At 73.6% G+C, this 110805-nt stretch carries 111 protein-coding genes and 3 pseudogenes (2 of these 114 only partly in view); 63 read left to right on the top strand and 51 right to left on the bottom strand.

Features of this window, described 5'->3' with window-relative positions; genetic code table 11:
* From ACQP04_RS35485 to ACQP04_RS35460, 6 genes are all read right to left on the bottom strand, one after another.
* On the bottom strand, nucleotides 1–635 hold the 5' portion of the coding sequence (locus ACQP04_RS35485; protein ID WP_433504797.1) for an anti-sigma factor domain-containing protein. Its footprint begins 97 nt before the window's first position; only the first 635 of its 732 coding nucleotides appear in the window; it begins with the start codon at nucleotides 633–635; its stop codon lies off the left edge, out of view.
* A complete protein-coding gene (locus tag ACQP04_RS35480; protein WP_433504796.1) occupies nucleotides 616–1275 on the bottom strand; it encodes an RNA polymerase sigma factor in 660 nt (219 codons plus the stop codon). The genes ACQP04_RS35485 and ACQP04_RS35480 overlap by 20 nt, the downstream gene beginning before the upstream one ends.
* An 83-nt stretch (nucleotides 1276–1358) precedes the next feature.
* Complete coding sequence (locus tag ACQP04_RS35475; protein ID WP_433504795.1) at nucleotides 1359–2030, bottom strand: class F sortase; 672 nt, start codon at nucleotides 2028–2030, stop codon at nucleotides 1359–1361.
* A gap of 43 nt (nucleotides 2031–2073) precedes the next feature.
* Complete coding sequence (locus tag ACQP04_RS35470) at nucleotides 2074–2892, bottom strand: DUF4397 domain-containing protein (RefSeq protein WP_433504794.1); 819 nt, start codon at nucleotides 2890–2892, stop codon at nucleotides 2074–2076.
* 436 nt (nucleotides 2893–3328) lie between these two features.
* Nucleotides 3329–3742 (bottom strand): hypothetical protein, encoded by a 414-nt coding sequence (locus tag ACQP04_RS35465; protein ID WP_433504793.1) that lies wholly within the window; start codon nucleotides 3740–3742, stop codon nucleotides 3329–3331.
* A gap of 509 nt (nucleotides 3743–4251) precedes the next feature.
* Nucleotides 4252–5217 carry an RNA ligase family protein gene (locus ACQP04_RS35460; protein ID WP_433504792.1) on the bottom strand — a complete coding sequence of 322 codons (966 nt, stop codon included), beginning with the start codon at nucleotides 5215–5217 and terminating at the stop codon, nucleotides 4252–4254.
* Nucleotides 5218–5681: 464 nt separating this feature from the next.
* Between ACQP04_RS35460 and ACQP04_RS35455 the strand changes: the two genes are divergently transcribed.
* From ACQP04_RS35455 to ACQP04_RS35445, 3 genes are all read left to right on the top strand, one after another.
* A complete protein-coding gene (locus ACQP04_RS35455; RefSeq protein WP_433504791.1) occupies nucleotides 5682–5852 on the top strand; it encodes a hypothetical protein in 171 nt (56 codons plus the stop codon).
* A 255-nt stretch (nucleotides 5853–6107) separates the two neighbouring features.
* Complete coding sequence (locus ACQP04_RS35450) at nucleotides 6108–7367, top strand: FAD-dependent monooxygenase (RefSeq protein WP_433504790.1); 1260 nt, start codon at nucleotides 6108–6110, stop codon at nucleotides 7365–7367.
* A gap of 187 nt (nucleotides 7368–7554) precedes the next feature.
* Nucleotides 7555–7911 carry a hypothetical protein gene (locus tag ACQP04_RS35445; RefSeq protein ID WP_433504789.1) on the top strand — a complete coding sequence of 119 codons (357 nt, stop codon included), beginning with the start codon at nucleotides 7555–7557 and terminating at the stop codon, nucleotides 7909–7911.
* Here the strand turns inward: ACQP04_RS35445 and ACQP04_RS35440 are convergent.
* Together ACQP04_RS35440 and ACQP04_RS35435 are read right to left on the bottom strand one after the other, a co-directional pair.
* Nucleotides 7848–8756 (bottom strand): alpha/beta fold hydrolase, encoded by a 909-nt coding sequence (locus ACQP04_RS35440; RefSeq protein ID WP_433504788.1) that lies wholly within the window; start codon nucleotides 8754–8756, stop codon nucleotides 7848–7850. The genes ACQP04_RS35445 and ACQP04_RS35440 overlap by 64 nt on opposite strands.
* Nucleotides 8757–8992: 236 nt before the next feature.
* Nucleotides 8993–9913 (bottom strand): amidohydrolase family protein, encoded by a 921-nt coding sequence (locus tag ACQP04_RS35435; protein ID WP_433504787.1) that lies wholly within the window; start codon nucleotides 9911–9913, stop codon nucleotides 8993–8995.
* A gap of 266 nt (nucleotides 9914–10179) precedes the next feature.
* Here ACQP04_RS35435 and ACQP04_RS35430 point away from each other — a divergent pair, with 266 nt between their 5' ends.
* The 7 genes from ACQP04_RS35430 (at nucleotide 10180) to ACQP04_RS35400 (ending at nucleotide 16141) form a co-directional block, all read left to right on the top strand.
* A complete protein-coding gene (locus tag ACQP04_RS35430) occupies nucleotides 10180–11286 on the top strand; it encodes a plasmid pRiA4b ORF-3 family protein (protein ID WP_433504786.1) in 1107 nt (368 codons plus the stop codon).
* Nucleotides 11287–11417: 131 nt separating this feature from the next.
* Complete coding sequence (locus tag ACQP04_RS35425; RefSeq protein WP_433504785.1) at nucleotides 11418–11651, top strand: hypothetical protein; 234 nt, start codon at nucleotides 11418–11420, stop codon at nucleotides 11649–11651.
* Complete coding sequence (locus tag ACQP04_RS35420; RefSeq protein WP_433504784.1) at nucleotides 11651–12310, top strand: SWIM zinc finger family protein; 660 nt, start codon at nucleotides 11651–11653, stop codon at nucleotides 12308–12310. The genes ACQP04_RS35425 and ACQP04_RS35420 overlap by 1 nt, the downstream gene beginning before the upstream one ends.
* A complete protein-coding gene (locus ACQP04_RS35415; protein ID WP_433504783.1) occupies nucleotides 12307–12519 on the top strand; it encodes a hypothetical protein in 213 nt (70 codons plus the stop codon). The genes ACQP04_RS35420 and ACQP04_RS35415 overlap by 4 nt, the downstream gene beginning before the upstream one ends.
* A 219-nt stretch (nucleotides 12520–12738) precedes the next feature.
* On the top strand, nucleotides 12739–15483 hold the full coding sequence (locus ACQP04_RS35410; RefSeq protein ID WP_433504782.1) for a LuxR C-terminal-related transcriptional regulator: 2745 nt from the start codon (nucleotides 12739–12741) through the stop codon (nucleotides 15481–15483).
* Nucleotides 15484–15587: 104 nt separating this feature from the next.
* Nucleotides 15588–15911 (top strand): WhiB family transcriptional regulator, encoded by a 324-nt coding sequence (locus ACQP04_RS35405; RefSeq protein ID WP_433504781.1) that lies wholly within the window; start codon nucleotides 15588–15590, stop codon nucleotides 15909–15911.
* Nucleotides 15908–16141: a hypothetical protein gene (locus tag ACQP04_RS35400; RefSeq protein ID WP_433504780.1), complete on the top strand. Its 234-nt coding sequence runs from the start codon at nucleotides 15908–15910 to the stop codon at nucleotides 16139–16141. Before ACQP04_RS35405 ends, ACQP04_RS35400 begins: the two co-directional genes overlap by 4 nt.
* Nucleotides 16142–16182: 41 nt before the next feature.
* Here ACQP04_RS35400 and ACQP04_RS35395 read toward each other — a convergent pair whose 3' ends face one another.
* Nucleotides 16183–16800 carry a TetR/AcrR family transcriptional regulator gene (locus ACQP04_RS35395; RefSeq protein WP_433504779.1) on the bottom strand — a complete coding sequence of 206 codons (618 nt, stop codon included), beginning with the start codon at nucleotides 16798–16800 and terminating at the stop codon, nucleotides 16183–16185.
* A gap of 124 nt (nucleotides 16801–16924) precedes the next feature.
* Between ACQP04_RS35395 and ACQP04_RS35390 the strand changes: the two genes are divergently transcribed.
* The 9 genes and pseudogenes from ACQP04_RS35390 (at nucleotide 16925) to ACQP04_RS35350 (ending at nucleotide 26526) form a co-directional block, all read left to right on the top strand.
* On the top strand, nucleotides 16925–18478 hold the full coding sequence (locus tag ACQP04_RS35390) for an acyl-CoA synthetase (RefSeq protein WP_433504778.1): 1554 nt from the start codon (nucleotides 16925–16927) through the stop codon (nucleotides 18476–18478).
* Nucleotides 18475–19464, top strand: coding sequence for an LLM class flavin-dependent oxidoreductase (locus tag ACQP04_RS35385; protein ID WP_433504777.1), 990 nt, complete (start codon nucleotides 18475–18477; stop codon nucleotides 19462–19464). The genes ACQP04_RS35390 and ACQP04_RS35385 overlap by 4 nt, the downstream gene beginning before the upstream one ends.
* A gap of 41 nt (nucleotides 19465–19505) precedes the next feature.
* Nucleotides 19506–20261, top strand: coding sequence for an SDR family NAD(P)-dependent oxidoreductase (locus tag ACQP04_RS35380; protein ID WP_433504776.1), 756 nt, complete (start codon nucleotides 19506–19508; stop codon nucleotides 20259–20261).
* A gap of 54 nt (nucleotides 20262–20315) precedes the next feature.
* Nucleotides 20316–22286 carry an acetoacetate--CoA ligase gene (locus ACQP04_RS35375; RefSeq protein ID WP_433504775.1) on the top strand — a complete coding sequence of 657 codons (1971 nt, stop codon included), beginning with the start codon at nucleotides 20316–20318 and terminating at the stop codon, nucleotides 22284–22286.
* Nucleotides 22283–22990 (top strand): LLM class flavin-dependent oxidoreductase, encoded by a 708-nt coding sequence (locus ACQP04_RS35370; protein ID WP_433504774.1) that lies wholly within the window; start codon nucleotides 22283–22285, stop codon nucleotides 22988–22990. The genes ACQP04_RS35375 and ACQP04_RS35370 overlap by 4 nt, the downstream gene beginning before the upstream one ends.
* Nucleotides 22991–23141: 151 nt before the next feature.
* A pseudogene (locus ACQP04_RS35365) lies at nucleotides 23142–24106 on the top strand (IS481 family transposase).
* Nucleotides 24107–24215: 109 nt separating this feature from the next.
* Nucleotides 24216–24626 carry a response regulator transcription factor gene (locus tag ACQP04_RS35360; RefSeq protein ID WP_433504773.1) on the top strand — a complete coding sequence of 137 codons (411 nt, stop codon included), beginning with the start codon at nucleotides 24216–24218 and terminating at the stop codon, nucleotides 24624–24626.
* A gap of 909 nt (nucleotides 24627–25535) precedes the next feature.
* A pseudogene (locus tag ACQP04_RS35355) lies at nucleotides 25536–26027 on the top strand (DUF222 domain-containing protein); the annotation flags it as partial.
* Nucleotides 26028–26109: 82 nt separating this feature from the next.
* Nucleotides 26110–26526: an HNH endonuclease signature motif containing protein gene (locus tag ACQP04_RS35350; protein WP_433504772.1), complete on the top strand. Its 417-nt coding sequence runs from the start codon at nucleotides 26110–26112 to the stop codon at nucleotides 26524–26526.
* A 33-nt stretch (nucleotides 26527–26559) separates the two neighbouring features.
* Here ACQP04_RS35350 and ACQP04_RS35345 read toward each other — a convergent pair whose 3' ends face one another.
* A complete protein-coding gene (locus tag ACQP04_RS35345) occupies nucleotides 26560–27057 on the bottom strand; it encodes a quercetin 2,3-dioxygenase (RefSeq protein WP_433504771.1) in 498 nt (165 codons plus the stop codon).
* 102 nt (nucleotides 27058–27159) lie between these two features.
* On the opposite strand from ACQP04_RS35345, the gene ACQP04_RS35340 reads away from it, so the two are divergent.
* The 3 genes from ACQP04_RS35340 to katG all read left to right on the top strand — a co-directional run bounded on the left by ACQP04_RS35340 (nucleotide 27160) and on the right by katG (nucleotide 33259).
* Nucleotides 27160–29898 (top strand): ATP-binding protein, encoded by a 2739-nt coding sequence (locus ACQP04_RS35340; protein ID WP_433504770.1) that lies wholly within the window; start codon nucleotides 27160–27162, stop codon nucleotides 29896–29898.
* Nucleotides 29899–30040: 142 nt separating this feature from the next.
* On the top strand, nucleotides 30041–30865 hold the full coding sequence (locus tag ACQP04_RS35335) for a hypothetical protein (protein WP_433504769.1): 825 nt from the start codon (nucleotides 30041–30043) through the stop codon (nucleotides 30863–30865).
* A 156-nt stretch (nucleotides 30866–31021) separates the two neighbouring features.
* Nucleotides 31022–33259 carry a catalase/peroxidase HPI gene (gene katG / locus ACQP04_RS35330; RefSeq protein ID WP_433504768.1) on the top strand — a complete coding sequence of 746 codons (2238 nt, stop codon included), beginning with the start codon at nucleotides 31022–31024 and terminating at the stop codon, nucleotides 33257–33259.
* Between the two features lie 217 nt (nucleotides 33260–33476).
* Here the strand turns inward: katG and ACQP04_RS35325 are convergent, their stop codons facing one another.
* The 3 genes from ACQP04_RS35325 to ACQP04_RS35315 form a co-directional block, all read right to left on the bottom strand.
* Nucleotides 33477–35312: a potassium channel family protein gene (locus ACQP04_RS35325; protein ID WP_433504767.1), complete on the bottom strand. Its 1836-nt coding sequence runs from the start codon at nucleotides 35310–35312 to the stop codon at nucleotides 33477–33479.
* 7 nt (nucleotides 35313–35319) lie between these two features.
* Nucleotides 35320–35706: a DUF6394 family protein gene (locus ACQP04_RS35320; protein WP_037049677.1), complete on the bottom strand. Its 387-nt coding sequence runs from the start codon at nucleotides 35704–35706 to the stop codon at nucleotides 35320–35322.
* An 80-nt stretch (nucleotides 35707–35786) separates the two neighbouring features.
* Nucleotides 35787–36149 (bottom strand): DUF2784 domain-containing protein, encoded by a 363-nt coding sequence (locus ACQP04_RS35315; protein WP_433504766.1) that lies wholly within the window; start codon nucleotides 36147–36149, stop codon nucleotides 35787–35789.
* Nucleotides 36150–36243: 94 nt separating this feature from the next.
* Here ACQP04_RS35315 and ACQP04_RS35310 point away from each other — a divergent pair, with 94 nt between their 5' ends.
* From ACQP04_RS35310 to ACQP04_RS35280, 7 genes are all read left to right on the top strand, one after another.
* The gene (locus ACQP04_RS35310) at nucleotides 36244–37209 is read left to right on the top strand and encodes a TIGR03885 family FMN-dependent LLM class oxidoreductase (protein ID WP_433504765.1); all 966 of its coding nucleotides are present in this window, start codon (nucleotides 36244–36246) and stop codon (nucleotides 37207–37209) included.
* Nucleotides 37206–38789 carry an alpha-amylase family protein gene (locus tag ACQP04_RS35305; protein ID WP_433504764.1) on the top strand — a complete coding sequence of 528 codons (1584 nt, stop codon included), beginning with the start codon at nucleotides 37206–37208 and terminating at the stop codon, nucleotides 38787–38789. The genes ACQP04_RS35310 and ACQP04_RS35305 overlap by 4 nt, the downstream gene beginning before the upstream one ends.
* A gap of 88 nt (nucleotides 38790–38877) precedes the next feature.
* Nucleotides 38878–39654, top strand: a complete 777-nt coding sequence (locus ACQP04_RS35300; RefSeq protein WP_433504763.1) for an enoyl-CoA hydratase-related protein — start codon at nucleotides 38878–38880, stop codon at nucleotides 39652–39654.
* Nucleotides 39655–39702: 48 nt separating this feature from the next.
* Entirely contained in the window at nucleotides 39703–39909 is a 207-nt protein-coding gene (locus ACQP04_RS35295; protein WP_433504762.1) for a PaaI family thioesterase, read from the top strand.
* A gap of 70 nt (nucleotides 39910–39979) precedes the next feature.
* Nucleotides 39980–40435: a hypothetical protein gene (locus ACQP04_RS35290; RefSeq protein ID WP_433504761.1), complete on the top strand. Its 456-nt coding sequence runs from the start codon at nucleotides 39980–39982 to the stop codon at nucleotides 40433–40435.
* Between the two features lie 57 nt (nucleotides 40436–40492).
* Nucleotides 40493–40840, top strand: a complete 348-nt coding sequence (locus tag ACQP04_RS35285; RefSeq protein ID WP_433504760.1) for a hypothetical protein — start codon at nucleotides 40493–40495, stop codon at nucleotides 40838–40840.
* Nucleotides 40840–43095, top strand: coding sequence for a N,N-dimethylformamidase beta subunit family domain-containing protein (locus tag ACQP04_RS35280; protein ID WP_433504759.1), 2256 nt, complete (start codon nucleotides 40840–40842; stop codon nucleotides 43093–43095). The genes ACQP04_RS35285 and ACQP04_RS35280 overlap by 1 nt, the downstream gene beginning before the upstream one ends.
* Nucleotides 43096–43098: 3 nt before the next feature.
* Here ACQP04_RS35280 and ACQP04_RS35275 read toward each other — a convergent pair whose 3' ends face one another.
* From ACQP04_RS35275 to ACQP04_RS35260, 4 genes are read right to left on the bottom strand one after another with little or no spacing between them, the layout of a single operon-like run.
* Entirely contained in the window at nucleotides 43099–44097 is a 999-nt protein-coding gene (locus tag ACQP04_RS35275; RefSeq protein ID WP_433504758.1) for a LuxR C-terminal-related transcriptional regulator, read from the bottom strand.
* A gap of 29 nt (nucleotides 44098–44126) precedes the next feature.
* Nucleotides 44127–44597 carry a hypothetical protein gene (locus tag ACQP04_RS35270; protein WP_433504757.1) on the bottom strand — a complete coding sequence of 157 codons (471 nt, stop codon included), beginning with the start codon at nucleotides 44595–44597 and terminating at the stop codon, nucleotides 44127–44129.
* A complete protein-coding gene (locus tag ACQP04_RS35265; RefSeq protein WP_433504756.1) occupies nucleotides 44597–46534 on the bottom strand; it encodes a primary-amine oxidase in 1938 nt (645 codons plus the stop codon). The genes ACQP04_RS35270 and ACQP04_RS35265 overlap by 1 nt, the downstream gene beginning before the upstream one ends.
* 14 nt (nucleotides 46535–46548) lie before the next feature.
* Nucleotides 46549–47979: an APC family permease gene (locus ACQP04_RS35260; protein WP_433504755.1), complete on the bottom strand. Its 1431-nt coding sequence runs from the start codon at nucleotides 47977–47979 to the stop codon at nucleotides 46549–46551.
* Nucleotides 47980–48181: 202 nt separating this feature from the next.
* Here ACQP04_RS35260 and ACQP04_RS35255 point away from each other — a divergent pair, with 202 nt between their 5' ends.
* The 3 genes from ACQP04_RS35255 (at nucleotide 48182) to ACQP04_RS35245 (ending at nucleotide 51585) form a co-directional block, all read left to right on the top strand.
* Nucleotides 48182–49645: an APC family permease gene (locus ACQP04_RS35255; protein ID WP_433504754.1), complete on the top strand. Its 1464-nt coding sequence runs from the start codon at nucleotides 48182–48184 to the stop codon at nucleotides 49643–49645.
* Complete coding sequence (locus ACQP04_RS35250; RefSeq protein WP_433504753.1) at nucleotides 49642–50388, top strand: IclR family transcriptional regulator; 747 nt, start codon at nucleotides 49642–49644, stop codon at nucleotides 50386–50388. Before ACQP04_RS35255 ends, ACQP04_RS35250 begins: the two co-directional genes overlap by 4 nt.
* Nucleotides 50389–50511: 123 nt before the next feature.
* Nucleotides 50512–51585 carry a TIGR03086 family metal-binding protein gene (locus tag ACQP04_RS35245; protein ID WP_433504752.1) on the top strand — a complete coding sequence of 358 codons (1074 nt, stop codon included), beginning with the start codon at nucleotides 50512–50514 and terminating at the stop codon, nucleotides 51583–51585.
* A gap of 250 nt (nucleotides 51586–51835) precedes the next feature.
* On the opposite strand, the gene ACQP04_RS35240 is transcribed toward ACQP04_RS35245, so the two are convergent.
* Genes ACQP04_RS35240 through ACQP04_RS35230 form a run of 3 tightly spaced genes read right to left on the bottom strand, consistent with a single transcriptional unit; the run spans nucleotide 51836 to nucleotide 54970 of the window.
* Nucleotides 51836–52132 (bottom strand): hypothetical protein, encoded by a 297-nt coding sequence (locus ACQP04_RS35240; RefSeq protein ID WP_433504751.1) that lies wholly within the window; start codon nucleotides 52130–52132, stop codon nucleotides 51836–51838.
* A gap of 8 nt (nucleotides 52133–52140) precedes the next feature.
* Nucleotides 52141–52611: a (2Fe-2S)-binding protein gene (locus ACQP04_RS35235; protein ID WP_433504440.1), complete on the bottom strand. Its 471-nt coding sequence runs from the start codon at nucleotides 52609–52611 to the stop codon at nucleotides 52141–52143.
* Nucleotides 52612–52621: 10 nt separating this feature from the next.
* The gene (locus ACQP04_RS35230) at nucleotides 52622–54970 is read right to left on the bottom strand and encodes a molybdopterin cofactor-binding domain-containing protein (protein ID WP_433508500.1); all 2349 of its coding nucleotides are present in this window, start codon (nucleotides 54968–54970) and stop codon (nucleotides 52622–52624) included.
* A gap of 469 nt (nucleotides 54971–55439) precedes the next feature.
* Here ACQP04_RS35230 and ACQP04_RS35225 point away from each other — a divergent pair, with 469 nt between their 5' ends.
* Both ACQP04_RS35225 and ACQP04_RS35220 read left to right on the top strand, forming a co-directional pair.
* Complete coding sequence (locus ACQP04_RS35225; RefSeq protein WP_433504750.1) at nucleotides 55440–56285, top strand: LuxR C-terminal-related transcriptional regulator; 846 nt, start codon at nucleotides 55440–55442, stop codon at nucleotides 56283–56285.
* 103 nt (nucleotides 56286–56388) lie between these two features.
* Complete coding sequence (locus ACQP04_RS35220) at nucleotides 56389–57741, top strand: MFS transporter (RefSeq protein WP_433504749.1); 1353 nt, start codon at nucleotides 56389–56391, stop codon at nucleotides 57739–57741.
* Between the two features lie 36 nt (nucleotides 57742–57777).
* Here the strand turns inward: ACQP04_RS35220 and ACQP04_RS35215 are convergent, their stop codons facing one another.
* Nucleotides 57778–58506 carry a TetR/AcrR family transcriptional regulator gene (locus tag ACQP04_RS35215; protein WP_433504748.1) on the bottom strand — a complete coding sequence of 243 codons (729 nt, stop codon included), beginning with the start codon at nucleotides 58504–58506 and terminating at the stop codon, nucleotides 57778–57780.
* A 105-nt stretch (nucleotides 58507–58611) separates the two neighbouring features.
* On the opposite strand from ACQP04_RS35215, the gene ACQP04_RS35210 reads away from it, so the two are divergent.
* The 4 genes from ACQP04_RS35210 to ACQP04_RS35195 are packed head-to-tail and all read left to right on the top strand — an operon-like array spanning nucleotide 58612 to nucleotide 62866.
* Nucleotides 58612–60270: an AMP-binding protein gene (locus tag ACQP04_RS35210; RefSeq protein WP_433504747.1), complete on the top strand. Its 1659-nt coding sequence runs from the start codon at nucleotides 58612–58614 to the stop codon at nucleotides 60268–60270.
* The gene (locus ACQP04_RS35205; protein ID WP_433504746.1) at nucleotides 60267–61196 is read left to right on the top strand and encodes a hydroxymethylglutaryl-CoA lyase; all 930 of its coding nucleotides are present in this window, start codon (nucleotides 60267–60269) and stop codon (nucleotides 61194–61196) included. Before ACQP04_RS35210 ends, ACQP04_RS35205 begins: the two co-directional genes overlap by 4 nt.
* 9 nt (nucleotides 61197–61205) lie before the next feature.
* Complete coding sequence (locus ACQP04_RS35200; protein WP_433504745.1) at nucleotides 61206–61973, top strand: enoyl-CoA hydratase-related protein; 768 nt, start codon at nucleotides 61206–61208, stop codon at nucleotides 61971–61973.
* A gap of 50 nt (nucleotides 61974–62023) precedes the next feature.
* Entirely contained in the window at nucleotides 62024–62866 is an 843-nt protein-coding gene (locus tag ACQP04_RS35195; RefSeq protein ID WP_433504744.1) for an SMP-30/gluconolactonase/LRE family protein, read from the top strand.
* A gap of 16 nt (nucleotides 62867–62882) precedes the next feature.
* On the opposite strand, the gene ACQP04_RS35190 is transcribed toward ACQP04_RS35195, so the two are convergent.
* Nucleotides 62883–63722: a methyltransferase domain-containing protein gene (locus ACQP04_RS35190; RefSeq protein ID WP_433504743.1), complete on the bottom strand. Its 840-nt coding sequence runs from the start codon at nucleotides 63720–63722 to the stop codon at nucleotides 62883–62885.
* 196 nt (nucleotides 63723–63918) lie between these two features.
* On the opposite strand from ACQP04_RS35190, the gene ACQP04_RS35185 reads away from it, so the two are divergent.
* The gene (locus ACQP04_RS35185) at nucleotides 63919–64095 is read left to right on the top strand and encodes a hypothetical protein (RefSeq protein WP_433504742.1); all 177 of its coding nucleotides are present in this window, start codon (nucleotides 63919–63921) and stop codon (nucleotides 64093–64095) included.
* A gap of 34 nt (nucleotides 64096–64129) precedes the next feature.
* Here the strand turns inward: ACQP04_RS35185 and ACQP04_RS35180 are convergent, their stop codons facing one another.
* Nucleotides 64130–64840 (bottom strand): mycothiol-dependent nitroreductase Rv2466c family protein, encoded by a 711-nt coding sequence (locus tag ACQP04_RS35180; RefSeq protein ID WP_433504741.1) that lies wholly within the window; start codon nucleotides 64838–64840, stop codon nucleotides 64130–64132.
* A 70-nt stretch (nucleotides 64841–64910) separates the two neighbouring features.
* On the opposite strand from ACQP04_RS35180, the gene ACQP04_RS35175 reads away from it, so the two are divergent.
* Nucleotides 64911–65351: a DUF2795 domain-containing protein gene (locus ACQP04_RS35175; RefSeq protein ID WP_433504740.1), complete on the top strand. Its 441-nt coding sequence runs from the start codon at nucleotides 64911–64913 to the stop codon at nucleotides 65349–65351.
* An 18-nt stretch (nucleotides 65352–65369) separates the two neighbouring features.
* On the opposite strand, the gene ACQP04_RS35170 is transcribed toward ACQP04_RS35175, so the two are convergent.
* Together ACQP04_RS35170 and ACQP04_RS35165 are read right to left on the bottom strand one after the other, a co-directional pair.
* Nucleotides 65370–66017 carry an alpha/beta fold hydrolase gene (locus ACQP04_RS35170; protein ID WP_433504739.1) on the bottom strand — a complete coding sequence of 216 codons (648 nt, stop codon included), beginning with the start codon at nucleotides 66015–66017 and terminating at the stop codon, nucleotides 65370–65372.
* An 8-nt stretch (nucleotides 66018–66025) separates the two neighbouring features.
* Nucleotides 66026–66832, bottom strand: coding sequence for an SDR family oxidoreductase (locus tag ACQP04_RS35165; RefSeq protein WP_433504738.1), 807 nt, complete (start codon nucleotides 66830–66832; stop codon nucleotides 66026–66028).
* 150 nt (nucleotides 66833–66982) lie between these two features.
* Here ACQP04_RS35165 and gvpJ point away from each other — a divergent pair.
* Nucleotides 66983–67267 (top strand): annotated as a pseudogene (gene gvpJ, locus ACQP04_RS35160) (gas vesicle protein GvpJ); the annotation flags it as partial.
* Between the two features lie 24 nt (nucleotides 67268–67291).
* Here gvpJ and ACQP04_RS35155 read toward each other — a convergent pair.
* From ACQP04_RS35155 to ACQP04_RS35145, 3 genes are read right to left on the bottom strand one after another with little or no spacing between them, the layout of a single operon-like run.
* The gene (locus tag ACQP04_RS35155; RefSeq protein ID WP_433504737.1) at nucleotides 67292–68929 is read right to left on the bottom strand and encodes an HlyD family efflux transporter periplasmic adaptor subunit; all 1638 of its coding nucleotides are present in this window, start codon (nucleotides 68927–68929) and stop codon (nucleotides 67292–67294) included.
* 28 nt (nucleotides 68930–68957) lie between these two features.
* Nucleotides 68958–70178 (bottom strand): ABC transporter permease, encoded by a 1221-nt coding sequence (locus ACQP04_RS35150; protein ID WP_433504736.1) that lies wholly within the window; start codon nucleotides 70176–70178, stop codon nucleotides 68958–68960.
* Entirely contained in the window at nucleotides 70175–70843 is a 669-nt protein-coding gene (locus tag ACQP04_RS35145; protein WP_037052320.1) for an ABC transporter ATP-binding protein, read from the bottom strand. Before ACQP04_RS35145 ends, ACQP04_RS35150 begins: the two co-directional genes overlap by 4 nt.
* 169 nt (nucleotides 70844–71012) lie before the next feature.
* Here ACQP04_RS35145 and ACQP04_RS35140 point away from each other — a divergent pair, with 169 nt between their 5' ends.
* The gene (locus ACQP04_RS35140) at nucleotides 71013–72608 is read left to right on the top strand and encodes an FAD-dependent monooxygenase (protein ID WP_433504735.1); all 1596 of its coding nucleotides are present in this window, start codon (nucleotides 71013–71015) and stop codon (nucleotides 72606–72608) included.
* A 137-nt stretch (nucleotides 72609–72745) separates the two neighbouring features.
* On the top strand, nucleotides 72746–73063 hold the full coding sequence (locus tag ACQP04_RS35135) for a hypothetical protein (protein ID WP_433504734.1): 318 nt from the start codon (nucleotides 72746–72748) through the stop codon (nucleotides 73061–73063).
* Nucleotides 73064–73081: 18 nt separating this feature from the next.
* Here ACQP04_RS35135 and ACQP04_RS35130 read toward each other — a convergent pair whose 3' ends face one another.
* A complete protein-coding gene (locus ACQP04_RS35130) occupies nucleotides 73082–73666 on the bottom strand; it encodes a dihydrofolate reductase family protein (RefSeq protein ID WP_433504733.1) in 585 nt (194 codons plus the stop codon).
* Nucleotides 73667–73812: 146 nt separating this feature from the next.
* Here ACQP04_RS35130 and ACQP04_RS35125 point away from each other — a divergent pair, with 146 nt between their 5' ends.
* Nucleotides 73813–74877, top strand: coding sequence for an NYN domain-containing protein (locus ACQP04_RS35125; RefSeq protein WP_433504732.1), 1065 nt, complete (start codon nucleotides 73813–73815; stop codon nucleotides 74875–74877).
* Nucleotides 74878–74886: 9 nt separating this feature from the next.
* On the opposite strand, the gene ACQP04_RS35120 is transcribed toward ACQP04_RS35125, so the two are convergent.
* Nucleotides 74887–75453, bottom strand: a complete 567-nt coding sequence (locus tag ACQP04_RS35120; RefSeq protein ID WP_433504731.1) for a hypothetical protein — start codon at nucleotides 75451–75453, stop codon at nucleotides 74887–74889.
* Nucleotides 75454–75692: 239 nt separating this feature from the next.
* Nucleotides 75693–76472 (bottom strand): SDR family NAD(P)-dependent oxidoreductase, encoded by a 780-nt coding sequence (locus tag ACQP04_RS35115; protein ID WP_037052297.1) that lies wholly within the window; start codon nucleotides 76470–76472, stop codon nucleotides 75693–75695.
* Nucleotides 76473–76552: 80 nt separating this feature from the next.
* Between ACQP04_RS35115 and ACQP04_RS35110 the strand changes: the two genes are divergently transcribed.
* A complete protein-coding gene (locus ACQP04_RS35110; RefSeq protein ID WP_433504730.1) occupies nucleotides 76553–77065 on the top strand; it encodes a MarR family winged helix-turn-helix transcriptional regulator in 513 nt (170 codons plus the stop codon).
* Entirely contained in the window at nucleotides 77062–77928 is an 867-nt protein-coding gene (locus ACQP04_RS35105) for an EamA family transporter (RefSeq protein ID WP_433504729.1), read from the top strand. The genes ACQP04_RS35110 and ACQP04_RS35105 overlap by 4 nt, the downstream gene beginning before the upstream one ends.
* A 3-nt stretch (nucleotides 77929–77931) precedes the next feature.
* Here the strand turns inward: ACQP04_RS35105 and ACQP04_RS35100 are convergent, their stop codons facing one another.
* The 5 genes from ACQP04_RS35100 to ACQP04_RS35080 form a co-directional block, all read right to left on the bottom strand.
* On the bottom strand, nucleotides 77932–78351 hold the full coding sequence (locus ACQP04_RS35100) for a hypothetical protein (protein ID WP_433504728.1): 420 nt from the start codon (nucleotides 78349–78351) through the stop codon (nucleotides 77932–77934).
* Between the two features lie 53 nt (nucleotides 78352–78404).
* Complete coding sequence (locus tag ACQP04_RS35095; protein ID WP_433504727.1) at nucleotides 78405–78767, bottom strand: VOC family protein; 363 nt, start codon at nucleotides 78765–78767, stop codon at nucleotides 78405–78407.
* Nucleotides 78768–78804: 37 nt separating this feature from the next.
* Nucleotides 78805–79578, bottom strand: a complete 774-nt coding sequence (locus ACQP04_RS35090) for a sulfite exporter TauE/SafE family protein (protein ID WP_433504726.1) — start codon at nucleotides 79576–79578, stop codon at nucleotides 78805–78807.
* Nucleotides 79575–80045: an NAD(P)-dependent oxidoreductase gene (locus tag ACQP04_RS35085; protein WP_433504725.1), complete on the bottom strand. Its 471-nt coding sequence runs from the start codon at nucleotides 80043–80045 to the stop codon at nucleotides 79575–79577. Before ACQP04_RS35085 ends, ACQP04_RS35090 begins: the two co-directional genes overlap by 4 nt.
* Nucleotides 80046–80111: 66 nt before the next feature.
* On the bottom strand, nucleotides 80112–80816 hold the full coding sequence (locus ACQP04_RS35080; RefSeq protein WP_433504724.1) for a GntR family transcriptional regulator: 705 nt from the start codon (nucleotides 80814–80816) through the stop codon (nucleotides 80112–80114).
* A 291-nt stretch (nucleotides 80817–81107) separates the two neighbouring features.
* Here ACQP04_RS35080 and ACQP04_RS35075 point away from each other — a divergent pair, with 291 nt between their 5' ends.
* From ACQP04_RS35075 to ACQP04_RS35055, 5 genes are read left to right on the top strand one after another with little or no spacing between them, the layout of a single operon-like run.
* Entirely contained in the window at nucleotides 81108–82271 is a 1164-nt protein-coding gene (locus tag ACQP04_RS35075) for an NRAMP family divalent metal transporter (protein WP_433508499.1), read from the top strand.
* Nucleotides 82268–83023: a LamB/YcsF family protein gene (locus ACQP04_RS35070; protein ID WP_433504723.1), complete on the top strand. Its 756-nt coding sequence runs from the start codon at nucleotides 82268–82270 to the stop codon at nucleotides 83021–83023. Before ACQP04_RS35075 ends, ACQP04_RS35070 begins: the two co-directional genes overlap by 4 nt.
* Nucleotides 83020–83634 carry a 5-oxoprolinase subunit B family protein gene (locus tag ACQP04_RS35065; RefSeq protein ID WP_433504722.1) on the top strand — a complete coding sequence of 205 codons (615 nt, stop codon included), beginning with the start codon at nucleotides 83020–83022 and terminating at the stop codon, nucleotides 83632–83634. The genes ACQP04_RS35070 and ACQP04_RS35065 overlap by 4 nt, the downstream gene beginning before the upstream one ends.
* Nucleotides 83631–84476, top strand: a complete 846-nt coding sequence (locus tag ACQP04_RS35060) for a biotin-dependent carboxyltransferase family protein (RefSeq protein ID WP_433504721.1) — start codon at nucleotides 83631–83633, stop codon at nucleotides 84474–84476. The genes ACQP04_RS35065 and ACQP04_RS35060 overlap by 4 nt, the downstream gene beginning before the upstream one ends.
* A 58-nt stretch (nucleotides 84477–84534) precedes the next feature.
* Nucleotides 84535–85332, top strand: coding sequence for a putative hydro-lyase (locus ACQP04_RS35055; RefSeq protein ID WP_433504720.1), 798 nt, complete (start codon nucleotides 84535–84537; stop codon nucleotides 85330–85332).
* Here ACQP04_RS35055 and ACQP04_RS35050 read toward each other — a convergent pair.
* Nucleotides 85329–85919 (bottom strand): TetR/AcrR family transcriptional regulator, encoded by a 591-nt coding sequence (locus ACQP04_RS35050; protein ID WP_433504719.1) that lies wholly within the window; start codon nucleotides 85917–85919, stop codon nucleotides 85329–85331. The genes ACQP04_RS35055 and ACQP04_RS35050 overlap by 4 nt on opposite strands.
* Nucleotides 85920–86211: 292 nt before the next feature.
* On the opposite strand from ACQP04_RS35050, the gene ACQP04_RS35045 reads away from it, so the two are divergent.
* From ACQP04_RS35045 to ACQP04_RS35035, 3 genes are all read left to right on the top strand, one after another.
* Nucleotides 86212–87414, top strand: coding sequence for a cytochrome P450 (locus ACQP04_RS35045; RefSeq protein WP_433508498.1), 1203 nt, complete (start codon nucleotides 86212–86214; stop codon nucleotides 87412–87414).
* Nucleotides 87415–87607: 193 nt separating this feature from the next.
* Entirely contained in the window at nucleotides 87608–88852 is a 1245-nt protein-coding gene (locus ACQP04_RS35040; RefSeq protein WP_433504718.1) for a cytochrome P450, read from the top strand.
* 101 nt (nucleotides 88853–88953) lie between these two features.
* Nucleotides 88954–90177 (top strand): cytochrome P450, encoded by a 1224-nt coding sequence (locus ACQP04_RS35035; RefSeq protein WP_433504717.1) that lies wholly within the window; start codon nucleotides 88954–88956, stop codon nucleotides 90175–90177.
* Between the two features lie 7 nt (nucleotides 90178–90184).
* Here ACQP04_RS35035 and ACQP04_RS35030 read toward each other — a convergent pair whose 3' ends face one another.
* Nucleotides 90185–90889, bottom strand: coding sequence for a type 1 glutamine amidotransferase (locus ACQP04_RS35030; RefSeq protein ID WP_433504716.1), 705 nt, complete (start codon nucleotides 90887–90889; stop codon nucleotides 90185–90187).
* A 402-nt stretch (nucleotides 90890–91291) separates the two neighbouring features.
* Nucleotides 91292–91867 carry a TetR/AcrR family transcriptional regulator gene (locus ACQP04_RS35025; protein WP_037052269.1) on the bottom strand — a complete coding sequence of 192 codons (576 nt, stop codon included), beginning with the start codon at nucleotides 91865–91867 and terminating at the stop codon, nucleotides 91292–91294.
* 106 nt (nucleotides 91868–91973) lie between these two features.
* Here ACQP04_RS35025 and ACQP04_RS35020 point away from each other — a divergent pair, with 106 nt between their 5' ends.
* Nucleotides 91974–92987 (top strand): phosphotransferase family protein, encoded by a 1014-nt coding sequence (locus tag ACQP04_RS35020; protein ID WP_433504715.1) that lies wholly within the window; start codon nucleotides 91974–91976, stop codon nucleotides 92985–92987.
* A 2-nt stretch (nucleotides 92988–92989) separates the two neighbouring features.
* On the opposite strand, the gene ACQP04_RS35015 is transcribed toward ACQP04_RS35020, so the two are convergent.
* Nucleotides 92990–93727, bottom strand: a complete 738-nt coding sequence (locus tag ACQP04_RS35015) for a CDP-alcohol phosphatidyltransferase family protein (protein ID WP_433504714.1) — start codon at nucleotides 93725–93727, stop codon at nucleotides 92990–92992.
* A 46-nt stretch (nucleotides 93728–93773) separates the two neighbouring features.
* Here ACQP04_RS35015 and ACQP04_RS35010 point away from each other — a divergent pair, with 46 nt between their 5' ends.
* A complete protein-coding gene (locus ACQP04_RS35010) occupies nucleotides 93774–94577 on the top strand; it encodes an SAM-dependent methyltransferase (protein WP_433504713.1) in 804 nt (267 codons plus the stop codon).
* On the opposite strand, the gene ACQP04_RS35005 is transcribed toward ACQP04_RS35010, so the two are convergent.
* Both ACQP04_RS35005 and ACQP04_RS35000 read right to left on the bottom strand, forming a co-directional pair.
* Nucleotides 94570–96237, bottom strand: a complete 1668-nt coding sequence (locus ACQP04_RS35005) for a sulfatase (RefSeq protein WP_433504712.1) — start codon at nucleotides 96235–96237, stop codon at nucleotides 94570–94572. The genes ACQP04_RS35010 and ACQP04_RS35005 overlap by 8 nt on opposite strands.
* Nucleotides 96238–96317: 80 nt before the next feature.
* Nucleotides 96318–97133 carry an MOSC domain-containing protein gene (locus ACQP04_RS35000; RefSeq protein ID WP_433504711.1) on the bottom strand — a complete coding sequence of 272 codons (816 nt, stop codon included), beginning with the start codon at nucleotides 97131–97133 and terminating at the stop codon, nucleotides 96318–96320.
* Between the two features lie 134 nt (nucleotides 97134–97267).
* Here ACQP04_RS35000 and thpR point away from each other — a divergent pair, with 134 nt between their 5' ends.
* Entirely contained in the window at nucleotides 97268–97804 is a 537-nt protein-coding gene (thpR, locus tag ACQP04_RS34995) for an RNA 2',3'-cyclic phosphodiesterase (RefSeq protein ID WP_433504710.1), read from the top strand.
* Here thpR and ACQP04_RS34990 read toward each other — a convergent pair.
* Both ACQP04_RS34990 and ACQP04_RS34985 read right to left on the bottom strand, forming a co-directional pair.
* Nucleotides 97791–98609, bottom strand: a complete 819-nt coding sequence (locus ACQP04_RS34990) for an LLM class flavin-dependent oxidoreductase (RefSeq protein ID WP_433504709.1) — start codon at nucleotides 98607–98609, stop codon at nucleotides 97791–97793. The genes thpR and ACQP04_RS34990 overlap by 14 nt on opposite strands.
* Complete coding sequence (locus tag ACQP04_RS34985) at nucleotides 98606–99295, bottom strand: DUF4386 domain-containing protein (protein WP_433504708.1); 690 nt, start codon at nucleotides 99293–99295, stop codon at nucleotides 98606–98608. Before ACQP04_RS34985 ends, ACQP04_RS34990 begins: the two co-directional genes overlap by 4 nt.
* Nucleotides 99296–99370: 75 nt before the next feature.
* Here ACQP04_RS34985 and ACQP04_RS34980 point away from each other — a divergent pair, with 75 nt between their 5' ends.
* From ACQP04_RS34980 to ACQP04_RS34970, 3 genes are read left to right on the top strand one after another with little or no spacing between them, the layout of a single operon-like run.
* Nucleotides 99371–99832 carry a MarR family winged helix-turn-helix transcriptional regulator gene (locus tag ACQP04_RS34980; RefSeq protein ID WP_433504707.1) on the top strand — a complete coding sequence of 154 codons (462 nt, stop codon included), beginning with the start codon at nucleotides 99371–99373 and terminating at the stop codon, nucleotides 99830–99832.
* Nucleotides 99833–99879: 47 nt separating this feature from the next.
* Nucleotides 99880–101355 (top strand): peptide MFS transporter, encoded by a 1476-nt coding sequence (locus ACQP04_RS34975; protein ID WP_433504706.1) that lies wholly within the window; start codon nucleotides 99880–99882, stop codon nucleotides 101353–101355.
* Nucleotides 101352–102347: a Gfo/Idh/MocA family protein gene (locus ACQP04_RS34970; RefSeq protein WP_433504705.1), complete on the top strand. Its 996-nt coding sequence runs from the start codon at nucleotides 101352–101354 to the stop codon at nucleotides 102345–102347. The genes ACQP04_RS34975 and ACQP04_RS34970 overlap by 4 nt, the downstream gene beginning before the upstream one ends.
* A 126-nt stretch (nucleotides 102348–102473) precedes the next feature.
* Here the strand turns inward: ACQP04_RS34970 and ACQP04_RS34965 are convergent, their stop codons facing one another.
* The 3 genes from ACQP04_RS34965 to ACQP04_RS34955 all read right to left on the bottom strand — a co-directional run bounded on the left by ACQP04_RS34965 (nucleotide 102474) and on the right by ACQP04_RS34955 (nucleotide 104139).
* Nucleotides 102474–102749 carry a hypothetical protein gene (locus ACQP04_RS34965; protein ID WP_358202932.1) on the bottom strand — a complete coding sequence of 92 codons (276 nt, stop codon included), beginning with the start codon at nucleotides 102747–102749 and terminating at the stop codon, nucleotides 102474–102476.
* Nucleotides 102750–102853: 104 nt separating this feature from the next.
* A complete protein-coding gene (locus tag ACQP04_RS34960; RefSeq protein ID WP_433504704.1) occupies nucleotides 102854–103291 on the bottom strand; it encodes a DUF1772 domain-containing protein in 438 nt (145 codons plus the stop codon).
* A complete protein-coding gene (locus tag ACQP04_RS34955; RefSeq protein WP_433504703.1) occupies nucleotides 103288–104139 on the bottom strand; it encodes an NAD(P)H-binding protein in 852 nt (283 codons plus the stop codon). The genes ACQP04_RS34960 and ACQP04_RS34955 overlap by 4 nt, the downstream gene beginning before the upstream one ends.
* A gap of 136 nt (nucleotides 104140–104275) precedes the next feature.
* On the opposite strand from ACQP04_RS34955, the gene ACQP04_RS34950 reads away from it, so the two are divergent.
* Nucleotides 104276–105253, top strand: coding sequence for an AraC family transcriptional regulator (locus ACQP04_RS34950; RefSeq protein WP_433504702.1), 978 nt, complete (start codon nucleotides 104276–104278; stop codon nucleotides 105251–105253).
* Here ACQP04_RS34950 and ACQP04_RS34945 read toward each other — a convergent pair.
* Together ACQP04_RS34945 and ACQP04_RS34940 are read right to left on the bottom strand one after the other, a co-directional pair.
* On the bottom strand, nucleotides 105162–106439 hold the full coding sequence (locus ACQP04_RS34945) for an MFS transporter (protein ID WP_433504701.1): 1278 nt from the start codon (nucleotides 106437–106439) through the stop codon (nucleotides 105162–105164). The two genes, ACQP04_RS34950 and ACQP04_RS34945, sit on opposite strands and share 92 nt — an antisense overlap.
* 65 nt (nucleotides 106440–106504) lie before the next feature.
* On the bottom strand, nucleotides 106505–107629 hold the full coding sequence (locus tag ACQP04_RS34940; protein ID WP_433504700.1) for a DUF2332 family protein: 1125 nt from the start codon (nucleotides 107627–107629) through the stop codon (nucleotides 106505–106507).
* A gap of 86 nt (nucleotides 107630–107715) precedes the next feature.
* On the opposite strand from ACQP04_RS34940, the gene ACQP04_RS34935 reads away from it, so the two are divergent.
* Nucleotides 107716–108228 carry a bifunctional nuclease family protein gene (locus tag ACQP04_RS34935; RefSeq protein WP_433504699.1) on the top strand — a complete coding sequence of 171 codons (513 nt, stop codon included), beginning with the start codon at nucleotides 107716–107718 and terminating at the stop codon, nucleotides 108226–108228.
* Between the two features lie 41 nt (nucleotides 108229–108269).
* Here the strand turns inward: ACQP04_RS34935 and ACQP04_RS34930 are convergent, their stop codons facing one another.
* Nucleotides 108270–109493 (bottom strand): FAD-dependent monooxygenase, encoded by a 1224-nt coding sequence (locus ACQP04_RS34930; protein ID WP_433504698.1) that lies wholly within the window; start codon nucleotides 109491–109493, stop codon nucleotides 108270–108272.
* A gap of 148 nt (nucleotides 109494–109641) precedes the next feature.
* On the opposite strand from ACQP04_RS34930, the gene ACQP04_RS34925 reads away from it, so the two are divergent.
* Nucleotides 109642–110529 carry a TetR/AcrR family transcriptional regulator C-terminal domain-containing protein gene (locus ACQP04_RS34925; protein ID WP_433504697.1) on the top strand — a complete coding sequence of 296 codons (888 nt, stop codon included), beginning with the start codon at nucleotides 109642–109644 and terminating at the stop codon, nucleotides 110527–110529.
* Between the two features lie 93 nt (nucleotides 110530–110622).
* Here ACQP04_RS34925 and ACQP04_RS34920 read toward each other — a convergent pair whose 3' ends face one another.
* Nucleotides 110623–110805, bottom strand: partial view of an ABC transporter ATP-binding protein gene (locus tag ACQP04_RS34920; protein WP_433504696.1) — the end only. It continues 1689 nt past the right edge of the window; 183 of the gene's 1872 nt are visible here — the last part of the coding sequence; its start codon lies beyond the right edge, outside the window; its stop codon occupies nucleotides 110623–110625.

Here is a 110805-nt window from a genome sequence, read left to right as displayed (position 1 = left end):
GGGAGGTCCGGGGGCAGCACGAACCGGCCCGTCCAGCGGTCCGGGCCGTCGGCGGTGAGCCCGCCCAGCGCGTAGAGCCGGGTGGCGCCCTCGTCCATCAGCCAGGCCTCCAGGTAGCCGCCGGACGGGACCGACCCGCGCTCCAGCGCCACCGTCAGCACCCGGCGCCCGCCGATCTCGGTGAGGCCGGTGCTGCCGGTCGTCCCCGAGCCGGGGTCCAGCGCGACCAGCGGCACGGTGCCGGGCGCGTCGGGGACCTCCGGGTCGCCGGGGCCCAGCGTCAGCCCGAGGCCCACCCCGCCTGCGAGCCCCACGACCAGCGCGGCCGCGGCGAGGAGCAGGGGGCCGCGGCGCCGGGAGGGCAGCGTGATGACGGTGCCGGGCCCGTCCGGGGGCGCCGCGGGGCCGCCGGACAGCTCGGGGCCGAGCTCGCCGACGACGCGTTCCCACACGGCGGGCGGCGGGTCCTGCAGCGGCCGGTCGGCACCCTCGCGGGCCAGCTGCGCGGTGCCCCGCAGCGCCTCGACCTCGGCCCGGCAGGTGGGGCACCCGCGCAGGTGCGCGTCGGTCCCCGGATCCGGGTTCCGGTTCGACAGGGCGGCGGCGACGAGCTCGTCAGGCCCCGGGTGCCGCACCGCCCGCCTCCCATCGTCGTCGCATCCGGTCCACCCCGCGTCGGAGGTGGCTCTTCACCGTGCCCAGCGGGAGCCCGGTCACCGAGGAGATCTGCTGCTGGGTGAGGTCGTCGTAGAAGGCCAGCCGGACCACCCTACGTTGCGTCTCGGGCAGCCGGTCCAGCTCGTCGGCCACGACGACGACGTCGACGACCTGCTCGGGCCGCGGCCCCACCGGGGGTGGCGGCCCCGCCCGCACCGCCCCCTCGGCGGCCGCCCGCTCCCGTTCGCGCAGGGCCAGCCGGTCGGCGATCTGCCGCCGGGTGATCCCGATCAGCCAGGGGCCGAGCCCGCCGCGCTCCGGGTCGAGGCCGCCGCGGCCCCGCCAGGCGCGCACGAAGACCTGCTGGGTGACGTCCTCGGCGTCGTGGTGGCTCTGCAGCACCCGCAGCGCGACCGTGTGGACCACCCGCGCGTGCCGGTCGTAGGCCAGGCGCAGCGCCTCCGGGTCCCCGGCGCGCAGGCGGAGGGCGATCTCCCCGTCCGGGCCCTCCGCCGCTGCCGACCCGGTCGCCCCGGTCGCCCCGGTCGTCGGCGGCCGCCCGGGATCCGCGGCGCTGTGCGGATCCCGCGGCGCGCCCGGCGGCAGGATCTCCGTCATCCCGGTGCCCGTCGGCGTGTCACCGGACGAGCATCGCAGGGCTGGACGAACCGGGCATCCCGACGACGACGCGGCCGGCGTGCTCACGACGTCCCCGCCGGCTGTGCCGCCGGCGCAGGGAGGGGGCCGAGCGGTACGGCCGTGACCACGACGTTGTCCCGGTACGACCGGGTCCCCCGGTCGAACGGCCCGCCGCACGTCACCAGAGTCAGCCGGGGCGGGCCGTCCCGGGCGAACAGCTCGCCCGCCGGGAGCGCCTTCTTGTCCACCGCACGCACCGCGCGCACCTCGTACCGGACCGCCGGGGCCGCGGAGCGGCGGATGGTGACCACGTCGCCCGGTTCGAGCCCGGCGAGATCGTGGAACGCGCCGGGCCCCTGCTCCCGGTCGTCGACGTGCCCGGCCAGCACGGCCGAGCCGGTGCCGGCGCCCGGGGCCCGGCCGAAGCGGTACCAGCCGACCGTCGCGACCTCCTGCGGTACGCCCATCGCCCCGGTGGCGTCCACCCCCACCGGCAGCACCGGCGCGGCCAGCAGCGTCCGCCCGGCCCGGTCGACGGTGAGCCCCATCGGTTCGGCGGCGACGGGTGCGGCCGCTCCGGGGTCCCTCGCCGGGGCCGCGTCCGGACCCGGGACGACCGGGCCCGCCGGCGGGGGCACCGGAGCGGGGGCGGCCCGGAGCGCCCGGGCCACCCCCGTCCCGGTGAGCAGCGCGAGCCCCGCGACCAGCGCGAGCAGGGCCGCGACCCCTCTCACGACCCGACCCCGACCGGACCCGGGGCTCGCGTGCGCGCCACGGTCAGGAGCGCGCGGCGCGCGTGCGGCGCAGGCCGACCGCGCCGGCCCCGACCAGCGCCAGGCCGGCGGCCGCGCCGATCGCCGGCCATCCGCCGTCGCCCGCCGGGGCGCCCGACGGGGCTCCGGCCGGGACGCCGGCCGGGGCGCTGTGCAGGCCGTCGACGGTGAAGGTCACCAGTTGGAGGTTGTTCGCCTGCAGCGAGCCGATCGCGTGCACGAAGGTCGCGGTGCCCTCGGCCAGGGTCAGGTCGGCCGGGCCGAGCACGGGCTCGGTCGTGCCCGCGGCGGCGACCGCGGCGGACAGGGTGCCCGCCGGGACCTCGGCCGCGGCCTGGTTCGGGTTCGTCAGCCCGGTGAGCGCCGGGCTGCCGTTCGCCAGCACGTCGACGGCCGGCGCGGCGGCGGTGTGCCGGACGACCAGCCGGGCCTGCCCGGCCGGCACGGCCGAGACGTCGTCGACGAACGGGGTGACCGTCGGGGCGCCGTTCGCGTCGAGGTGGGCAGCGAGTGTGACGTCGCCGCCGGCCGGGACCTCCGCCTGCGTGGACAGCAGCGGCGCGCCGGAGCCGTCGGCCGCGTCGGCCGGGAAGAGGGCCACGGTCCTGGTTCCGGCCGGCAGGTCGACCGGGCCCGCGGCGGTGCCGGGGGCGAAGCCGTCGAGGGCGCGCTGCCCGTCGACGTAGACGTCGACCGGGGTGTCCGGGATGCCGTGCACGACGTGCACGGTGCCGGTCTCCTGGGCGGTCGCGGCCGGGGCGGTCGCGACGGCGGCGGCGCACGCGGTGAGCAGTCCGCCGAGGGCGAGGGTGAGGCGTCGCATCGGATCTCCTCGTGAGGGGGTCGAACCCGCGGGGCCCTCGTCGACGAGGCCCGGCCGGCTCCTGACATCCCGCACTACCGGTGCACGTCCCCCCGTGGATGCACCTCGGTTGAAGAAAGTCTGGCGCGATTTGTCGAGCGTCGGCTCGCTTCCCAGCCGGTGATCGAGCAGGGGCATCTCCCCGCGCTTGAAGGATGAGCGTCACTGTGCGTTCGCACCGTCGGTCAACCGAACCCCTGGCCGGAGGGTCCCCTGCTGTCCCTCGATCGACCGACGCGCGTCTTACGTCGTGGGCGCCGTCGTGGGTGGGTACTGTCCCGGAGCATGCCAGCAAGGCTGGCGTCTGACCCGCCCAACGCCGGATCACAATCGTCCGAACGATCAGCGCCGAATACCGCCGGTGCGAGGCAGCCTGACGGCAGGCGCCGAGCAGGAGCTACGGGGGCAACATCTCCACGCTCCACCGGCGGAAGTGCAGGAGGGCGTACCCATTCGCCGAGCGCAGGATCTTCACGACCTGCGCCTGCTGCCCGTCGCCGCGCACCGGGACGTAGATCACGTGGCGTCCGGCGTTGAGCGCGCGTTCATGGACCTGGAGCGCCTCGCCCTCGAACACCCCCCGCTGGAGGAACCGCACGAACCGAGCGCCCGGCCCATGCTTGGTGCCGGCGGGGTCCAACAGGCGCGCCCCCTCCGGCCCGCTGAGCACGTTCACCTTCGTCACGTCCAGCCCCGCCTGCCGGAGGCCGTCGACTGCGGCCTGGACGTCTGCGTCGTCGTCGAGAACCGCCACGACCCGGCGCTGCGGGTAGAGGTAGAAGCGCCGCTCGTTACGACGGGGCTGGCTCATCGATGGCCTCCTTCGTCCCGGTACGGGGGCAGCGCGGCGTACCCCGGCCGACGACCGCCAACCGCAGCTGTCGTCGCTGCTGGCTGTGTCCCACCAGTACGGGGCCCTACGGACCGCCCACCGGGATTCCGCAGCAGCGTGAGTCATACCCGCCACAGCACGTCTACCCGCCGCCTGCTTACACGCCGCCACAGCCTGCGTATGGGCCGCCTGGAGCCGCCGAAACGGAGCAAGCGCCCTCGCTCGTCGGCGCCTTCGCTCTTGCTGCCGGACTGATCCTGCTGTTCGCGGCCGACGCTGTGCTCAACGGCGGCTCCGGCTCGAGCTCACCGCCCACGGCATCGGCGCCTCATCAGGCGGCGACGACGGCCGCGACACCGGTCACGGCAGGTACCGCGGCCGGGGCCGTGCGCACCGAGCAGGTCTACGTCGACCTGCTCAAGAGCTACGGGTGCAGCCGGACGTGATCAACGGGTGCCGTCACGACGTCCCGCCACCCGGCAACGACCTCAGCTGACGTCGTCGATCGTCAGGTCGTTCCGCACGCGCACGAAACGCACGGCGTGGCGCCACCGCTCGTGCTCGTAGGCCGCGTCGACGTCAAGCTCGACCACGACCGCTGGTCGCACCTTCTCGTACTCGACCGGCATGCTCGGCCGCTGCCCGAACCGGGCTGACGGGATCACGTCGGGCCACGGGTGGCTTTCCTCGCCTGCTGCAAGAAGAGGGACGAGTTCCGTACGCGCGGTCCGGGATAATGCCGTGGTCCGTCCCGACACCCGGAGCCGTCCACGAAGGTCTCGTCGCCCGACGATCAGCGCCTCCGGCTCCTCCAGTGAGCCCAGCACTCCGCCGACGACCGCCTCGGCCGTCATCCGTGTCTTCACCTTCCGCCATGACCGGCCGCCGGATCGGTACGTCTGGTCGACGCGCTTCGCGACGACGCCCTCGATGCCCGACGCCGTGTGCTGGAGCATCCACTGCCTCGCGACCCGGATGTCCGGGGACATCGGCATCAGGACGAGGCCGTGCGGAAGGCGCTTCTCGAGTAGCTTCTCCAACCGGCGGCGGCGTTCGCTGAACGGCTCGCCGCGTCGATCTTCGCCTTTGCTCGCCAGGAGATCGAAGACAACAAACGCCGCCGGTCGCTGCATGGCCAACTGCGAAGCGCGTGACGCCAACGGGTGGATGCGTTGCTGCATCGCCGTGAAATCGAGCCGGCCCTCGTGCCACGCGACGAGCTCGCCGTCGAGCACGACGTTCTCGCCCAACTCAGCGACTGCCGCCGTGATCTCCGGGAAGTACGTTGTGAGCGGACGGAGCTGACGCGACTGCAGCCGCACCTTGCCACCCGACGCGTGCGCCAGGCAGCGGAAGCCGTCGAACTTCGGCTCGTAAATCCACTTCTCCCCGACGGGAAGCTCGGCCGCGGTCACGGCGATCATCGGCCGAAACGGGTAGGGCACTGGGCTCACTGCAGCACAGTAAGCAGGTCACGCAGGGCTGCGAACATCCAGACTGACAGTGACCCCGTCTGCGCGTTGCGGCTCGCCTAGGGAGTTCTTGAATTCGACAGTTCGAGCCGACGCCTTCAGCGCTGCGTTCACCGGGCGGGGCGATGGAAGATCCTCTTCTGGTCCGGGCCTTGCTCACCGCAGCGCTGGGCTGCGCAGCTCGGTGGTCTCGCTGCCCGGGAGAGCTGGGCCTTGTGACGCTCGTCCGCAGGCACACCGGGCCTGTCCGCGGAGCCGATCGCGGTCGATCGGCTCCCCGGGGCCTTGCCGGGTGGACGCGGAGGTGGCCGACCAGTCGTCTGCGGACCAGCTCGGCAAGCGGGGCATGCGAAGCACAGGCCTGCCCCGGCGACGGACTCGCTGACACCCGGTGCCTTCAGTCGCTGCACGCGACGGTCGTGGACCCGGAGAACGAGGGCTTCGAGGTGGCCGGTGTCGACTCCACGACGATGGCTCATCTGATGAGCTTCCCGCTGACGGTGCTTCCGGATCTCTGGGATCGGATGATCACGGCGACGGCACTGCACCTGCGAGTGCCGGTGGTGACCGAGGACCGAGCGATCACCGCTGCCGGCGGCGTGGAGACGATCTGGTGACTGACGTCGAGTCCCCATGCCCACCGGCGTGGGGCCTCCCCGGACTATGCCGTGGCCTCCTTCGTGGCCTCCAACTGATTCCCACGATGCCGTCGATGCGTCGTCGCGAGCCGCTGAACTGCAGCGATGCGACCGATACCTGTCGCGAACCGTGGACGACAATTCTCGTAATGCGTAGGTCTGGTGCCGAGCAGGCGATGATTTTCGGGTCCCGCCGACGTCTTCCCCTCGACGAGTCGACGAAAGGGGGCACCGGTGAGCGGTATCAGGGTGTTGGTGGCGGGGGCGAGCATCGCGGGGCCCGCGCTCGCCCACTGGCTGAGCCGACGGGGTGCCGAGGTGACCGTGGTGGAGCGGGCTCCCGGGCTGCGTCCCGGTGGGCAGGCGGTGGACGCGCGGGGGGTGGCCAAGGAGGTCATCCGCCGGATGGGGCTGGACGCGGCGGTGCGCGCGGCCTGCACCGACACCGCGGGCGCCTACACCGTGGACGTGGACGGGAACGTGCTGGAGACCTACCGCGCGGACGACGACGGCGGCGACGGGTACATCTCGGAGATCGAGATCCTGCGCGGGGATCTGTCCCAGGTGCTCTACGACGACACCCGTGACAGCGTCGAGTACGTCTTCGGTGACCGGATCGCCGAGCTCACCCAGGACGCGGACGGCGTCGACGTGGTCTTCGCGGGCGGCGGACGGCGGCGCTTCGACCTGGTGATCGGGGCGGACGGGTTGCACTCGGCGCTGAGGGGGATGGTCTTCGGGCCGCGCGAGCGGTTCGTCCGCCACCTCGGGCTCGTGCTGGCCTTCTACAGCGTGCCCAACGAGTTCGGGCTGGACCGCTGGCTGATCGACTACCAGGAGGCCGGGCGGTCCGCCGGGCTGCGGCCCGTCCAGGATGCCACCCGGGCGATCGCGATGCTCTCCTTCCCCTCTCCCGACTTCGACGTGGACCACCGGGACGTCGCGGCCCAGAAGCGGCTGCTGCGCGAGCGGATGGCCGGCTTCGGCTGGTGGACCCCGCGCATCCTGGCGCACCTGGACGACACCCCGGACTTCTACCTCGACCAGGTCGCCCAGGTGGTGATGGACCGCTGGTCGAGCGGACGGGTGGGGCTGCTCGGGGACGCGGCGTTCAGCTCGTCGCCGATGTCCGGGCAGGGCACCGGGCTGGCCCTGGTCGGCGCGTACCTGCTGGCCGGGGAGCTGGCCGCCGCCGAGTGGGACCCGGAGGTCGGGTTCGCGGCCTACGAGGAGCGGATGCGCCCGTTCGTCGAGGCCAACCAGGAGATCGGCCGGATGCACGTGCAGAGCCTCGAGGCCCCCGCACCGGATGCGGAGCCGGCCCCGGAGCCCGACATGGAGGCGCTCATGGCGCTCGTCGAGCGCGCGATCAACGGGATCGAGCTGCCCGACTACGCAGGGGTGCCGGACTCCGGGGCGCCGGCCGGACCGTCGGTCGGGGTCGTCCGCGAACAGCGCAAGGGAGAGTGGTCCTCCAGCACCCCGCGCTCATGAGAAGCCAGGGCCAGCATCGGCTGCATGGGGGAAGCCCCAACCGATAGGGCGCGGGACAGCAGCTCCGGACACGGCACCGCCGCGGGACGGCCCCCAACGGCATCGGTGCCGTGGCCGCGGTGGCCCCCGGGGCTGCTGCGCCGGACGCCGGAGGCGTCGAGCTTCCTGCATGGACCAAGGCCCTGGGGTGGTGCGGCACAGCCTGATCTACGCGCTGATCTGTGCAGTGAGCATCATCAGCCGCGGCTTTGCCGGGCTGGGCAGCGACGCGGCGCACACCATGTTCGCCTTCGCCGCGAACCCCGTGGTCGGGCTGAGCGTCGGCACGCGAGAACAGGCCCTGCAGGCGGCCTTCGTGCATCTGGTCTACAACTTCGCGATCGTCGTGATCTACGTGATACCGCTCCTGCGTCCCGTACCGCTGTTCTGCGCCCAGAAACTGGCCCGCGTCGCGTCCGAGCACAGGTGGGTCCTGGCCGTCTACCTCCTCACGGTCTTCATCGTGCTGCCCGCCCTCGTCATCATCGTGGTAGGCGTGCTCTGAGCCTGGATCCGTGGATTCGAGGGCACGGGTTGCTGCCCGCAGGTGCTCCGCTCGGGGTCCGTGGCGAGGCCGGCGGCCCGGCGGACCAGCTGCACGATTGCCCCGGGCACGTCGGACTGCGGGGCGTGGCCTGCGCCGAGCAGCGGGACGAAGCGGGATCCGGCGATCAGCCAGAGGTAGCGCGGCGTCTGACCGGCGGCGATGACGTCGGCGATGCCCTGCGCGAGCACGACCGGGCAGGCGATGCGCTCCATGCCGGTCGGGACGTCGGCGAGGATCGCCCACCACAGCAGCCGCCAGAAGTCCGTCGACTCCGCGAACCCGGCCTTCAGGGCGCGGGCCTCGACCTCGCCGGCCCGCCACGGCGCCGCCCGCAGGCCGGTGAACAGCGCGGTCCGGCCGAGGACCGACCGGGCCATCCCGTCGAACCGGGGTGCGGCGGCCTGCAGCGCCAGCCGGGCGAGGCTCAGGAGCGCGCCCTGGTAGATCCGCTCGGGCAGGAGGTTCAGCCCGGACGGGGCGATCGCGACGACCGACCGCGCCCGCCCCCGGCTCGCCAGCTCGAGCGCCACCCGGGCGCCGAGGGAGTTGCCCAGGAGGTGCACGCGACCGACGCCGAGCGCGTCGAGGTCGGCCTCGATCACGTCCGCGATCACGGCGACGGTCGGACGGCCGCGGAGCGCGGGTGACCCGCCGTGGCCGGGCAGGTCGGGCGCCAGGACGGCGTACCCGGCGTCGAGCTGCGGGCGGACCGCGGCGAAGTCGTCGTGCGTGCTGCCGATGCCGTGGAGCAGTACCAGCGGCTCGCCGGCGCCGCCGCGGTGCCAGGACAGTCGGAGGGTCACGGACGGCGGGTACCCGGCTCCGGCCCGGCCACCGCCCTCTCCGACGGGGGTCACAAGGCCGCCGACATGGACGTGCGTCCCGACCACGGCGAGGAGACCTCCCTCCACGGAGGATGCCGTCGCCTCGGCCTGACCCGGCGAGGAGGGGCCCGCGGCGCCCGGCGCTCCGGTCGCCGTGGCGCGGCACCACCGGTGAGGCCCTCGTGGCGTCCAACCAGTTCCCGCGATGCGGCGTGTCAGGGAACGCGGTACTGGCGGCGTGCGCAGCCGCCGAAGAACTCGTCCTGCTGGTGGTCGGCCAGGTCGGCCAGGATCCCGGACAGGGCGTCGAGCAGGGCCTCGACGCTCCACAGCAGACCGTCCACGGGCAGGTGGGTGGCGAACATGCAGCGCTCGGGGCCGAAGGTGTCGACCGCGCGGCGCACCCAGGGCTCGATCTTCTGCCGGGAGGGGCCGAAGATCAGCGCGAGGCCCTGGAGCTTGAGGGTCACGTTGGGGTGTGCGGCGGCGAAGTCGAGTCGTTCGGCCCAGCGGGCGAACCCCTCCGGGGAGCGGTCCAGCGGCCAGCCCGCGGCCTCCAGCACGATCGGCGTGTCCGGGAAGGACCGGAGGAGCTCGGCGGTGTCGGGGATCTGTGCGTCGTAGACGAGCAGGTCCCACGTGAGGCCCTCGGCGGCGATCTGCTCGAACCCCGCGAGCCATCGCGGATCGGTGAGGAAGCCGGGGCGCGCGCCGAGCCGGCGCAACGGGTCCTCGGCCCAGTAGAGCGGCTGGCGGACCGCGTGTACCACCGGCAGGTCGCGGTAGCGCACCAGCGTCTCGGTCAGCGCAGGGCTCGCGAGGTCGACGCCGGCGATGAAGGCGCTCGGTCCGCTGCCGGCGTCCGCGAGCTGCTGGATCCAGGTGGCCTCGGCGACCGGGTCGACGGCGCCGAACTCGCAGGCGACCGAGCCGGCCAGTGGCACTGTGGACATGTCGTCGGCGTAGTCGCCGCGGCCGTAGTCACGGGCGCAGTCGTAGTAGTTGGACAGCAACGCCTCCAGCACCTGACTCCGGTCGCAGATCCACGCGTAGCTGATCCCGGCGACGTCGAGGAGGTGGTGGTGGGCGTCGACGACCTCGCGTCGCCCGTCACCGTGCCCGGCGGCGCCGTTCACCGTCGTCCCCCGGCAGCACGTCCCATCCGGATCACGGTCGCTCCTCCGGTCCGTGGCGCGAGGCTCGACGCACCCGAACCCACTCGCGCACTCCGCACGGACCGTTACGCACGTCCGTCGTCGAGTCCGGAGTACGCCTCCTCCGGGTGCGCCAGGAATGCCGGACCCGACTGTGCGGGGGACCCCGGGGCCGACGTGCTGAACCTGTCGCCCGACCCTGAACCCGCATCCCTCCGCGCACCCGGCGACGGCGGTACCGTCCGCCCATGCGGACCACCCGGCTGCGGATCAGCATGCGCGACGTCGAGCCGGCCGTCGTCCGCGTGATCGACGTCCCTGCGGTGGGGTCGCTCGCGGAACTGCACGAGCTGTTCCAGGCGGCACTCGGCTGGACGGACAGCCATCTGCACCAGTTCACGGCCGACGGGGTGCGCTACGGGCTCCCGGACCCGGACGGGCACGACCTGGCGGTGCAGGACGAGGCGACGACCCGGCTGCGGGATCTGCCCCCTCGGTTCGAGTACCTCTACGACTTCGGCGACGGCTGGGAGCACGACGTCGAGGTCCTCGGACGTGGTGACGAATCCCCGGGCTGTGTGGAGGGGACCGGGCCCTGCCCGCCGGAGGACTGCGGTGGTCCGCCGGGCTACGAGGACCTGCGGCAGGTCCTCGCCGACCCTCACCACGAGGAGTACGGCGAGCTCCGGAGGTGGGCGGGTGAGCCGTCGACATTCGATCTCGAGGCGACGAGCCTGCTGCTCCGGCAGACGGTCGGTGCGGTCCCGGAGAGCGTCCGGTTGCTGCTCGACCTGCTGGAGGGTGGGGTTCGGCTCACGCCGGGCGGGCGCCTGCCGCGCTCGGTCGTGCGGACGGTGCAGGAGCACCGCCGCGAGTGGTATCCCCTGGACCGACCCGCGTCCGTCGAGGAGGACCTGTTCCCGCTCCCCGTCCTGCACGACATCCTGCGCGGAGTCGGGTTGGCCCGGTTGACCCGCGGCGTGCTGAGCCCGACCCGCGCCGCCGCTGACGATCGGGAGGTCGTCCGTCGGCTGCGCACATGGTTCGATCCGGACGGATTCCGCAGCAGGCTCGGCGTCGTGGCCGTCGCGGTCCTAGCGGCGTCCGGTCCGCTGCCGAGGGCCGAGCTGGTCCGCCGGGTCGAGCCGCTGATGGGCGACGGGTGGGCCGTCGAGGGGCGTCCGCTGGTCACCGCCGACCACGACACGCTGCTCGTCGGGATGGACGCCGAACTGCGGGCCCTCGACCTCGTCGCTGGGGACTGGAAGACCTGGGAGGCGGGCCCGTCGGCACGGACGCTGTTGCCGCGGGCGACCAGGCTGGCGGACCTGTGGACCCACCGACCGGTGTGGTGAGACGGGTGGAACGGCGGGAGTGGACACGGCAACTGAGCGGCGCCGTCCACCGCCGGGACGGGGCTGCCGTGGTCGGGCTCCTCCGCGCGGATTCCGGACCGCTCCCGCTGTGGCAACTCATCGGGGACGGTGTGGCGATCGCGCTGGCGCAGCAGACCGCCGGCGCGGCGCAACTCGCCGCCGACTGCGCGGCAGCGCTGCGAGAACGGGACCGCGGCCGTGGTGCCTTCCGCCGCTTCGCCGACACGCTCCGGCGTGGGCGGGAGGACGAGCTGAGCCGATGGTTCGAGTTCACGGACGAGCGCAAGCGGGGTCGGGCCCGGGCCTGGCTGGCCGACGTCGGGTATGGGGCCGTGGGGCACTGATGCGCCTCGACGACGGCGAGGTCCAGCGCATGGCCGACCCTCGCACGCTGCAGCGTGGCCGCGAGTATGCCCTCGGCGGTGCTGTCGGCCGGGGACACGTCGCCGACGGCGTGTGTGCCACCGTGATCGGCTCGGATCGCTACGCCGTCGAGCTGGACCGGGAGCCGGACGGCCGGCTCGGCTTCCGCTGCTCGTGTCCGGTGGGCGCGTCGGGCGCATTCTGCAAGCACTGCGTGGCGCTCGCGCTCGTGGTGTCCGAGGCCCCGCACACCGTCACGGACCCGAGGCGCTACCTGGAGGGCCTGGGACAGGACGACCTGATCGAGATCATCCTCGACGCCGCGGGCCGCGACGAGGTCCTGCACACCCGGCTCGCCGCGGCCGCCACCGACCCGGACTCGCCCGAGGCGCTGCGTAGCATCCTCTTCGACGCGATCGTCCCGAGCGGATTTGTTCCGTACCGGGAGGCATTCGGCTACACCCAGGTCGTCGACGCCGTCCTCGACCGGGTGGAGGCCCTCCTGGACGCGGGCTATGCGGAGCTGGTCGTCGAGCTCACCGAGTACGCCGTCGACTGTGCCGAGCGGGCGGTCGAGTTCGTCGACGACGCGGACGGCCTCTGGCCCGCGCCTGCCGAGACCGACGGCCGGCCCAGGTGATCCCGCTGTACCAGCGCGAGATCGAGTCCGCGGTGGGGCGCAAGAACAACCACGGCTACGCCGAGGCCGTGGCGCTCCTCGGCGAGGTCGAGGAGCTGTTCTCCGCTGCCGGGGACGCCGCCGGGTTCACGGACTACGTCGCGACCGTGCGTCGTGCACACCGACCCAAGCGGAATTTCATGGCCCTGCTCGCCGCCCACGACTGGTAGTCGTACGACGACACGACAACCGGGCGAGCTCACCCACGTCCCTACCCGACATGGTCGACGACCGGAGCAGAGCCATCGCCCGTGAGAACGGTGTGGGTGGTGGGCGTAGTCGAGGATCGGCTCGGGAGCGAGCGCTCTCGGGCGCGCCCTTGACACGATCGACGGGTCGGCGCACGGTCACGGTTGGGGGGAGAGACCGCTCATGGTGGTGCAGTCCCGGTGACCGGATCCCGTGGCTCCGGCACGGTGGGCACGGGCGCCGACCGCGACGTGTTGCTGGCCACGAAGCTCCGGCCGCCTCCCCTGCGGGACGGGTTCGTCGCCCGGCCACGGGTGTTCGCCTCGTTGGCCGATGCGGTGAGCCGGGAGCTGGTGGTGGTCTCCGCGCCGGCCGGGTTCGGCAAGTCCAGCGCGATCTCCGAGTGGGCCGCCCGCTGCGGGACACCGGTCGCCTGGTTGTCGCTGGACGACGCCGACAACGACCCGGTCCGCTTCTGGCGTCACGTCGCGGCCGCGCTGGACGTCGCGCGGCCGGGCCTCGCCGCGGCGGTCGCCGCGCGCTCGGGTGGGCTGTCCACGCCGTCGTACCACGCGGCCGTCGCGGCTCTGGTCAACGAGCTCGCCGAGAGCGCCGAGACGGTCGTGCTGGTGCTGGACGACTACCACGTCGTCGACTCGGCCGCGGTCCACGCCTCGCTGACCGACCTGCTCGAGCACCTCCCGGCGGCGTTGCGACTGCTCGTGGCCACCCGCGCCGACCCTCCGCTACCGCTGGCGCGGATGCGGGCGCGCGGCCGGCTCGCCGAACTGCGCGCCGAGGACCTGCGGTTCACCGTCGCGGAGTCGGGAGCGCTGCTCGGCGCCGCCACCGCCCGCTCGGTGCCACCGGAGGCCACCGCGGCCCTCGCGGCCCGTACCGAGGGCTGGGCGGCGGGGCTCCAGCTGGCCGCGTTGTCGCTGGCGCGCCGGACGGACGTGGAGCGCTTCGTCGCCGAGTTCTCCGGCAGCAACCGGTTCGTGCTCGACTACCTGACGGAGGAGGTGCTCGACGGCCAACCGGCTGACGTGCGCCGGTTCCTGCTGGAGACGTCGGTGCTGGAACGGCTGTCGGGGCCGTTGTGCGACGCGGTCCGCGGGCGCGACGACAGCCAGCAGCTGCTCGAGCAGATCGAGCAGGCCAATCTGTTCCTCCACCCGCTCGACGACGTCCGCCGATGGTGGCGCTATCACCACCTGTTCGCCGACCTGCTCCGCGCCCGGCTGGCCCGCGAGCAGCCCGGCCGCGTCGTGGTCCTGCACCGCGCCGCCGGCGACTGGTACGCCCGGCACCGGCTCGCCGATCAGGCGGTGCACCATCTCCTCGCGATCGGCGACCACGAGCGGGCCGCCGACATCGTCGGCGAGCACGCGGAGACCCGGTTCCGGCGACGGGAAGCGGCGACCCTGTACCGGTGGCTGGCCGCGCTGCCGGACGAGCTGCTGCGCCTGCGCCCCCACCTCTGCGCGACGAAGGCCCTCGCGGCGCTGGTCAGCGGGCGCGTCGAGGAGGTCGAACCGCTGCTCGCCGAGGTGAAGGGCAGCCCGGACGCCGGGCCCGGGCTCGGTCCGGTGCCCGCCGTCGTCGCGCTGGTCCACGCCGAGCTCGCCCTGCGGACCGGCAGCGGCGGGGCAGCGGTCCGGCACGCCCGCGACGGTCTCGCCCTCGTGGACCGCGCGGACGGCTACCTCGAGTACTTCCTGCGCTACGACCTGGCGGCCGGGTTCCTGCTCGAGGGTGCGGCCGATGCCGCCGAGCCGCTCCTCGACGAGCTCGTCGTGCACCCGTGGGCCGCGCGCGCCGACCCGTTCTTCGCCGCCCGCACGCTCTCCCTGATCGGCTGGATGCGGGTGGTCCAGGGCCGCCTCGACGAGGCCCTCCGGATCTACCGCAGCGCCCTCGACACCTGGGCCCGGCCGGCCGACCGGACGCACCTGCCGGACGCGGGCGTCGCCCACGCGCGTCTGGCCCAGATCCTCCACCTGCGCGGCGAGCTGGACGCGGCCGCCGAGCAGGCCGAGGCCGCCGTCGAGCTGTGCCGCCGGCTCGGCCGTCCCCGCTGGCAGGTCACCGCGCTGGTCGTCGCGGCCCGGGTCCGGCACGCCCGCGGTGAGCACGACCGGGCGACCGAGGCACTGGACGAGGCGGGAAGGCTCGCGGCCGGGTCCGGTGTCGCCGCGCCCATCGCGGCGTCGGTGGGTGTTCAGGCGGCCCGGATCGCGCTCGCTCACGGACGGGTCGACGAGGTCGCGCAATGGGCCCGGGCCCGCGGCCTCGCCCCGGCCGACGAACCGCACTGTCCGCGCGAGCCGGAGTACCTCCTCCTGGCCCGCGTCCTCGTCCGGCGACAGTCGCAGCAGGCCGTCGAGCTGCTCGGCCGGTGGCACGACCTGGCCGAGGCCCAGCACCGCACGGGCAGCGTCGTCGAGATCCGCGTCCTCCAGGCGCTGGCCCACGCGGAGCTCGGCGACCGGGCCGACGCGGCGACGCTCCTGGTCGAGGCGCTCGCCCTGGCCGCGCCGCACCGTCAGCTGCAGGTGTTCGTCGACGAGGGCGCCGCCGCGGCCGCGCTGCTGCGCGAGCTGCTCGTCGGCCGGCGGCTGGAGCGGCTCGACGGCGGCCGGGCCGTCCCGCAGGCCTTCCTGTCCGCCCTGAGCGCGGCGTTCGACCGCAGTGGCCACCCGCTGCTGCCCGCCGCCCGGCGCGGCGCGGTCGCCGCCCCCGGTCTGGTCGAGCCGCTCACCGCCCGGGAGAAGGAGATCCTCTCCCTGCTGGCCGACGGCCGGCCCAACCGTGCCATCGCCGGGGAGCTGGTGATCTCCGTCGACACCGTCAAGCGCCATGTCACCCACGTGCTCGACAAGCTCGCCGCCACCAACCGCACGGAGGCGGTCGCCCGGGCTCGCGCTCTCGGGCTGCTGTCCTGACGTGGCGGTGGTGGTCGCGAGATGCCACCGTGTGTCCCACCTTCGCGTGATCCCGGCGGCGGTCGGTCCGCCTACCGTCGCCCGGGTTCGGAAGGAGGTGGGCGATGCCCACGTCAACGACCGTCGGCTCACGGAGCGCCGTGGACATCCGGAGTCGACGGCGCGCCGCTCCGGTACGGGCCGACCTCGCCCTACCGTGCCAGCACGCGAACCCCGACCTGTGGTTCGCCGTCTCGCCCCTCGACCTCGAACGGGCGAAGCGGTTGTGCCGGCCCTGCCCGGTCCGCGCGGAATGCCTGGCCGGGGCGGTGCGGCGCGGGGAGCCGTGGGGGGTCTGGGGCGGCGAGATCATCGACCGCGGCACGGTGATCGCGCGCAAGCGGGGCCCGGGACGCCCGCCGCGATCCGCGTGGGCGTACTCGGGATGACCGGGGCCGACAGGGGAACGGTGTACGAGATCCGGGTGGGCGCCGTGCTCGACGACGACTGGTCGGAATGGCTCGCCGGGCTCGTCGCCACCGAAGGTCCGGCGGGGCAGACCGTGCTCACCGGGCCACTGGCCGACCAGGCCGCCTTGCACGGCGCGCTGGCCAGGATCCGTGATCTCGGTGTGCCGCTGCTGTCGGTGCGGCAGTTGGAGCCGCCGGCGCCGGGCTGACCCTCACCGTGCGTGCCCGGGGCTGACGCGCCGGCGAGAGATCAGACGAAGAGCCGCGGCAGCAGGTCCCGGCAGTGGTCCCGCAGCTCGTCGAGCGCTGTCCCCGAGCCGCCGAGGTGTCGCTGTAGTGCCTGCTGGAACAGCCCGTCGAACATCGCGTAGGCGGCGGAGGGGGAGCAGGTGGGTTCCGCTCCCGACAGCTGGGCGTAGCCGCGGACCAGGCGCCAGATCATGTCCTGCAGGCGGCCGTCGATCTCGGCGACGTCGTCCCGGAAGGCCTCCCCGTACAGGGACTGCGCGCGCAGGTCGTACCAGAGCCGGTGCATGAGCGGGGCATCGGCGAGGGTGGCGGCCAGCCCGTTCCCGCAGGCCGCGGCGAGCTCCGCGGGTGTGGACGCCTCGGCGACGAAGCCCTCGTAGCGCTGCACGCAGGCCTCCTTGTAGCGCTGCACGCAGTAGGTGATCAGGTCGATCTTGTCGGCGAAGTAGTAGTGCAGGAGCCCGTGGGAGAACTCCGTGTTGTCCGCGATCGTGCGCAGGCTGGTGTGCGCGTAGCCGAGTTCTGCCAGGGTCAGCAGCGCCGCGTCGGCGAGCTCGCGACGGCGGTCCTCGAACTTGTCGGCACGGGACCGCGACCGCACCGCGGCGGAGCTGGGCATGAGGTGACGATACCTATCGAGCGGATTTCCTGACCACTCGTCCAGGAAAATCTTGACAACCGTCCAAGATCCGGCCACGGTCGTCCCTGTCAGCAACGATGCCGACGACGATCGAGGGACGACGATGTCGCTGACCTTCTATCTCGACAAGGGCGCCTCCCTCGATCCCGAGGCTCCCTGCCTGACCCTCGACGGGGCGTCACTGTCGTACGGCGAGGTCGTCGAGCTCTCCCGCGCCGTCGCCAGGGCACTGCGGCGCTCGGGCGTCCAGCCGGGCGACAAGGTCGGCATCCTCTCGGCCAACGACCCGACGGCGTTCTCCTGCGTCTTCGGCATCGCCCGGGCGGGTGCGGTGTGGTGCCCGATCAACCCGCGCAACGCGGCCGCGGAGAACGCGGAGCTGCTCGACCTGTTCGACTGCTCCACGTTGATCTTCCAGCCGGCGTTCGACGACCTGGTCGCCGCGATCGCCCCGAACCTCCCGAAGCTGACCACGCTCGTCCGCCTCGGCGACGGCGACGGCCACGCGCAGGCCTTCCACCCCTGGCTCGGCGCCGCGCGCGAGGACCCGGATGCCGAGGCCGCCCAGCCCGACGACGTGGTGGCCCTGGTCGGCACCGGTGGCACCACGGGGCGCCCCAAGGGGGTCATGCTCACCGATCGCAACCTCGAGGCGATGTCGGCGATCACGCTGATGAGCTATCCCTTCGAGGGTCGCCCGGTGTACCTGGCCCAGGCCCCGCTGACCCACGCGGCCGGTGTGCTGTGCTTCCCGATCCTCGCCCGCGGCGGCGAGGTCGTGATCATGGCGAAGCCGGACGTCGGCCGGTTCCTGGAGCTGATCGAGCGGCACCGGGTCACCCACACCTTCCTGCCGCCGACGCTGATCTACATGGTTCTCGGCCACGCGGCGCTCGACGGCACGGACCTGTCGTCGCTGCAGTGTTTCTGGTACGGCGCGGCGCCGATGTCGGTGGCCAGGCTGGCCGAGGCGCTCGACCGCATCGGGCCGATGGCCCAGCTCTTCGGGCAGTCCGAGGCCCCGATGATGATCTCGACGATGTCCCCGGCCGAGCACCGCCTGCCGGACGGGACGATCGCCACCGCCCGGCTGTCGTCCGCCGGCCGACCGTCGCCGCTGGTCACGGTGGCGATCCTCGACCAGGAGGGCCGGCCCGTGCCGCGCGGGGAGCGGGGCGAGATCTGCGTGCGGGGCTCGCTGGTGATGGCCGGCTACTACCGGAACCCAGAGGCCACCGCCGAGGCGTCCGCCCACGGCTGGCACCACACGGGCGACATCGGGTTCCTCGACGAGGACGGCTTCCTCTACATCGTCGACCGCGCCAAGGACATGGTGATCACCGGCGGGTTCAACGTCTACTCCGCCGAGGTGGAGCAGGCGCTGATGGGCCACGACGCCGTCCGTGACTGCGCGGTCGTCGGCCTGCCGGACGACAAGTGGGGCGAACGGGTCACCGCCGTGGTCCAGCTCCAGCCCGACGCCGAGGTCGACGTCGACGAGCTGATCGCGTTCGTCAAGCAGCGCATCGGCAGCGTCAAGGCGCCCAAGCAGATCGAGATCTGGCCCGATCTCCCCCGCTCCACCATCGGCAAGGTCCTCAAGACAGAGATCCGCACGACACTCACCGCAGTACCGCAAGGAGGCGGAACCCGATGAAGCTCGCCCTCTACCTGCCCAACTTCCGCGACAAGGTGACCGTGAAGGAGCTGGAGGACCTCACCGCGCTCGCCGAGGAGCTCGACTTCGACTCGGTGTGGACGCTCGACCGGATCGTCGTCCCGGAGGCGTCGGACCGCCAGGAGCTGCAGTACTCCTTCGGGATGATGGACGGTCTGCCCAAGGCGCTGCCGGTGTCCTCGCGCGGCCAGTGGCTCCAGGGCTACCCGCTGATCCCGTGGCTCGCGGCGAAGACCTCGAAGGTCCGGATCGGCATGAGCATCATCGACACACCGTTCCGCGCCCCCGGCGTCCTGGCCGCGGAGATGGCCACGATGGACCACCTCTCGAACGGTCGGCTCAACGTCGGCGTCGGCTCCGGGTGGATGCCGGAGGAGTTCGCGGCCGCGAGCGCCGCGCACATCTTCCCGAAGCGGCACAAGCACGTGCGCGAGACGATCGAGGTCATGCAGGGCGTCTGGAACAACGAGCTGTTCGAGTACCACGGCGAGTTCGCGGACTTCGACAGCTGCGGGTTCGGGGTGAAGCCGCTGCAGGACCCGTTGCCGATCTTCTTCTCCGGTCTCAAGGACCCGGCGCGGGCGGCCAAGCGCGTCAGCAAGTACGACCTCAAGGGCTGGATCGGGATCCAGGACTCGCCCGAGGACATCGCGACGTGGCGCGGGGGGATCGAGCGCGAGCTCGAGGCGATCGGCAGCCAGCGCAAGATCGGCGACCTCGAGATCAGCAGCATGATCTGGACGGTCATCACGGACGTCGACCTGGACGACTCCCCCGCGGGGAAGGTCACGAACCTGCTGGCGGGCAGCGAGCGGCAGATCACCGACAAGCTCAAGGCGTACAAGGAGGCCGGGATGACGATGCCGATGTTCTGGCCGCCGTTCGCGGACGTCCCCGTGTCCAAGACCCTCGACGACCTCAAGCGGATCAAGAACGACATCATGCCGAAGGTCGAGGCCTCCTGACCTCCGGTTCGCACTCCCCACCACGAAGCGAGAGGAAAGAGATGCCCGAACTCGACGGTAAGCGGGTCTTCGTCACCGGGTCCGCTGCCGGGATCGGCAAGGCGATCGCGACGCTGTTCACGCAGCGCGGCGCCCGGGTCGTGATCAGCGACATCGACGCCGACGCGGCCAAGAAGACGGCGGACGAGATCGGCGCCGCGGGCGTCGCCAACTGCGACGTCACGGACGAGAGCCAGGTCCAGGGCGCGGTGCAGCAGGCGGTGGACCTGCTCGGCGGTCTCGACGTGCTGGTCAACAACGCCGGGATCGAGGTCTCCTCGCCGCTGCTGCAGCAGTCGACGGAGAGCTTCGACAAGATCTACGCGGTCAACGTGCGCGGCCCGTTCGTGGCGATGAAGGCGGCGATCGGGCACCTGGTCGAGTCGAAGGGCAACGTCGTCAACATCGCCTCGATCGCCGGCATCGGCGGCAGCCCGCTGCTCGGCTCCTACTGCGCCACGAAGGCGGCGCTGATCCAGCTCACCCGGGTCGCCGCGGTGGAGATGCGCCCGACGGGCGTGCGGGTCAACGCGGTCTGTCCGGGCTTCGCCGACACCGCGATGGTCGAGCGGCTCGTCCCGGACTTCGAGGCGGCGACGCAGGTCCCGTTCGGCGACCTCGTCGCGATGAAGCAGGGCAGGCTCGGCACCCCGGAGGACATCGCCGAGGTGGCGGCCTTCCTCGCGTCCGACCGGGCGTCGTGGGTCACCGGCAGCCACTACGTCCTCGACGGTGGGCTGACCGCGTCCCTCGTGTGAGCATGTGCGACGGGCCCGGCGCGACCGGGCCCGTCGCACAGTGAGGCGGTGGGGATGACCGACACGCTCTGGAGCCCGACGGCGGCCCGTATCGAGGGCTCCGCGTTGCGCGAGTACCTGGACTGGCTGGAGGAGCGCGAGGGGCGGCCGTTCGCGGATCACGACGCCCTCTGGGCCTGGTCGGTGGAGGACGTCGACCGGTTCTGGTCGTCCGTCGTCGACTACTACGGGGTCGAGTTCTCCGCGCCGTGGACGCAGGTGCGCACCGCCGACCCGATGCCGCACACCCGCTGGTTCACCGGGGCGCGGTTGAACTGGGCGCAGCACGCGTTGCGCCGCGGCGCCGACTCCTCGGTGGCGGTCGTGTGCGTCCGGGAGGGCGGCGCACCCGCGCGCGAGATCACGTGGGGCGAGTTGCGCCGGTCGGTCGCGGCGGCGGCCGGCTGGCTGCGGCGGGCGGGCGTGCGCCCCGGCGACCGGGTCTGCGCCTACCTGCCGAACACCGAGCACGCGGTGATCGGCGTCCTCGCCGCCGCCGCGGTCGGCGCGGTGTGGTCGTGCTGCTCCCCGGACTTCGGCGCCGAGGGCACCATCGGTCGTCTCGCACAGCTCGAGCCCACCGTGCTCATCGCCGCGGACGGCTACCACTGGAACGGCAAGGAGATCGACCGCGCCGACGTCGTTGCGACGCTCCGCGAGAAGCTGCCGACGGTGCGGCACTTCGTCCATGTGCCGTACGTGTTCGACCGGCCCGCTCCTTCGGGTGCGGTTTCATGGGACTCGGTTCTCGCCGAGGACGCGCCGCTGGAGTTCGAGCAGGTCGAGTTCTCCCACCCGCTGTGGGTGCTGTTCACCTCGGGCACCACCGGGCTGCCCAAGGGCCTGGTCCACGGCCACGGCGGGATGACGCTGCAAGGGCTGATGTGGTCCGGGTTGTACTGCGGGCTGCGCCCCGCTCCGCGCGAGACGGGCACCGCCGAGCGGATGTTCGCGTTCACCTCGACCGGCTGGGCGCTGTGGAACATGCAGCTGGGCGTGCTCACCCAGGGCGCGAGCATCGTGCTGTACGAAGGCAGCCCCGGCCACCCGGCGGGCGCGGTCTTCGAGGTCGCGGCCCGCACCCGGGCGGACGTCATGCTGCTCGGCGCCGCCGTGGTCACCGCGACGGCGAACAGCGGGGTGTCGCCCCGGCAGGAGCACGACATGAGCCGGTTGCGGCACGTGATGGTCAGCGGCTCGGCGCTGCCCACCGCCGGCTACCACTGGATCATGGAGCACATCGGCCCGGACGTGCGGATCGACTCGACCAGCGGCGGCACCGACATCTCCGGCGCGTTCGTCGGCGCCAACGAGTACGCCCCGGTCCGGGTGGGGCGCATCGGCGGCCGGCTCGCCGGCGTCGACTGCGCGGCCTGGGACGAGGACGGTGAGCCGGTCGTCGACTCGGTGGGCGACCTCGTCGTCACCCAGCCGATCCCCTCGATGCCGGTGCACCTGTGGAACGACCCGGATGCCGAGCGGTACACGGAGTCGTACTTCGAGACCTGGCCCGGTGTGTGGCGGCACGGGGACTGGGTGACGTTCTATGCCGACGGCAGCCTCGCCATCCACGGCCGCTCCGACTCGACCCTGAACAGGCAGGGTGTCCGGCTGGGCAGCAGCGACTTCTACGACGTGCTCGAGACCATGCCGGAGATCAGCGAGACCCTGGTGGTCGGGGTCGACCAGCCCGACGACGGCTACTGGCTGGGTCTGTTCGTCGTCCCTGCTTCGGGGCACGCGCTCGACGACGCGCTCAGGCAGAGGATCGTGCAGACGCTGCGGACCAGGCTCACGCCCCGCCACGTCCCGGACGAGATCCTCGAGGCGCCCGCCGTGCCCCACACGTTGAGCGGCAAGCGCCTCGAGGTCCCGATCAAGAAGCTGATGAGCGGCAGGCCGTTGGAGAAGGCCGCGAACATCGCCTCCGTCGACGACCCCGACGCGCTGCGCTGGTACGCGCGGTTCGCCGCCTCCCGTTTGTGAAGCTCGGCGCCTATCTGGCTCACCTGGGCTCGGGCCCGCCCTACGACGTCGCCTCCTGGGCCCGACGCCTGGTGGATGCCGGCTTCGAGAGCCTGTGGACGCCGCAGATCATCGGGCGGGAGGGGTTCGTCCCCGACCCCTTCGTCGCCTTGGCGGCCGCCGCTGTCGCGGCTCCCGGCGTCGAGCTCGGGACGGCCACGGTCCAGGTCCCGCTCCACCACCCCGCCGACCTCGCCCACCGGATCCGGTCCCTCCAGCTGGTGTGCGGCGACCGCCTCACGCTGGGGGTGAGCCCCGGCTCGACCACCACCGACTACGCGCTCCTGAACCGGGATTTCCGCAGCCGCTTCCGCACCTTCGACGACAACGTGGCCCGGCTGCGGAACCTGCTCGGCGATAGTGCTCCGCCGCTCCTGCTCGGCTCCTGGGGTGCCAACGTCGAGAAGGCCGCCCGGCACTTCGATGGCTGGCTGGCCTCCGCCTACCGCCGCACCCCCGAAGAGATCCTCGCCGCCCACTCCCGCTACCGCGCGGCCGGAGGCCAACGAGCCATCGTCTGCGCCATCCCGCTCTCGATCCCGGCCGACCTCGGCACAGTCGGCGAGCAACTCCACCGCTACGCGGAGGCGAGCTTCGACGACGCGGTCGTGGTGATCGAGCCAGAAGGACCGGATCCCGAGAAGATCAGAGCCCTCTTCCCCTGAGCCGCCAGCCCGTGCGTGCAGCCATGGTCTAGGTGTAGCGACTCACCACGTTGTTGACAGGTCGGTCCGGCGTGTCGGCTTGATCGAGGGGAGGGCCTCCGGGCGGAGTGGGTGTGTCTGACGCACCTACTCGAATCCCAGGAGGCCCTCCGTGGGGCACCGTAACGCGCGCACCACCGTGCACGGCCGCAGGCTCATCATCGAACGCTGGCAGGCCGGGTGGCCGGCCGCGCGGATCGCCGAACAGCTCGGCATCTCCCGGGCCACCGTGCACAAGTGGATCCGCCGGTTCCGCGCCGAGGGCTGGGCCGGGCTGGAAGACCGCCCGTCGCGCCCGCACCGCACTCCGACCCGCACCCGGCCGGAGGTGGAGGAGCAGATCCTGCAGCTGCGCTCGACCGCCCGCCGCGGGCCGGTGTTCCTGGCCGGCCAGCTCGGGCTGGTCGCCTCCACCGTCGGCCGGGTGCTGCGCCGCCACGGCGTGGCCCCGTTGGCCGCCACCGACCCGATCACCGGTGAGCCGGTGCGCCGGCGCCACTCCGGGATCCGCTACGAACACCGCGCCCCCGGGGATCTGCTGCACGTGGATGTGAAGAAGCTGGGCCGGGTGCCCGACGGCGGCGGGTGGCGGCTGCACGGGCGCCGCGAGGACGTCCGCGGCCGCACGGTCCATGGCCACGGGCTCGGCTACGACTACCTGCACGTGGCCGTGGACGACCACACCCGGCTGGCCTACGTCGAAGCCCACCCCGACGAGCGCGACGCCACCTGCGCCGGGTTCCTGCACCGGGCGGTGGCCTGGTTCCGCGCCCACGGCGTGCGCGCGCTGCGGGTGCTCACCGACAACGCCAAGGTCTACCGGGTCGGCACACCTGGCGGGCCGTGTGCGTGGCCCTGGGGCTGCGGCGGCGGTTCACCAAGCCCGGCTGCCCGTGGACCAACGGCAAGGCCGAACGGTTCAACCGCACCCTGCTCACCGAGTTCGCCTACGCCCGCCCCTGGCACTCCAACACCGACCGCCTCGCCGCCCTGGACAGCTGGGTGCACGACTACAACACTCGACGCGCCCACTCCGCCCTCGGCGGCCGACCCCCGGCCACCCGACTCACCGCGTGACCGTGAACAAGGTGCTGGGTCACTACATCTAGGCGCTTCGCCCTGGAATCGTGTCGATCTGGCCGCCCTCCTGCACAATGACGAGCTTCCCGTCGCAGAGCTCTTCCCGATGACGAGCGACGGCTTTGCTCACTCCCTTCGGGCTGTGGCCTCAGGCGGCCCGGTCACCCGGCTCCGCGGGGTCATGGAGCTCCTGTGCGCGGAGACGAACCTGAACGTGGCGCAGGTGAACTCGATCGCACCTCATACGGGCGAGCACGCCGAGCTCGTCAACGTCGGCCATGAGGACACCAGTTGCGGCCCACTACCGGTCTCCCCAGTTCACCGTTCGGTGCATGGGCTGGAGATCCTGCGGTTGTTGGCGACGGGACTCACGAACCGCCAGATCGGGGAGCGCCTCTTCCTCGCGACCCGCACGGTCTCCACTCATGTCGAGCACGTGCTCAGGAAGCTCGGCCTGTCCAGCAGGGTCCAGGCCGCGACGTTGGCAGTGCGCGCGGGTCTGCTCGCCGATCCGTGATCGGGACAGCAGACCCGCTCAGCGCGTGACCTGATCTATCTCCGTTCCTCCGCCGTCTGCGAACCCGTCGTTCCGTACCTCTCGAACGCCCCCAGCTGCGACCAGTCCGGCCAGGTGAGTTCGTGGACGCGGAGGAGGCGGCCGTCTCGGTACTCCGCCACGAGCACCACCTCGATGCGGTGTGCCTCCTCGCCCGGGAGTTGGGTGGTGATCCAGACCCGGGCGGCGAGGCGGGGGCCGGACTCGACCCAGGAGTCGTCGTCGTACTCGACCCGGTAGGTGATCGGGGTGGGGTAGACGCGCTCGTGGCCGGCGCGGAAGGCGGCGAGGTCCTGGGGTCCAGGGCAGGAGCCGTTCGTACAGCGCGGTCTGGAGGCCGACGGCTTCGGCGAAGGCCGGGCCGGGGTAGGCCGAGGTGAAGAGGTTGTAGTGGGCGTCGCGGTGGCTGACTGCATTGACGACGGCGGGGGGACGGGCGAGGGCGCCGCCCAGGTGCCGCAGCTCCAGCATGTGCGGCGTCGACACACTGACCTCGTCGAGGAGGACGTCGATCGCGGCGTCGTCCCGGATGCGGCGAGTGGGCCCCTCACGGGGACGACTGGTTCAGCACTCTGTTGCGCACGGTCCAGAGGGTCGGGGCGGGCGCGGCGAAGGCGCGGGTGCGGGCGGCGCGGGCTGCCGCTCCGCGGCGCTCCCTGCACGGCGAGGCGCTTCCCGCAGTCCTGCCGGAGACCGCGCAGGCGGTCCGGGCCTCGACGGCATTGCGCGCGCGCTGGACATCAGTGACCGCGGCGAGGAGGTCCTCGTCCGCCACGTCGCTCCAGCCGGCCACTCGAACATACGATCGAGATAAGCGCTTTGGAGCTGGGCTGACGTGGTGGTGATCGAGCGGACGCTCGCCGCGCTCCCACCGCATCTGGCGCCGAGCGCCGGGAACCCCTCGAACAGGATCTGGCCGAGCAGGCCCGGCTCCTCGACCCCGGCGCGTTGCGAAGGGTGGGCAAGCACGCGCTGGCGATGCTCGATCCGGACGGGCTGCGGCCTCGACACACCGACCCCACGCGGACGCGGCTGCGACTCCTGCCTCGCGGTGAGGGGTTCGAGGCGTGGGGCTGGTTCGACCGGGAGTCGGCAGCGATCATCCGGACCGCGCTGTCCCCGTTGGCCGCGCCGCCCGGTGAGCACGAGGCCGGGGAGTGCGCGGAGTCCGGGTGCGAGCACGGCTCGGGTGAGTCGCGACCGGATCCCCGGTCGACGGCCGAGCGGGACGGCGACGCGCTGGTCGAGCTGTGCCGGCGGATGCCGAACTCCGGGGCGTTGCCCGTCGAGGGCGGGACCCGGCCGCGCATCACCGTCACGATCTCGCTGCAGGACCTCCGCCACGACGGAGCGGGGCTGCTGGAGTTCGGCGACGGGCTCGCGCGTGGGGGTGATTCGCGCCGAGGACGCACGGCGCCCGGCGTGCGACGCCGGGGTGGTCCCCGTGCTGCTGGGGTCGGACGGGCAGCCGTTCGACGTCGGGCGCAAGCACCGGGTCGTACCGCACGCACTGCGGCGGGCCCTGGCGGTCCGCGATGGTGGATGCGCGTTCCCCGGCTGTGGAATGCCCGCGCCGTGGTGCGAGGGCCATCACGTGCGGCACTGGGTCGACGGCGGGGAGACCTCGCTGGGCAACACGGTGCTGCTGTGCGCGCGCCACCACCGGCTGATCCACCGGGGCGAGTGGACGGTCACGGTCGACCGGGGGATCCCGTCGTTCCATCCGCCGTGGTGGACGGGCGATCCACCGGGCCGCAACGTCGTCCATCGCCCTGACCTCCTGGGTCGGGTCCCCGCGCCCAGCCGCCCCGTCGAGCAGGTGAGGCTGGACGACCTCGGGGTGCCGACGCGGCGTTCGTGAGGCCCTGGCACCCCTCCGGCCAGGGCCATGCGCTCATCCCCGCGGTTGCGGCGGTGGGCCGACCATCTCCACCCCGTAGTCCGTCATCGCCCGGACCAGTGCCTCGACGTCCGGGGGGCCGTCCGGCGGTGGGGGCAGGGTTGCCGACGGCGCGGGCTCGCCGGTCGCGAAGAAGAAGTGGTCCATCCGGCCGCCGGTGGAGAAGGCGAGGAAGCGGGCCTCGTCGGACTCCACGCAGAAGGCGTGGGCGAGGTCCCGCGGGGCCCACACGAAGCTGCCGGTCTCGGCGGTGATCACGTCGTCGCCGACGCAGACGGCGAGGCGGCCGTCGAGCACGTAGAAGGCCTCGTCCTCGCGGGTGTGGCGGTGCAGCGGGCTGGCGTAGCCGCGGGCGCCGTACGCCTCCTGCACCCAGAGGCGCTCGTTCGTGTTGTCGCTGGTCGCCTTGAAGGTCAGCAGGGCGCCGAGGTGCCAGAGAGCGGGGCCCTCACCGGCGGCGAGGTGGTAGGGGCGAGTGGTGGGGATCGTCATGACCTCGACCCTGGCGCGTCGCGCGCCCACCGACATGGGGGTGCGTACGTATCCGGCGCACACACTGCACGTACGTGTGTGCGGTCCCCTACTGTCCGTCGGGTGCACGCGCCGCGCTGCCCCGTCGTCGTCGGACGGACAGGGGAGCTGGCCGCGGTGCGGTCCGCGCTGGCCGCCACCCGGCTCGGACGGGGCTCGACGACGGCGCTCCTCGGCCCCGCCGGGATCGGCAAGTCGCGTCTCGCGCGGGAGGCGGCCGTGGCGGCGGAGGCGTGGGGCATCCCCGCGCTGACCGGACGGGCGGTACCGAACGGGGACGCGACGGCGTTCCGACCCATCGCCGAGGCCCTGCTCGCCGGGCTGCGTCGGCATCCGGGGATCGCCGCCCGGCCCGAGCTCGGTCGGCTCGTCCCCCGCTGGCGTGTCGACGACCGGCCGGAAGGCTCCGTACTCGTCCTCGCCGAGGGCGTTCTCCGCCTCCTCCAGGACCTCGCGCCCGACGGGCTGCTGCTCGTCCTCGAAGACCTGCACTGGGCCGACCCCGAGACACTGTCCGTGGTCGAGTTCCTCGCCGACAACACCGAGCGCATCGCCCTGCTCCTCACCGCCCGCGACGAGCCGGACGGCGTGGTCCAGCTGACCGACACCCTGGCCCGGCGCGGCGCCTGCACCGTCCGCATGCTCGCACCGCTCACCGCACCCGAGATCGACGCCATGATCGACGCGTGCGGAATCGACACCCTGGTCGACACGGCGGACCGGCACGCGCTGCACCGTCGTAGCGCCGGTCTCCCGCTCCTGGTCGAGGAGCTGCTCGGCGCCGAGCCCGGCGTCGTCCCCCGGTCCGTGGCCGAGTCCGTCCGGACGCGGCTCGTCGCGTTCCCCGACGAGGGCCGCGCGGCCCTCCAGGCCGCCGCCGTGCTCGGAGAGCGGTTCGACTGGCGCGTCCTGGCGGACACTGTCGGCCTCGACGAGAAGGCGGCGCTCGCCGTCCTCCACGAGATCATCCGGTCCGGGATGATCGAATCCGGGGAGCAGGACGAGTTCCGGTTCCGCCACTCCCTCGTCCGCGACGCGGTCCTCGCCGACCTCCTCCCGCCCGAGCGCGCGGCCTGGGCCGCAAGGGCACTCGCCGCCGTGCGGCACCGGCAGCCCGAACTCGACGGGCCGTGGTGCGACGTCGCCGCCGACCTCGCCCTGACCGCGGGGGACCGGGCCGCGGCGGCCGAGGTGCTGCTCGAGGCGGGCCGGCGCAACCTCGCCCGCGGCGCCCTGCAGTCCGCCGAGACGACCCTTCGCCGGGCTCGTGAGGTGTCCGACGACCCCACCGCCGTCGACGAGCTCCTCGCCGAGGTCCTGACGTCCGCGGGCAAGACCGAGGAGGCCGCCGCGATCAGCCGTCGCCTGCTCGACGCCGCGCCGCACGCGGCCGCGGCCCGTGTCCGGCTCGCCCGCGTCCACGTCCGCGCCGGCCGCTGGACCGCCGCCGAGGCGGAGCTTCGGCAGGTTCCCACCGACGGCGCCGACGGGCTGCGGGCGATGGTGGTGCGCGCGACCGTCGCGCTGGAGGACGCCCGCCCGGACGACGCCGCTCAGCTGGCGGCCGCGGCACACGAGCGCGGCCCGGTCGACGTGCGGGTCGAGGCCCTCCTGCTGCTGAGCCGCCTCGCCCGCCGCTCCGACCTCGACGAGGCCGAGGCGCTGGCGTTGCGCGCCAAGACCCTCGCCGAGCAGCACGGGTTGGCGCACGCGGCGGCGCGTGCCGCCTACGAGCGGGCCATCGGCGGGGTGCAGGAGACCCTCCGCGTCGACCTGCTCGCGGACGCCCGGGCGCGGGTGGCCGCACTCGGCGATCTCGCCGGGGTCGCCGTGCTCGACCTGCAGGAGGCCGCGATCCGCAACACGCGGTGGGAGGTGGCGGAGGCGCTCGCCGCGGCGGAGCGCTGCATCGTCACGTCCCGTCGGCTGCACCTCGCGACGCTGCCCAAGGCCCTCGTCCTCGACGCCGCGACCCGCGCTTTCGTCGGTGATCACGCCGAGCCGCAGCTCGCCGAGGCGGAGGCCCTCGCCCCGGACGACACCCACCTGCGCGGGGAGATCGCGCAGGTGCGGGCGATGTGGGCCCTCGACCGGGGCGACGACGCGGCCGCTCACGCGCAGCTCGAGGAGGCGATGGCGCAGTTCGCGCGCAGGCCGGACGAGGTCACCGGCTCACCCGCCGTCGGACTCTGGCTGGTGACCGCCGTGGCGTGGGAGACCGGTCGAACCGTCGTCCCCGAGCCGCCCGATCCGCTCACCAACCGCTGGAACCGCGGCATGGCGGGCTTCGCGGAGGCCGTGGCCCGGGGCCGCCGCGGCGACCGGGCCGGCGCGCTCACCGCGTTCGACGAGGCCGAGGACACCCTGCGGCGGCCTGTGGACATCGGCTGGTACCGCCTGCAGGCCCGACGGCTGGTGGCCGGGGCCGCGCTCGCCGACCGCTGGGGCGAGCCCGCGCGCTGGCTCGCCGCCGATCTCCCCCAGGTCGAGGCGCGGGGCCGGGAGCGCTGGGCCGCGGTCCTGCGCGGGCAGTTGCGCAGGGCCGGAGCGGTCGTGCCGCGGCGGACCACCACGGTCGTTCCCGCGGTTCTGCGCGAGAAGGGTCTGACATCGAGGGAGAGCGAGATCCTCGCCCTGGTCGCCGAGGGCCTGGACAACCGGGAGATCGCGGCGCGGCTCGTGCTGTCCGTGCGGACCGTGGAGAAGCACGTCGAACGGCTCTTGGCGAAGACCGGCGCCGCCCGACGCCCCGCCCTGGTCGCCGAAGCCGTGCGGCTGCTCGGCGGACGCACGGACTCGTAGCGCGCATCTGGCCCTCCGGGCGATGCGGGACGCGGGCCTGGGGACGCGTCCATTCAGCGCAAATTGCCTGGTCATAGCTCGGATTCGGGTAGCCGCCCCCCGAGAAGTGGTAGCACTGCGAGCCGAGCAGAGGAGCGGACCGATGACGGAATCCGACCAGCCCCAGGAGAAGCGCGGGGAGGCCCGCGCAGGAGAGCAGGACGCGTCCGACGCCACGCGGAAGGTCCGGCGTCGTGCCCCCGGGATGAGCGCGCCCGACGGAGGGACGAAGCCGCCCGCCAGGAACGTCACCGGTGGTGTCCGCCGGGTGACGGCCGCCGGGCGGGCCGCGTCCGAGGCCGGCCGGTCGGCGGCCCGCCGGACCGTGGACCAGGCGGGCCGGGCCGCCGGTCGAGCCGGTCGGACGGCTGGCGCCGCGGGTCAGGCGGCGGCGCCGGGTGCCGGGAAGACCGCACGAACCGCCGCCCAGACCGGACGGGCCGCGGCGTCCGGCGCCGCGCAGGCCGTTGGCAGCACGGGCCGCACCGCCGCGACCACCGGTGGAGCGGCCGCATCCGGGTTGGCGAAGGCCGGCGGCGACGTCGCGTCGGGCGTGGCGAAGACCGGTGAGAGCGCGGTCAGCGGGGTGGCGTCGACGGCGACCGGCACGCTGAAGGGTGTCGTCGGCACCGTGGGCTCGGTGGTCAAGCCCGTCCTGGGGGCGAGCTTCAGCTTCCTGATGGCCAAGGCCGCGATCCTGCTGCAGCTGATCAAGCGGCTCGCCCTGCTGGCGCTCCAGGGCCTCGAACGGCTCGCCCAGCGGCTCGAGCAGTTCGCCGCCTCGAAGCGGCCCCGGCCCGAGGCCGAGGCCGACGAGGAGGAGGCCGAGGAGGAGGACGTCGCCGGCATCGTGGGCTCGGAGACCCCCGAGGAGGAGCAGGAGGAGAGCGCCGACGACTCCGAGCAGCGGGCGCCGAACCCGACCTGACCGACCTTCACCTGTGCGTTGAGTGGTTCAAGGAACGGGACCAGACTTGCCGGCGTGCCGACGACGTCGGACCTCGAGCACACGCCCTCGGTGGGCTGTGCCCGCCGCGGTGCACGACGACCCGCTCGCTGATCCGGGCCCGATCCTCACTGCGGTATGCGGCGATCCCGGCCGAAAGGACACAGCGGAACAGGAAGAAGGATCGACGTGACCGAGAGCGTCAGCGAGAGCGAGAACCCGCGGATCCCGTCCCCGACCCCACAGGCGCACCGACCCCTCACGAACCGGGACTGGTGGCCGAACCAGCCGGACCTGTCGGTGCTGCGCGCGCACGCGCCCCAATCCGACCCGATGGGCGGGACCTCCGACTACGCGAAGGAGTTCGCGGCGCTCGACGTCGAAGCGCTGAAGCGCGACGTCATGGAGGTGATGACGACCTCGCAGGACTGGTGGCCGGCCGACTACGGCCACTACGGCGGCCTCTTCATCCGGATGAGCTGGCACGCCGCGGGCACCTACCGCATCGCCGACGGCCGCGGCGGTGGCGGCAGCGGCGCCCAGCGCTTCGCGCCGCTGAACAGCTGGCCGGACAACGTCAGCCTGGACAAGGCCCGCCGGCTGCTCCTGCCCGTCAAGCAGAAGTACGGCCGGAAGATCTCCTGGGCCGACCTGATCATCTTCGCCGGCAACTGCGCCTACGAGTCGTTCGGACTCACGACCTTCGGTTTCGCCTTCGGGCGCGAGGACATCTGGGAGCCCGAGGAGATCTTCTGGGGACCGGAGGACACCTGGCTCGGCGACGAGCGCTACAGCGGTGACCGGGAGCTCGCCGGTCCGTTCGCCGCGGTGCAGATGGGCCTGATCTACGTGAACCCGGAGGGACCCAACGGCAACCCGGACCCGTTGGCCTCCGCGCGGGACATCCGCGAGACGTTCAGCCGGATGGCGATGAACGACGAGGAGACGGTCGCCCTCATCGTCGGCGGCCACACCGTCGGCAAGTGCCACGGCGCCGTCAGCCCCGACTGCCTCGGGCCCGAACCCGAGGGCGCCCCGATCGAGCAGCAGGGCCTGGGCTGGCGGAACACCTGCGGCAGCGGCGTGGGCGCCGACGCGCTCACCAGCGGACTCGAGGGCGCCTGGACCAACGAGCCGACGCGCTGGGACAACGGGTACCTCGACAACCTGTACCGCTACGACTGGGAGCTCACCGAGAGCCCGGCCGGCGCGAAGCAGTGGACGCCGAAGAACCCCGAGGCGCAGGACACCGTGCCCGACGCCCACGACCCGTCGAAGCGCCACGCGCCGATGATGCTGACCTCGGACCTCGCCCTGCGGTTCGACCCGATCTACGGGCCGATCACGAAGCGCTTCCACGAGAACCCGGACGAGCTCGCCGACGCGTTCGCCAAGGCCTGGTACAAGCTGCTGCACCGCGACATGGGCCCGGTCTCGCGGTTCCTCGGCCCGTGGGTGCCCGAGCCGCAGCTGTGGCAGGACCCCGTCCCCGCCGTCGACCACGAGCTGGTCGGCGACGACGACGTCGCCGCCCTCAAGGCGCGGATCCTCGACTCGGGCCTGTCCGTCCCGCAGCTGGTCTCGACCGCGTGGGCGTCGGCCGCCTCCTTCCGTGGCACGGACAAGCGCGGCGGGGCGAACGGGGCGCGGATCCGGCTCGAACCGCAGCGCAGCTGGGAGATCAACGAGCCGGCGGAGCTGGCGCAGGTGCTGGAGACCCTCGAGCGACTTCAGCAGGAGTTCGAGTCCGACGGGAAGAGGATCTCGCTCGCCGACCTGATCGTGCTGGGCGGCTGCGCGGCCGTCGAGAAGGCGGCGCGCGACGGCGGGCACGAGGTCACGGTCCCCTTCGCGCCGGGGCGCACAGACGCTTCGCAGGAGCAGACCGACGTGGACTCGTTCGCCGTGCTCGAACCGGCCGCGGACGGGTTCCGCAACCACGTCCGGCCCGGGGACAAGGTGCCGCCGGAGCAACGGCTGGTGGACCGGGCGTACATGCTGAACCTGACCGTTCCGGAGATGACGGCGCTGGTCGGCGGCATGCGGGCCCTCGACGCCAACGCCGGGCACGCCCCGCACGGCGTCCTCACCGGTCGCCCCGGGACGTTGACCAACGACTTCTTCGTCAACCTGCTCGACATGGGCACGGAGTGGCGGACGTCCGAGTCGACGGAGAACGTCTACGAGGGTCGGGACCGCGCCACGGGCGAGGCCAAGTGGACCGCCACCGCCGTGGACCTCGTCTTCGGCGCGAACGCGCAGCTGCGCGCCGTCGCCGAGTTCTACTCGTGCCAGGACGCGCAGGAGAAGTTCGTGCAGGACTTCGTGGCGGCGTGGGACAAGGTCATGAACCTGGACCGCTTCGACCTCGCCTGACCGTGACGCCCGGGGCCCGGGCCGGCCGCACGCCGGCCCGGGCTGCCGGCTCCCGCAGGGCGGTGAGCCGGGGGTCGTCCCCTCGGTCAGCAGGGCCAGGTCGGTGAGGCGGCGTCGGCGTCGAGCGTCACCAGCAGCTCCCGCACAGGACAGCGCCGCGACGGACAGCGGCACACCGGCGCTCATCGGCGCGATCGGTCACGGTGCGGGGTCGGCGTCAGTCCCGGCCCGCCCGGGTGAGCTTGCGCCAGACCCAGCCCGCCGGCACCCGCCGCCCCGTCTGCACGTACTCGCGGGCGGCGTCGACCAGCAGCGTCACGTCGAGGCCACGGCGGGCGGGGGTGGCGCCGAGCAGGAGCAGCTCGTCGTCCGGGGCGAGGACGAACCCGTCGTCCGGCCCCATCACGCACTCCTCCGTGCCGTCCGCATCCCGTCGCAGGACCATCAGCACGGTGATGCCGAGCCGGTTCTCGCGGCGCTCCGGGTCGCGCAGGACGTCGCCGAGCCGGGCCTCGCCGGACGCGAGCCAGCCGAGCAGGGTCGGCGTCTCGCTCCTGTTGAGCCGGATCTTCCACAGGGCCGGCATCCGTCGCCCGCAGTCCGAGGTCACGCGCCGGATCAGGTCCGCCGCCCAGGCGTCGCCCTGCTGCGGCACCCCCTGCAGGAAGCGCCAGAGCAACGGGGTACTGAGCTGCGCGAACACCTCGTGCGCCACGACCTCCGCCGGCACGAGCAGCGAGTTGATCTCCATGGCGGCGAACAGCGGCGCGCTCGCGGCCCGGTTCTGCCGGGCCGCCACGAAGATCGAGCGGTTCAGCCGGCGGGCGTCGGAGACCATCGAGAGGTTGGTGGTGTCGTTGTCCGTGCCGGCCACGAACCCCACGGCGTCGGCGACGCCGGCGCGCACCAGGACCGCCGGGTCCACACCGGAGCCCTCGACGGTCGTGATGCCGTCGCCCGCCTCGGGGGCCGTGGCGCGCGGCTCGACCACGGTCACGTCGAGCCCCTCGGCGCGCAGGTCCACGGTGACCTCGCGGCCGAAGCGGCCGTAGCCGCACACCACCCAGTGCCCCTCGGCGGGCGGCCGTCCCCGCTCGGGCAGCTCGGCGCCCGGGCCGCTCTCCAGCCACGTCATGAGTTGGTACGACGCCGGCGAGCGCATGGCGATCCGCAGGTGGTCGCCGAAGCGGTTGAAGGGGTTGACGACGGTCGGGCTGCCGAAGGCCTGCATGCGCTCGGCGATCGCTGGGGAGACGGTGCGCGCGACCACCGGGAGGTCCGGCCGCAGCAGGGCGGCGGTCATCGCGACGGCGAGGTTGGCCTCGTCGTCGTTGGTCAGGGCGACGACGGCCTCGCAGCGCAGGTTGCGCAGCCCGGCCACGCCGAGGTGCCCCGGGTCGCGGGCGTCGGCGACGAGCCCGGGGATGTCCCCGTGGTACGAGCCGAGCTCGAGGGCGTCGATGCGGTCCTCGGCGACGTCGATCACGACGACCCGCTTGCCGAGCGCGTCGAACGCGCGGCACAGCAGCTCCCCGGTGCGCCCGTGGCCGACGATCAGCAGGAACGGCTCGCGCAGCCGCTTGACCTTGCGGGTGAAGTGCTGCAGGGCGAGCGCCCGGCGGAACGCGCGGTCCTGCAGGAGCGCCAGCAGCGTGCCGACCGCGTAGGCCCAGCCGATGACCGTGAGGTAGATCGTCGCGGTGACCCACAGCCGTTGGGCGGGGGTGAAGGTGTTCGGCAGCTCGCCGAAGCCGATCGTCGACGCCGTGTAGCTCATGAAGTAGAAGGCGTCGAAGAAGCTCATCCGGTAGGGCGCGCCGGTCGCGTCCTGGCCGGGGACCAGGGTCAGGCCGAACACGCTCACCGCGAAGATCGTGATCAGCACGATCAACGGTGCGCGCATGCGGCGCAGGATCAGGAAGATCGTGGCCTCGGCCTCGACGGCGGACGCCATCGGGATCCGCCGGCGCAGCCGCCGGGAGGGACCGCGGGGGCCCGGCTCCTCGTCCTGCCCCAGCAGCCGCATCCAGAAGGAGAGCAGCGGGTTGCCCATGAGCGGCCTACCGGCGGTGGTACGACACGGTCTCGACCACGAGCAGCACCACCGAGACCACGTTGGCGAACAGCGCGCCCCCGGACAGCGACACGACGCTCGCCATCGCCGCCGGGGTCAGGCCGGTGTCGGCGATGTGGGCCGAGTAGGTCCAGGCCAGCGCCGCCGCCACGAGCTGCAGGTCGGCGACCAGGCTGGTGGCGAGGTGGACCGCGCCGATCTGGGTGCGGTCGCCGAACTTCAGCACGGTCGCGATGAGGCTGACGACGATGGCGGCGAACAGCTCGTAGATGTTGTGCAGCGCCGGGTTCGAGATGTCGCCGATGAAGAAGCCGAAGTTGAGGGTCGCGGCGAGCAGCACGAAGAAGCCGAACACGACCTTCTCGAGGTTCATGCGTGCTCCCGGCTCCGGTCGTCCCGCCCGGGCGACAGAATGGCACGGCGACGGGGCGCGCGCCTGATCGACGTGCGGCGTCAGCGCCGGACCACGCGGCGCCGGCGCAGCGCGAACCCCACCCACGACACGACGACGAGGCAGCCGATCGCGAGCTGGATGGCCACCAGGTACTCGCGGGGGTAGATCACGCCGGTCAGGTAGGTGTCGATGAAGCCTCGCGCCAGCCCCTGCTCCCCGGCGAGCCGGCGGAACCGGTCCTCCCACGCCGTCAACGGGCACTCGACGTGGGCGAGCACGCTGACCAGGCCCCACCCGACCGCGACCGCGTGCAGCACGCGGACCCGCGGCCAGCGCCAGGCGAGGAAGCCGCCGAGCGCGACGAAGGCCAGGAACGCGAAGTGGACCAGCATCACCGCGTCGGCGAGGAAGCGGTACGCCACGCGACCAGGATGACGAACCCGGGACGCGGCCACCAGCGGCCCAGGTCGGCGGAGTCCGGCGTGTCGGCCGGGAGCGTGCCGGGTACTGGCGGGAATGACCGCTTTCGGCTGGCACGCGTCGCACGAGCAGATCGCCCCGACCGCACTCCTGGACGCCGCCGTCCGCGCGGAACAGGTCGGGTTCGACGCTGCGATGTCGTCGGACCACTTCTCCCCGTGGAGCGAGCGCCAGGGCCAGTCCGCCTTCGCCTGGGCGTGGCTGGGGGCGTCGATGCAGGCGACGTCGCTGCCGTTCGGCGTGGTCAACGCCCCTGGCCAGCGCTACCACCCCGCGATCGTCGCGCAGGCCATCGGCACTCTCGGCGCCATGTTCCCGGGGCGGTTCTGGGCCGCCCTGGGCACGGGCGAGGCGAGCAACGAGCACATCACCGGGGACGACTGGCCCCGCAAGGAGGTCCGCAACGCCCGGCTGCGGGAGTGCGTCGACGTCATCCGGGCGCTGCTGCGCGGCGAGGAGGTGAGCCACGACGGGCTCGTCCGCGTCGACCGGGCGCGGGTGTGGACCCGCCCGCCCGAGCCGCCCCCGCTCGTCGGCGCCGCGGTGAGCGTGGCGACCGCGCGCTGGTGCGCGGAGTGGGCGGACGGCCTCATCACCGTCAACGCCCCGATCCCGCACCTGCGCGAGATGATCGACGCCTACCGGGAGGCCGGCGGGCGCGGGAAGCTGCACCTGCAGGTGCACGTCAGCTGGGCCCCGGACGAGGAGACCGCCGAGGCGATCGCGCTCGACCAGTGGCGTGGCAACGTCTTCCCGCCACCGGCCTGCTGGGACATCGACACCGCCGAGACCTTCGACGCCGTGTCCACGCACGTGCCGATCGAGCAGGTCCGGCAGACGGTGCAGGTGTCCGGTGACCTCGCCCGGCACGCCGCGCTGCTCGCGGAGTTCGCCGACCTGGGCTTCGACGAGATCGCGATCCACCACGTCGGACAGGAGCAGGACGCGTTCCTCGACGCGTTCGGCGACAAGGTCCTGCCCCAGCTGAGGGGCGCGGCGTGAAGCTCACCCGGACCTCCGACCTGTGGTGGAAGAACGCTGTCGTCTACTGCCTGGACGTCGAGACCTTCGCCGACGGGAACGGCGACGGCTGCGGGGACTTCCGCGGGCTGATCCAGAACATCGACCACCTGGACCGGCTCGGCGTCACGTGCCTGTGGCTGATGCCCTTCTACCCGACCCCGGACCGCGACGACGGCTACGACATCGTCGACTTCTACGGCGTCGATCCGCGGCTCGGGACGCACGGCGACCTCGTGGAGCTGATCCGCACGGCGAACGACCGCGGTATGCGGGTGATCGCCGACCTCGTCGTCAACCACACCTCGGCGCAGCACCCCTGGTTCCAGGACGCGCGGAGCTCGCCGGACTCCCCGCACCGCGACTGGTACGTCTGGCAGGACGAGCCGCCGGCCGACGGCCCGCAGGGGGTGGTGTTCCCCGACCAGGAGACCTCCCTGTGGCAGTACGACGAGAAGGCCGGGCAGTACTACCTGCACCGCTTCTACAAGCACCAGCCGGACCTCGACGTCGCGAACCCCGAGGTCCGCGACGAGATCGCCCGCATCATGGGCTTCTGGATGCAGGTGGGGCTGTCCGGGTTCCGCGTCGACGCGGTGCCGTTCCTGCTGGAGACCGCCGGCCAGGACGACGCCGGCGCCCTGCCCGACCCGCACGACTACCTCGCCGACCTCGCCGCGTTCCTGCGCCGGCGCAACGGCGAGGCGGTCCTGCTGGGGGAGGTGAACCTCCCCTACGCGGACACGATGCCCTTCTTCGGCGCCCGGGACGGCGCGGGGTCCACCGACGAGCTGACGATGTGCTTCGACTTCGTCGGCATGCAGCAGATGTACCTGTCCCTGGCCCGCGCCGACGCCGAGCCGCTGGCGAACGCGTTGCGGAAACGGCCGGACCCGCCCGAGGACGGACACTGGGCGACGTTCGTGCGCAACCACGACGAGCTCACCCTGGACAAGCTCACCGACGCCCAGCGCGCGGAGGTCTTCGCCGCGTTCGGCCCGGACGAGGACATGCAGCTCTACGGCCGCGGGCTGCGGCGGCGGCTGCCCTCCATGCTCGGCGGCGACGAGCGCCGGATCCGGATGGTCTACAGCCTGCTGTTCTCCCTGCCCGGCACCCCGGTGCTGTTCTACGGCGAGGAGATCGGCATGGTCGAGGACCTGAGCCTGCCCGGCCGGTTCGCCGTGCGCTCCGACATGGACTGGGCGGCGGCCCGGGAGCAGACGCGGGACCCGGGGTCGCTGCTGTCCTGGATGCGGCTGCTCGTCGACAGCTACCGCGCCTGCCCGGAGCTGGCCTGGGGGAGCTACACGGTGCTCGACCCCGGGCCGGAGGCGCGCCCGGTGTTCGCGCACCGCTGCGACGCCGACGGCACCACGGTCGTGGCCCTGCACAACTTCGCGGACGCGGAGGTCCGGGCCGAACCGGTGCTGACCGGCCTGCCCGGCGCCGAGCTGGTCGACGTGCTGGACCCGGCGGCGAAGCCGCTCCGGCTCGACGACGAGGGGCGGGCGTCCGTCGTGCTCGAGCCGTACGCCAGCCGCTGGTTCCGGACGGGCTGACGGCGGTCTGACGTCGCGGGGGTCCTTCGTTGCCCGGGGCGGACGGCTGGTCTGACATGGCGTTCACGACCTCGAGATCGGAGACCCCATGCCAGTCCGCGTGTCCGGTGACCGGACGGTGCCCGTCCTCACGATCGACCGCCCGGAGAAGCTCAACGCCCTCGACTACCCGACGATCGACGCGCTGCGGACGCACCTCGACGAGCTGCCGGCGCGGGACGGGGTGCGGGCGATCATCCTCACCGGTGCCGGGCGCCGGGCCTTCAGCGCCGGCGCCGACATCCCGGACCTGGCCGACAGCATCGCGCGGGGCACGGCCGCCGCGCTCCGGGAGATCGTGGCGCGCGGGCACGCGCTCACCCGGGCCGTCGAGAACTGCCCCGTCCCGGTGATCGTGGCGGTCAACGGGCTCGCCTACGGCGGCGGCTGCGAGATCACCGAGGCGGCGCCACTGGCCCTCGCCGCCGACCACGCGACCTTCGCCAAGCCCGAGATCACGCTCGGCTTTCCGCCGCCGTTCGGCGGTTCGCAGCGGCTCCCGCGGCACGTCGGGCGCAAGCGCGGCCTGGAGATGATCCTGACCGGCGACGCGATCGGCGCCCAGCGAGCCGCGGAGCTCGGGCTGGTCAACCGCGTGGTCCCGCGCGACGACCTCCTTCCGGCGGCACGTGAGCTCGCCGAGCGAATCGCCCGGCACGCCGACACAGCGGTGGCCGCGTGCCTCGCCGCCGTGACGCGCGGGATCAACGTGCCGATCGACGAAGGCCTCGGGATCGAGGCGGCCTGGTTCGCCTCCACGGTCGGGACCCCGGGGGTGCGGGCCGGGCTCGCCCGCTTCCTCGGGCGCCGGAAGGAGGCGTCGTGAGGAGCCGGACCACGGACGACGACCTCGCCGCGCTCGAGGACCGCGTGCGTGGCCACCTCGCGGATGCCCCTGCTGCGGACGCTGGCCGTCGAGCTCGACCATGTCCGCCCCGGCGAGCTCACCCTGTCCATGCCCGCGGACCCGGCGTGGACCCAGCAGCACGGCTACCTGCACGCTGGCGCCGTCGCCACCCTCGCCGACTCGGCGTGCGGGTACGCGGCGATCGCCTGCTGCCGCCTGACCGGGACGTGTTGACCGTGCAGTTCACGATCAACCTGCTGGGAGGTCGCGGACCGAGCTGGCGGTCGAGGTCGGTGCCTTCGCGGTGCTCCTCGCCCTGCTCGTCGCGTACATCGGCGGCACGGGCGGATGGGAGGCCGGCGTGCTGCCGGCGGTCGTCCTCGCGGTGCTCGCGGTCGACCTCGTCGGAGGTGTCGTCACGACGACGTCCGCGGCAGCCGGGCGGGAGCGGCACTCCCGGCGGTTCCGGCTCGGGTTCGTCGCCTGCCACGTGCTCCACCTGGTCGTGGTCGGCGTGGTCTTCGGGACCGGCTGGGCGTGGACCGTCGGCAACGCGGCCTTCCTGCTCGCCGCCGCCGTGACGATCGAGTGGGCACCCCCGCGGACCCGACGGGTGGTCGCCGTGACGGCTTTCGCGAGCGGGGTGCTGGTCGACCTCCTCTGGCTGCCGGTGCCGCCGGTCGTGGCCTGGGTCCCCGGGCTGCTGTTCCTCAAGCTGCTGGTCGGCTTCCTGGGCTCAATGGGCACTTCTGCCCATTGAGCCCGCATCCTGGCTCCGGTTCGCTGACCCACCACCACCACGGGAAGGCGGATCCGGATGCGGGACAGGCAGTTGGAGGTCTACGGCCTCTTCGAACGGCGGGCGACCGAGCGGACGTTGTCGCTGCTCAGCGACGAGGTGATCGCCGAGCACGAGGCGAACCCGGCGGGTCCGCACAGCGACGCGCTGCAGCGGGTGCTGCGGCACATGCGGCGCGCGCCGATCCCCGGGAAGCTCGTGATCGTCGCGGTGCGGCCGTGGGAGGAGTACCGGCTGGCGGCGCTCACCGGGGTGCACGGCGAGGCGCCCGAGGTGCTCGACGACGGGCCCTACGCCACCGAGGAGGAGGCGATGCACGCCGTGTTCCTGCGGCGGGTCGCCGACCTGCGGGCGGGGGTGGCGTGATGGTGCAGGTGCCCCGGCCCACCGTGACCGGCTACGCCGACCGCTTCTCGGTCGCGCCCGGCGAGACGATCGAGTTCAAGGTCGGCTGCGACGAGCCCGGCGAGTTCCGCGCCGAGGTCGTGCGGCTGCGCAACGGCGACACCAACCCCGCCGGCCCGGGCTTCCGCGAGTCGGTGGTCGACACGCCCGCCACGGGCACCTACCCGGCCCGCCACCAGGAGATCCGCACGGGGTCCGCGGTCGTCGTGCCGGACGGCGGGCGGATGGCGCTCGGCGGCACCGGCGCCGTGCACGTGTTCGTCCAGCCGACCACGCCCGCGAAGGGGCCGCAGGCCTTCGTCTCCCGCTGGGACGGGACGGGCGGATGGTGGCTCGGGCTCGTCGACGGCCGGGTGACCCTGCGCCTCGGCGACGGAACGACCGTTCACGAGACCGTCGCGGACGCCCCGCTCGCCCCGTGGATCTGGTACTCGGTCACGGCGAGCTGGAGCGACGGCACCACCGTCGTCACCGCGACCCCCACGCTGACCTCGGCGAACAGCCTGTGGAGCCCGGCGGTCGGGCTGGCCGCGCCGACCCGTGGCGCACACGAGGGAGCCCCGGTCCCCGCGCAGCCCGACGTCGACACGGTGCTGGCCGCGACCGCCGGCCTCACCGACCACTACAACGGCAAGCTCGACTCCCCGGCGGTCTACGCGCGCGCCCTCACCGACGAGGACCGCGCCGCCCTGGCCCGTGGCGAGCGGCCGACGGCGGACCTGCTGGCGCACTGGGACTTCGCCGCCGAGATCGGCCGCACGGGTGTCCCCTCGGACACCTACACCGACCGCGGCCCGCACGGCCTGCACGGCCGCGGCCACAACGCCCCGTACCGCGCCATGACCGGCTGGAACTGGACCGGCGAGGAGGAGAACTACCGCCACGCACCCGAGCAGTACGGCGCCGTCCACTTCACCGACGACGCCCTGGAGGACGCAGGCTGGGAGACCGACGTCCGCCTCACCGTCCCGGACGACCTGCCCAGCGCCGTCTACGCGCTGCGGATCACGCTCGGCGACACCGTGGACCACATCCCGTTCTGGGTGCTGCCCCCGCGGGGCACGGCCACGGCGAAGATCCTGCTGCTCTTCCCGACCGCGAGCTACCTGGCCTACGCCAACGACCACATCGTCCCCGAGGTCCCGGTCGCCCAGTCGATCCTCGGCCACACCTCGGTCTTCGCCGCGCCCGACCTCAAGCTCCTCGAGCACCCCGAGTACGGGCTGTCGACCTACGACCACCACTCGGACGGCAGCGGCGTCGGGCACACCAGCCGGCTCCGGCCGATCCTCACGATGCGCCCCGGCCACCGGCACAGCACCGGCTCGCTGTGGCAGTTCCCCGCCGACCTGCACCTCGTCGACTGGCTGCACGGCGTGGGCGCGCAGTTCGACGTCGCCACCGACGAGGACCTCGACCGCGAGGGCGCCGAGCTGCTGGGCCGCTACTCCGTGGTGCTGACCGGCACCCACCCCGAGTACTACTCGGCGCGGATGCTCGACGCCTGGGAGACCTACCTCGGTGCCGGCGGCCGCGGGATGTACATGGGCGGCAACGGGTTCTACTGGGTCAGCACGTTCCACCCGGACAAGCCGCACCTGATGGAGGTGCGCAAGGGCGAGGCCGGGTGCCGCGCCTGGCAGGCCCGGCCGGGCGAGCTGCACATGGCCTTCAGCCCGGAGCGCGGCGGGATCTGGCGCAATCGCGGCCGCAGCCCGCAGAAGCTCTTCGGCGTCGGGTTCACCACCGAGGGCATGGACCACTCCTCGGCCTACGACACCCTGCAGGACTTCGCCGACCCGCGGGCCGGTTTCCTCACCGCGGGTCTGGACGGGACCACGGTGCTCGGCGACCACGGGCTCGTCGGCAACGGCGCCGCCGGGCACGAGTGCGACCGCTACGACCTCACCCTCGGCACCCCGCCGAACGCGCTGCTGCTCGCCACCAGCGCGGGCCGGCACTCGGACAACTACCCGCTGGTCGCAGAGGACATCTACTTCCCCTTCGACGGCCTGGGCGGCACGGACAACTTCCAGGTCCGCGCCGACGTCGTCTACCTGACGACGGCCAACGGCGGGGGCGTGTTCTCCACCGGCTCCATCGCGTGGGCCGGCAGCCTCGCCACCAACGGCTACGACAACGACGTCTCGCGCCTCACGCGCAACGTGCTGGAGCGCTTCGCCGACCCGAAGCCGCTGGAGCCGCTCGACGTGTGAGGTTCAGGCCTCGGGGAGCAGCCGCAGCCCCTGCTCGACGGCGAGCCGGGCCGCGGCCACCCGGCAGTCCACCCGCAGCTTCCCGAGGACGTGCTCGACGTGGTGGGCCGTGGTGCGGGCGCTGATCCCGAGCCGGCGGGCGATGGTCGCGTTGGCCAGCCCGTCGACCAGCAGCGTCAGCACCTCGGCCTCCCGGTAGGACAGTCCGTGGGCGGCGTCCGAGGGTCGGGTGGCGACGAGCGTGCCGTCCTCGACCGCGACGAGCTGCAGCGGGACCCAGCCCGCGGGCGCCGGGGCGAGGAACCGCGCCTGCGGCGGGTCCGGACGGGTGCGGCGCCAGCGGACGATCCGGGCCGCGAGGTCGTCGTCGAGCCCGGGCGGCTCGGGGCGGCCGGGCACCGGCACCACGGTGGCGTCGGGCCCGACGACGGCGGCGGGTCCCTCGACGCCGCCGCACTCCAGCAGGGTGAGCAGCCGGCGGGACAGGTCCGCCGCACCGGCCAACACGGGCGCGGCGTGGTGCAGGGCCGCCGTCAGCTCGGGGCTGGGACGCGCCGGATCGTCCGTGCTGAGGTGCAGGTCGCCGGTGTACCGGCCGTCGCTGCTGACGAGCCGGGCCGTGGCGCCGCCGGCGAACCCGGCCGGGCGGAACACCGTCCGCGCCGACCGGGTGTCCGCGTACGCCTCGGGCCCCTCCACGTCGGACCAGGCCCGCGCCCGCCGCGGCTTCCGGACGAGCAGGCGGTAGCCGACGTCGTCGACCAGGAAGGCCGGCGAGGTCAGGAAGTCCAGCACCTCGGACCGGTAGCCGGTGGAGCCGAGGACGACGTGCCCGCCGCGTACGGGATCCACGGCCACCAGCGCCGCGGCCGCGGTGGGGAGGTGGCTGCCCAGCTCCTCGAGGACCGCCGCGGCGGTCGAGGTCCAGGAGGACTGCTGCGCCGCCGCGGCGAGCCCGAACGCGACCCGGTAGGCCGCCGCCTCGTCGACCGGTCCGGACATCCGAGCCCCCTCCGGGCCGTCAGATCACGTCAGATCATCGTGAGGAAGGTGGTGGCCATCGCGCCGCTCATCACGAGGTGGGCGACGGGTTCCGCGCGGAACCGTCCGCGCAGCGCCTCCAGCCAGCGCCCGCTCCGCACGGCGAAGTAGCCGGTCAGGGCCAGGCAGACTGCCGCGACCGTGAGGCCGCCGTGGTCGCCCGCGACGAACGGCATCGCCACCATCGCGCACGCGGCCAGGCAGCTGTGGACCACTGCGCCGTTCTCGATGCCCTCGCCCCGGCGTGGTCCGGCCAGGGTGAACAGGCAGGACACCACGGCGAGGGCGGCCGACAGGACGAGCCCGCCGGCCGCCATGGCGCACATCGCGAGCGCCATGCCGCCGTGCCCCAGCGCGGTGTAGCGGTGCGCCGGGGCACGGCGTGCGCGGGCGAGGAAGACCGCCGCGGCGACCAGGCACGCCACGCCGACGACGACCTCCCACCAGCCCGCGCCGTGCATCACTCGGCCCCGCGGTCCTTGCCCGGGCCGTGGACCTCGCCGTTCTCCTTGCCGCCGTGGCAGTGGCCGTTGGTCGAGGCCGGGATGTCGAGCGCGGGGTTGCGGTCGAAGAAGCCCGACGGCTTGAGCACGAAGCCGGTGTAGTCGACCGGCATGATCGGCCAGTCCTCCGGGCGCGGGAAGTGCGTGAGCCCGAAGGTGTGCCACACGACGATGTCCTCGCCGTCGACCGGCCGGTCCGCCTGCACCCAGGCCGGCAGCCCGGCGCCGCCCGGGTTCTGGTTCACGAAGTCACCGGCGGGGTAGCGCTCGTCCGCGTCGTACTGCGTGACCCACAGCGCCTTGGCGGCGAACGTGGCGCGGGACCGGATCACGGACGCGTCGTCGGCCAGCAGGGTCGGCTGGCCCTCCGGGTGCAGGGTGTACCCAACGGGCTGGCCCAGGGCGTTGGTCTTCTCGGTGTTGATGATGTGCCAGACCCGGCCGGTGGAGGCGTTGGCGTCGCGCTGGGCGTCGGACTCCCGCGACAGGCGCGTCACGCTGCGGCGGAACGCGTTGCCGTACGGGTTGCCCTCGCCCATCGGGACCCGGGCGGCCTCGATCTCCTCGACGGCGTTGGGCCCGCCGTCGACGGTCATGTCGAGCCGGGCGGAGAACAGGTGCTGGTGGAACGGGGCGCCGAGGCCGGGCGCGATCTCGGTGGCGTACTCGCCCGGGGTGCCGGACGTGAACACGATGCCGGTGGCCTTGCACTCCAGCTCGATGGTGCCGTCGAGGTAGAGGTACCAGTAGAAGCCGTAGTCGTAGTTGCCGATCGGCGTGAAGAACGAGATCACCAGGCGGCGCTGGCGGCGGGTCTCGCGGGACCCGGTGAACATGTCCGAGTGCTTCCAGAGGACGCCGTAGTCCTCCTCGTGCATGCAGATCGCGTTCTCGATGGTGCGCGGGTTGCCGAGGTCGTCGGCGATCACGGCGTCGGTGTAGAGGATGTCGCCGAGGCAGTCGCAGCCCAGCTGCAGCGAGTCGGCGTAGCGGGCGAACATGTACTCGCCGCAGTCGAAGTAGTTCTGCCAGAAGCGGACCGGCGACGGGTCGGCGTAGGGGACCACCATCTCGGCCACCGAGGCGCGGTAGCAGATCGGGCGGCCGTCGAAGGCGATCTGGTGCAGGGTCAGGCCCTCGCGCTCGTTGAACCCGATGCGCAGGTCCCACTTGCCCCAGCGGACGTGCCCGTCCTCGACGGTGAACGAGCGGCCCTCCGGCTGGGTGATCTCGATCGGCTTGAGGTCGAGCGGCGGGCCCTGGACCTCGGGGTCGTCGAAGTTGCCGGTCGTCTCGGGCACGGGGTGCTCGGCGTGGTCGACGACGCGGTCCACGGTGCGGGCGGTGAGGTCGACGTAGGCGACGAGCCCGTCGATCGGGTGCGCCCACGGGTGGTCCTTCTCGTGGTCCTGGCGGAAGCCGAACGCGCGCACCACGCGGTGGCCCGGGTGCTCCGGGTAGTCGTCGAAGGCGCCGGCGGACAGGGGGACCGCGCGCACCTGCGCGGGGTCGATGCCGCGGCGCTCGAGGGCCTCGCGCCACTCGGCGGCCGCGTTGAGGATGTCCTCGATCATCTCGAACTCGGTGTCGATGATCGGCGGCTGGCCGTCGCGCGGCGGGTCGAGCTCGCGGTTCGAGACGACCGAGCGGGAGTCGGTGGACACCACGACGTCCCAGGAGCGGCCGTTGGCGATGTCGAGCAGGATCACGCGGAAGCGGCGGTCGGTCTCCGCACCGCTCAGGACCTCGCCCTTGGCGGGTTCCTCGGGCGTGAAGAAGGTGTAGCGGACGGTCTCGCCCAGCAGGCCGGCGTCGAGCAGCACCTCGCGGACGGTGCGGACCTCCGCCTCGCTCGTCATGGCGAGCGCGTGGGTGCGGTTCTCGAGGGTGGTCATCGGAGGTTCTCCTTTCAGGCCGCGTCGGCGGCGGGGACGGTGGTGGCCGGGACGGATCCGGACACGGTGCGCAGGCGGGACCAGACGACGCCGAAGACGAACGCCAGGACGAGGATCGCGCCGATGCCGAAGGCCAGCGCGCCCGAGCCACCGATCAGCGTCGAGAAGTTCGAGACGGTCAGGACGAGGCAGGCGAGCAGGCCGATCAGCCCGAGGGCCGGGGCGATGACGGTGTGCCAGACCCGGGTGTCGACGCGGCTGCGGCGGAAGTAGACGAGCACGGCGGCGCAGGTCAGGGTCATCAGCCCGAGCACGCCGAGGGTCGCGGTGCCGGCCATCCAGGCGAAGACCTGGGTCACCGGGTCCATCCCGGCGATCGCGAAGATCACCAGGAACGCGACGGCGACGACGGTCTGGGTCAGCGAGGCGACGTGCGGCGAGGAGTGCCGCGGGTGGCTGCGCCCCACCGCCGGGTGCAGTGCGCCGGCGTTGCCGAGCGAGAAGTAGTACCGCGCCAGCACGTTGTGGAAGGACAGCGCCGCGGCGAAGAGGCTGGTCATCAGCAGGACCTGGGCGACGTCGCCGCCCACGGGCCCGAGGACGTTCGTGATCGTCGTGATGATCATGTTGCCGGGGTCGGTGCCTGCGGCCTCGACCGCGGCGGCGTCGCCCCACGCGGACACGACGGCCCAGCTGGACAGGGTGTAGAAGACGCCGATCAGCAGCAGCGCGGTGTAGGTCGCCCGCGGGATGGTGCGCTGCGGGTCCCGGGCCTCGTCGCGGAACACGGCGGTGGCCTCGAACCCGATGAACGACGCGATGGCGAACATGATCGCGATGCCGAGCGAGCCGGACACGAACTCCGGGGGCTTCACGAACGCGGTCGAGAGGTGCTCACCGCTGCCGATCACCACGGCGTCGAACACGAGGACGATCGCGACCTCCGCGATCAGCAGAGCGCCGAGCACCTTGCCGGACAGCTCGATGTGCCGGTACCCGAGCACTCCGACGATCGCGGCGACGGCCAGCGACCACACCCACCACGGCAGCGCGGGGCCACCCCAGTGCTGGACCAGGGCGTCGATCACCGCGCCGATGTAGCCGAACACCGCCAGCTGCACGGCCGCGTAGGTGACCAGCGCGAGAAAGGCGGACCCGAGACCCAGCCGCTTGCCGAGCCCCTTCTGCACGTAGGCGTAGAAGGCGCCGGCGTTCGGCACGTGCTTGCTCATCGCGCAGAACCCGACCGCGAACAGCAGCAGGATCCCGCAGCACAGGGCGAAGGTGGTGGGGAAGGCGGCGCCGTTGCCCGCGGCCAGGCCGAGCGGGACGGTGCCGGCGATGACGGTCAGCGGCGCGGCGGCGGCGACGACCATGAACACGATCGACCCCACACCGAGCCTGCCGGTGAGGGTGTGCGGTCGATCCGAACCCGTGACGCTCATCAGCGGCTCTCCAGGGTGACTCGGAAGAGTGATGTCGACCACCGTGGGCGGAGGCGCGGCGTGAGTCAAAGCACGTTCTCATTCGAAGCCGGGGACGCCGCCGCGGTTCTCATTCGAGGGGTCGATGCTGGTCATGGCGGTGCAGGCTGTGGCTAACATTCCCCACCTACGCTCGGGGCCGTGCGTGGGAGAGGGGCGTCGGATGCGCGATGAGGCGCGCTTGCGGTTGCGCAGCCGGTCACCGGTCGAGGGGCTGGAGCGACGCCGGCTGGGGCCGCTCGAGGTGTTCGCCCAGTCGGTCTCGGGGGCCGCGCCGTCGGCCGCGATGGCCGCGACGCCGGCGATCGTCGCCGTCTCCGCCGGGCACGGCACGGTGTGGTCGTTCGCCATCGCGACGGTGCTCGCGCTGCTGGTCGCGGGCTGCATCGCCCGGTTCACACGACGCATGGCGGCGTCCGGCGGGCTGTACAGCCTGACGGCGAAGGGGCTGACCCCCGCCGCGGCCTACGCCAGCGCGCTCGCCTCGCTGCTCGGGTACGGGCTGCTGGCCGCCGGCGCCCTCGTCGGCGCCACCCTCTACCTCCAGGCGCTGCTCGACCTGTGGGGCGCGGGCGGCGGTCGCCTCGGCGCCGCGGTCGTGATGGCGGCGGTCGGGCTCGGCACCGGAGTGCTGGTGCTGCGCGGCGCCCGGCTCTCCGCACGGGTCGTGCTGCTGGCCGAGAGCATCTCGATCACCCTGATGCTCGTCGTGTTCTCGCTGCTGCTCGCCGGCGGACCGGCTAGCGGGACGGCGGGCGGCGGGGAGCCCGTCGAGGCGACGGCGATGCCGCCGCCGGGGTTCGGCGGGATCGTCGCCGGGGTGCTGCCGGCCCTGGCCGCCTTCATCGGGTTCGAGATCGCGACCTCGCTCGGCACGGAGGTGCGCAAGCCCTTCCGCAGCGTGCCGCGGGCCGTCGGGCTGACCGCCGCGGTCGCCGGGGTGCTCTACGTCTTCGCCGCCCAGGTCCAGGTCTTCGGCTTCTCCGCCACCCCCGGCGGCCTGGCGGGCCAGGCCGAGCCGGTCGTCGCGCTCGCCGCGGCCAAGGGCTGGGGATGGCTGCCGGTGCTGCTGGATCTCGGGCTGGTCATGTCCTTCGTGGCGTGCGGCCTGGCGACGGCGACGGCGCTGGCCCGGGTGCTGTTCTCGCTCTCCCGGGACGGGGTGGCCCCGCAGGCGTTCGGCCGCACCCACCGCCGGTTCCGGACCCCGCACCTCGCGGTCCTCGCGTCCGTGCCCGTGACGACCGGGGTGCCGGTGGTGCTGCTCGCCGTCGGTGTCCCCCTGCCGACGGTGCTGGTCACGGTGCTGACCCTCGCGGCCTGCGGCTTCCTGCTCGCCTACCTGCTGGTGTGCGCGGCGGCTCCGGTGTTCCTGCACCGGATCGGCGAGCTGACCTGGCCCGCGGTCGCGGTCAGCGCGGTGATCGTGCCGATCCTGCTGGTCGTGCTCGTGGCGTTCGTGGTCACGCGGCCGCTGTCGGGCCTCCTGCTCGCCGGGCTCGCGGTGCTCGGCGCGGCCGGCTACCTGGTCGTCCGCCTGAAGCGGCCGGCGGCGCTCGCCGGCATCGGGGTGTACGACGAGACCACCACCGCGGACGTCCTCATCCCTGACCGCGGCGCGGCATGACCGGACCCATCCCGCTGTCGGGACGGCAGCCGAAGGCCGTCCGGAGCGCGTTGCACGTGCTCGAGGAGGTCGTCGCCGCCGGCCCCGGCGTCACGGCCAAGGAGATCTCCGAGTCGCTCGCCATGCCGCAGGCCACGACCTACCGGATCCTGAATCTGCTGGTCGCCGAGGAGTACCTGGTCCGGTTGCCCGACCTGAGCGGGTTCGCGCTCGGCCGCCGGGCGGCCCGGCTCGCCCTGCCCGCGACGACCGTCCTCACCACGGCGGCCCGGGCCGTCGTCGACCACATGCGGGCGCAGACCCGGTGGGCGGTGCACGTCGCCTGGTTCGCCGCCGGGCAGATCTCGCTGATCGACCCCGATCCCGACCACCCCGCCCCGGACCCGAGCCAGCTGGCGCGCTTCCCCTACGCGTTCGCCCTCGGCCGCTTGCTCCTGGCCGAGCAGGCGGACTGGCGCGCGTTGGTCCGGGACGTCCGGCCGTTCACGGCCCGCACGGTGACCTCGGAGCCGGAGCTCGACCGGACGTTGAAGGCGGTGGCGCGGGACGGCCTGGCGCGGCAGTGCGGGGAGTTCCGGGAGGACCGGGGCTGCATCGCCGTGCCCATCCGCGGGCCGCGGGACGGCCGGCTCGTCGCGGGGATCGCCCTCGCCGGCCCCACCGCCCGCATCGCCGAGCCCAACGAGGAGATCATCAAGCTCCTGCGCGACCACGCCGCCCGCCTGGCGCCGCTGCTGGCCTGACGGGCTTGGCAAGGGTCGTCTTGTACGTAGCCCGGATGCCGGGGCGGCGGCCGTCGGCGCGAGTACCTTGCGGGGCCCGCAGGCCTCGAGGGAGGACGTCCGACAGAGGGAGGTGCGGCAGACATGAGCGACGCCAAGCAGATGGAGGTCAGCAGGGTCGTCCACGCCCCGGCCGCACGGGTCTTCGCGGTCCTCGCGGATCCGCGGCGCCACCCGACGATCGACGGCTCCGGCATGCTGCAGGGCACCAGGAGCGATTCGATCACCGCGGCCGGGCAGGAGTTCGCGATGCGCATGCACCGCGACGACCTCGGCGACTATCAGACCGTGAACACCGTCACCGCCTTCGAACCCGACGTCGTCGTCGGCTGGGCTCCGCGACTCGATACCGGCTTCGAGTGCGAACTGGTCGGGAAGCTAGCCGGCATCAGGACCGGTGGGCACACGTACACCTTCCGCCTCCGCGAGGCCGGCGACGACACCGAGGTCACCGAGACCTACGACTGGTCCGGCGTGACCGACCCGAAGTTCGAGGCGTTCTGCCCGTTCGTGACCCGCGACCAGCTCGCCGGCACCCTCGAGAGGCTTGCCGGCGCCGTCGAGGCCGCGCCGGGCGGCGATCCGGACGCCGTCAGGGCGCTCGAACGTGCTTACGAGAAGATGGCCGGGTACATCGCCGGGGTGGACCCGGACCGGTTGTCCGCGGCGACCCCGTGCACGGAGTGGGATGTCCGGGCACTGCTCAACCACCTGCTCGCCGCGGCGCGGGAGTTCACCCTCGTCAACCTCGGGCGGTCCGCCGGCCCGAACGCCCTGGAACTTCTGTCGGGGACCCATGACTTCGTGAAGGGCGATCCTGTCGGCGCGCTGGCTGCTACCGCGAAGGAGAACGTCGACTCCTGGCGGCGCCCGGGCGTGCTGGACGGCGAGCGAACCTACTCGTTCGGGACGTTCCCGGCCTTCGCGGCACTGATGATCAACCTCGACGAAGTGGTCGTCCACGCCTGGGACCTGGCGAAGGCCACGGGACAGGACCCGGGCATCGACCCCGAGGTCGCGGAGATCCTGTACTCGTTCCACCGCGCGAGTTCCCTCGACGACGCCCGGGCCGCCGGCTTCTTCGCTCCGGAGATCCCCGTGCCGGACACGGCACCCGTCGCCGAGCGACTGCTCGGCCTGCTGGGACGACAGCCCTGAGGCCGGTTCGGGACAGTCGCCCAAGATGCGTCTGCCCTGGAGTAGCACCGGAACGATCGCCGGACATGCGTCTGCCCCGAGGCCGGATGGCGGGGCCTCGGGGCAGACGCGTCCTGCGTGACCCCACCGCGCCCGCCCGATGCTCCCCAGCTCCGGGCGGGCGACCTGACGACGTGGGGTCCGCGGGTCGTCGTGGGGGCGAGCGGCGCTCTCGCTCAGTAGGTGTGTGCGAGAGCGCCGTTCACCGGGGTCAGTCGAAGGGGCCGTTGAGCAGGCCGCCGGCGGGGCCGTCGAGGTAGTTGAAGCTGGGGTCGGGGAACTCGGTCTCGAGGCCGTCGGCGCCGGTGGGGCCGTTGCCGTTCGCGGCGTCGAGGAACGAGGTGGTGGCGGTCTGGGCGGTGGCCTGGGTGGCGCTGGCGCCCTGGGCGAGGTCCCCGGTGGGGGCCTCGGCCGCGAGGGCGGTGCCGGCGGTGCCGGCGGTGCCGGCGGTGCCGATGGGCAGCAGGGCGCCGCCGAGGGCGAGGGTGCAGAGGATGTGTTTCTTCATTCCGGGCCTCACATGTTGTCCGCGCCGGCCTTGATGGCCTCGCGGATGCGGTTGTAGGTGCCGCAGCGGCAGATGTTGCGGATCTCCTCGATGGCCTCGTCGTCGACGTCGCGGCCCTCGCGCTGGCATTGGCGGACCTTGGCGACGGCGGCCATGATCTGGCCGGGCTGGCAGTAGCCGCACTGCGGGACGTCGGCCTCGAGCCAGGCCTGCTGCATCGGGTGCAGCTCGTCGCCGTTGGCGAGGCCTTCGATGGTGGTGATCTCGTCGGAGTCCTTGATGTCGGCGACCTGCACGGAGCAGGGGTTGAAGGCCTTGCCGTTGATGTGGCAGGTGCAGGCCTTGCAGACGTTGATCCCGCAGCCGTACTTGGGGCCGGTGATGCCGAGCATGTCGCGGATCACCCAGAGCAGGCGGACGTCGTCCTCGACGTCCACGGTGACCTTCTCGCCGTTGAGCGTGAACGTGTGCGTGGGCATGAGGGTCTCCTCAGTAGGTGTAGCGGAGGCCGTCGGTCGGCGACTCGGGGATCGGGGGCACGAGCGGCTTGGGCTCGAAGGGGAACGGGTCCTTGTGGTTGATCGGGAAGTACTCGGGCACCTTCCCGGTCGCCCGGGCGTAGGCGCAGGCGATGGCGCCGCAGGTGGCGGCGAGCCCGAACTCCCCGGCGCCGCCCGGCTCGTCGCCCGGCGAGTCGAGGATGATGATGTTCATCTCGGGCGGGGTGTTCCACTGCCGGGTGTAGAAGTAGTTGTCCCAGCTGGCCTCGACGAAGTGGCCGTCGGTCAGGTGCAGGCTGGAGCTGAGGATCAGGGCGATGGCGTCGTTGATCCCGCCCATGATCTGCGCCTCGAGGCCGCGCGGGTTGATCACCAGGCCGATCTCCACCGCGAAGGTCACCCGGGTGACGCGGGGGCCGGTGACGCCCTCGCGGATCTTCCGGTTGACCGTGTCGGGCCGGGTGTCGATCTCGACGAGGGCCGCGGACACGCCCTTGTACTCGGTGTGGAAGCCCAGGCCCTGGGCGGTGCCGGCCTTCATCGACCGGCCCCAGCGGCCTTCCTTGGCCACGGCGTCGAGCACGGCGCGCATCCGGTCGTTGCGCAGGAACTGGCGGCGGAACTCGTAGGGGTCCTGGCCGACCTTCGCGGCGAGCTGGTCGGTGACGAGCTCACGGGCGGTGGCCACGTCGGGCGAGTACACGTTGCGCATCGACGACGTGTTGAAGCCCATCTCGACCTCGTTGAGCAGCCGGGTGGACACGCCGTAGTCGTACGGCGTCACCTGGGTCAGCTCGAAGATCGACTCGGCGAAGGTGAGGTTGCCGAGCGGGGCCCGGGCGCCGGTGGCGGTGATCGCGTCGCCGAGGCCGTGGGTGAAGTCGGTGGACACGCTGGTGTGCCGCTGCTCGTAGCTGAGCACCGAGTCCTTGGTGACCGAGGCGCGGATCCGCGAGGTCGCCATCGGGTGCACGCGACCCTGGCGGGAGTCGTCGGCCCGGGTCCACATCAGCTTGACGGGCTTGCCCATCGTCTGCGAGACCTCGGCGGCCTCCAGCGCGGCGTCCCAGAACAGCTTGCGGCCGAAGGACCCGCCGCCCTGGGTGACGTGCACGGTCACCGCGCTCTGCGGCAGCCCCAGCTTCTTCGCGATCGCGGCCTGCGCCGTGACCGGGTTCTTCATCGCGCCCCAGATCTCCGCGCTGTCCGACCGGACGTCGGCGATCGCGGAGTTGGTCTCCAGGGAGCTGTTGGACTTGAAGTAGAACGTGAACGAGCCCTCGACGGTCTCGCCGACCCCGGCCGGCACGGCCAGCGGCAGCTCGGCGGCCTTCAGCTTCGCGAGGATGGTCTCGTCGCTCTCGCCGTGGACGGTGCCGTCGTTCCACTGCACGCGCAGGGCGCGGACGCCGTCGATGGCCTGCCCGAAGGTCTTCGCGCGCACCGCGACGCCGGTGGAGACCACCTCGACGTCCGTGACGCCCGGCATGTTCCGGACCTCGTCGATGTTCTCGACGTCGTCCGGGGTGCCGTTGAGGTCGGGCGCCCGGCAGATGACCGTCGGCAGCGCGTCGGGGATCTGCAGGTCGGTGGCGAAGCACTTCTTGCCGGTGACGATGTCCCGGGCGTCGGTCTTGTTGTGCGGCTTCCCGATGATCCGGAAGTCCTCGCGGGGCTTCAGTACCACCTCGACCTGCTCGTTCACCGGGCTGGCCGCGGCCTCGGTCAGGTCGCCGTAGGACAGCACGCGGCCGGCGGCACCGGTGATGAGGCCACTGCGCGCGGTCAGCGTGCGCACGTCCTGCTGCAGCACCTGGGCGGCCGCGTCGAGCAGCCGCATCTGGGCCAGGGCGGCCGCCACGCGGATCGGCGTGTAGGTGGTGAAGGTGGTGCTCGAGCCGCCGGTGATCTGGTTGAACAGCAGCTCCGGGCGGGCGTCGGCCAGGGTGACGTGGACCTGGTCGACCTCGAGGCCCATCTCCTCGGCGATGATCATCTGCGTCGAGGTGATGATGCCCTGCCCGTTGTCCGAGCGGGGGAGCGCGAACGAGACGGTGCCGTCCTTGTTGACCTCGATGCGGATGAGGTTCGCGGTCGGGCGCATGGAGTCGCGCAGCAGGTCGAGCAGGTCGTAGCCCTCGGGGGTCTGCGGCACGGAGGGGATGGGCGCCGCGGAGGCCGACGGCCCGTCGAACACGGTCTGGCGGGTGAACTCGGCGGCGACCACCAGGGTCGGCGCGGCGACGAGGTAGCCGAGGAACTTGCGGCGCCCGACGGGAGCGCGCAGTCCGGTACCCGGTTCCTTGGCCTTCGGGGGAGCGAAGCGGTGGTTGGCCATGGTGGTCCTCTTCATCGGGGGCCTGCCCCGTCGGGCGCGGGAAGACGCCGTCCGGGGGACTTGCCGCAGCAACGACCAACCGGGGCTTCGGTCGCTTCCCGGCCGGCGAAGGACGTCGCTGATCGGTGCGGTCCGTGATCTCGCCTCCGCGGATCCCGACGGGTGTCACTCGACCGGGCTAGCCAAGCGGGCGTCGTCCTCGACGGCGAGCGACGAGTAGGCCCGTCCACCCGTGGAGAACCGGACGTGGTCACTCGTTCCGGTCAACCCCGGCAACCGGCGCGTCGGCCACCGCCGAAAGTGGGTAGAGCAGGGGGTTCGCGGCACCCCGGGCTGTCGGTCGTGCCACGCAGAGTTGACGAACCGGACACGATCTGTGGACACTTCGCCGCCGTCTCCGTCGTGTTCGGGGAGCGACGGCCACCCGGCCGGGGCTCCGCCGCCCGACCCGATCCGAGAGGACCAGGCCGTGGTCAGCGTCGACACAGCCCACCACTCCGCCGAGCGTGCCGTCCGCACGCGCCTGCTCGAACTGCAGCGGGCCACGGGTCTCCCCGTGGTCTTCGGGGGCACGGTGCCCGGTGGCGGGCGCGACGGGCGGTTCGCCATCACCGCTCAGGTCGGGACGATCAGCGACGCCCTGTCCGGGCTCGTCATCCGGCGCGGGCGCGGGCTGGGCGGGACCGCCCTCGAGCGCGGGGTGCCGTGCCGGGTCGACGACTACGCCACGGCCCGCGCGATCACCCACGACTACGACACGATGGTCGCCGAGGAGAAGCTGACGTCGATCTTCGCCTTCCCCGTCCGGGTCGACGGCGAGGTCCGCAGCGTCCTCTACGGCGCGGTCCGCTCCGGCGACCCGATCGGGGACCGCACGCTGCGGCAGGCCAGCCTCGTCGCCTCGCAGCTGCAGGTGGATCTCCGGGGCACGCCGGCGGCCGGCCTCCCGCCCGTCGACGACGGGGCCGGCGACGGCACCCGCCGGGCGCTCGTCGAGCTGGCCGACATCATCGCCGCCACCTCCGACGCCCGGCTCCGTGAACGCCTGGCCCGCATCCACCGCGAGTTCAGCGGTGCTCCCGCCGCGGCGGAGCCGGCGGGCGACCCGACGGCCGAGGTCCCCGAGAAGCTCACCCGCCGGGAGACGGACGTCCTCCGGCTCGTGGCGGTCGGGGCCAGCAACTCCGAGATCGCCGACCAGCTCAACCTGAGCGTCCAGACCGTGAAGGCCTACCTGCGGTCCGCGATGCGGAAGCTGAAGGTGCGCAACCGGACCGCGGCCGTCCACGTCGGGCGCGCAGCGGGGCTGTTCTGACGGGCGTTTCGTCCCGCGCTACCCCCTTTCGTGAGTAGCCGATCACATCCGGGCCGGACACCCTGTGCGGAATCTCCCGAACCGGAACCGCAGGAGGACGACGATGTCCACGTCCGCACCGCACTCTCGGCGGCAGACCCCGATGTGGCGGGTCGCGACCGCGAGCTGTGTCGGAACGACGATCGAGTTCTACGACTTCTTCATCTACGGGACGGCTGCGGCCCTGGTCTTCCCGAAGGTGTTCTTCCCGGCGCTCGGGGCGACGGCCGGCACGGTCGCGTCCTTCGCCACCTTCGCGGTCGCGTTCGTCGCCCGTCCGCTCGGCGCCGTCCTCTTCGGGCACTACGGGGACCGCATCGGGCGCAAGCGCACCCTGATCAGCACGCTGCTGCTCATGGGCATCTCGACCATGCTCATCGGGCTGCTGCCCGACGCGTCGACCATCGGGGTCGTCGCGCCGATCCTGCTCGTCGTCCTGCGGTTCGCGCAGGGACTGGCGGTCGGCGGCGAGTGGGCGGGCGCGGCGCTGCTGACGGCGGAGTACGCGCCGCCGAACAAGCGCGGGCTCTACGGGATCTTCCCGCAGCTCGGCCCGGCCTTCGCGTTCGCGCTGTCGAGCGCGACCTTCCTGGTGACCGGCCTGGTCCTGGGCGACGGCGACGAGGCGTTCCTGAACTACGGCTGGCGGATCCCGTTCCTGGTCAGCATCGTCCTGGTGGCCATCGGCTTCTACATCCGGTCGACGATCGAGGAGACCCCGGCCTTCCGGGCGGTGCAGGACGCCCCGGCGCCGTCGAGCTCGCGGGTGCCGTTCCTCGAGGTGCTGCGCGCGCAGCCGCGTGAGGTGCTCCTGGCGGCCGGGTCGCTGACCATGCTGTTCGCGTTCTTCTACATGGGCACGGCCTACCTGACCAGCTACGGCACCAACCCGCAGGGCGCGGGGCTGAGCCGGCCCGTGGTCCTCGGCATCGGGATCGGGGCGTCGGTGTTCTTCGCCGTCGCCATCGCGGTGTCCGGGATCGTGTCGGACCGGTTCGGCCGCCGGCGGGTGATCATGACGTCGTGCGCCGCGGGCGTGGTCTGGGCGCTGGTGCTGTTCCCGCTGCTGGACACCGGGACCGCGGTGGCGTTCGCGATCGGGCTGACCGTCACGCTGGTCGTCTTCGCGGTGTCGTACGGCCCGGCCGGCTCCTTCGTGCCCGAGCTGTTCGTGACCCGGCACCGCTACACGGGCGCCGGGCTGGGCTACAACCTGGCCGGCGTGCTGGGTGGTGCGGTGCCCCCGCTGCTGGCGCCGGGGCTCGCGGCCTCCTTCGGCAGCATCGCGATCGGCGTGATGCTGGCGGTGACCGCGGTGCTCAGCCTCGCCTGCACCTACGCCCTCCGGGAGACCAGCCGCAGCGATCTCGGCCACGAGGACGAGGTCGGCGGCACCCAGGCCGCGGCGACGGCCTGACCGCGTCGGGCCCGTGCCGGCCCCGGGGAGCGCCCGTCAGGGCACGGTCGGCACGGGCTCGGCGAGGTCCCCGTCGGCGGGCTCGGCCGGTCCGTCGGCGGCGCTGCGGCCGGGGGCCTCGCGCACGGTCTCGATCGCCGCGGTGATCAGCTCGTCGAGCTCCCGGCCGGCGCCGGGGCGAGGCACCAGGCCGGCGAGGACGTTGTGTGCGAAGAGCCGGGCGATGTCCTCGACGGTCTGCGGTCCGTCCGGCCGGTACCAGGTCCAGGCGTAGTTGCACATGCCGAAGACCTGCAGCGCCGTCATCTGCGGGTCCGGGGTGTGCAGGAGCCCCCGCTCCGCCCCGGCCCGCAGGATGTCCACGACGATCTCGGTGTAGCGCACCCGCTGCCTACGGACGTAGTCGGTGAGGTCGCCGTCGAAGTAGCGCACGAGCTCGCGCAGGCAGGCCAGGCTGGCGGCGCGGTCGTCCCGGTGCGCCGCGAGCAGCGCGTAGATCATCGCGACGAGCCGGCTCACCGGGTCCGCGAGGTGGGCGTGGACGAAGTCCGCCTCGGCGAAGCGCCGCGAGAAGTAGGCGACGTGCACCTCGCGCAGCAGGGCTTCCTTGTTGCCGAAGTGGTGGACGATCGTGCCCTTGCTCAGGTTCAGCTCGGCGGCGACGTCGCCGAGGCTGGTGTCCGCGTAGCCGCGGTCGGCGACGTGCTCGGCGAAGACGCGCAGGATCGCGTCCCGGGAGCTCGCCCGCGGGCTCCGTCCTGGCATTCGCCCACTATAGGGACAGGTCGGGCCGTGAGCCCTATTGCTGACCGTACGGGCGGTCAGTTAAGTTGCCTCATCGCCCTGGCGCCGTTGCCACGAGGAGCCCACATGACCCCCGCCATTCCCGCGCTGCCGTCGTACGCCTCCGGGACCTCGGACGTCCCGTTGCTGGGCGACACGATCGGGGACAACCTGGACCGGACCGTCGCGGCCGACCCCGGCCGCGAAGCGCTCGTCGACGTGCCGAGCGGCCGCCGGTGGACCTACGGAGAGTTCCGCGCCGACGTCGACGCGCTGGCGTTGGGTCTGGTGGCCGGTGGTGTGGTCAAGGGTGATCGGGTGGGGATCTGGGCGCCGAACATGGCGGAGTGGACGTTGTTGCAGTACGCGACGGCGAAGCTCGGCGCGATCCTGGTCAACATCAACCCGTCGTATCGCACGCACGAGTTGGAGTACGTGCTCAAGCAGGCGGGGATCTCGCTGTTGGTGGCGGCGCGGGAGTTCAAGACGTCGAACTACGCGGCGATGATCGAGGAGGTGCGCGGGGACTGCCCGGAGCTCCGCGCGGTGGTGCTGATCGGGTCGGCGGAGTGGGACGGGCTGTTGGAGACCGGGCGCGGCGGGGACCGGGCCGTGCTGGCCGAGGCGCAGGCGGCGCTGTCGCCGGATGACCCGATCAACATCCAGTACACGTCCGGGACGACGGGTTTTCCCAAGGGCGCCACGCTGAGCCATCACAACATCTTGAACAACGGGTTCTTCGTGGGCCGGCTCAACGGCTACACCCCGGCGGATCGGGTGTGTATCCCGGTGCCGTTCTATCACTGCTTCGGGATGGTGATGGGCAACCTGGCGAGCACCTCGAACGGCTGCACGATGGTGATCCCGGCGCAGGGGTTCGACCCGAAGGCGACCCTGGACGCGGTGGCCCAGGAGCGCTGCACCAGCTTGTATGGGGTGCCGACGATGTTCATCGCCGAGCTCAACCACCCGGACTTCGACTCCTATGACCTGTCCTCGTTGCGGACCGGGATCATGGCCGGGTCCCCGTGTCCGGTGGAGGTGATGAAGCAGGTCGTGTCGCGGATGGGTATGGACGAGGTGACGATCTGTTACGGGATGACCGAGACTTCCCCGGTGTCGATGCAGACCCGCGCGGACGACTCGTTGGAGTTGCGGGTGTCGACCGTGGGCCGGGTGCACCCGCACCTGGAGGTCAAGATCGTCGACCCGGACACCGGGCTGACCGTGCCGCGTGGCGAGCCGGGGGAGTTGTGCACCCGCGGGTACTCGGTGATGTTGGGGTACTGGAACGAGCCGGAGAAGACCGCGGAGGCGATCGACGCGGCGCGCTGGATGCACACCGGTGACCTGGGGGTGATGGACGCCGAGGGGTATGTGAACATCACCGGGCGGATCAAGGACATGGTCATCCGGGGTGGGGAGAACATCTACCCGCGGGAGATCGAGGAGTTCCTCTACACCCACCCGGACATCCTCGACGCCCAGGTCATCGGGGTCCCGGACGTCAAGTACGGCGAGGAGCTCTGCGCCTGGATCCAGGTGCGCGAGGGCGCCCAGGTCACCGCCGAGTCGCTGCGTGAGTTCGCCACGGGCAAGCTCGCGCACTACAAGATCCCGCGCTACGTGCTGGTGGTCGACGAGTTCCCCATGACGGTGACCGGCAAGGTCCGCAAGGTCGAGATGCGGGAGAAGTCCGTGCAGCTCCTCGACCTCGGCGCCGCCGCCGCGGTCCGCAGCGCGTGAGCGCGTCCTACGGCGGGACGCCCCTCGCCGGCCTCCCCGAGGCCGTCACGATCTGCGAGGTCGGGCCGCGCGACGGGCTGCAGAACGAGTCGGCCGTGCTGCCCGTCGAGGTCAAGGCGGAGTTCGTGGCCCGGCTCGTCGACGCCGGGCACACCGTCGTCGAGACGACGAGCTTCGTGCACCCGAAGTGGGTGCCCCAGCTCGCCGACGCCGAGGCCCTCCTGAGCGCGATCACGCCCGCCGACGGCGTGCGCTACCCGGTGCTGGTGCCCAACGAGCGCGGGCTCGACCGGGCCCTGGACCTGGGCGTGCGGGACATCGCGGTGTTCGGCAGCGCCACCGAGACCTTCGCCGGGCGCAACCTCAACCGCACCGTCGACGAGTCGCTGGAGATGTTCGCGCCGGTCGTCGGCCGGGCCCGGGAGGCCGGGCTCGCCGTGCGCGCGTACCTGTCGATGTGCTTCGGCGACCCGTGGGAGGGCGAGGTCCCGGTCCCGCAGGTCGTCGCCGTCGCCACCCGGATGATGGCGCTGGGCTGCACCGAGCTCGGCCTCGGCGACACCATCGGCGTCGCCACCCCCGGCCGGGTCGTCGCCCTGCTCGACGCCCTCATCGCCGCGGGCGTGCCCGTCGGGCGGATCGCGGTGCACTTCCACGACACCTACGGCCAGGCGCTGGCCAACACCCTCGCCGCCCTGCAGCGCGGCGTCACCACCGTCGACGCCAGCGCCGGCGGCCTCGGCGGCTGCCCGTACGCCGGCAGCGCCACCGGCAACCTCGCCACCGAGGACCTGCTCTGGCAGCTCGAGGGCCTGGGCATCCGCACCGGCGTCGACCTGCAGAAGATGGTCGAGACCAGCGTCTGGCTGGCGAAGGAGCTCGGCCGCCCCAGCCCGTCCCGCACCGTCGCCGCGCTCGCCGGCTGAGGAGGACCGATGGACACGGAGCTCGTGCACCGCGAGACCGCCGCCGGCGTCGCACGGATCACCATCGACTCCCCGGCCAACCGCAACGCCCTCTCGGCGCAGCTGCGCCGGGAGCTCATCGCGCACCTCGACGCCGCGCTCGCCGACGACGCCGCCCGCGTGGTCGTGCTGACCCACACCGGGCCGGTGTTCTGCGCCGGGATGGACCTGAAGGAGTCACGCGGCGCGGGCGCGGGCGACCAGGGCGTCCTCGAGGTCCCGCGCATCCTCGAGACGATCTGGACCTCGCCGAAGCCGGTGATCGCGCGGCTCGCCGGGCCCGCTCGGGCCGGGGGCGTGGGCATCGTGGCCGCTGCCGACATCGCGATCGCCGCCGACACCGCGACCTTCGCCTTCAGCGAGGTCCGCGTCGGTGTGGTGCCCGCGGTCATCTCGGTGACGGTGCTGCCGCGGCTGCTGCCCCGCGCCGCCCACGAGCTCTTCCTCACCGGCGAGGTGGTCGACGCCCACCGCGCCCGCGAGATCGGCCTGCTCACCCGCGCGGTCCCCGCCGACGGGCTCGACGCCGAGGTCGACAGGTACGTCGAGATGCTCCGGCTCGGGGCGCCGGCTGCGCTCGCCGGGGTCAAGGCCCTGCTGCGCCGCGAGCGCCCGAGCTCCATGTCCGCGGACTTCGCCGAGATGAACGCGCTGTCGGCGGACTACTTCGCGGGCGCGGAGGGCCAGGAGGGCATCCGGGCCTTCGCCGAGAAGCGCCCGCCGGCCTGGGCGGGCTGACCGTCCCACGCTCTACGGTCTGCTCGCAGGACCGACCGAGGGGGCGGGGCATGCGCGAGCTGCGGGCGGAGCCGGTGACCGGGCCGGTGGCCCACCACGGCGAGGGGCCGGTCTGGCACCCCTCCTGGGCCGGCGTCCGGTGGGTGGACATGCTCGCCGGCGACATCCTCGAGCTCGCGGGCGGCGAGGTCCGGCGCACGCACGTCGCCGAGGTCGCGGCCGCCTTCCGTCCGCGGCGCGGCGGCGGCATGGTCCTCGCCGGCGAGCGCACCCTGCTCCTGCTCGACGACGAGCTGCGCCGTGAGCGCGACCTCGGTCCGGTCTGGAGCGATCCCGGCATCCGCTTCAACGAGGGCGGCTGCACCCCCGACGGCGCCTTCTGGTGCGGGACCATGGCCTACGACGAGCGCCCGGGCGCCGGGACCCTCTACCGGCTCGACCCGGACCTGACCGTGGAGCCGGTGCTCACCGGCGTCACCGTCTCCAACGGGCTGGGCGTGGATCCCACCGGCACCCGCGTCTACTACAACGACACCCCCACCGGCCGCGTCGACGTGTTCGACCTCGCCGCGGGCCCGGCGTCCCGCGACCCGTTCGTCGAGGTCGCCGGCCACCCGGACGGGCTCACGGTCGACGCCGGGGGCGGGGTCTGGGTCGCGCTGTGGGGAGGCTCGGCGGTGCACCGCTACACGCCGGAGGGCCGGCTCGACGCCCGCGTCCGGCTGCCCGTCTCGCGGGTCACCGCCTGCACCTTCGGCGGCCCCGACCTCGACACGCTGTACGTGACCACCTCGGCCGAGGGAGTGGAGCCGGGGGCGGAGCCGCTGGCCGGGGCGCTCTTCGCCGTCGATCCCGGGGTGCGCGGGCTGCCGGTGCTCGAGTTCGCCGGCTGACGGCCGGGCCCGGCGGTCAGCCGACCCGGCCGGTGAACAGGTAGTAGCCGATCGCGGCGAAGAGCCGGTCGGTCCGGTGGAGCTCGGCGATCGTCGTGATCCAGCGCGTGGCCGCCTCCTGGTCGATCACCCCGGCCGCGCCGGCGGACCGCCCGATCCCGGTGAAGTACTGCGCCGCGAGGTCCGGGTCGAACACGACCATGCGACTGGCGATCCGGACGTCCCGGACACCGAGGTCCAGGAGGTGTCCGCGGAGGTCACGGGCCAGCAGCCCGTGGACCACGGCGGTGTCGCACTCGTGCGCGAGCACCGCGCGGGCGAGCACCTTGTCCGGGACGTTCACGGTGTTGGTGTCGAAGTCCGGCGCGATGATCGCGACCGTGCCGCCGGGCCGGGTCACCCGGACGATCTCGCGCAGCGCGGCCCACGGGTCGTCGAGGTAGATCAGGACGCGCTCGATGCGGGTGACGTCGAACGACGCGTCGGCGAAAGGCAGGTGCTGCGCGTCCGCCCGCAGGAGCTCGACCGGCACCCCCTCGGCGGCCACGCGGCGCCGGCCCTCGGCCACGAAGTCCGCGCTGAGGTCGACGCCGGTCACGGCGCCGCCGGGCTGCACGCGCCGGGCGAGCCGGAGGGTCTCCAGCCCGAACCCGCACCCGACGTCGAGCACCCTGCTGCCCGGTCCGGTGCCGGTGCGCTCGATCGCGAGGGCCTTGAGCTCGCGCAGGAGCGGGAGCCGGTCGAAGGCCTCGAGCGCCGCGACGTAGGTCGCCGGGAGGGCGGCGTGGTCGAGGTCGGTGAAGTCGTGGAGCGCGATGGCACCGTCGGCACCGTCGGCGGAATCGGTGGTGCTCACGGGCCCTCCTCCGTGCGGCGACCGGCACCGCCTGGGTCGTGCCGTCTCCTCGTCTCGTTACCCGGCGGCGGGCGGGAGCAGTGTGTGTCGATTGACTTTCGATAGATCTCCAGCGATACTCGATCTCTGTCGAACGACTGTCGAGAGACGGAACGTGTCGCGATGGGGTGGACACGGCCCGTCGGGAGGAGAGCCGGTGAAGTACGTCCTGCTGGCCGTCGCCGTCCTGGTCCCCGTCCTCGTCGCCGGACTGGGCGTCGCCGCCGTCGTGCACGGGGAGGCCGACGACTCACCGGGCCTCCAGCTCATCGGTGTCGTGCTCGTCGTCGCCGCGGTCGTGCTGGGGGTGAGGGCCGCACGGCGCAGCGGGTAGCCACGCCGTGGTCCACGCGACCCGGCGGAGGCGGTCAGCGCTTGAGCCGGCGACTGCCGCCGTGCCAGTCCTCCACCAGCCCGACCTCGCCGGTCCGCACGCCGAACGAGGGCAGCTGCGGACGCTCGCGCAGGCTGCGCTTGAGCTCGGCGAACCCGGGGAAGGCGGCGAGCGCCACGACGTGGTCCCACAGCGCGACCGCCTCGTCCTCGGCGGGCAACCTGCTGATCACCGGGCCGAACAGCGCGGTCCCCTCGGGCGGGGCGAAGTGCAGGATCGGGGTGCCGACGTCCTTGCCGGTCAGCGAGAGGGCCTCGTCGGTCTCCGCGCGGACCACCGCGTCGAGCCCCTCGTCGTCGAGCGCGGCGACGAGCCGGGCCGGCAGCCCGACCGCCCCGAGCGCCTCGGCCGCGATCGCACGCGTGCGCGAGCCGCCCTCGTCCGGTTGTTCCGTGCGCTCGTAGAGGAGCCGGCCGAGCGCCTCGTACAACGGGGCGACCACGTCGGGCCCCTGCTCCTCGCGCACCCGGGCGGCGAGCCGCAGCAGCCGCAGGCCCGCGGTGTGTCCGGCCTCGTAGCCGGCGGGGAAGTGGGCGTCGTAGTCGACGTGGGAGTTGAGCAGGCGCAACGAGACGAACCGCCACTCGACCTCGTAGGCGCGCCGCCGCTGCACGGTGCGCACCCACTTGCTGGTCATCCACGCGAACGGGCACGCCGGGTCGAAGTAGAACCGCAGATCGGGCACGCGTCCACGGTAGGCGCGCCGACCGTCGATCGTGGGGCGTGAGCCCGCGCGCCCCGGGTACGCCCCCGCCATGGCGTTCCAGGTGACCGAGGTCCAGAAGGCGCTCAAGGGCGCGGACTACCCCATGAACGGCGACCAGCTCGCCGAGCTGGCGCAGAAGAACGGCGCCGACGAGGAGTTGGTGCAGAACCTGCGCGGGCTCCGCCAGGTCGACGGCCCCAACGCGGTGATGGCCGAGCTGAAGGGGGAGCTCGGCGGGTCGACGCCGGGCGGCAACTCGCAGGCCGAGCGGCCGACCAAGGACATCGACGGCCCGGCCTTCCAGGTCAACGAGGTGCAGCGGTACCTCAAGGGGGTCGACTACCCGGCCGACGGCACGCGGCTCGCGGAGACGGCGAAGCAGAACGGCGCGCCCGACGACCTGGTCGACACGCTGAAGGGCCTGCGCGAGGTCGACGGGCCCAACACCGTGATGAAGGAGATCAAGGACCACCTCGGCGGCCCGGCCTGACCTGCGGTGTCCCGGTCGTCAGCCGAGCCGGCTGACGACCGGGGCCAGCAGCTCCGGATGGGTCAGCGGCACCATGTGACCGCCCGCCGGCAGCGTGAAGGCCCGGCCCCTCGGCGCGGTGCGCGCGAGGTGCTCGGCCCAGCCCGCGGGGGCGATCCGGTCGTGCCGCCCCCGGACCACGAGCACGGGGCAGCGGACGGCCGCGAGCGCCGGCTCGATCCGGTGCCGGCGGGCGACGTGCAGCGTGCGCGCCATCCCGCCGAGCCCGGTCCGCAGGTAGTCCCGCACGAGCAGCGGGGCCTGGGCGGGCCACTCGTGCGCCGCCGTGCGCAGCCAGCGCTCCACGAGTCGCGGCCAGGTGCCGCCGGAAGGATCCGTCGTCGGTCCGACGAGCACCAGCGCCCTCGGCGGACGCGGTGCCCGCGCTGCCGCCTCCGCCACCACCTGGCAGCTCGCCGAGTGCCCCAGGACGACCCGGTCGGCGAGGTCCGCCGAGTCCAGCACGCGGCAGGCCTGCGCCGGAGGATCGAGCCGGTCGCCCCGCCGGACGCGCTCGCCGAACCCGGGCAGCGTGACGACGTCGGCGCCGGCCCCGAGCACGCCCAGGGTCGGGCCCCAGCTCGCCCCGGACAGGCCGAGCCCGGGGACCAGCACGAACGGGTGCACCGGCCCGCTCAGCCGCGCCGCCAGTCGTCGGACGGGAGGTGGGAGCCCGCCATCGGGCCCATCTGCAACATGCCGCCGTCGACCACCCACGAGGCGCCCGTGACGTACGACGCCGCGGACGAGGCGAGGAAAGCGATCACGTCGGCGATCTCGACGGCGTGCCCGGGCCGCCCGAGCGGCACGCCGGGCCGCGAGGTCCCCGTCGGGTCCTCGTCCTCCTGACCGGTCATCGGCGTCGCGATCTCCCCGGGCGCCACCGCGTTGACGGTGATCCCGTGCTCGGCGAGCTCGATCGCCGCGGTCCTCGTGAGTAGGCCGAGGCCGCCCTTCGCCGCGCAGTACGGCGCCGCGCCGACCCGCGGCGCGTGCTCGTGCACGCTGGTGATGTTGACGATCCGGCCGCCGCGGCCCGCGTCGACCATCCGCCGGGCGGCCCGCTGCAGGCAGAGGAAGGCACCGTCGAGGTCGGTGGAGATCACCTCACGCCACTGGTCGAAGCCCAGCTCGAGCAGCGGTGTCGAGGTCCCGGTGCCCGAGCCGTTGACCAGCACGTCCACCCCGCCGAGAGCGTCGGCGAGCTCGTCGACGACATCGGCCGCGCCGGGCAGCGCGGTCAGGTCGAGCCGACGCACCTCCGCGCGACGGCCCAGGCCGCGGACCTCCTCCGCGGTGGCCTCGGCGCCCTTGTCGTCCTCGTGCCAGGTGATGCCGACGTCGCAGCCGGCCCTCGCCAGCGCGACGGCGGTGGCCCGCCCGATGCCGGAGTCCGAGCCGGTGACGATCGCGGTGCGGGGGAAGTCGTGGGGAGTCTGCACGGGTCCCGGGTGCCCGCTCCGCGCAGAGTCACGCCCCGTTGAGCGACCACCGGCGGCCGTCCGGCGTCACCCGCGCGGCCCAACTTCGCGTCACCGCGCGTCCCGCGTCACCGGATCGGGTACCTGATGCCGTCGACGGAAGGAGACACGGTGACGGTGGCGACGACGGGCGGCGGCCACGTTCGGCGTTCGGGCGGTGGCGGCTCCAGCGGGCTCGCCGACGTCGTCGAGCTCATCCTCGACAAAGGGCTCGTGATCGACGTGTTCGTGCGCGTGTCGATCGTGGGCATCGAGCTCCTCACGATCGACGCGCGCGTGGTCGTGGCCAGCGTGGACACGTTCCTGCGGTTCGCCGAGGCCACCAACCGGCTCGACCTCTACAGCAGCGAGAAGCGGGGCACCGACCTCCCGGAGATCCTGCAGAAGACCACCGAGAAGGCGATGCGCTGACGCCGCGCCTCAGTTGCCGCCGGGGCCCCCGCCGCCGTTGGCGGTGGCCTGGACGGTCGCCTGCGGCAGGAGCACCTCCTGGCCCTCGTCGAGGCCCGCGCGGACCTCGGTGAAGCGGTCGCCCACCATGCCCGGCGTGAACTCGCGGGTGACCGGTTGGCCGTCGGAGCCCGGCAGCGACACCACGGTCCGCCCGTTCTCCTGGCGCACGGCCGCGGCCGGGACGCGGAGTACGTCGTCGACGACCTTCGTGAGGACGTCGGCCTGCGCGGTCTGGCCGTCCTTGAGCTGCGGGTCGACCTGGGTGAGCACGATCGTCGCGTAGTAGCTGACCACGCCGGAGATCTGGTCGGCGGTCGGTGCGACGGCGACCACCGTGCCCGGCGAGGTCAGGCCCGGCACCGCGTCCACCGTCACGTCGACGCGCTGGTTGGGCGCGACCTGCGCCGCGTCGCTCTCCTCGAACGGGACGACGAGCTGGAAGGTCTGCAGGTCGTTCAGCGTGATGAAGGCGCCGTTCGAGGCGGAGTCCGCGGCTGCGGCGTCCGCCGAGCCGGCGGCGGCCGGGATGCGGGCGTCCGTGCCGGGGGCCAGCGGGGTGGCGCCGCCGGCCGCGGCGACGAAGTCCCCGACCGCGCCGTTGATCGCGGACACGGTCCCGGCGACCGGCGCGCGGAGCACGGCGTTGTCGACGGCCCGCTGGGCGTCGGCGACGGTGTTCTCGGCGTCGCGGACCACGGCCGCCTGCACGTCGATGTCGGCCGGGGCGTCGTTGCCGGCGCCGTCGAGCTGGCTCTGGGCGTCAGAGACGGTGCTCTCGGCGTTGGCGATGCTCACCCGGCCCTGGGCCCGGTCGGTGTCGCGCTGGTGCTCGGCGGCGTCGAGGGCGGTCTGGGACGAGACCACGTTGGCCTTGGCGGTCTGCACGGCCTGCTGGTCGGTGCGGATGGCTGTGCAGGCGAGGTTGGTGCTGGTGGTGTTGCCGGTGTTCGTGCTGTTCGCGCTCGAGAGTCCGGCGAGCAGTCCGGGGCTGTCCGGGGAACCCTCGGTTGCCGGCGGTGTCGCGGGGGCGGTCGTGGTCGCCGTCGCCGCCGCACACGCCTTCTGGTCCTTCTGCAGCTGCCGCTTGGCCAGCTCCAGCTGCTTCTTGTCGAAGGCGAGCTGCACCCTCGCCCGGTCGACCGCGGAGGCGTCCGCCGCGTCGGTGGCCGCGACCTGGTCGCGGGTGGCGTCGAGGACCTCGCGGGCGGAGTCGAGCGCAGCCTGCGCCGCCTCGACCGAGTTCCCCCCGGTCAGCTTGCCGAGCGAGGCCTGCTGCTGGTCCAGCTTGGCCTGGGCGGAGGCGAGCTGGGACCGGGCGGCGGCGTCGTCCAGCCGGGCGAGCGGCTGTCCGGCCTGGACCGCGTCGCCCACCTTCACGAACAGCTCGGCGATCTGCCCGCGGTCGGCGAACCCGAGGTTCTGCTGGGTGATCGAGACGAGGCTGCCCGACGCCGAGACGGCCGAGGACACCGTGCCCCGGTCGACGACGGCGGTCGGCGGCGCCGGGGTGTCCCCGGTGCACGCCGCGGCCAGGGCGAGCAGGCCGGCCAGTCCGGCGGCGCGCAGCACGCGGGTCCGGGCCTTCGCTGTGGTCCGTGCGGTCACGGCGGGATCACTCCCCGGGTCGTCGGGATCATTGGTGCCGGAGGGCGTCGATGGGCCGCATCCGGGCGGCGCGGTTGGCGGGGTAGCCGCCCGCGACCAGCCCGATGAGCAGGCTGACGGTGAAGGCGAGCACCACCGAGCCCACCGACACGGACGGGGCGGGGAAGTCGGTGACGAGCTGCGGGAGCACGATGCCGGCGGTCACCGAGAGGCCGATGCCGAGCAGGATGCCCAGCACCCCGCCGACCCCCGTGAGGATCATCGACTCGATCAGGAACTGCTGGAGGATCGCGCGCCGGCGCGCGCCGATGGCCTTGCGGATGCCGATCTCGCGGGTCCGCTCGGTGACCGTGACCAGCATGATGTTGGCGACGCCGATGCTGCCCACGATCAGCGAGATCCCGGCGACGGCGGCCACGAAGATCGTCACGAAGGACAGGACCTGCGAGGACTGGTCGAGCAGGCTCTGCAGCGCCGTCACCGTGAAGTCCCGCTCGTCCGGATCCCGGATCTGGTGCCGCTGGTCGAGGATCGCCGAGGCCTGCTGCACGGCCTGGGGCACGACGTCGGTCGAGGCGGCCCGCACCGTGATCGAGTCGACGACGTCGCCGCCGCCGAGCAGGTAGCTGCGCGCGGCGCCGAGGGGCATGACCGCGACGTCGTCCTGCTGGCCGTTGCCCTTGAGCACGCCGATCACGCGGAAGGTCGTGCGGCCGACGCGGACGTCCTTGCCCAGCGCCTCGCCCGCCTGCCCGCCGAAGAGGGTGGCGACCGGGTTCGGCCCGAGCACCACCACCTTGGCCTTGTTGCGGGCCTGCTGGTCGTCGAAGAAGGAGCCGACCACGAGCTCGCGGTTGGCGACGTCGAGGTAGTCGGCCTGGGTGCCCAGGATCGACGACCGGTACTGCCCGTCGCCGACCACCTGCAACAGCGCGCTGCCGTTGACGGACGGCGTGACCGACCCGATGGCAGGGGCGCGGCTCCGGTCGGACAGGGCGTCGACGTCGGCGTCGGTGAGGTCGCGGGCGGCCCGGTTGCCGCTGATGGCGCCCTGGGTCTTGGTGATCTGGATCTGGTTGGCCAGCGGGCCGAAGGCGTCGGCGACGAAGCGCTGCAGCCCGTTGCCGAACGCGACCAGCACGATCACCGCGGCGACGCCGATGATGATCCCGAGCATGGTCAGGACCGACCGCAGCTTGTTGGTGCGCAGCCCGCGTGCCGCGATCCGGGCGGCCTCGGCGAGGTTCACCGGCGCTCGTCCCCCACGATGTGACCGTCGCGCAGGGTGACCACGCGCGAGGCGAACTCGGCGACCTCGGGCTCGTGGGTGATCAGCACGATGGTGCGCCCGGCCTCGTTGAGCTCCACGAAGAGGTTCATGACGTCGACCGTCGAGGCGGTGTCGAGGTTCCCGGTGGGCTCGTCGGCGAGGATCATCGTCGGGTCCGTGACCAGGGCGCGGGCCACCGCGACGCGCTGCTGCTGGCCGCCGGACAGCTCGTTGGGCTGGTGGTTCGCGCGCTCGGCCAGGCCCACCCGCGCCAGCGCGCGCCGGGCGCGCGTGCGGCGGTCCTTCGTGCCGGCGTAGACCATCGGCAGCTCGACGTTGCGGATCGCCGAGGTCCGCGGCAGCAGGTTGAAGGACTGGAAGACGAAACCGATCTTGCGGTTCCGGATGTCGGCGAGCCGGTTGTCCGACAGGCCGCCCACGTCCGTGCCGTCGAGGCGGTAGACGCCCGAGCTCGGGACGTCGAGGCAGCCGAGGATGTTCATCATCGTCGACTTGCCGGACCCGGAGGGCCCCATGATCGCGACGAGGTCGCCGTCGTCGATCCGCAGGCTCACGTCGTCGAGCGCCCGCAGCGCGATGTCCCCGGTCCGGTAGACCTTCGACACGTGCTCCAGCTCGATCATCGTCCCCCCGGCCGTGGACCCCCCGAACCACTCGTTCGGCCCAACGACCGGACGAGCGTTCGGTGATCACCCGGTCCGGCGAAACAGGCGGTTCTTCCGAAGACGCCCGTTGATCGGTAGCGTCCGGCCCCGCTCCCCCGAGTGACCCGGTGACACACAAGGGGGAGCCATGCCCGGAGAGAGTTCGGTCGACGTACTCGTGGTCGGCGCCGGTCCGGTCGGTCTGACCGCCGCGCTCGAGCTGCGCCGCCGCGGCGTCGCCTGCCGCGTGATCGACAAGCTGGTCGAGCCGCCGCAGTACGCGAAGGCCGTCGGGATCCAGCCGCGCACGCTGGAGCTGTGGGAGGCGGCGGGCGTGTTGCGGTCGGCCCTCGACGCCGGCATCCAGATGCGCGGCCAGATCGTGCTGCGCGACGGCGAGCAGGTGGCCCGCGTGGACCTCGAGGTGCCGCCGGACGTCCCCTTCGCCTTCCTGGCGCTGCCGCAGTACGAGACCGAGCGCCTGCTGGCCGAGGCCCTGGCCGGGTACGGGACCCGGGCGGACCGCGGCGTCGAGCTGCTCTCCTTCACCCAGGACGACGAGGGCGTGACGGCCGAGCTGTCCGGCGGTGAGCGCGTCCGGGCCGAGTACCTCGTCGGGGCCGACGGCGCGCACAGCGTCGTCCGCAAGGGCCTCGGGCTCTCCTTCGAGGGCGGCGCGTTCGCCGAGGAGTACATGCTCGGCGACGTCGAGGTGGACTGGTCGCTCCCGCGCGGGTACGCGCTGCGCGCCACCCGCGGCGACGACCTCCTGGTCGCCATCCCGCTCCCCGGTGACCGCCGCTACCGGATGTCCATGCTGGTCCCGCCCGACCTCGCCACCCCGGCGAGCGGCGAGATCACCCACGGCTTCGAGGCGGGCCGCACGCCGCAGCTCCACCACATCCAGGCCGTGCTCGACCGGCTCGCGCCCGAGCCGTGCACCGCGTCCACCCTGCGCTGGTCATCGGTCTTCCGGATCAGCCACCGGATCGTCGACGCCTACGGGCGGGGCCGGGTGTTCGTCGCCGGCGACGCCGCGCACATCCACCCGCCGACCGGCGCGCAGGGCATGAACACCGGCATCCAGGACGCCGTCGGGCTGGCCTGGCGGCTGGCCCTGGCGGTCGACGGGGTCGCCGCGCCGGGCCTGCTCGCGACCTACGACGACGAGCGGCGGCCGGTCGGCGAGGAGGTCGTCGGGCGGACGGTCCGGGCCGCGACCAGCGGCGGCGTCCAGATCGACCGGGACGACCCGTGGACGACGGTCCGCCGCGAGGCGCAGCTGCTGGTCGGCTACCGCGGCAGCCCGGCGGTCTCGCCGGCCGACGCCGGCCTCGCGGTCGACGTGCCGCAGCCCGGCGACCGTGTGCCCGACGCCCGCGGGCTGGTCCGCGAGGTCGTGCGGTTCCCGGTGCGACTGTTCGACGAGCTCGCGGATCCCGACCACACCCTGCTGCTGTACGCCGACACCGCCGAGGGCGCCGCGGCCTTCGACAAGCTCGCTGCCACCGCCGCCGAGCTCGCGCACGGGCGGATCCGCGCGGTCGCCGTGCTCGCGCCCGGGATCGAGGCGCCGTACCTGCGGATGCCGGTGCTGCGCGACGGGGCGGGGGAGGTCCGCGCGCACCTGCGGGCCTCGGACGGGGAGGCGTTCGTCGTCCGTCCCGACGGGTACCTGGGTCACCGCGGCCCGGCGGCCGACATCGCCGGGGTGGGCGGGTACCTGGGACGGGTGTTCGGCTGAGGGGAGCTCGCGGGGCGCGCACCGGTGGTCGCGGAGCGGGCGTCGGCGCTGATCACACCCTCCGTTCGGTCGTGGCAGGGGGCCCGTGCGCCGCGTTGAATGGTGGGTGAGGCGCGGTTCGAGGGGAGCGAGGCACCGTGGGCAGGACGGACGAACTGGTGGTCGCCGACGGACGACCGGTCGTGGACGGCACGGTGCGCTCCTCGGCGCAGCTGCGCGCGGAGATCCGCGAGCAGCTCGAGGCGCAGGAGGACCGGCGCGACGACGATCTCACCCGCGAACGGGTCGAGCTCCGCGAGAGCCTCGAGCGGCTGGACTCCGGACTGCAGGCCCTGCGGGCCCGACTGAAGGAGAAGGCCGTGCATGCCGCGAAGATCGCGGGCGGGGTGGTCGGGGTGGGCGCCGCCCTCACCGGCGCCGCGATCGTGTGGTGGAAGCGGTCGGCGCCGGAGTGAGTGCGGGCCGGTAGTGCCTCAGGCCGCCTCGCCCGGGCGGTGCACCCGGTACCGGAGGTGGACGACGTCCCGGCCGTCGATCCGACGGAGCAGCTCCAGCTCGGTGCGCCGACCGTCGAGGTGGTCGAACAGCCTCCGCCCCTCGCCGAGCAGGACCTGCACCAGGTGGATCTCCATCTCGTCCAGGAGCCCGGCACGTAGGAGTGACTGCGCTGCGCCCGCCCCGTGGACCAGGACGGCCCTGTTGTCGGCCGCCGCACGGGCCTCGCGCACGCACTCGCGGACGTCGGTCACGAACCGCGTGTGGCCGGGCGGCACGTCCCCGTCGTCGACGTGGTGGGTGAGGACGAGGACGGGCACGCCGCCGTGGTGGTCGCCCTGCCAGCGGCCGGCGAGCTCGAAGGTCCGTCGGCCCGAGATCACCGCCCCGGTGTCCATGGCCTCCCGGAAGACCTGGCCGTTCGGACCCTCGGACTCGCGGTCGTCGAGCCAGTTGAACAGCCGTCCCCCACCGCGGCCGAGCTCCTGCCCGGCCCGGTCGTCGGGACCGGCGATGTAGCCGTCGAGCGACATGGACATGTACAGCCGGATCGGACCGCTCATCGTGAGGCCTCCCGTCTCTCGTGTCACCCGGTGAGGTAGTGGACGGGAGACCGTCCTCGGCCTGCGTACTCATCGGCGACAACCCACCTGGCGTGCCGCGCTCGCTCAGGACGTGGCACACCATCGCCCTCGCTAGGCTCCGCCCGGTGGAGAACGACGACGAGCGGATCGCGCTGTTCCTCGACTACGAGAACCTCGCGATCGGTGCGCGCGACGGGCTGGGTGTGGCGCCCTTCGACCTGGGCCCGGTGGCGGACGCGCTGGCCGAGCGGGGCCGGGTGGTGGCCCGGCGGGCGTACGCGGACTGGTCGGCCTTCGACGAGGACCGCAGGCTGCTCGCCCGGCAGCAGGTGGAGCTGATCGAGATCCCGCAGCGGCTCGGGGTGGCCCGCAAGAACGCCGCGGACATCAAGCTCGCCGTCGACGCGATCGAGCTGGCCTACGAGCGCGGCTTCATCACCACGTTCGCGATCGGCACCGGCGACTCGGACTTCACCCCGCTCGTCCACAAGCTGCGCGAGATGGACAAGCGCGTGATCGGGATCGGGGTGGAGTCGTCGACGTCGCGGCTGCTGCCGCCGGCCTGCGACGAGTTCCTGTTCTACGACCGCCTGCCCGGGGTGGAGCCCCGGCCGGCCCCGCGACGATCCAGGAGCCGGATCGTCGTCGTCGAGCCGGACCCGGTGCCGGCCCCCGAGCCGGAGCCCGCGGAAGCCGCGGAGGACACGGAGGACGAGGAGCGGGAGGACGTCGGCAAGCTCGTGGCCAGCACCCTCGCGGGCCTGCAGCGCCACACCGACGGCCCGGTCCTCGCCTCGCGCCTCAAGCGGGCGATCCTGCGCAAGGACCCGACGTTCGACGAGGCGGACTGGGGCTTCCGCGGCTTCGGCGAGCTGCTCCGCCATCTCCAGGAGGAGAGGGTGGTCGAGCTCGGCGAGGGGGCGGCCCAGGGCGACCCCTCGGTGACGTTCCCGGAGCCCGGGCCGGACGACGACGCGTTCGGCCTGCTCGTGGAGGTCGTCCGCGCCCTGGGTCGCCCGCAGCTGTCCGGGCTGAAGAACCAGCTGCGCAAGCGGCGCCCGGACTTCAGCGAGAAGCGCTACGGCTTCAACGGCTTCCTGACCTTCGTCCGGGCCGCCCGCGCCCGCGGTCTCGTCGAGATGGAGCGCGACGAGGACCTGGGCGACTACGTCCTGTCGGTCCGCCGCTGAGGGCGTCCGTCAGGGGGTGGCGGCCTTGGAGCCGTCGGGCGCCACGGCGAACCACGTCCCGCCGGTGCCCTGCCCCGCGGTGGTGGTGAGGCTGCCGTCGTCGCCGGCGTAGCGGTAGAGCGGCCAGCCGGCGAGGGTGACCTGCTTGGTGCCGTCCTCGCGCGTGACCGTGCCGACCTTGCTCGCGTCGACGCCCATCAGCTCGGGCTGCTGTCCGTCGCCGAGCAGCACCGGCGGCCACTCCGCGGCGCAGTCCTCGGTGCAGGTCGTCGTCGACGGGGTGGCGGAGTCGTTGTCGTAGCGGTGCATCACGTGCCCCGCCGCGTCGGTGACGACCGTGCCGAGCGGCCCGCTCTGCACGGCCCACAGCTCGACGCCGCCGTCGCCGTGGTGCATGCCGGCCATGTCGCCGCTCATGTTCGACATGTCGTGGCCCTGCATGGACGACATGTCGTGACCCTGCATCTGGGTCTGTGCCTGCGGGGTGACCTGCTCGTCCTGCGCCCCGGAACCGCAGGCGCTCAGGCTGAGGACCCCGGCGGCGAGACCGGCCAGGATGAGGTGCGTGCGGCCCATCGGCGTCTCCTCTCGTGTCGGCGGAGACGGTAGGCCCGGCACGACGGGAGGACGCGCGACCTGAAGGGGAGGTTGCGTCCGCACCGCCGATTCGTGCCCACGGCGAGGTGAATGGCCACGGGTTGCTCCGGGGGGAGCAGCCGGCTCGGCCGGACGTGCGGTGCCCTGTTCTCAGGTTCGTCGACGAGCGGGCGAGCGGCCGCGCGAGTATCCCGGGCCGGGGGTCCGGGGCCCCGGAGCTAGGCGTTCCGGATCGTGAGCCCCCCGTCCACCACGATCGTCGCGCCGGTGATGAACGACGAGGCGGGCATCAGCAGCGACACCGTGGCGTGCGCGACCTCCTCCGGGTCCCCGTAGCGCCGCAGCGCGGTCCGGCGGCGGGCGAAGACCTCCTTGTCGGCGTCCGGGATCCGGGCGGTCATGCCGGTGCGGATCGGGCCCGGGCACACGCAGTTCACGGTCACGCCGGTCTTGCCGTACTCGACGGCGAGCGAGCGGGTCAGGCCGATCACGCCGTGCTTCGAGCTCGTGTACGGGGCGATCTGGGCCGTCGCGCCCAGGCCCTCGGTGGAGGCGATGTTGACGATCCGGCCGTCGCCGTTGCGGACCAGGTCGGGCAGCGCGGCGCGGGCGAACAGGGTCTGCGCGGTGAGGTTCACGGCGAGGGTGGTGGCCCAGGCCTCGGCGAACCCGTCGTCGGAGAAGGGCAGGTGGATGCTGACGCCGGCGTTGTTGACCAGCCCGTCGAGCGGGCCGAGCTCCTGGCGGACCTCGGCGACGGCGGCGGCCGGCGCGGCGGGGTCCGACACGTCGGCGACGACGGGGTGCACCGTCGCCCCGACGCCGCGGATCTCGTCGGCCACGGCCTTGAGGCCGTCGGCGTCGCGGTCGACGATCCCGACCTTCGCGCCCTCGTCGGCGAGCAGGTGGGCGGTCGCGCGCCCCATCCCGCTGGCGGCGCCGGTGACGAGGACGACCCGGTCGGCGACCGACCGGCTGAGCTTCGTGAGACGGGCCATGGATCAGGACTACCAGGAAACCGCCCGGAACTGAACGCTCGCTCAGGAGTGAGACCCGCGAACGAGGGTATGCATAACTCATGCATGAGTCGCGCCTCGGCAACCTGCTCGGCGCTGCCGCGCTCGCCCTGTCCGACCTGATGCTGGCCCGGGTGCGGGAAGCGGCCGGGGTGAGCGTGAGCGGGGCCGCAGCGCTGGTCGTCCTCGCCCACGCGCCCGGGGTGAGCGTGACCGAACTCGGCCGACGGGTGGGGCTGTCCCAGCCGGCCACCGCGCGGATGGTGATGTCCCTGGAGGCGGCGGGCCTCGCCCTCCGCGGCCCCGGCGAGGGCCGGACGGTCCCGGTCACGCTCACCGCGGCCGGGGAGCGGACGGTCCGGGAGGTCCTCACCTCCAGGGCGGCGGGCACGGAGCAGGCCCTGGCCGGGCTCGACGAGGACGACCGCCGCGTCCTGACCCGCCTCCTCGAGGGACTCCTCGGTCGGCTCTACACCGAGGTCGGCAGCGCGGAGGTGCTCTGCCGGCTCTGCGACCGGGCCTGCTGCACGGACGGAGCGGTCTGCCCCGTCGGGCAGGCCGAGCGGGAGCGGTGACCGTGGGCGCCGCCCTCGCCCTGGTCTCCGCGCTGAGCTACGGGCTGTCCGACGTCGTCGGGGGCGTCGTCGCGCGCCGGATGCGGGCCGTGCACGTGGCCTTCCTCGGCCAGCTCGGCGGGCTGCTCGCGGTGGCGGTCGCCGCACCCCTCCTGGCGCCCGCGCCGCCGGCGGTCCCCGACCTCCTGTGGGGTGGGCTGTCCGGTCTCGGGACCGGGCTGGCGATGGCGTTCCTCTTCCGCGGCATGGGCCGGGGCGCGATGTCGGTCGTCGTCCCGGTGAGCGCGGTCGGCGGGGTCGCCCTCCCCGTCCTGGTCGGGGCCACGGTGCTCGGCGAACGGCCCGCCTGGCCGACCTGGCTCGGCGTCGGGCTGGCCCTGCCCGCGCTGTGGCTGGTCTCCCGCGCGTCGGGCGGTCCGGCACGGAACGGGGCGGCGCCGGGCGCGGTGGCGGACGGGCTGGTCTCCGGCGTCGGGATCGCGATCCAGTACCTCGCGCTGGCCCGGGCCGGCCCCGCGTCCGGGCTGTGGCCCGTCCTCGCCGGCCGGGTCGCCGCGCTCGCCGCGGTCGGCGTCCTGGCCTGCACGCTGATGCACGCCGCCGGCACGGACGGCGAGCGGCGGGCCGGGGCCCGGGAGGCGGTCGCGGCGGGCGGCGCCGGCGTGCTCGCCGCCGTGGCGCTGGGCGCCTACCTGGTCGCGGCGCAGAGCGAGTTCGTGACCGTGGCGGTGGTGCTCTCCTCGCTCTACCCGCTCGTCCCGGCGGTGATCGGCGTCGCCGTGCTCGGCGAGCGCCTGTCCCGCGGGCAGGTGCTCGGCCTGGTCGTGGCGCTCGCCGCCGCCGTCCTGGTCGCCCTCTCCTGAGCCTCAGGGCAGGAAGAGCCGCACGACCTGCCGCTCGACGGCCGCGCCGGTGGACAGGTCGGCGATGAAGCTGGAGACGATCGTGCCGGTCGCACCGGCGTAGCGACCGCGGCCGGCGACCCGCCACGCGATCGTGCCCTGCATGACCGGCTCGCCCTCGGCCGAGGGCTCCATCGACCCCTGCCCGATGGTCGTGAGGTCCAGCGTGCCGTCGCCGAGGTTCATGGTCCCCACCTCGTCGAACGTGGTCTGCCCCGTGAGCTGCACGCGGCTCTCGTAGCTCGCGAGGTCCGGCGCGTCGCCCGGGTCGCCGTCGAGCACCGTGACCCGGCCGCTGCCAGACTTCACCGCGAGGACGGGCGGCTCGCCCTCCGGGGGCGTGGCCTGGGGCTCGAACGTCAGCAGCAGGGTCAGGCGTCGCACGGGGGCCTCCTCGCGTCGGTGTGCGGGGAGGCTCGACCCGATCTCGGCGACCGTTAGGCCGGGACCGGCTGGGTCAGGTTGACCGCGTTGCCGTCGGGGTCCTGGATGTGCGCCACCCGCTGGCCCCAGGGCATGTCGTTGGGCGGGCCGAGGACCGTGCCGCCGAGCGGCTCGACGCGCTCGAGGCGCGCCCGCACGTCGTCGACGTCGATGCTGAGCAGGACGCGGCCCGGCCCGGCGGGCGCCTTCTCGTCGTCGACCAGGCCGAACTCGGCCGCGCCCGCCCGCAACCCGACGTAGAACGGCTCGCCCTCGGGCGGCTGGCGCAGGGTCTCCTCGGCGTCGAGCAGGCCGCGGTAGAAGGCGAGCATCCCGGGGAGGTCGGCCGTCACGAGGATCGGCTGGATCGTCGTCATGCCAGGGAGGACCGGCCCGCGCGGCCGAAGTCATCGCTCACGCCTGGATCCACAGGCTCACGGCCAGGCCGAGTCCGGCGAGCCCGATGGCGATCCGCAGCGGCGTGGCCGGCACCCGCCGGACGATCGCCGGCCCGATCCGGGCCCCGAGGAGCAGCCCGGCGGCCAGCACCCCGACCGCGGCCCAGTTCACGGGCGCGACGATCGCGAACACCACCGCCGCGACCAGGTTGGCCGCGCCGGTCGCGAGATTCTTCGCGGCGTTGGAGCGGGCGAGGCTCTGCGACCACGCCACCGACAGCAGGGCCAGCATCATCACGCCCGCCGCGGCCCCGAAGTAGCCGCCGTAGAGCGCGACCCCGAACGCGGCGACGAGGGTGAGGGGGCCGAGCGGGGTGGCGCCCCGGATCGTGCCCGACGACTCGGCGCGGCGCTCGGCCCACCGCCGCAGCCGCGGCGCCGCCACCAGCAGCACCGAGGCCAGGGCGATCAGCCACGGCACGATCACCTCGAACGTGTCCGACGGCGTGAGCAGCAGCAACGCGCCGCCCGCGGCCCCGCCGACGCCGGTGAGCAGGCAGAGCCGCAGCAGCGTCCGGCCCTGCCCGACGAGCTCGGGGCGGGACCCGGCGACCGAGCCCACGGTCGTCCCGAGCATCGCGACGGTGTTGGTGACGTTGGCGATCACCGGCGGCAGCCCGACGGCGAGCAGCGCGGGGTACCAGACCAGCGAGGCCAGTCCGGCGACGGAGCCGGTGAGGCCGCCGCCGATCCCGGCCACGAACAGGAAGGCGAGCTGCCAGGCGCTCACGGGACGGGGGTGACCAGCGTGCCGTCGGCCAGGAAGCGGTCGAGGTTTTCCAGGACGACCCGCTCCATCGCCGCGCGGGTCTCGACCGTGCCGCTGGCCAGGTGCGGCAGCAGCACGACGGTGTCCAGCCCGAACAGCTCCTCGGGGACGCGCGGCTCGTCGGCGAAGACGTCGAGCCCGGCGCCGCCCAGCCCGCCCGCCTGCAGCAGTGCGGCGAGCGCCTCGTGGTCCACGACGCTGCCGCGCGCGATGTTGACCAGGTACCCCTCGGGCCCGAGGGCCTCGAGCGGCGCCGCGTCGACGGGTGTGCTGCCGGTGCTGACCAGCACCCGGACCTTCGCGCCGGACTCCTCCAGCCAGGCGTCCCGCTCGGGCCCGGCCGGCGGCGGGGTCGGGGCCTCGTACCTCGTGGCCGGGGTCTCTGCCAGCGAGGGCTTCATCCGGCCCATCGAGAGCACGTGCGTCATCCGGTCCCTTCCGTGGGACTCCATCCTGCGGCAGGCGGGGTGGAGCGCTCCACGGAATGTGAGCCGTCACAGGTTCGCGAACGCCGCCAGGATCTGCGCCTCGGCGGTGCGCAGGTAGCTCGCGACCTCGGCCGCCGCCCGCTCGCGCTCGCCGGACTCGACGAGTCGGGTGATGGCGTCGTTGCCGTCGAGGTAGGGCTCGTGGAACTCCCGCACCGAGGTCATCCGGTGGAAGACCAGCCGCATCTCGGCGAGCAGCAGGCCCATCTGCTGGTCGAGCCGGGCGCTGCCGGCCAGCCCGACGAGCGCGCGGTGGAAGTGCTGGTTGGCGCCGGCGACCCCGGGCCAGTCGTCCTGCGCGGCGGCCTCGCGGCCCTCCCGCACGGCCGCCCGCAGCCGTCCGACGGCCTCCGGGTCGTCCGCGCGCTCGCCCTCCCGGACGGCGGCGGGCTCGATGAGCAGCCGGGCGCGGTAGACGTCGCGGACCGCCTCGGCGTCGGGCACGGCGACGAACACCCCGCGGTTCGGCTCGCGGACCAGCACCCGCTCCGCGACCAGCTGTGACAGGGCCTCACGCACCGTGTTCCGGGAGACTCCGAGCGCATGGGACAGCGCCTGCTCGGGTAGTCGGCCGCCAGGGCGCAAGCGACCCTCGACCACCTCGTTACGCACGGCATCGGCCACGCGTTCGGCCGTGGAGGTGCGGGCGACGAGGGCCCGCGCCCCGGTGAGCGAGGCGAGAGCGGCGCCGGCCGGATCCGCGATCGTCACGGGCAGAGCCTACGTGACCATCGTGTTTCCGCATCCACGCTTCCTCTTGCTGAATTGTTGAGCAATTCTTACGCTCACCACCTGAACGACCGGGTGTGGTCCCGGTCATGTCCGGCGGGAGGGCACGTGAGCGCGAACGGCGGCAAGGCACAGGACGGCGACCCGGCGGTGCGGGCGCGGGACGCGGGCCCGGACGGCCAGGGCGGCGGCACCGGCAGACCGGACGGCGAGGAGCGGGGCCGCGCGGCCACGCGCCCGACCACCGCCGTCGCGAAGGGCGGCCGCGGCGCGCTGCTCGGCGCGATGTTCCTGATGGCGACCAGCGCCATCGGCCCCGGCTTCATCACCCAGACCACGACCTTCACCGTCCAGCTCGGCGCGGCCTTCGCGTTCGCGATCCTGGTGTCCATCCTGATCGACGTCGCCGTGCAGCTGAACGTCTGGCGGGTCGTCGGCGTCTCCGGCCGCCGCGCCCAGGACCTGGGCAACCGGGTGGCACCGGGCGTCGGCTGGGTGCTCGCCGCGCTGGTGCTGATCGGCGGGTTCGTCTTCAACATCGGCAACGTCGGCGGGACCGGCCTCGGCCTGAACGCGATGCTGGGGCTCGACACGAAGATCGGCGGCGCGATCTCGGCGGCGATCGCGATCGCGATCTTCCTGAGCAAGCGGGCCGGGGTCGCGCTGGACCGGATCGTGGTGCTGCTGGGCGTCCTGATGATCGGCATGACGGCGTACGTCGCGATCGTCTCGCAGCCCCCGCTCGGCGAGGCGCTGCGCAGCTTCGTGCTGCCGGACACGGTCAACTTCCTGGCCATCACCACCCTGATCGGCGGCACGGTCGGCGGGTACATCACCTACGCCGGCGCCCACCGGATGCTCGACTCCGGCGTGACCGGGCCCGAGAACGTCGGGCCGATCACCCGCAGCTCGGTGCTCGGCATCATCGTCACCGGCGTGATGCGGGTGGTGCTGTTCCTCGCGGTGCTCGGCGTGGTTGCGGGCGGCGTCGCGCTGGCGAAGGACAACCCCGCGGCGAGCGCGTTCCAGGCCGCGGCCGGGCAGGTCGGGCTGCGCCTGTTCGGCGTGATCCTGTGGGCGGCCGCGATCACCTCGGTGGTCGGCGCGGCCTACACGTCCGTCTCCTTCTTCACCACCGAGCGGACCTCGCCGCGCACGCGGAACCTGCTGACCGTCGGCTTCATCGCCCTGAGCGCGCTGGCGTACCTGCTGATCGGCGCCGCGCCCGTCACGCTGCTGGTGTTCGCGGGCGCCTTCAACGGTCTGATCCTGCCCATCGGGTTCACCGTGATCCTCTGGGTGGCCTGGCGGCGCCGCGACCTGCTCGGCGGCTACCGCTACCCGCGCTGGCTGCTCGGCGTGGGCGTCCTCGCCTGGCTGATCGCGCTCTACCTGGGCTGGTCCTCGCTGGCTGCGGTGGGCAGCCTGTTCACATGAGCTTCGACCTGAACTCCGACCTCGGCGAGTCCTTCGGCCGCTGGGAGCTCGGCGACGACGAGGCCATGCTCGGCCTGGTGACCAGTGCGAACGTCGCGTGCGGCTTCCACGCCGGGGACCCGTCGACGCTGCGCCGGACCGTCGCGGGCGCCGCGGCGAACGGGGTGGTGGTGGGCGCGCAGGTCGCCTACCGCGACCTCGCGGGCTTCGGCCGCCGGTTCATCGACGTGCCGCCCGCGGACCTCACCGCCGACGTGCTCTTCCAGATCGGCGGGCTGGAGGCGATGTGCCGGGTGGCCGGGACGACCGTCCGGTACGTCAAGCCGCACGGGGCCCTCTACAACGCGACCGTGCACCACCGGGAGCAGGCGAAGGCCGTGGTCACCGCGGTCGCCGAGTACGACGCGGCGCTGCCGGTCCTCGGCCTGCCCGGCTCGGAGCTGCTGCGCGCGGCCGAGGAGGCGGGCCTGCGCGGGGTGCCCGAGTTCTTCGTCGACCGCGGGTACACCCCCGAGGGCGCGCTGGTCTCCCGGCGCGAGGAGGGCGCCGTCCTGCACGATCCGGAGGAGGTCACCGCGCGCCTGCTCCGGATGCTCGACGAGGGCGTGGTCCGGGCCGTCGACGGCTCGGACGTGCGGGTGTCCGCCGAGTCCGCCTGCGTGCACGGGGACTCCCCGGGCGCGGTCGGCATGGCCACCGCCGTCCGTGCGGGGCTGGAGAAGGCCGGCGTGGAGCTGAAGGGGTTCGTGTGAGGGTCCTGCCCTACGGCGACGCCGCGCTGCTCCTCGAACCCGAGGGGGAGATCGCGCAGGTCGTGGCGCTCGCCGACGCCTGCCGGGAGGCGGAGCTGCCCGGGGTGCTCGACGTCGTCCCGGCGGCGCGGACCGTGCTGCTCGTCGCCCGACCCGGCACCGACCTCGGGCGGCTGCGTGCGGACGTCGACGCGCTCGAGGTCCGGCCGGCCGAGGCGGGCGCGCCGGCCGGAACCGTCGAGATCCCGGTGGTCTACGACGGCCCGGACCTCGACGACGTCGCCCGGCTGACCGGGCTGGACCGTGCGGAGATCGTCGCGGCCCACACCGGCACGCCGTGGCGGGTGGCCTTCGGCGGGTTCGCGCCCGGTTTCGCCTACCTGTCCGGCGGCGACCCGCGGCTGCAGGTGTCGCGCCGCGAGGAGGCCCGCACCAAGGTCCCGGCCGGGTCCGTGGGGCTGGCCGGGGAGTTCAGCGGGGTCTACCCGCGGTCGTCGCCCGGCGGGTGGCAGCTGATCGGCCGCACGGACGCGCAGCTCTGGGACCTCGACCGCGACCCGCCCGCGCTGCTGCAACCGGGCGCCGAGGTCCGGTTCGTGGAGGCGTCGTGATCGAGGTCCTCGACGCCGGTCCCCAGGCGCTGGTCCAGGACCTGGGGCGGCCCGGGCTGGCGGCGATCGGCGTCGGGCGCTCCGGGGCCGCCGACCGGGCCGCGCTGCGGCTCGGCAACCGCCTGCTGGGCAACGACGAGGGCGCCGCCGGCGTCGAGATCCTCCTCGGCGGGTTCGCCGCCCGGGCCGGGAAGGACCTGCTGGTCGCGCTGACCGGCGCGCCCGCCCCGGCGACCGTCGACGGACGCCCGGTCGGCCACCACGCGCACGTCCGGCTCCGGCGGGGGCAGGAGCTACGGCTCGGCCCACCGCCCACCGGCCTGCGCACCTACCTGTGCGTTCGCGGCGGGATCACGGTGCCGCCGGTGCTGGGCTCGCGCAGCACGGACGTCCTGTCCGGCATCGGGCCCGAGCCGCTGGAGAAGGGCGCGGAGCTGCCGGTCGGGCCGGAGCCGACGGAGTTTCCGTCGATCGACTTCGCGCCCGTCGCGACGCCCCCCGCGGGGCTCGTCACGCTGCGCGCGATCTCCGGACCGCATGCCGAGCACGCCGTCGACCCCCGGGCGCTGGCCACCGCGCGGTGGGTCGCCTCCGGCCGCACCGACCGCGTCGGGATGCGGCTCGAGGGCGCGACGCTGGAGGTCGCCGAGGGCGCCGGCTCGCTGCCCAGCGAGGGCCTCACCCGCGGGGCGATCCAGCTGCCGCCGGGCGGCGAACCCGTCGTCTTCCTCGCCGACCACCCCGTGACCGGCGGCTACCCCGTGATCGCGGTCCTGCGCGACGCCGACGTCGACCGCGCCGCCCAGGTCCGCCCCGGCCAACCCGTCCGCATCACCCTGTGAGTGGCGATGCTCGTCATGGCGACTGTCGCCGCTCACAGGGGCTGACCAGGGAGAACACGTGCAGAACCTGACCCCCGCCGAGGCCCGCCACCGCTTCCGAGCCGGCCTCGTGACCCCGACCGCCGGCTGGTGTGCCGGATTCACCCAGGCCAACCTCATCGCCCTGCCCCGCGAGCTGGCCTGGGACTTCCTGCTGTTCGCGCAGCGCAACCCGCAGCCCTGCCCGGTGCTCGACGTCCTGGAGCCGGGCGAGTTCGGTGGCCCGATCCTCGACGGCGACGTCCGCACCGACATCCCGCTCTACCGGATCTACCGCGACGGCGTGCAGGTCGCCGAGACGCCCGACGCCCGCGAGTTCTGGCGCGACGACCTGGTCGCCTTCCTCGTCGGCTGCAGCTTCACCTTCGAGCGGGCGCTGCTGGCCGCGGGCGTCCCGGTGCGGCACGTCGAGGAGGGCCGCAACGTCCCGATGTACCGGACGAGCCGGCGGTGCCGCGGTGCCGGGACGCTCGGCGGCCCGATGGTCGTCTCCATGCGCCCGGTCCCGGAGCACCTGGTGGACACGGCGATCGCCGTCACGGCCCGCTACCCGTCCGTGCACGGCGCACCCGTGCACGTCGGCGACCCCGGTGAGCTGGGCATCGCCGACCTCGCCGCCCCGGACTACGGCGACGGCGTGACCGTCCGGGAGGGCGAGGTGCCGGTGTTCTGGGGATGCGGGGTCACGCCGCAGGCCGCCGTCGTCGAGTCCCGGCCCTCGCTCGCGATCGCGCACGCGCCCGGCCACATGCTGATCACCGACGCCCGGGACGCGGACTACCTCGTCGGCCCCGAGCCGCTGGTGGGCGCGAACTAGCCGCAGATCTGGTCCAGGTAGGCAGCCAGCGTGCGCCGGATCGCCTCCGGCGAGGTCAGCCGCGGCCGCGCGCTGCCCTGGAAGATCAGGCCCTGGAGCAGGGCGTCGAGGCAGAAGGCGGTGGCCTCGGGGTCCAGCTCCGGCCGCAGCTCCCCGCTGGTCTCGAGGACGCCGACGGCCCGGCGGGCGAGCCGGCGGATCCCGGCGCCGGTCTCCTCGCTGATCGCCGCCAGCGCCGGCGACGACCGGGCGTGCGCCGCGAGGGCGAGGTAGGTCTCGGGGTCGGCGCGCTGCCGCTCGTCGACCGGCAGCAGCTCGAGCAGCATCCGCTCGACGCCCTTGCGGTCCACCGCCTCCACCAGCAGCGGCACCACCCGGGCGGCGCCGCTCGTGACCGTCTCGACCATCGCCGTCTGCAGGAGGGCGTCCTGCGACGGGAAGTAGTAGCGCAGGGTGGTGGGGGACAGGCCCGCCTCGGCGGCGACGGACCGCACGGACACCCCGGCGAGGCCGTCGCGCCGGAGCACCCGCCAGAGGGCCTCGACGATCTCCGCCCGCCGGGCGTCGTGGTCGGCGAGGCGCGGCACGGGCTTTGTCTACCACGCCGCGGCGGGTAGGTTCTGGTACGGCCGTACTAGCAACGCTCCGTGCCGGTGGGTGACCGACGGGGGGTCGGCACGGAGTTCGTGCCGTGCGGTCAGGGCGCGGTCCCGGTCCCAGGACCGGGGCCGCGCTCCCCCGAACGCCGTCTCAGGGGTGTCTCAGCGTCGTAGCGGTGCTTGCATCGGATGTTCACGAGCCACCGCTAGGGTCGGCCGCGTGCTGCCCACGCTCCGAGCACGCCTCGCGTCCTGGTTCGTCCGCCGTCAGCTGGCCCGCATGAACCGGAAGGGACTCGACCTGGGGTCGCTGCTGCCCGACTCCGCCCTCATGCCGCTGCGCCGCGACGGGCTCGACCCGGTCCCGGCCCTGGCCGAGAGCCGGGACGCCGCGCCGGTCAGCCGCCTCGACCTGCCGCTGAAGATCGACGTCTGGCTGGTCACGGGGCGTGACGAGGTCCGGTCCGTCCTCGGTTCCGTCGACACCTACTCCAGCGACTTCAACCACCTGGCCGTGCAGGTCGGGATGGCCGAGAGCGAGAACCCCGGCGGCCTGGGCTTCTCCGACCCGCCCGTGCACACCCGGCTGCGCAAGCTCCTCACCCCCGAGTTCACGATGCGCCGGCTCGCGCGGCTCACCCCGCGGATCGAGGAGATCGTGAGGGAGTGTCTGGACCGCATGGACGCCGCTCCGGGCCCCGTCGACCTCGTCGAGGAGTTCGCGCTGCCGATCCCGTCGCTCGTGATCTGCGAGCTGCTCGGGGTGCCGTACGCCGAGCGCGAGGCCTTCCAGGAGGTCGCCACCGCGCGGTTCGACCTGCTCGGCGGGGCCAGCGCCTCACTCGGCGCGATCTCCGACTCGCTGGTCTTCCTGCGCGAGCAGGTCAAGAAGCAGCGCGACGCCCCCACGGACGGCCTGCTCGGCATGATCATCCGGGAGCACGGCGACCGGGTGGACGACGAGGAGCTCGCCGGCCTCGCCGACGGCGTCCTGACCGGCGGGTTCGAGACCACCGCCAGCATGCTCGCCCTCGGCACCCTCGCGCTGGTCGAGGACCGCGAGGCTGCCCGGATGGTCCGCGAGGACGACGCCGCCGCCGGCGCGATCGTCGAGGAGTTGCTCCGCTACCTCACCGTCGTGCAGGTGGCGTTCCCGCGGTTCGCCACCCGGGACGTCGAGATCGGCGGGGTCGAGGTGAAGGAGGGCGACGCGGTGATCTGCTCGCTGCTCTCCGCCGACCGGGACGGCGAGCGGCTGGAGACCTTCGACCCGCACCGCGGGCCGGGCTCGCACTACGCCTTCGGCCACGGCATCCACCGCTGCATCGGCGCCGAGCTGGCCCGGATGGAGCTGCGTGCCGCCTACCCGGCGTTGTTCCGCCGGTTCCCCGACCTCCGCCTGGCCGTGCCGGTCGACGAGCTGGAGTTCCGGGACGCCTCGATCGTCTACGGGGTGGAGACGCTGCCCGTGCTCGTGCGCTGAGCGCGCAAAGGCCCGCTGCACTCGACGAAGGGCGCCGCCCGCCGGAGGAGGACCGGGCCTCGGGGAGGATCTCCCGCCCGGCGGTGGTCAGGGTGGGTCCGCCGGGCCCGGAGTTCGATCCGTCGGACCTCCGGTGCTTTACCGGCTCGGGGGATGGTGCCCATCCTGGGGCACCCGACGACGGAGGTCGACGATGACCGCACCCGACACCCGTGGCTGCCCGGTCCGCGCGGACGTGGACCCGTTCGACCCGGCCTACCTCGCCGACCCGTACCCGCTGCTCGCGGAGCTGCGCGAGCACGAGCCGGTCACCTACCTGCCGGTCCTCGACATGTGGGCCGTCACCCGGCACGCCGACATCGACGCGGTCTTCCGCGACCCGGCGACCTTCTCGGCGTCGATCGCGCAGGACCCGATCTTCCCGCCCGCTCCGGAGGCTCGGGAGGTCCTGGCGGGCTTCCGCGCCGCTCCGACGATGTCGAACTGCGACCCGCCGAAGCACACGCGGATCCGCCGCCACACCGCGCGCGCCTTCTCGGCGCGACGGATCGCGGTGGTGGAGCCGGCAATCCGGGCGAAGGCCGGCGAGCTGATCGGGGCGATGCTGCGCGAGCCGGAGGCCGACGTCGTCGAGTCCCTGACCTTCCCGCTGCCCGCCTCGATGATCTTCACCCTGATCGGCTTCCCGCCCGGGGACACGGAGATGCTGCGCGGGTGGTGCGGCAACCGCACGGCCTTCAGCTGGGGGCGGCCGACCGTCGAGGAGCAGACCGGGATCGCCCGGAACATGGTGCGGTACTGGCGGTACTGCGAGGACTTCGTGCACGCGCGGCTCGCCGATCCGGCCGACGACTACACCAGTGACCTCCTCCGGGCCCATCTCGCCGACCCGGAGGACCTGACGGTCGACGAGATCGTCAACGTCGTCTACGGGCTGAGCTTCGCCGGCCACGAGACCACGACGAACCTCACGACCAACGGCCTGCGCCGGCTGCTCGAGGACCGCAGCCGATGGGAGGCGCTGTGTGCCGATCCGGCGCTGATCCCGGCGGCCGTCGAGGAGGTGCTCCGGTACGACACCAGCGTGATCGCCTGGCGCCGGCGCACCACGTGCCCGGTCTCGGTCGGTGGCGTCGACCTGCCGGAGGGCGCCCGCCTGCTGCTCCTGCTCGGCGCGGCGGGACGCGACCCGCGAGCCCACCCCGATCCGGATACCTTCGACCTCCGCCGCGAACCCCGCCCGCACCTGGCCTTCGGCAAGGGTGTGCACTTCTGCCTGGGCGCCCCCCTCGCCCGCTCGGAGTTCCGGATCCTCCTCGAGCTGCTCACGGCCGCCGCCCCGGACCTCGGGCTGGTCGCCGGGCAGGAGCTGACCTTCTCCCCGAACGTGAGCTTCCGCGGACCGCGGCGCCTGCTCGTGCGGCGCAGCCGCGGCTGAGGGCCACCGGTTCGGGGTGTGGTACCGGGCGTGAGGCCGGTGTTACGGTCGAGCAACCAAACGGACGTTAGACAACGCCGCCTGATGCCCCGGAGGCCCTCGTGTCCGCACCCGCTGCTCCCGCCGCCCCCGACATCCTCTCGCCGGAGTTCGCCCGCGACCCGTACACCGCCTACGCGGTGATGCGCGAGCACCACCCGTTGATCCGGCACGAAGCCACCTCGTCGTACGTGATCAGCCGGCACGCCGACGTCGTCCGCGCGTTCAAGGACCCGGTCTTCACCAGCCGCAACTACGAGTGGCAGCTCGAGCCGGTCCACGGTCGGACGATCCTGCAGATGGACGGCCGGGAGCACTCGACGCACCGCAACCTGGTCGCGCCGGCGTTCCGAGGCCGCGAGCTGGCCGAGAAGTTCGTGCCGGTCATCGAGCGCAACTCCGCCGCGCTGATCGAGGCCTTCCGGTCCGACGGCCAGGTCGACCTGGTCGACCGCTACGCGACCCGGTTCCCTATCAACGTCATCGTCGACATGCTCGGCCTGCCGAAGAGCGACCACGAACACTTCCACCGCTGGTACACGTCGATCATGGCGTTCCTGTCCAACCTGTCCGGGGACGAGGAGGTCACCGCGCAGGGCCTGGCGACGAAGGCCGAGTTCGAGGAGTACATGCTCCCGGTCATCGCCGCGCGGCGCGCGAACCCGGGCGACGACCTGCTCTCCACGCTCTGCACGGCCGAGATCGACGGCGTGCGGATGAGCGACGACGAGATCAAGGCCTTCTGCAGCCTGCTGCTCACCGCGGGCGGCGAGACCACCGACAAGGCGATCGCGAGCCTCATGGTGAACCTCGTCGCGCACCCCGAGCAGCTCGCCGAGGTCCGTGCCGACCACTCGCTGATCGCGGCCGCGTTCGCCGAGACGCTGCGCTTCTCCCCGCCGGTGCACATGATCATGCGGCAGCCGGCCGAGGACGTGGAGCTCTCCGGCGGCGTCGTGCCGGCGGGGAGCACGGTGACGTGCCTGATCGGCGCGGCGAACCGGGATCCGGAGCGGTACGCGAACCCCGACGAGTTCGACCTGCACCGGCCCGACCTCGACCTGAAGCGGGCCTACACCGCCGGGGCCGACCACACCGCGTTCGCGCTGGGTCGACACTTCTGCGTGGGCGCCATGCTGGCGCGCACGGAGCTGGAGGTCGGTATCGCCCAGCTGCTCGACGCCATGGAGGACATCCGGTTCGCCGACGGCGCCCCGCCGCCCGAGCACGGGGTCTTCACACGCGCCCCGGTGTCGGTGCCGCTGGTGTTCACGCCCGCCGGATGAGCTGACCTCACGCCGCGGTGGGGAGGTCCGCCCGGGCGAGGAAACCGGCGATCAGGGCGCGGCAGGCGTCGGCCAGCTCGTCGGCCCGGGCGGCCAGCTCGGCGCGCACCGCGGCGAGGTCCACCTCGGCCGCGACGGCCGCGCTCACCTCGGGCGACCAGGCCTCGGACCAGGTGGCGAAGACGTCCGGGGTGATCTCGGGGTGGAACTGCAGACCGAGATGGGGGCCGAGGGCGAAGGCCTGGAGGGCGACGGCGTTGCGGGACAGCTCCTCCGCGCCGGGCGGGAGGGTGAAGGCGTCGTAGTGGAACTCCATCCACCGCCCCGCCGGGAGCACGTCCGGCTGCCGCGTGTCCAGGTCGACGAGCCCGCGCTCCGGCTCGGGTGTCCGGCCGACGGTCCCGCCGAGCGCCCGGGCCAGCGCCTGCCCGCCGAAGCAGATGCCGAGCACGGGGGTGCCGGCCTCGACGGCCCGGTGCAGGAACGCCAGCTCGGGTGCGAGCCACGGCAGCTCGTCGTCGTAGGCGGCGTGTGCCGAGCCCATGACCACGACCAGATCGCGGTCGGCGGGGTCCGGCACCGCCCCGCCACCCAGGAAGGTCACGATCTCGGCCTCGACGCCCTGCTCGGCGAGTGCCGGCAGGACGGTCCCCGGGATCCGGCGCTGCCGGACGGGGTCGGTCTCGTGGACGACGACGAGTGCGCGGGGCATGGACTCGTGGCTACCGGTCCGGAGCGCCTCCCGTCCACCCCGCGGCCCGACGCACAGCGTGGGACACGGCACACCTGCTCTTGCGCGGTACACCTGCCCGGGGCTCGCCGGCAGACCCGAGAGGACCCCCGCGCACCCGGCGAGGCGCGGCACACCTGCCCCGGCGCTGTCGCACACCCGAGGGGTCGGCGGGACACGTCGTCGACAGGGTGTGCCGGGCACAGCCGCATGTGCCGGTAGCGGACGCTCCGAGGCGCAAAGCGCCGTAGAGCCGCGCCCTCGAGCCCACTGACGTGGAGCCCACACCCGAAGGAGCGTCCCGCGGGCTGTCGACGGGGTGTGGGAGGTGCTGATCGGGTGTCCTGCGGCCCCGGAGCAGGAGTGTCGGGTCCAGCCGGATGCCTACCCCGCCCCCACCAACCGGAGGGCGAACTCGGTCTGCTGCCACACGACCTCGTTCTCGCTGAGCTCGCCCTCCTCGCGGTACCAGGTGGCGAGGCCCATGCCGAGGTCGAGGATCGCGTAGGAGGCCAGCCGCGCCGAGGGGACGCGGAAGCGGCCGGCCGCGACCCCCTCCTCCACCAGCCGTCGGAAGGAGCGCTCGTACTCGGCCCGCTTGCCGAGCACCGTCCCGCGGTGCGGCTCGGCCAGGCTGCGCATCTCGCTGGCGCCGACGAAGGCCTCGAGCCGGTGCCGGGCGTGGAAGCGGACGTGGGCGTCGACGGCCCGGCGCAGCCGCTCGACCGGGTCCGCGGTGCCGGCCAGTGCGACGCGCTGCAGCTCCAGCAGGCCGTCCATGGTGGTGGTCATCAGCTCGACCAGCAGGTCCTGCTTCGAGGCGACGTGCTTGTACAGGCTCGGCCCGCGGATGCCCACGGCGGCGCCGATGTCTGCCATCGTGGTGCCCTCGTACCCGCGGGCGGCGAACAGCTCGAGCGCGGCCGCGCGGATCGCGGTACCCGTGGCGCCGGTACCCATGCCCACCCCCTCCGGGCTAACGAGTGATAGCCGCGACCGTGACAGTACCCGTCGTCGTATGGTCCGATGGCTAGCAGTCGTTAGCCGATCGATCCGAGGAGGCACCGTGGCCGTGCAGGGACTCGACCTGCCGAAGCTCCAGGCGTACGTCGAGGAGCACGTCCCGGGCACCGGCCCGCTGACCGCCGAGCTGCTGCACGGCGGCCGCTCCAACCTCACGTACCGGCTCACCGACGGCGAGCAGACCTGGGTGCTGCGCCGGCCGCCGCTGGGCGGGCTCACGCCGTCGGCGCACGACATGAAGCGCGAGTACACGGTGGTCGCGGCGCTGTACGGGCACGGCGTGCCGGTCGCGCGGCCGATCGTGCAGTGCGAGGACGACTCGGTGATCGGGGCGCCGTTCGCGGTCGTCGAGTTCGTGGACGGGCGGGTGATCCGCACCCGCGACGAGCTCGACGCCCTCACCGACGCCGAGGTGCACGACTGCGCCTTCGCCCTCATCGACGCCCTGGCCGCGCTGCACGCCGTCGACCCCGGGTCGGTCGGGCTGGGGAGCTTCGGGAAGGCGCAGGGCTACCTCGGCCGGCAGGTCCGGCGCTGGTACGACCAGTGGACGCGGGTGCAGACCCGCCCGCTGCCCGACGTCGAGACCCTGCACGAGCGGCTCGCGGCGATGACCCCGGAGGAGTCCGGCGCGTCGATCGTGCACGGCGACTTCCGCATCGACAACGCGATCCTCGGCCCCGACGACGTCACCGAGGTGCGCGCGCTCGTCGACTGGGAGATGTCCACGCTCGGCGACCCGCTCTCGGACCTCGGCCTGCACATCGCCTACTCCGACCCGGCCTTCGACCCGGTGCTCGCGGGCGGTGCGGCGGCCACCTCGACCCGGATGCCCCCGGCCGACGAGCTGGTGGCCCGCTACGCGAAGACCTCCGGCCGGGACGTCACGGACTGGCCCTTCTACCTGGCCCTCGGCTACTTCAAGGCGGCGGTCATCGCCGAGGGCATCCACGCCCGGTTCGTGGCCGGCAAGACGGTCGGCGAGGGCTTCGAGACGGTCGGCGGCGCGGTCGAGCCCCTGGCCGCGGTCGGGGTGCGGGCACTCGGGAGCCAGTAGGGCTACAGCGTGGCCCGGCGCCGGTACAGCAGCAGGGTGTCGCGGCCGAAGGACCAGAGCAGTGCGGTGAGGGCGGCGGCCACGAGCACGACGGCCGCCGCCACCGGCAGGATCCCCGCCGCGGCCACCACGAGCACGATCCCCTGACCCGCGGCCACGGCCTTCGCGGAGAACCGGGCCGGGAGGCTGCCGGTGAGCCACGGCAGCATCCAGCCCGCGGCGACGAACGCGTACCGCAGCCCGCCGATGACCAGCACCCACGGCCCGGTCACGGCGGCGACCTGCACGCTCAGCACGAGCACGAGGAAGGCGTCGGTCTCCATGTCGAACCGCGCGCCCAGCTCGCTCACGGTGCCGGTGCGCCGGGCCACCCGCCCGTCGACGAAGTCGAGCGCCAGTGCGACCGAGGCCAGCGCCACGAGCGGGACCAGCGCCAGCTGCCCCGCCACGAGCCCGTCGACGACCAGCGCCGTCACTCCGCCGATCAGCACCGCCCGGCCGAGGGTGACCAGGTCCGCGGGGCCCAGGGCCTCCGTCCGGGCGCGGCGGGCCGCGCCGGCGAGCAGCGCGTGCAGCCCGGCCGCGTAGCCGATCCCGGCCAGCCAGCCGGCGGGACCGAGGCCGGCCGCCGTCGTGAGCGCGCCGAGCAGCACGAGCTGGAGGACGGCCGCGGCGGCCTGCTGCCGGTCGAGCGGCAGGGCCGTGCCGGGGGACGTCGTCAGGGGGCTCTGCAGGTACACACTCCCTACACGGACGGGCGGCGGCGACGGTTCAACGGAGGTGCGGATGGAGTGGGACGCGAGGTGGAGTACCCCGGGATCACCGGTGTGCGCACCGGACTGGCTGGCCTTGCGGGAGCCGGCCGACGCCGAGGCTCGGGCTCTGGACCTCGTCGAACCCCTGTGCGCGCTGGAGCCCCCGCTCGTGGTGCGCGATCTCGGCTGCGGCAGCGGGTCGATGGGCCGCTGGCTCGCCCCGCGGCTGCCCCGGCCGCAGCGCTGGTACCTGCACGACCGTGACCCGCGGCTGCTGGCGGTCGCGGCGGAGAGCGTCCCCGGCGAGCCGGTCCAGGGAGAGCTGGCCGAGCTCACCGACCTCGCGGGCACCTCGCTGGTGACCTGCTCGGCCCTGCTCGACCTGCTCACCGCCGACGAGGTGCACCGGCTCGCCCGGTCGTGCGTCGAGGCCGGTGCCACGGCGCTGTTCACGCTGTCCGTGACGAGCGGGGCCCGGCTGACCCCGGCCGAGCCGCTGGACACCGCGCTCGCCGCGGCGTTCGACGCCCACCAGCGCCGGGTCGTCGACGGCCGGCGGTTGCTCGGGCCCGACGCGGGCGCAGTGGCGGCCGAGGCCTTCCGCGCCCTCGGCGCCACGGTGACCACCCGGCCGAGCCCCTGGCGGCTCGGCCCGGCGCACCCGGAGCTGACCGAGGAGTGGCTGCGCGGCTGGATCGCCGCCGCGTGCGAGCAGGAGCCCGCACTCGTTCCCGACGCGGGCCCCTACCTGCGACGACGACTCGTCGCCCTGGCAGCGGGCCAGCTGCACGCGGAGGTCGGGCACGTCGACCTCCTCGCGCTGCCCGCTACCTGAACGTGTCGAGGAACCGGTCGCGGAAGGCGTCCATCCGCCAGACGGGCGCGCCCTGGGCCGGCTTCAACCCGGGCTGCCACTGCCACCCGGCGACCTTGTCGAGCACGGACCTGTCCTTGGTGACCACCGAGATCGGGACGTCGTGGTTCGGGCTGCCGCCGGTGATGATCGGCGCGGCCTGGTGGTCGCCGAGCACGATCAGCACGAGGTCGTCGTTCCCGTAGTTCTTCACCCAGGACACCAGCGAGTCGAGCGAGTACTGGATCGTCCGCCGGTAGCTGTCGCGTACCCGGGCCGGGTCGCTCCAGACGACGTCCGGCGGGTCGGCTGCGTGGACCTCGTCGTCGTACACGCTGCCGTCGCCGAGGGAGTTCCAGTCCCGCATGGTCGGCACGGGGGTCCACGGCACGTGGCTGGAGGTCAGCGTGACCTCGCTCATCAGCGGCCCGCGGCCGGGAACCCCGTACTCGAGCTGCTGGAACCTGGACAGCGCGAACTGGTCCGGCATCGGGGACCAGCTGTAGTTCAGCCCGCGGTAGCCGAGCGCGTGGACGTCGTAGTGCTGGTCGACGCCGTAGAAGCCGCCCTCGGGCCAGGCCTCGGTGGTCCCGGGCATCACGTCGGCCGTGCGCCAGTCCGCGCGCTGGAAGGCCTTGGTCAGCGTGAGCCGGTCGCTGGAGGTGAGGCTGCGGTAGCGCTGCTGGTTGTCGATCCACAGCCCGGACAGGAAGGTCGCGTGCGCCAGCCAGCTGCCGCCGCCCGCGATCGGCGAGGTCAGCCAGCCGCTCCGGGAGTCGAAGCCCGCGGCGGCGAGGTCCCGGTCGCCCCGGGCGAGCGTCGCGCCGACACCCTGCGCGTACTGCGGGTCCTCCACGGCGCTGCGGCCGTAGCTCTCGACGTAGGCGACCACGACGTCCTTGCCCTTCAGCGCGGTGAGCAGCTGGTCGGGCGGGGTGTCGCGGAAGGCGTCGACGGCGGACAGCCGGGCGAACTCCCGCTCGTCGGCGAGGCTGACCGGGACCTGGTTCGCCGTGGCCCACGCCAGGGAGGCCGCGCTGCGGGAGGCGAACGGGACCGGCGGCAGGAGCTGGGCGCCGAGCACCGCGCACACCACCCACGCCGCGGTGAGGACCGCGACCACCCGCGCGCTCATCCGCCGGCGCTCGCCGAGGAGCCCCGCCAGCCGCCGCACCGCCAGCGCCATGAGCACCGGCACCGCGACGACGAGCAACCCGGCCCCGACCAGCGCCGCGATCCCGCCGGCCCGGCCGAACGACTCGTTCAGGAAGTCGACGGCGTTGCCGAGCAGCACGCCGTCGAGCACGGGGTCGAAGGGCCGGACCAGCACGGAGCGGAAGCCCAGGTCGGTGATCCGCAGCAGGAGCAGCACGCCGAGCAGCGCGCCGAGGACGAGCGCGACGACCCGGCGGGCCCGCCCGTGCAGCACGAGCAGCAGCGCGGCCCCGGCGAGGCCCTCGACCGGGAGCCGAAGGAAGGCCAGCGGCTCGAGCTGCGCGACCTCCGCGGGTGTGGTGAGCGCGACCAGCACGAGCACCGCCGCGATCACCGTCAGCAGCACCGACCCGATCCGACGGACCCGGCGCGGGCGGTCGTCGGACGCGGGCGGCGGCGCGGTCTCGTTCGGGCTGGTCACGGTCATGGGTGGTACTCCTCGGCACGGCGCGCGGCACCCCGAGCGGGCGCCGGCACCTGAGGACACGGCCCGCGGGACGCCGTGGTTCAGAGGACCTCGACCTCGTCACCCATCCGGATCGTGACGTCCGGGGTGTCCGGCACGAGGTTCGTCCCGAACACGACCTTTCCGCCGATCCGCCGGTGCCGGGCGAGCGTCGCCAGCGGCTCGCGGCCCTTCTCGGCCGTGTCCGGGTCGATCGTCGTGAACACACAGCGGCCGCAGGGCTTCACCGCGCGGAAGCGGGCCTCGCCGATCCGGAGCGCGGACCAGCCGTCCTCGGCCCACGGCGCCGACCCGGCGACGACGACGTTGGGTCGGAACCGGACCATCGGCACCGGGCCCTCGCCGGGATTCGGTCCCGCGGCGACCAGCTCGTTCAGGGCCGCGAGCGAGGCGTCCGTGGTGAGCAGCAGCGGGAACCCGTCGGCGAAGGAGACGGTGTCGCCGGCGGCCGCGAAGTCCGGGTCGACCGGCCGGCGGGTCGGGTCGTCGAGGTGCACGAGCTGCAGCGGCCTGCCGAGGACCTCGGTGAGCCACGCGGCCGCCTCCTCGCCGGCGAACGTGGCCTTGACCCGGTCCCGCCACACCACGACGTCGACCAGCGGGCCGCCGTCGGGAACCGGCACGGCCAGCGGGGCGACGCCCGGACCCCGCAGGGTGAGGCCCTCCCCGTCGGGTTCGGGGCGGACCAGCACGAGCCGGGGCAACGCCCGCGCGGTGACGAACGTGCCGTCGGGCTCGGTGACCATCCAGCGCCGGTCTCCGGCGAGCCCCCACGGTTCCACCCGGGCCTCCGCGACCTCGGCGCCCCGGCAGGACTTCACGGGATACCGGGCCAGCCGGCTCACGACGAGCGTCACCCGACCGAGCCTAACCACCCGCGACCCGGGGCCCGGTCCCTGCACGAACGGCACTCTCGTGCGGACCTACCGCACGAGAGTGCCGTTCGTGCGGACCGCGGCGCCCGTTGCCGCCGCCGGGCAGGATCGGGTCCGTGCGTGTGTTCGTTGCCGTGGTGCCGCCGCCCGAAGCGGTCGCGGAGCTGGCGGCCGCCGTGGCGCCCGTGCGCCGGAACCTCCGCGGGGTCCGGTGGACGAGCCCGGAGCAGTGGCACCTGACGCTGGCCTTCCTCGGCGAGGTCGACGACGAGACGCTCGACGGGGTGCAGGCGCGCCTGGCCGCGGTCGCCGCCGGCGGCGCACCCGTCGAGCTGGCGTTGTCCGGCGCCGGCCGGTTCGGCGAGCGCGTGTTGTGGACCGGGCTCGCGGGCGACACGGACGGGCTCGCCACCCTCGCGGGCGGGGTGGCCGCGGCCGTCCGCGCCGCGGGCGTCGCGGTGGAGGACCGGCCGTTCCGGGCGCACCTCACGCTGGCCCGCGGGCGGGGCGGCGTGAGCGGGCTCGCCCAGGCCGTCCGGGCGCTGGGCGGGTTCGCCGGGCGGCCGTGGCGGGCCGAGGCGCTGCACCTGGTCCGCAGCCGCCCCGGACCGGCCTACGACGACCTCGCGACCTGGCCGCTCAGCTCCCGGTGAGCCGCTCCACCACCGGCGCGAGCGCCTCGGCGAACGGCTCGCTCACGGCCAGGTAGCTCACGCCCAGCTCGGCGCGACGACGTTCGAGCTCGGCGGCCATCTCGTCCGGCGTGCCGCGCAGCACCGCGAGCGTGTCCGGGTCGCGCAGCGCCTCCGCCGCGCCCGGGCCGGCCCACCGCACCGCCCAGTCGGGGATCTCGTCGCCCACCACGAAGACGTTCATGCCGACTTCGAGGTCCCGGCCGGCGGCGCGGGCCCGCAGGTCCCCGGCCATGCGCTTGACCTCGGGGCGCGGGGTCGTGGGCTGCGCAGCCAGGGTGACGATGTCCGCCACCTCCGCGGCGAGGCCGAGGGCCCTCGGCCCGGACGCGGCCATCAGCACCGGGGTGTGGACCTCGCCGTCGAGCTCGCGCAGCGCCGCGATCGCCGCCCGGACCTGCGCGAGCCGCTCGGCCGCGGTGCCCCAGGGCATGCCGAGCTCCTCGGCCTCGGCGCGGGCCGCGGGCCGGCCGGTCCCGATGCCGAGGTCGAACCGGCCGCCGGTCAGCGCGGTCATCGTGTGCGCCTCCCACGCGGTGGCGCGGGCGGTGCGCAGCGGCCCCGCCAGCACGAACGGGCAGACCCGCAGGCCGGGCGCGGCCGCGGCGGCCGTCGCGAGCGCGGGCAGCGGGGCGTGCAGGTGCAGGTTGTCCGGGGTGAGCAGGGTCGAGTAGCCCAGGTCGGCGACGCGGCGGGCGCGGGCGGCCCAGGCCTCGCCCGGTCCCTGCGGCGCCGCGACGACCCCGAAGCGGAACGGCCGGCTCATCGGGCCGGCTCCGCGTTCCGGGTCGCCGGGAGGGCCACGGCGAACGCCACGAGCACGAGGACGCCGCCGAACCGCCCGACCGGAATGAGCGGGTAGAGCACCTCCGTGATCAGCGCGAACGTGCTGAGCACGGCGAGGCCGCCGATCACCAGCGCGGCCCACGCGAGCCAGCGCGGCACGAGCCGGCGGATCAGCGCCGGCACCCCCAGGCCGAGCAGCAGCAGGCCGAACGGCGCCGCGAAGCCGATCCCGCCCGTCGCGAACCACAGCCAGACCAGGGCGCGGGCCAGTGCGGCGTCCCCCAGGCCGGCGGTCTGCGCCGCGACCCACCCGACCAGCGCGCTGACGCAGAGCGAGCCCGCGGCCAGCACGGCGCCGGCGAAGCCCATGAGCGGGCCGGGCGCGGTGACGCCGAGCCGCTGCAGCCGCCGCACGGCCGTGGCGGCGTAGACGACCAGCGGGAACACCGACCCGAGCAGCAGGGCGGCGCCGACCGACAGCAGGGTGCCGTGGGCGGCGGTCCAGGCGAGCGTCGCCTCCGCGCCGGTCCCGGGCCGCGGGCCCGAGGAGCCGAGCACGGCCCCGGCGACGGTGAGCCCGGCGAAGGCGAGCGCGGGCACGAGAAGAGGAGGCCCGCCCTGACGGTCGGGACGGGTGCGTGCGGGCCGGGCGGCGGTCGTGGTCATGGTTCCCCCTGTACTCCGTTACGCAGAAGAATCGTTCACTTGTGTATACGGTTTGTCAAGGGATACGGTTCTCCCGTGATCGACCCGAGCGGCCCCGGTTCCGCGTTCCTGCTGGCGCAGCTGGGCGCCTACGCCGCGGGGCGCTTCGCCGAACGGATCGCGGAGCTGGACCTCACACCGCCGCAGACGGGCCTGCTGCGCGCGATCGCGGCCGAGCCCGGGCAGTCGCAGCAGGCCCTCGCCCGGCTGCTCGGCACCCCGCCCAGCCGGCTCGTCGCACTGGTCGACGGGCTGGACGAGCGCGGCCTGGTGGAGCGCCGCCGCAATCCCGACGACCGGCGCCTGCACGCCCTGCACCTCACCGACGCCGGGGAGGCCCTGCTGCGGCGGATCGCCGAGGTCGGCCGGGCGCACGACGACGCGATCTGCGGCCCGCTCGACGATGCCGACCGGGCCCGGCTGCGCGACCTGCTCGCCCGGCTGGCCGGCGCCCACGGGCTCACGCCGGGTGTCCACCCGGGATACCGGCGGTTGTAGACCTCCGGGCGATGCCGCCGGCGACGGGCGGTGACAGGGTGTCGAGCATGAGCGACACCCGGCCAGCGGCTCCGTCGGCCCAGGAGCGCGCCGATCGCGGCTTCTTCGGCCAGCCGTCCCTGCTGTCCGCCCTCTTCGGGGTGGAGATGTGGGAGAGGTTCTCCTTCTACGGGATGCAGGGCATCCTGCTGATCTACCTGTACTACTCGGCCGAGCAGGGCGGGCTGGGGATCCCGGAGGCCACCGCCGCCGGCATCGTCGGGGCCTACGGCGGCCTGGTCTACCTGTCCACGATCGTCGGCACCTGGCTCGCCGACCGGGTGCTGGGCGCGGAACGGACCCTCGTCTACGCCGCGATCGTCGTGATGGCCGGGCACATCGCGCTCGCGGTGATCCCGGGTCTGGCCGGCGTCGGCGTCGGCCTGGTGCTGGTCGCCCTCGGCAGCGGCGGGGTGAAGGGCAACGCGACGGCCCTCGTCGGCACCCTCTACGCCCCGGACGACGAGCGGCGCGACGCCGGGTTCTCGCTGTTCTACCTGGGCATCAACCTCGGCGCGCTGGTCGGCCCGCTGCTCACCGGGCTGCTGCAGTCCACGGCGGGCTTCCACGTGGGCTTCGGCCTCGCCGCGGTCGGCATGGCCGCCGGGCTGATCCAGTACGCGATCCGGCGCAAGAACCTGCCGGCCAAGGCGCACGAGGTCCCGTCCCCGCTGGGCGACCGGGAGCGCCGCCGCGCGATCGTGGGCGGCGCCCTCGCCGTCGTCGTGATCGTGGTGCTGGCCCTGACCGGGGTGCTCAGCGCCGACCGGCTCGACCTCGCGGTGATCGTCGTGACGAGCGTCGCCGCCGTCGGCTACTTCGCCCTGATGCTCGGCAGCGGGCGGGTGACCCCCGTCGAGCGGCACCGGGTGCTCGCGTTCATCCCGCTGTGGATCGCCAGCGCGGCCTTCTGGTCGCTCTACCAGCAGCAGTTCACGGTGGTGACGATCTACTCCGACCAGCGTCTGGACCGGAACCTGTTCGGCTGGGAGTTCCCGGTCGCGTGGGTCCAGTCGATCAACCCGATCTTCATCATCGTGCTGTCGGGGGTGTTCGCCGCCCTGTGGACGAAGCTCGGCTCGCGGCAGCCACCGACCCCGGTGAAGTTCGGGCTCGGCGCGGCGATCATGGGTGTGGCGTTCCTGCTGTTCCTGCCGATGGCCGGCGGCGGCCCGAACAGCGCGCCGCTGCTCGGGCTGATCGGCATCCTGTTCGTGTTCACGATCGCCGAGCTGATGATCTCGCCGGTCGGGCTGTCGGTGTCGACGAAGCTCGCGCCGGAGGCCTTCCGGGCCCAGATGGTCGGGGTGTTCTTCCTGTCCGTGGCGCTCGGCAGCGCACTCTCGGGGGCCCTGGCGGGCTTCTACGGCGAGGAGTCCGAGCGCGCGTACTTCGGGGTGCTCGGGGCCGTCGCGATCGCGATCGGCGTGCTCGTCGTGCTGTCGACGCCGCTGCTGAAGCGGCTCATGGAGGGGGTCAGGTGACCGTCCGCTGGGGAATCGTCGGGCCGGGGCGCATCGCGCGGAAGGTGGCGGCGGACTTCGCCCACGTGCCCGACGCCGAGGTCGTGGCGGTCGCGTCGCGGTCGAAGGAGCGGGCGGAGGCGTTCGCGGCCGAGGTCGGCGCCGGCACGGTGCACGACTCCTACCGCGGGATCGTCGAGGACCCGGACGTCGACGTCCTGTACATCGCCACCCCGCACCCGCTGCACCGCGCGGTGGCCCTCGCCGGGCTCCGGGCCGGCAAGGCGCTGCTGGTCGAGAAGGCCTTCACGGTGACGCCGGAGGCCACGCGGGAGATCGCGGCGCTCGCGGCCGAGCGAGGCCTGTTCGTGATGGAGGCGATGTGGACGCGCTTCCAGCCCGCGATCGTGCGGATGCGCGAGCTCATCGCCGAGGGCGCGATCGGCGACGTCATGGCCGTCCAGGCCGACCTCGGTGCCCAGCAGCCCAGCAGCCCCGACGACCGCTTCTACAACCCCGCGCTCGGCGGCGGCGCCCTGTTCGACCTGTCCGTGTACCCGATCTCGTTCGCCCAGATGGTGCTGGGCAACCCGGAGACGGTCACCGTGCACGGCTACATGGTCGAGGAGGGCGTCGACGTCGAGGAGGCGATCCTGCTCGGCTACCCCGAGGGCCGCAGCGCGACCCTCTTCGCCTCGCTGCGCTGCCAGTCCCCGGGGATGGCGCGGGTGGTGGGCACGGGCGGCTGGATGGAGGTGCCGCCGCGCTTCCACCACCCGTCCCGCCTGCTCGTGCACCGCAACGGCCACGAGCCCGAGGAGCTGCACCTCCCCCCGACCGGCGCCGGCTATTCGCACGAGGTCGCCGAGGTCACCGAGGGCGTCAAGGCCGGGCTGGCCGAGAGTGCCGTGATGCCCCTGGCGGACACCGTGGCGGTGCAGGACATCATGGGCCAGGTCGCCGACCAGCTCGGCATGGCCGTCGCCGAGGGTCCCGCGGACCTCGAACAGTAGTTCGATCCACAGGTGTGGACGAACCTGTGGACAACTCCGCCACCCGTGCACGACCGCCCTGCTGAGCGAACGGCGCTCTCGTTCACACCTCCTGAGCGACGGCGCCGCTCGCTCCGTGGCGACCGGTCACCGGCGGCGGGTCCGGCGGGTGGCGGGCATGTCCATCCGGTCGCCGAGCATGGTCCGGCAGATCCGGACCGCATGGGTGCGGAGGTGCTCGTCCTCGGCGGCCCGCAGGGCGATCTCGTCGAGCAGTGAGGCGAGGCCGAAGGCGTACTCCGGATGCGTGAGGCCTGCGTAGCCGGCCTGGACGGCGTCGTGCCGCAGCCAGGCCGCGGCCCGGCCGATGATCTCCTGGTCCGCGCGCAGGGCGGCGTGACGGCGGCGCTCGTACGGATGCACCGGTTCCCCCGAGGGTCGTGCCGGACAAAAGGACGTGGCCCGGGGGAAGCGGACCGGGGACCCACTCTGCCCCGTCCGCCCGTCCCGGGCCATCCCCCGCTCGGTCACACCACGAGCAGTACGGCCGCCGCCACCGTGAGCAGCGTCCGCACGGTGTGCGCGCGGTTCCACGGCCGCTCGAAGCGCTCCCAGGCCCCGCCGTCGGCCGTCGACCGGTCGAGCGCGGTGTTCAGCGGGATGTTCACCGCGAAGGTGATCACGTGCGCGCCCAGCACCGCGAGCACCGCGCCGGCGACCACGAGCCAGGAGCCTGCGAGCGCCGCGAGGACCGCGGTGGCGACCGCGAGCAGGCCGGTCCCGGCGAACAGCAGGCCGAACACCGGGTTCACGATCGCCCGGTTGATCTCCTGCGTCGCGCCCGCCGCCTCCGCGGCCGGCCGGCGGTGGAGGCCGGGCATCACCGCGACCGAGAAGGCCAGGAACAGCCCGCCCAGCAGCGCGGTCCCGATCGTCGTCAAGATGACGAGAACGGGGAGGATCATGCCGCCACCCCCAACCCGTCGGCCCACGTCGCGACGGTCGTCGGCGTGGTCGCGTCGGCGGTCCGCCCGGACGACCGGACGAGCCCGGAAGTCAAGGCCGCGTTCATCTCGACATGCAGGGCGGCGACGTCCGGCGGCATCCCGACCTGCTCGAGCGCGCCGACCATGGCCTCCTCGGGCACCCGGACGTAGCCGAGGTCCGGCAGCCCGACACGCGGCCCGAGGTCCGCGAGCGCCTCGGGCACGGTGAGGTCGGCCGGGCCGAGCAGCTCGCGCACGCCGGTGCGGGTCCGGGTGAGCAGGGCGTCGGCGGCCGCGTCGCCGACGTCCCGGGTCGCGATCATCGGCAGCCGGGTGCCGGGGTCGATCGTGTCGGCGTGGACGCCCTCGGCCCGCATGGCGTCGAGGCTGTACAGGAACGACTCGAAGAACAGCCCGGGCCGCAGGAACAGCACGTCGGCGTCGAGGGTGCGCAGCCGCCGCTCCTGGCGGTGCAGCGCGGTCAGGTAGCCGGTGCCCGCGGGGACCTCGGCGCCCAGCGCGCTCAGCGCCACGACGTACGGCACCCGGGCTGCGCGCAGCGCCTCGGTGACCGCCTCGCCGAGCCGGTCCTGCTCGGCGTGGTAACCCGGCGTGAACAGGTCGAACGGCAGCAGGACGTAGGCCGCGCCGGCGCCGGTGAAGGCGCGGGTCAGGAAGTCGCGGTCGCCGGCGTCGCCCTGCCACGCCTCGGCCCCGGGCACGGCGCGGCCGGAGCGGGAGACCGCCCGGACCTGCTCGCCGGTCTCCGCGAGCCGCGCGGCGACCCGTCCGCCGGTGTTCCCCGTGGCGCCCAGAACGGTGATCATGTCGTGTCCCTTCCTCGGTGGTGTGCGTCCAGTCTGGAGCCGGCGATGAGGACGGAGAACGGTCGAGCATCCGGGTTTCTTGCTCGAACGTCCAGATGGGCTGGACCCACGGACGAGCCCCGGCGACAGTGGTGTCGTGACGCTGCACCCGCCCTGGACGCCGACGGACGCCGTCGGGGAGGCCCTGCACGTGCTGCGGATGAGCGGGACCTTCTACTGCCGCTCGGAGCTGTCCGCGCCCTGGGGCTTCACGCTGCCCGCGATGCCGGGCTGCCTGTGGTTCCACGTCGTGACCGCGGGCGGTTGCCTGCTCGAGGTGGGCGACGGCGTGCGAGAGCTCCGCGAGGGCGACCTCGTCCTGGTCCCGCGCGGCGAGGGGCACGCGCTGCGCAGCGATCCGCAGGCGTCGACCCCGTCGATCCTCGCGATCCCGCACGACATGCCGGACTCGCGCTACGCCGTGCTCCGGCACGGTGGCGGCGGGGCGCCCGCGACGATGGTCTGCGGTGCGGTCCGCTTCGACCATCCCGCCGCGCGCACGCTCGTCGGGCTGCTGCCGGACCTGATCCACGTGCCCGTCTCGCCGCTGACCGACCGGCTGCGCGACACCCTGCGGCTCATCGCCCTCGAGGTGGAGGAGCTGCGCCCCGGCGGCGAGGCCGTGATCACGCGGCTGGCCGACGTGCTGGTCATCCAGGCCATCCGGACCTGGATGGAGACCGACGCGGCCGCCCGCACGGGCTGGCTCGGCGCGCTCGCCGATCCGCAGATCGGGCGGGCGCTGGCGCTGGTGCACCGCGACCCGGCGCGGGACTGGTCGGTCGCCACGCTGGCGGCCGAGGGCGCGATGTCCCGCTCGGCGTTCGCCGCGCGCTTCACCGCGCTGGTGGGCGAGCCCGCCATGGCGTACGTGACGCGCTGGCGGATGCACGTCGCGCTGGACCGGCTGGCCGGTGGGGACACGGTGGCCCGGATCGCCGCCGACCTCGGCTACCGGTCGGAGGCGGCGTTCAGCCGGGCCTTCACCCGGGTGGTGGGGGAGCCGCCGGGTGCGGCGCGGCGGGCCCTCGCGGCGCGGGCCGCTCCGGCGGGGTGGGAGACGGCCGCGGGGTGACGAGCGCCCGCGCGGCCGGGGTCGCCAGCCAGGCCGCGGCCAGCGCGGACACCACCGCGAGCCCGGCCAGACCGGGGACGAAGCTGTGCCCGCCGCCCACGACCGCGAGCAGCACGGGCACGAAGAAGCCCAGGTAGGAGCACGCGTAGAAGGTGCCGGTGAGGGCGCCGCGGGCAGCCGGGTCGGCGAGCCGCGCGACGAGCGTGAGACCGGTCGCGAGGCAGATCCCGTAGGCGAGGCCGAGCAGGACGGACACGGGGACGACCAGCGGCCACGCCCCGGTGAGGTCGGCCAGCAGCCCGAGGGCGATGCCGGCTGCGCCGAGTGCCAGGGCGATCGCGCCGGCCCACGTCGTCCCGAGGCGGCGGACCAGCGGCTGGACGACCACGCCGGTCCCCATCGTCAGACCCGCCACCAGTCCGGTGACGGCCACGCCGATCCCGGGCATGACCGGCTCCAGCTCCAGCGGCAGCACGTTGACCGCGGTCGCGGCGAAGGCGAACACCCCGATCGCGATCGGCACGACCACCAGCCCGAACGCCCGCCCGGAGCCCGGCGGGACCCCGAGGTTCACCAGCGGCCCGCCGGTCCGCCGGTGCTCGGGCGGCAGCGTCTCCGGCACCCGCGGCAGCAGCGCGAGCGCGGGCAGCATCAGGGCGACGTGCACGAGGTAGGGCAGCACCGCGGGCCCGCGCGCCCACTGCCCGAGCAGCCCGGACACCAGCGGCCCGAGCGCCCAGCCGCCACCCAGGGCGACCGCGGTCAGCCGGGCGGCCCGGGCGCCGCCGTCGCCGGTCGTCGCCATCAGCTCGCCCAGCCAGGCCGTGCCCACGCTGAATACGACCCCCGACACCGCGCCCTGCAGGAACCGCCCCGCGAACAGCACCCAGGGCGCCGCGGGCACGGCGAGGAAGGCCAGCGTGGTGACCAGCGCGAGCGCCACGAACGGGACGACGACCCGGCGCCGGCCGACCGCGTCCGACCACGGCCCGGCGAGCAGCAGGGCCGGCACGAGCCCGGCGGCGTACACCCCGAACGCCGTGGTCAGCGCGGTGGGTGAGAACCCGAGCGTCGCGCGGTAGTGCAGCAGCAAGGGGGTGGGGACGTTGGTGCCGTAGGCCACGGCGAAGACCACGAACCACAGGGCGGCCCAGCCCGGCACCGCGTGACGCCCTCGTCCCCGCACCCGGGCACCGTAACCCGATCAGGCGTCGGGTCGGGAGTCCGTTCCGGTCGGGCGGCGGTCGGACGTCAGCCCGGCAGCCATTCCAGCCAGGCCGCGCTCGGGTGGGCGCGGCCGAGGACCGTACCGCGCCGCTCGCCGTCGCGCGCCGAGACCCGGCCGATCACCCCGAACACGCCGCCCTCGCGGTTCTCCGCGATCCAGTGGTCCGGCACGTCCAGACCCTGGACGGTGCCGCGCGCCTCCGGGCCCAGCGGGACCAGGGGGTCGACCGAGATCCACTCGAGGTCCCGGCGGGCCCGGGCGAGCGCGTCGTCGAACGCGGCCAGCCGTTCCGGGCCGAGGAAGACGTGCACGTACGTGTCCACGAGGCACACCAGCGCGTCGGGCGGCAGCCCGGCGACGACGTCGACCAGCATGTCGACGACGTCCCCGCGCACGATCGGCTCCGGGTCCGCCAGTGCGAGGTCGGTCGCGGTGGCGAACCGGGACACGGCGCCGGCCTCGGGCGGCACGCAGGCGGCCAGCCAGGTCCGGGTGGCGGGGTCGGCGAGGTCGTGCGGCTCGACGTCGACGCCCACCCGGGCGGTGATCGTCGGCGGCTGCGGCGGGACCGGCGGCGTCACCCCGCGGACCTCGCAGGACAGCTCCAACGGGCCGGCTCCGCAGCGCAGCTCGCGGCCGTCCGGCAGCCGGTAGCAATAGGCGTAGCGGTCGGGGCGCAGGCCCAGCCCGGCTCCCGTGCCGAGGTCGACCAGGGCGAGCGGCCGGGGGTCCTCGGCGGCGATCACGGCCAGCGCCGGGAGCACGTCGAGGCACCGCGCGACCTCGGTCATCTGGTAGCGATGCTCCGCGCACAGCCGCGCGAGCTCCTCCTGCTCTGTACGGGCGAAGGCGGCGAGCGCGGGGGTGAAGCCGGCGTCCTGTGCGGGCTGCGGCTCGCCGGGCACCGGGAAGTAGCGGGCGAGGTCACCGCCGCGCTCGACGGCGAGCTTCCGGACCGCGGCGGACAGCAGCAGGGCGGGCTGGCGGTCGGGCGGCAGGTCGGCCGCGATCCCGAGCAGCACCTCGTCGTCGGCGATGCCGCGGAGCAGGGCGGCGGTGAGCCACCAGCTCGCGGGGGCACCGGGCGCGGACCAGGCGTCGGCGACCGCCCTGGCCTGGGAGACGACCTGCGCGGTCCGCTCGCTCACACGTCCGGGCTCGCCGCACCGGCCCGGGTCGTTAGCAGTCTCGATCTGAGACAGGGGGTCCGCATGTGATCCAGCACACTGGACGGATGCGCGCGATGCAGGTGCTCCGGCTCGTCGTCCATGCGCGGAGCCGGCAACCGGTGCTGGTGCTCGGCGAGGTCGACGGGGAGCGGTGCGTGCCGATCTTCCTGCGGCCGCAGCAGGCCGAGGTGATCGCGGTGGGCCCGCGCGAGGGCGGTGACCCGGCCGCCGGCGTGACCGCCCTCGTGCAGGACGTGCTGGTCCCGCTCGTCGGGGCGCTCGGCGCACGCCTCACCGGCGCGGAGATCACCGACCTGGTCGACGGCGTCTACACCGCCGAGCTCGTGCTGCGCGACGAGGCCGCGGCCGAGGTGCGGGTGAAGGTCCGGCCCAGCGACGCGCTCGCCGTCGCGGTGCGCGAGGGGCTGGCGATCGGGGTGGCCGACGCCATCCTCGACGAGGTCGGGCAGGACACCTCCGAGGTGTTCCCCGACGGCACCGACGCACCGCCCCACGAGCAGCTGCGGGAGTTCCGGGAGTTCCTCGACGACGTCACGCCGGACGACTTCCGGCGCTGAGCGGAGCTTGCGGAGCGATCATCGAGCGCTGAGCGGAGCGATCATCGATGCCGGAGCGGAGCGGTCGTCGTCGCTGAGGGGTGCTCGTCGTAGTCGGGCAGGTCGATCGCCTCGGCGCGGGTGAAGAACAGCCGGCGCGCGAGCCCCCGCAGCGGTCGGCTGACCATGAGCTTCATCGTCCGGATGCGGTTGCGGATCGCGGCCCGGGTGTGCGGCGCGTAGCCGCGGATGCCGCCGGGCGGCAGCACCTGGCCCTGCGTGACGTACGGGCGCATCCGCTCCTCGTAGGCGGCGAAGGCGGCCTCGTGCGAGGCGTGCCGGCCCAGCTCGCCGGCCAGCACGTACGCCCCGACCAGGGCCAGGCTCGTGCCCATGCCGGTGAGCGGGCAGGGGGCGTAGCCGGCGTCGCCGACGAGGGCGACCCGGCCCGCGGTCCAGCGGTCCATCCGGACCTGGGCGACCAGGTCGAGGTAGAAGTCGTCGGCGGTCTCCATGGCGGCCAGCAGCTGTGGGGCGACCCAGCCTGTGCCGCGCATCCGCTCGGCGACGATCGCGCGCTGGGCGTCGAGGTCGCGGCGGTCGTACTCCAGCGGCTCGGAGAGGAACGACAGCCCCGCCTTGGCGCGGCCGGGCGTGCTGTCCGGGCGGATCGACGCGACGCGGCCGGGCTCGTTGTACATCTCGTACCAGCCGTCGAGGCCGACCGGGTCCGGCGCGGTGAACCAGGCCGTGTAGCCGCCGACGGGCCGCACGAACTCCTCCTCCGGCCCGAACGCGAGCCGCCGGATCCCGGAGTGCGGTCCGTCCGCGCCCACCACCAGGTCGAACGTGCGCGTCCCGCCGTCGGAGAAGGTCACGGCGACGCCGTCCGGCCCGTCGTCGAGCGCGGTCACCCGCAGGCCCCAGAGGTACTCCGCGGTCGTCGCCCCGAGGAGGATCCGGGACAGGTCGCCGCGGAGGATCTCGTACTCGCTGACGATGCCGTCGCCGCCGAGGTCCGCGACCCGCATCTCGGCGAGGTGCCGCCCGGTCGCGTCGACGTACGCGAGGCCCTCCTGGTCCATGCACGCCGCGCGCACGGCGGGCATGAGCCCCATCCGTTCGACGACGGTGCGCCCGGCACCCCGCAGGTCCACGGTCTGGCCGCCCGGGCGCGGCGCCGCGGCGCTCTCGACGACGGTCACGGCGACGCCGCGCCGCTCCAGCCAGTAGGCGAGGGCGGGGCCGGCGATCCCGGCCCCGGAGACGAGGACGGTGCGGGTCATGTGCGTACCTCCCAGGTTCTGATGCACCGAAGGTACGGCGTACGCAGGTGTTCTCAGTGCTTTTCACTGCGGATACGATCGGATGGCGGAACGCGCTCTAGTGCACCGTCGAGGTGCACCGGGAGTGCACTAGTGCGGGGGAGGGCACGTGGCGTACACGGAGGTCGTCGAGGTCATCCGGGCCCGGATCACCGCCGGCGACCTGGCTCCGGGCGACCGGATCCCGTCGACCCGGCAGATCGTCGCGGAGTTCGGCGTCGCGATGGCCACGGCGAGCAAGGTGATCGCGGCGCTACGGCAGGAGGGGCTCGTCCGGGTACTGCCCGGCGTCGGGACGGTCGTCGCGGGCGGGGTGGCGGAGCCGGAGCCCGAGCTCGGCCGCGGGCGGATCCTGCGCGCCGCGATCCGGATCGCCGACGCCGAGGGCATCGACGCGCTGTCCATGCGGCGGGTCGCCGCGGAGCTGGGGACCGGGGCGATGTCGCTGTACCGGCACGTGCCCGGCAAGGAGGAGCTGCTCCTGCTGATGCGCGACGCCGCGTTCGGCGAGTTCCCGCTGCCGTCGGTCCCGCCGCCGGGGTGGCGGGCGCAGCTGGAGGTCTCCCTGCGGTCGTTGTGGGCGTTGTACCGCCGCCATCCCTGGGTGGCCCGCACGACGTCGATGACCCGGCCCTACGCCGGGCCGAACCAGATGCCGTACTCGGAGTGGAACCTGCGCGCCCTCACCGGCCTCGGCCTCGACGACCCCACGATCTTCCGGCTGCACCTCGCGCTCTTCGGTTACGTGCACGGCTCCGCCGCGAGCCTCGAGGCCGAGGCGCGGGAGGAGGCCGAGACGGGTCTGACGCTCTGGCAGTGGATCCGCGCCCGCGAGACCGAGAACCGCACGCTGATGGAGTCCGGTGCCTTCCCGAACGCGGTCCGGGTGTTCCTCCGGACCGACACGGGCTTCGACCTGGACACGATCTTCGAGACCGGCCTGGCGAGGATGCTCGACGGCATCGCGGCCCTGACCAGGCGCAGTATGGAACCATAATGCGATTTCTCGCCCATTTTCGACGCGTTACGGAACCATGAAGCGCCAGGACAGGGCGCGTGGACGCGTTCTGGAACCATGATGCGGCAGCTCTCAGGCGGCCGCGGGCTCGGGCTCGTCGAACTGGGTGCGGTAGAGCTCGGCGTAGCGGCCGGAGCGGGCCAGGAGCTGCTCGTGCGTGCCGCGCTCCGCGATCCGCCCCTGCTCCACCACGAGGATCTGGTCGGCGTCGCGCACCGTGGACAGCCGGTGCGCGATCACCAGCGCGGTCCGCCC

Origin of the sequence: Pseudonocardia halophobica, from assembly GCF_050948485.1 — a bacterium.
In the GTDB taxonomy this organism is placed as follows: Bacteria; Actinomycetota; Actinomycetes; order Mycobacteriales; family Pseudonocardiaceae; genus Pseudonocardia; species Pseudonocardia halophobica.
The sequence above is the reverse complement of the archived record's forward strand: the minus strand, read 5'-3'. Positions and strand labels throughout refer to the sequence as shown.

Excerpts from the sequence above, each read along its gene's own strand:
- ACQP04_RS35480 (WP_433504796.1), bottom strand. The coding sequence starts at position 1,275 with ATGACGGAGATCCTGCCGCCGGGCGCGCCGCGGGATCCGCACAGCGCC.
- ACQP04_RS35470 (WP_433504794.1), bottom strand. The coding sequence starts at position 2,892 with ATGCGACGCCTCACCCTCGCCCTCGGCGGACTGCTCACCGCGTGCGCC.
- ACQP04_RS35465 (WP_433504793.1), bottom strand. The coding sequence starts at position 3,742 with ATGAGCCAGCCCCGTCGTAACGAGCGGCGCTTCTACCTCTACCCGCAG.
- ACQP04_RS35430 (WP_433504786.1), top strand. The coding sequence starts at position 10,180 with ATGCGGACCACCCGGCTGCGGATCAGCATGCGCGACGTCGAGCCGGCC.
- ACQP04_RS35420 (WP_433504784.1), top strand. The coding sequence starts at position 11,651 with ATGCGCCTCGACGACGGCGAGGTCCAGCGCATGGCCGACCCTCGCACG.
- ACQP04_RS35405 (WP_433504781.1), top strand. The coding sequence starts at position 15,588 with ATGCCCACGTCAACGACCGTCGGCTCACGGAGCGCCGTGGACATCCGG.
- ACQP04_RS35400 (WP_433504780.1), top strand. The coding sequence starts at position 15,908 with ATGACCGGGGCCGACAGGGGAACGGTGTACGAGATCCGGGTGGGCGCC.
- ACQP04_RS35395 (WP_433504779.1), bottom strand. The coding sequence starts at position 16,800 with ATGCCCAGCTCCGCCGCGGTGCGGTCGCGGTCCCGTGCCGACAAGTTC.
- ACQP04_RS35390 (WP_433504778.1), top strand. The coding sequence starts at position 16,925 with ATGTCGCTGACCTTCTATCTCGACAAGGGCGCCTCCCTCGATCCCGAG.
- ACQP04_RS35385 (WP_433504777.1), top strand. The coding sequence starts at position 18,475 with ATGAAGCTCGCCCTCTACCTGCCCAACTTCCGCGACAAGGTGACCGTG.
- ACQP04_RS35380 (WP_433504776.1), top strand. The coding sequence starts at position 19,506 with ATGCCCGAACTCGACGGTAAGCGGGTCTTCGTCACCGGGTCCGCTGCC.
- ACQP04_RS35375 (WP_433504775.1), top strand. The coding sequence starts at position 20,316 with ATGACCGACACGCTCTGGAGCCCGACGGCGGCCCGTATCGAGGGCTCC.
- ACQP04_RS35360 (WP_433504773.1), top strand. The coding sequence starts at position 24,216 with ATGACGAGCGACGGCTTTGCTCACTCCCTTCGGGCTGTGGCCTCAGGC.
- ACQP04_RS35345 (WP_433504771.1), bottom strand. The coding sequence starts at position 27,057 with ATGACGATCCCCACCACTCGCCCCTACCACCTCGCCGCCGGTGAGGGC.
- ACQP04_RS35335 (WP_433504769.1), top strand. The coding sequence starts at position 30,041 with ATGACGGAATCCGACCAGCCCCAGGAGAAGCGCGGGGAGGCCCGCGCA.
- katG (WP_433504768.1), top strand. The coding sequence starts at position 31,022 with ATGCGGCGATCCCGGCCGAAAGGACACAGCGGAACAGGAAGAAGGATC.
- ACQP04_RS35325 (WP_433504767.1), bottom strand. The coding sequence starts at position 35,312 with ATGGGCAACCCGCTGCTCTCCTTCTGGATGCGGCTGCTGGGGCAGGAC.
- ACQP04_RS35320 (WP_037049677.1), bottom strand. The coding sequence starts at position 35,706 with ATGAACCTCGAGAAGGTCGTGTTCGGCTTCTTCGTGCTGCTCGCCGCG.
- ACQP04_RS35310 (WP_433504765.1), top strand. The coding sequence starts at position 36,244 with ATGACCGCTTTCGGCTGGCACGCGTCGCACGAGCAGATCGCCCCGACC.
- ACQP04_RS35300 (WP_433504763.1), top strand. The coding sequence starts at position 38,878 with ATGCCAGTCCGCGTGTCCGGTGACCGGACGGTGCCCGTCCTCACGATC.
- ACQP04_RS35285 (WP_433504760.1), top strand. The coding sequence starts at position 40,493 with ATGCGGGACAGGCAGTTGGAGGTCTACGGCCTCTTCGAACGGCGGGCG.
- ACQP04_RS35280 (WP_433504759.1), top strand. The coding sequence starts at position 40,840 with ATGGTGCAGGTGCCCCGGCCCACCGTGACCGGCTACGCCGACCGCTTC.
- ACQP04_RS35275 (WP_433504758.1), bottom strand. The coding sequence starts at position 44,097 with ATGTCCGGACCGGTCGACGAGGCGGCGGCCTACCGGGTCGCGTTCGGG.
- ACQP04_RS35270 (WP_433504757.1), bottom strand. The coding sequence starts at position 44,597 with ATGCACGGCGCGGGCTGGTGGGAGGTCGTCGTCGGCGTGGCGTGCCTG.
- ACQP04_RS35265 (WP_433504756.1), bottom strand. The coding sequence starts at position 46,534 with ATGACCACCCTCGAGAACCGCACCCACGCGCTCGCCATGACGAGCGAG.
- ACQP04_RS35260 (WP_433504755.1), bottom strand. The coding sequence starts at position 47,979 with ATGAGCGTCACGGGTTCGGATCGACCGCACACCCTCACCGGCAGGCTC.
- ACQP04_RS35255 (WP_433504754.1), top strand. The coding sequence starts at position 48,182 with ATGCGCGATGAGGCGCGCTTGCGGTTGCGCAGCCGGTCACCGGTCGAG.
- ACQP04_RS35250 (WP_433504753.1), top strand. The coding sequence starts at position 49,642 with ATGACCGGACCCATCCCGCTGTCGGGACGGCAGCCGAAGGCCGTCCGG.
- ACQP04_RS35245 (WP_433504752.1), top strand. The coding sequence starts at position 50,512 with ATGAGCGACGCCAAGCAGATGGAGGTCAGCAGGGTCGTCCACGCCCCG.
- ACQP04_RS35240 (WP_433504751.1), bottom strand. The coding sequence starts at position 52,132 with ATGAAGAAACACATCCTCTGCACCCTCGCCCTCGGCGGCGCCCTGCTG.
- ACQP04_RS35235 (WP_433504440.1), bottom strand. The coding sequence starts at position 52,611 with ATGCCCACGCACACGTTCACGCTCAACGGCGAGAAGGTCACCGTGGAC.
- ACQP04_RS35230 (WP_433508500.1), bottom strand. The coding sequence starts at position 54,970 with ATGGCCAACCACCGCTTCGCTCCCCCGAAGGCCAAGGAACCGGGTACC.
- ACQP04_RS35220 (WP_433504749.1), top strand. The coding sequence starts at position 56,389 with ATGTCCACGTCCGCACCGCACTCTCGGCGGCAGACCCCGATGTGGCGG.
- ACQP04_RS35215 (WP_433504748.1), bottom strand. The coding sequence starts at position 58,506 with ATGCCAGGACGGAGCCCGCGGGCGAGCTCCCGGGACGCGATCCTGCGC.
- ACQP04_RS35210 (WP_433504747.1), top strand. The coding sequence starts at position 58,612 with ATGACCCCCGCCATTCCCGCGCTGCCGTCGTACGCCTCCGGGACCTCG.
- ACQP04_RS35200 (WP_433504745.1), top strand. The coding sequence starts at position 61,206 with ATGGACACGGAGCTCGTGCACCGCGAGACCGCCGCCGGCGTCGCACGG.
- ACQP04_RS35195 (WP_433504744.1), top strand. The coding sequence starts at position 62,024 with ATGCGCGAGCTGCGGGCGGAGCCGGTGACCGGGCCGGTGGCCCACCAC.
- ACQP04_RS35175 (WP_433504740.1), top strand. The coding sequence starts at position 64,911 with ATGGCGTTCCAGGTGACCGAGGTCCAGAAGGCGCTCAAGGGCGCGGAC.
- ACQP04_RS35145 (WP_037052320.1), bottom strand. The coding sequence starts at position 70,843 with ATGATCGAGCTGGAGCACGTGTCGAAGGTCTACCGGACCGGGGACATC.
- ACQP04_RS35140 (WP_433504735.1), top strand. The coding sequence starts at position 71,013 with ATGCCCGGAGAGAGTTCGGTCGACGTACTCGTGGTCGGCGCCGGTCCG.
- ACQP04_RS35130 (WP_433504733.1), bottom strand. The coding sequence starts at position 73,666 with ATGAGCGGTCCGATCCGGCTGTACATGTCCATGTCGCTCGACGGCTAC.
- ACQP04_RS35120 (WP_433504731.1), bottom strand. The coding sequence starts at position 75,453 with ATGGGCCGCACGCACCTCATCCTGGCCGGTCTCGCCGCCGGGGTCCTC.
- ACQP04_RS35115 (WP_037052297.1), bottom strand. The coding sequence starts at position 76,472 with ATGGCCCGTCTCACGAAGCTCAGCCGGTCGGTCGCCGACCGGGTCGTC.
- ACQP04_RS35110 (WP_433504730.1), top strand. The coding sequence starts at position 76,553 with ATGCATGAGTCGCGCCTCGGCAACCTGCTCGGCGCTGCCGCGCTCGCC.
- ACQP04_RS35095 (WP_433504727.1), bottom strand. The coding sequence starts at position 78,767 with ATGACGACGATCCAGCCGATCCTCGTGACGGCCGACCTCCCCGGGATG.
- ACQP04_RS35085 (WP_433504725.1), bottom strand. The coding sequence starts at position 80,045 with ATGACGCACGTGCTCTCGATGGGCCGGATGAAGCCCTCGCTGGCAGAG.
- ACQP04_RS35070 (WP_433504723.1), top strand. The coding sequence starts at position 82,268 with ATGAGCTTCGACCTGAACTCCGACCTCGGCGAGTCCTTCGGCCGCTGG.
- ACQP04_RS35045 (WP_433508498.1), top strand. The coding sequence starts at position 86,212 with ATGAACCGGAAGGGACTCGACCTGGGGTCGCTGCTGCCCGACTCCGCC.
- ACQP04_RS35040 (WP_433504718.1), top strand. The coding sequence starts at position 87,608 with ATGACCGCACCCGACACCCGTGGCTGCCCGGTCCGCGCGGACGTGGAC.
- ACQP04_RS35030 (WP_433504716.1), bottom strand. The coding sequence starts at position 90,889 with ATGCCCCGCGCACTCGTCGTCGTCCACGAGACCGACCCCGTCCGGCAG.
- ACQP04_RS35025 (WP_037052269.1), bottom strand. The coding sequence starts at position 91,867 with ATGGGTACCGGCGCCACGGGTACCGCGATCCGCGCGGCCGCGCTCGAG.
- ACQP04_RS35010 (WP_433504713.1), top strand. The coding sequence starts at position 93,774 with ATGGAGTGGGACGCGAGGTGGAGTACCCCGGGATCACCGGTGTGCGCA.
- ACQP04_RS35005 (WP_433504712.1), bottom strand. The coding sequence starts at position 96,237 with ATGACCGTGACCAGCCCGAACGAGACCGCGCCGCCGCCCGCGTCCGAC.
- ACQP04_RS34990 (WP_433504709.1), bottom strand. The coding sequence starts at position 98,609 with ATGAGCCGGCCGTTCCGCTTCGGGGTCGTCGCGGCGCCGCAGGGACCG.
- ACQP04_RS34985 (WP_433504708.1), bottom strand. The coding sequence starts at position 99,295 with ATGACCACGACCGCCGCCCGGCCCGCACGCACCCGTCCCGACCGTCAG.
- ACQP04_RS34975 (WP_433504706.1), top strand. The coding sequence starts at position 99,880 with ATGAGCGACACCCGGCCAGCGGCTCCGTCGGCCCAGGAGCGCGCCGAT.
- ACQP04_RS34960 (WP_433504704.1), bottom strand. The coding sequence starts at position 103,291 with ATGATCCTCCCCGTTCTCGTCATCTTGACGACGATCGGGACCGCGCTG.
- ACQP04_RS34955 (WP_433504703.1), bottom strand. The coding sequence starts at position 104,139 with ATGATCACCGTTCTGGGCGCCACGGGGAACACCGGCGGACGGGTCGCC.
- ACQP04_RS34935 (WP_433504699.1), top strand. The coding sequence starts at position 107,716 with ATGCGCGCGATGCAGGTGCTCCGGCTCGTCGTCCATGCGCGGAGCCGG.
- ACQP04_RS34930 (WP_433504698.1), bottom strand. The coding sequence starts at position 109,493 with ATGACCCGCACCGTCCTCGTCTCCGGGGCCGGGATCGCCGGCCCCGCC.